At 68.8% G+C, this 113832-nt stretch carries 107 protein-coding genes and 1 riboswitch (2 of these 108 only partly in view); of the genes, 75 read left to right on the forward strand and 32 right to left on the reverse strand.

Features of this window, described 5'->3' with window-relative positions:
- Positions 1-619 carry the 3' end of a DUF2254 domain-containing protein gene (locus ACZ3HV_RS01030; protein ID WP_465679671.1) on the forward strand. 689 nt of this gene lie to the left of the window's left edge, so the window shows 619 of its 1308 coding nt (coding positions 690-1308); its start codon lies off the left edge, out of view; its stop codon occupies positions 617-619.
- Positions 620-637: 18 nt separating this feature from the next.
- Positions 638-2014, forward strand: coding sequence for a glucose-6-phosphate dehydrogenase (gene zwf, locus ACZ3HV_RS01035; RefSeq protein ID WP_465679672.1), 1377 nt, complete (start codon positions 638-640; stop codon positions 2012-2014).
- 26 nt (positions 2015-2040) lie between these two features.
- Here zwf and ACZ3HV_RS01040 read toward each other — a convergent pair whose 3' ends face one another.
- Positions 2041-3222, reverse strand: coding sequence for a cation:proton antiporter (locus ACZ3HV_RS01040; protein ID WP_465679674.1), 1182 nt, complete (start codon positions 3220-3222; stop codon positions 2041-2043).
- Between the two features lie 163 nt (positions 3223-3385).
- Here ACZ3HV_RS01040 and ACZ3HV_RS01045 point away from each other — a divergent pair, with 163 nt between their 5' ends.
- Entirely contained in the window at positions 3386-4789 is a 1404-nt protein-coding gene (locus tag ACZ3HV_RS01045; RefSeq protein ID WP_465679675.1) for an alkaline phosphatase PhoX, read from the forward strand.
- On the opposite strand, the gene ACZ3HV_RS01050 is transcribed toward ACZ3HV_RS01045, so the two are convergent.
- Genes ACZ3HV_RS01050 through ACZ3HV_RS01060 form a run of 3 tightly spaced genes read right to left on the reverse strand, consistent with a single transcriptional unit; the run spans position 4761 to position 6119 of the window.
- A complete protein-coding gene (locus ACZ3HV_RS01050) occupies positions 4761-5159 on the reverse strand; it encodes a YchJ family protein (protein ID WP_465679677.1) in 399 nt (132 codons plus the stop codon). The two genes, ACZ3HV_RS01045 and ACZ3HV_RS01050, sit on opposite strands and share 29 nt — an antisense overlap.
- A 1-nt stretch (position 5160) precedes the next feature.
- A complete protein-coding gene (locus tag ACZ3HV_RS01055) occupies positions 5161-5571 on the reverse strand; it encodes a ferritin-like domain-containing protein (protein ID WP_465679678.1) in 411 nt (136 codons plus the stop codon).
- Positions 5568-6119 (reverse strand): cell division protein FtsK, encoded by a 552-nt coding sequence (locus ACZ3HV_RS01060; protein WP_465679679.1) that lies wholly within the window; start codon positions 6117-6119, stop codon positions 5568-5570. The genes ACZ3HV_RS01055 and ACZ3HV_RS01060 overlap by 4 nt, the downstream gene beginning before the upstream one ends.
- A gap of 151 nt (positions 6120-6270) precedes the next feature.
- Between ACZ3HV_RS01060 and rimP the strand changes: the two genes are divergently transcribed.
- The 11 genes from rimP to ACZ3HV_RS01115 all read left to right on the forward strand — a co-directional run bounded on the left by rimP (position 6271) and on the right by ACZ3HV_RS01115 (position 18587).
- Positions 6271-6792, forward strand: coding sequence for a ribosome maturation factor RimP (gene rimP / locus ACZ3HV_RS01065; protein WP_465679680.1), 522 nt, complete (start codon positions 6271-6273; stop codon positions 6790-6792).
- Position 6793: 1 nt separating this feature from the next.
- Positions 6794-7786 (forward strand): transcription termination factor NusA, encoded by a 993-nt coding sequence (nusA, locus tag ACZ3HV_RS01070; RefSeq protein ID WP_465679682.1) that lies wholly within the window; start codon positions 6794-6796, stop codon positions 7784-7786.
- Positions 7787-7837: 51 nt separating this feature from the next.
- Positions 7838-8233, forward strand: a complete 396-nt coding sequence (locus tag ACZ3HV_RS01075; protein WP_465680424.1) for a YlxR family protein — start codon at positions 7838-7840, stop codon at positions 8231-8233.
- 66 nt (positions 8234-8299) lie between these two features.
- On the forward strand, positions 8300-11473 hold the full coding sequence (gene infB, locus ACZ3HV_RS01080; RefSeq protein ID WP_465679683.1) for a translation initiation factor IF-2: 3174 nt from the start codon (positions 8300-8302) through the stop codon (positions 11471-11473).
- Positions 11474-11569: 96 nt separating this feature from the next.
- Positions 11570-12007, forward strand: coding sequence for a 30S ribosome-binding factor RbfA (gene rbfA, locus ACZ3HV_RS01085; RefSeq protein ID WP_465679684.1), 438 nt, complete (start codon positions 11570-11572; stop codon positions 12005-12007).
- Between the two features lie 8 nt (positions 12008-12015).
- Positions 12016-12915 carry a tRNA pseudouridine(55) synthase TruB gene (truB, locus tag ACZ3HV_RS01090; protein WP_465679686.1) on the forward strand — a complete coding sequence of 300 codons (900 nt, stop codon included), beginning with the start codon at positions 12016-12018 and terminating at the stop codon, positions 12913-12915.
- A gap of 30 nt (positions 12916-12945) precedes the next feature.
- Positions 12946-13467, forward strand: a complete 522-nt coding sequence (locus tag ACZ3HV_RS01095; RefSeq protein ID WP_465679687.1) for a hypothetical protein — start codon at positions 12946-12948, stop codon at positions 13465-13467.
- A 121-nt stretch (positions 13468-13588) separates the two neighbouring features.
- On the forward strand, positions 13589-15571 hold the full coding sequence (locus ACZ3HV_RS01100; protein ID WP_465679688.1) for an APC family permease: 1983 nt from the start codon (positions 13589-13591) through the stop codon (positions 15569-15571).
- Positions 15572-15599: 28 nt separating this feature from the next.
- Entirely contained in the window at positions 15600-17018 is a 1419-nt protein-coding gene (locus tag ACZ3HV_RS01105; RefSeq protein ID WP_465679690.1) for a sensor histidine kinase, read from the forward strand.
- Positions 17018-17695, forward strand: a complete 678-nt coding sequence (locus ACZ3HV_RS01110; protein ID WP_465680426.1) for a response regulator — start codon at positions 17018-17020, stop codon at positions 17693-17695. The genes ACZ3HV_RS01105 and ACZ3HV_RS01110 overlap by 1 nt, the downstream gene beginning before the upstream one ends.
- A gap of 13 nt (positions 17696-17708) precedes the next feature.
- The gene (locus ACZ3HV_RS01115) at positions 17709-18587 is read left to right on the forward strand and encodes an NAD-dependent protein deacetylase (RefSeq protein ID WP_465679691.1); all 879 of its coding nucleotides are present in this window, start codon (positions 17709-17711) and stop codon (positions 18585-18587) included.
- A gap of 66 nt (positions 18588-18653) precedes the next feature.
- Here ACZ3HV_RS01115 and ACZ3HV_RS01120 read toward each other — a convergent pair whose 3' ends face one another.
- A complete protein-coding gene (locus ACZ3HV_RS01120; protein ID WP_465679692.1) occupies positions 18654-19271 on the reverse strand; it encodes a GDSL-type esterase/lipase family protein in 618 nt (205 codons plus the stop codon).
- A gap of 120 nt (positions 19272-19391) precedes the next feature.
- On the opposite strand from ACZ3HV_RS01120, the gene ACZ3HV_RS01125 reads away from it, so the two are divergent.
- The 4 genes from ACZ3HV_RS01125 (at position 19392) to ACZ3HV_RS01140 (ending at position 24608) form a co-directional block, all read left to right on the forward strand.
- A complete protein-coding gene (locus tag ACZ3HV_RS01125) occupies positions 19392-20387 on the forward strand; it encodes a bifunctional riboflavin kinase/FAD synthetase (protein ID WP_465679694.1) in 996 nt (331 codons plus the stop codon).
- A 116-nt stretch (positions 20388-20503) separates the two neighbouring features.
- Positions 20504-20776, forward strand: coding sequence for a 30S ribosomal protein S15 (rpsO, locus tag ACZ3HV_RS01130; protein WP_130379758.1), 273 nt, complete (start codon positions 20504-20506; stop codon positions 20774-20776).
- 275 nt (positions 20777-21051) lie between these two features.
- Entirely contained in the window at positions 21052-23298 is a 2247-nt protein-coding gene (locus ACZ3HV_RS01135) for a polyribonucleotide nucleotidyltransferase (RefSeq protein ID WP_465679695.1), read from the forward strand.
- Positions 23295-24608, forward strand: a complete 1314-nt coding sequence (locus ACZ3HV_RS01140) for a M16 family metallopeptidase (RefSeq protein WP_465679697.1) — start codon at positions 23295-23297, stop codon at positions 24606-24608. Before ACZ3HV_RS01135 ends, ACZ3HV_RS01140 begins: the two co-directional genes overlap by 4 nt.
- Here the strand turns inward: ACZ3HV_RS01140 and ACZ3HV_RS01145 are convergent.
- Both ACZ3HV_RS01145 and ACZ3HV_RS01150 read right to left on the reverse strand, forming a co-directional pair.
- The gene (locus tag ACZ3HV_RS01145) at positions 24598-25839 is read right to left on the reverse strand and encodes a cytochrome P450 (RefSeq protein ID WP_465679698.1); all 1242 of its coding nucleotides are present in this window, start codon (positions 25837-25839) and stop codon (positions 24598-24600) included. The two genes, ACZ3HV_RS01140 and ACZ3HV_RS01145, sit on opposite strands and share 11 nt — an antisense overlap.
- A gap of 11 nt (positions 25840-25850) precedes the next feature.
- Complete coding sequence (locus tag ACZ3HV_RS01150; protein ID WP_465679700.1) at positions 25851-26531, reverse strand: hypothetical protein; 681 nt, start codon at positions 26529-26531, stop codon at positions 25851-25853.
- A gap of 90 nt (positions 26532-26621) precedes the next feature.
- Between ACZ3HV_RS01150 and ACZ3HV_RS01155 the strand changes: the two genes are divergently transcribed.
- The 11 genes from ACZ3HV_RS01155 (at position 26622) to ACZ3HV_RS01205 (ending at position 40362) form a co-directional block, all read left to right on the forward strand.
- Positions 26622-27260, forward strand: coding sequence for a TetR/AcrR family transcriptional regulator (locus tag ACZ3HV_RS01155; RefSeq protein ID WP_465679701.1), 639 nt, complete (start codon positions 26622-26624; stop codon positions 27258-27260).
- A gap of 85 nt (positions 27261-27345) precedes the next feature.
- Positions 27346-28728: an FAD-binding oxidoreductase gene (locus ACZ3HV_RS01160; protein WP_465679703.1), complete on the forward strand. Its 1383-nt coding sequence runs from the start codon at positions 27346-27348 to the stop codon at positions 28726-28728.
- A 419-nt stretch (positions 28729-29147) separates the two neighbouring features.
- Positions 29148-30755: a peptide ABC transporter substrate-binding protein gene (locus ACZ3HV_RS01165; protein WP_465679704.1), complete on the forward strand. Its 1608-nt coding sequence runs from the start codon at positions 29148-29150 to the stop codon at positions 30753-30755.
- A complete protein-coding gene (locus ACZ3HV_RS01170; protein ID WP_465679706.1) occupies positions 30752-31678 on the forward strand; it encodes an ABC transporter permease in 927 nt (308 codons plus the stop codon). Before ACZ3HV_RS01165 ends, ACZ3HV_RS01170 begins: the two co-directional genes overlap by 4 nt.
- Entirely contained in the window at positions 31671-32567 is an 897-nt protein-coding gene (locus tag ACZ3HV_RS01175; protein ID WP_465679707.1) for an ABC transporter permease, read from the forward strand. The genes ACZ3HV_RS01170 and ACZ3HV_RS01175 overlap by 8 nt, the downstream gene beginning before the upstream one ends.
- A complete protein-coding gene (locus ACZ3HV_RS01180; protein ID WP_465680428.1) occupies positions 32567-33568 on the forward strand; it encodes an ABC transporter ATP-binding protein in 1002 nt (333 codons plus the stop codon). Before ACZ3HV_RS01175 ends, ACZ3HV_RS01180 begins: the two co-directional genes overlap by 1 nt.
- On the forward strand, positions 33568-34575 hold the full coding sequence (locus ACZ3HV_RS01185) for an ABC transporter ATP-binding protein (RefSeq protein WP_465679709.1): 1008 nt from the start codon (positions 33568-33570) through the stop codon (positions 34573-34575). Before ACZ3HV_RS01180 ends, ACZ3HV_RS01185 begins: the two co-directional genes overlap by 1 nt.
- Positions 34576-34593: 18 nt before the next feature.
- A complete protein-coding gene (locus ACZ3HV_RS01190; RefSeq protein ID WP_465679710.1) occupies positions 34594-36423 on the forward strand; it encodes a hypothetical protein in 1830 nt (609 codons plus the stop codon).
- 44 nt (positions 36424-36467) lie between these two features.
- The gene (gene dapB, locus ACZ3HV_RS01195) at positions 36468-37214 is read left to right on the forward strand and encodes a 4-hydroxy-tetrahydrodipicolinate reductase (protein ID WP_465679711.1); all 747 of its coding nucleotides are present in this window, start codon (positions 36468-36470) and stop codon (positions 37212-37214) included.
- 48 nt (positions 37215-37262) lie between these two features.
- Positions 37263-37709: a hypothetical protein gene (locus tag ACZ3HV_RS01200; RefSeq protein ID WP_465679713.1), complete on the forward strand. Its 447-nt coding sequence runs from the start codon at positions 37263-37265 to the stop codon at positions 37707-37709.
- Positions 37710-37845: 136 nt separating this feature from the next.
- The gene (locus ACZ3HV_RS01205) at positions 37846-40362 is read left to right on the forward strand and encodes an ATP-binding protein (protein WP_465679714.1); all 2517 of its coding nucleotides are present in this window, start codon (positions 37846-37848) and stop codon (positions 40360-40362) included.
- 456 nt (positions 40363-40818) lie between these two features.
- Here ACZ3HV_RS01205 and ACZ3HV_RS01210 read toward each other — a convergent pair whose 3' ends face one another.
- Positions 40819-42540 (reverse strand): alpha/beta hydrolase, encoded by a 1722-nt coding sequence (locus tag ACZ3HV_RS01210; RefSeq protein WP_465679715.1) that lies wholly within the window; start codon positions 42538-42540, stop codon positions 40819-40821.
- 151 nt (positions 42541-42691) lie between these two features.
- Positions 42692-43078, reverse strand: coding sequence for a cupin domain-containing protein (locus ACZ3HV_RS01215; protein WP_465679717.1), 387 nt, complete (start codon positions 43076-43078; stop codon positions 42692-42694).
- Between the two features lie 52 nt (positions 43079-43130).
- On the opposite strand from ACZ3HV_RS01215, the gene ACZ3HV_RS01220 reads away from it, so the two are divergent.
- Positions 43131-44102, forward strand: coding sequence for a GlxA family transcriptional regulator (locus ACZ3HV_RS01220; RefSeq protein ID WP_465679718.1), 972 nt, complete (start codon positions 43131-43133; stop codon positions 44100-44102).
- Here the strand turns inward: ACZ3HV_RS01220 and ACZ3HV_RS01225 are convergent.
- Together ACZ3HV_RS01225 and ACZ3HV_RS01230 are read right to left on the reverse strand one after the other, a co-directional pair.
- Positions 44091-44696 (reverse strand): GNAT family N-acetyltransferase, encoded by a 606-nt coding sequence (locus tag ACZ3HV_RS01225; RefSeq protein WP_465679719.1) that lies wholly within the window; start codon positions 44694-44696, stop codon positions 44091-44093. The genes ACZ3HV_RS01220 and ACZ3HV_RS01225 overlap by 12 nt on opposite strands.
- Positions 44697-44807: 111 nt before the next feature.
- Positions 44808-45992 (reverse strand): DUF418 domain-containing protein, encoded by a 1185-nt coding sequence (locus ACZ3HV_RS01230; protein ID WP_465679720.1) that lies wholly within the window; start codon positions 45990-45992, stop codon positions 44808-44810.
- Between the two features lie 175 nt (positions 45993-46167).
- Between ACZ3HV_RS01230 and paaA the strand changes: the two genes are divergently transcribed.
- Genes paaA through paaE form a run of 5 tightly spaced genes read left to right on the forward strand, consistent with a single transcriptional unit; the run spans position 46168 to position 49679 of the window.
- On the forward strand, positions 46168-47091 hold the full coding sequence (gene paaA / locus ACZ3HV_RS01235; protein WP_465679722.1) for a 1,2-phenylacetyl-CoA epoxidase subunit PaaA: 924 nt from the start codon (positions 46168-46170) through the stop codon (positions 47089-47091).
- Positions 47088-47366, forward strand: a complete 279-nt coding sequence (paaB, locus tag ACZ3HV_RS01240; RefSeq protein ID WP_360379783.1) for a 1,2-phenylacetyl-CoA epoxidase subunit PaaB — start codon at positions 47088-47090, stop codon at positions 47364-47366. Before paaA ends, paaB begins: the two co-directional genes overlap by 4 nt.
- Positions 47363-48115 carry a 1,2-phenylacetyl-CoA epoxidase subunit PaaC gene (gene paaC / locus ACZ3HV_RS01245; protein ID WP_465679724.1) on the forward strand — a complete coding sequence of 251 codons (753 nt, stop codon included), beginning with the start codon at positions 47363-47365 and terminating at the stop codon, positions 48113-48115. The genes paaB and paaC overlap by 4 nt, the downstream gene beginning before the upstream one ends.
- Positions 48109-48588 carry a 1,2-phenylacetyl-CoA epoxidase subunit PaaD gene (paaD, locus tag ACZ3HV_RS01250; RefSeq protein ID WP_465679725.1) on the forward strand — a complete coding sequence of 160 codons (480 nt, stop codon included), beginning with the start codon at positions 48109-48111 and terminating at the stop codon, positions 48586-48588. Before paaC ends, paaD begins: the two co-directional genes overlap by 7 nt.
- On the forward strand, positions 48588-49679 hold the full coding sequence (paaE, locus tag ACZ3HV_RS01255; RefSeq protein WP_465679726.1) for a 1,2-phenylacetyl-CoA epoxidase subunit PaaE: 1092 nt from the start codon (positions 48588-48590) through the stop codon (positions 49677-49679). The genes paaD and paaE overlap by 1 nt, the downstream gene beginning before the upstream one ends.
- A 44-nt stretch (positions 49680-49723) precedes the next feature.
- On the opposite strand, the gene argG is transcribed toward paaE, so the two are convergent.
- A complete protein-coding gene (gene argG / locus ACZ3HV_RS01260) occupies positions 49724-51157 on the reverse strand; it encodes an argininosuccinate synthase (protein WP_465679728.1) in 1434 nt (477 codons plus the stop codon).
- Between the two features lie 202 nt (positions 51158-51359).
- Between argG and ACZ3HV_RS01265 the strand changes: the two genes are divergently transcribed.
- The 4 genes from ACZ3HV_RS01265 to ACZ3HV_RS01280 all read left to right on the forward strand — a co-directional run bounded on the left by ACZ3HV_RS01265 (position 51360) and on the right by ACZ3HV_RS01280 (position 56028).
- Entirely contained in the window at positions 51360-52154 is a 795-nt protein-coding gene (locus ACZ3HV_RS01265) for a metal-dependent hydrolase (RefSeq protein WP_465680430.1), read from the forward strand.
- A gap of 206 nt (positions 52155-52360) precedes the next feature.
- Complete coding sequence (gene dapA, locus ACZ3HV_RS01270; RefSeq protein ID WP_465679729.1) at positions 52361-53275, forward strand: 4-hydroxy-tetrahydrodipicolinate synthase; 915 nt, start codon at positions 52361-52363, stop codon at positions 53273-53275.
- Positions 53272-54966: a ribonuclease J gene (locus tag ACZ3HV_RS01275; RefSeq protein WP_465679730.1), complete on the forward strand. Its 1695-nt coding sequence runs from the start codon at positions 53272-53274 to the stop codon at positions 54964-54966. The genes dapA (ACZ3HV_RS01270) and ACZ3HV_RS01275 overlap by 4 nt, the downstream gene beginning before the upstream one ends.
- 30 nt (positions 54967-54996) lie before the next feature.
- Positions 54997-56028, forward strand: coding sequence for a LacI family DNA-binding transcriptional regulator (locus ACZ3HV_RS01280; RefSeq protein ID WP_465679732.1), 1032 nt, complete (start codon positions 54997-54999; stop codon positions 56026-56028).
- Here ACZ3HV_RS01280 and ACZ3HV_RS01285 read toward each other — a convergent pair.
- The 3 genes from ACZ3HV_RS01285 to ACZ3HV_RS01295 form a co-directional block, all read right to left on the reverse strand.
- A complete protein-coding gene (locus ACZ3HV_RS01285) occupies positions 55982-57073 on the reverse strand; it encodes a fatty acid desaturase family protein (RefSeq protein WP_465679733.1) in 1092 nt (363 codons plus the stop codon). The two genes, ACZ3HV_RS01280 and ACZ3HV_RS01285, sit on opposite strands and share 47 nt — an antisense overlap.
- Positions 57074-57147: 74 nt before the next feature.
- Positions 57148-58227: a fatty acid desaturase family protein gene (locus ACZ3HV_RS01290; protein WP_465679735.1), complete on the reverse strand. Its 1080-nt coding sequence runs from the start codon at positions 58225-58227 to the stop codon at positions 57148-57150.
- A gap of 117 nt (positions 58228-58344) precedes the next feature.
- Entirely contained in the window at positions 58345-59055 is a 711-nt protein-coding gene (locus ACZ3HV_RS01295; protein WP_465679736.1) for a GAF and ANTAR domain-containing protein, read from the reverse strand.
- A gap of 116 nt (positions 59056-59171) precedes the next feature.
- Here ACZ3HV_RS01295 and ACZ3HV_RS01300 point away from each other — a divergent pair, with 116 nt between their 5' ends.
- Positions 59172-60698 (forward strand): alkaline phosphatase D family protein, encoded by a 1527-nt coding sequence (locus ACZ3HV_RS01300; RefSeq protein WP_465679738.1) that lies wholly within the window; start codon positions 59172-59174, stop codon positions 60696-60698.
- A 71-nt stretch (positions 60699-60769) separates the two neighbouring features.
- On the opposite strand, the gene ACZ3HV_RS01305 is transcribed toward ACZ3HV_RS01300, so the two are convergent.
- Positions 60770-61597 carry an alpha/beta fold hydrolase gene (locus ACZ3HV_RS01305; protein WP_465679739.1) on the reverse strand — a complete coding sequence of 276 codons (828 nt, stop codon included), beginning with the start codon at positions 61595-61597 and terminating at the stop codon, positions 60770-60772.
- Positions 61598-61651: 54 nt separating this feature from the next.
- Between ACZ3HV_RS01305 and ACZ3HV_RS01310 the strand changes: the two genes are divergently transcribed.
- Complete coding sequence (locus tag ACZ3HV_RS01310; protein ID WP_465679741.1) at positions 61652-62197, forward strand: TetR/AcrR family transcriptional regulator; 546 nt, start codon at positions 61652-61654, stop codon at positions 62195-62197.
- Between the two features lie 261 nt (positions 62198-62458).
- Entirely contained in the window at positions 62459-64516 is a 2058-nt protein-coding gene (locus ACZ3HV_RS01315; protein WP_465679743.1) for a prolyl oligopeptidase family serine peptidase, read from the forward strand.
- A 10-nt stretch (positions 64517-64526) separates the two neighbouring features.
- Here the strand turns inward: ACZ3HV_RS01315 and ACZ3HV_RS01320 are convergent, their stop codons facing one another.
- Positions 64527-65891 (reverse strand): aminotransferase class V-fold PLP-dependent enzyme, encoded by a 1365-nt coding sequence (locus tag ACZ3HV_RS01320; RefSeq protein ID WP_465679745.1) that lies wholly within the window; start codon positions 65889-65891, stop codon positions 64527-64529.
- A 16-nt stretch (positions 65892-65907) separates the two neighbouring features.
- Positions 65908-66021, reverse strand: a riboswitch (SAM riboswitch).
- A 96-nt stretch (positions 66022-66117) separates the two neighbouring features.
- Here ACZ3HV_RS01320 and ACZ3HV_RS01325 point away from each other — a divergent pair.
- From ACZ3HV_RS01325 to ACZ3HV_RS01365, 9 genes are all read left to right on the forward strand, one after another.
- Positions 66118-66486, forward strand: coding sequence for a VOC family protein (locus tag ACZ3HV_RS01325; RefSeq protein WP_465679746.1), 369 nt, complete (start codon positions 66118-66120; stop codon positions 66484-66486).
- A gap of 40 nt (positions 66487-66526) precedes the next feature.
- Positions 66527-67057 (forward strand): DinB family protein, encoded by a 531-nt coding sequence (locus tag ACZ3HV_RS01330; protein ID WP_465679748.1) that lies wholly within the window; start codon positions 66527-66529, stop codon positions 67055-67057.
- A gap of 93 nt (positions 67058-67150) precedes the next feature.
- Positions 67151-69778: an FtsK/SpoIIIE family DNA translocase gene (locus ACZ3HV_RS01335; protein WP_465679750.1), complete on the forward strand. Its 2628-nt coding sequence runs from the start codon at positions 67151-67153 to the stop codon at positions 69776-69778.
- A gap of 3 nt (positions 69779-69781) precedes the next feature.
- Positions 69782-70348, forward strand: coding sequence for a hypothetical protein (locus ACZ3HV_RS01340; protein WP_360371127.1), 567 nt, complete (start codon positions 69782-69784; stop codon positions 70346-70348).
- A gap of 119 nt (positions 70349-70467) precedes the next feature.
- On the forward strand, positions 70468-71226 hold the full coding sequence (locus ACZ3HV_RS01345) for a helix-turn-helix domain-containing protein (RefSeq protein WP_465679752.1): 759 nt from the start codon (positions 70468-70470) through the stop codon (positions 71224-71226).
- 76 nt (positions 71227-71302) lie between these two features.
- Positions 71303-73021 (forward strand): MiaB/RimO family radical SAM methylthiotransferase, encoded by a 1719-nt coding sequence (locus tag ACZ3HV_RS01350; RefSeq protein ID WP_465679754.1) that lies wholly within the window; start codon positions 71303-71305, stop codon positions 73019-73021.
- Positions 73018-73635 carry a CDP-diacylglycerol--glycerol-3-phosphate 3-phosphatidyltransferase gene (gene pgsA, locus ACZ3HV_RS01355; protein ID WP_465679756.1) on the forward strand — a complete coding sequence of 206 codons (618 nt, stop codon included), beginning with the start codon at positions 73018-73020 and terminating at the stop codon, positions 73633-73635. Before ACZ3HV_RS01350 ends, pgsA begins: the two co-directional genes overlap by 4 nt.
- A gap of 22 nt (positions 73636-73657) precedes the next feature.
- Positions 73658-74158, forward strand: a complete 501-nt coding sequence (locus ACZ3HV_RS01360; protein ID WP_465679757.1) for a CinA family protein — start codon at positions 73658-73660, stop codon at positions 74156-74158.
- A 163-nt stretch (positions 74159-74321) separates the two neighbouring features.
- Complete coding sequence (locus ACZ3HV_RS01365; protein ID WP_360371112.1) at positions 74322-74615, forward strand: helix-turn-helix domain-containing protein; 294 nt, start codon at positions 74322-74324, stop codon at positions 74613-74615.
- A 60-nt stretch (positions 74616-74675) separates the two neighbouring features.
- Here ACZ3HV_RS01365 and dapA (ACZ3HV_RS01370) read toward each other — a convergent pair whose 3' ends face one another.
- Positions 74676-75566 carry a 4-hydroxy-tetrahydrodipicolinate synthase gene (dapA, locus tag ACZ3HV_RS01370; RefSeq protein ID WP_465679759.1) on the reverse strand — a complete coding sequence of 297 codons (891 nt, stop codon included), beginning with the start codon at positions 75564-75566 and terminating at the stop codon, positions 74676-74678.
- 71 nt (positions 75567-75637) lie between these two features.
- Here dapA (ACZ3HV_RS01370) and ACZ3HV_RS01375 point away from each other — a divergent pair, with 71 nt between their 5' ends.
- Positions 75638-76531 (forward strand): LysR family transcriptional regulator, encoded by an 894-nt coding sequence (locus ACZ3HV_RS01375; RefSeq protein WP_465679760.1) that lies wholly within the window; start codon positions 75638-75640, stop codon positions 76529-76531.
- On the opposite strand, the gene ACZ3HV_RS01380 is transcribed toward ACZ3HV_RS01375, so the two are convergent.
- From ACZ3HV_RS01380 to ACZ3HV_RS01395, 4 genes are all read right to left on the reverse strand, one after another.
- Positions 76481-77113, reverse strand: a complete 633-nt coding sequence (locus ACZ3HV_RS01380; RefSeq protein WP_465679762.1) for a pyridoxamine 5'-phosphate oxidase family protein — start codon at positions 77111-77113, stop codon at positions 76481-76483. The genes ACZ3HV_RS01375 and ACZ3HV_RS01380 overlap by 51 nt on opposite strands.
- Positions 77114-77391: 278 nt before the next feature.
- Positions 77392-77880, reverse strand: a complete 489-nt coding sequence (locus tag ACZ3HV_RS01385) for a DUF4262 domain-containing protein (RefSeq protein WP_465679763.1) — start codon at positions 77878-77880, stop codon at positions 77392-77394.
- Between the two features lie 84 nt (positions 77881-77964).
- Positions 77965-78750: an Fpg/Nei family DNA glycosylase gene (locus tag ACZ3HV_RS01390; RefSeq protein WP_360371097.1), complete on the reverse strand. Its 786-nt coding sequence runs from the start codon at positions 78748-78750 to the stop codon at positions 77965-77967.
- A gap of 19 nt (positions 78751-78769) precedes the next feature.
- A complete protein-coding gene (locus ACZ3HV_RS01395; protein ID WP_465679765.1) occupies positions 78770-83377 on the reverse strand; it encodes an ATP-dependent helicase in 4608 nt (1535 codons plus the stop codon).
- 118 nt (positions 83378-83495) lie between these two features.
- Between ACZ3HV_RS01395 and ACZ3HV_RS01400 the strand changes: the two genes are divergently transcribed.
- Entirely contained in the window at positions 83496-84626 is a 1131-nt protein-coding gene (locus ACZ3HV_RS01400; RefSeq protein ID WP_465679767.1) for an LppM family (lipo)protein, read from the forward strand.
- 2 nt (positions 84627-84628) lie between these two features.
- On the forward strand, positions 84629-84823 hold the full coding sequence (locus ACZ3HV_RS01405; protein ID WP_360371088.1) for a DUF3046 domain-containing protein: 195 nt from the start codon (positions 84629-84631) through the stop codon (positions 84821-84823).
- A 12-nt stretch (positions 84824-84835) separates the two neighbouring features.
- On the opposite strand, the gene ACZ3HV_RS01410 is transcribed toward ACZ3HV_RS01405, so the two are convergent.
- The 3 genes from ACZ3HV_RS01410 to ACZ3HV_RS01420 form a co-directional block, all read right to left on the reverse strand.
- The gene (locus ACZ3HV_RS01410; protein ID WP_465679768.1) at positions 84836-86959 is read right to left on the reverse strand and encodes an MMPL family transporter; all 2124 of its coding nucleotides are present in this window, start codon (positions 86957-86959) and stop codon (positions 84836-84838) included.
- A 134-nt stretch (positions 86960-87093) separates the two neighbouring features.
- A complete protein-coding gene (locus ACZ3HV_RS01415; RefSeq protein ID WP_465679769.1) occupies positions 87094-87654 on the reverse strand; it encodes a GrpB family protein in 561 nt (186 codons plus the stop codon).
- A 54-nt stretch (positions 87655-87708) separates the two neighbouring features.
- Complete coding sequence (locus tag ACZ3HV_RS01420; protein WP_465679771.1) at positions 87709-88500, reverse strand: hypothetical protein; 792 nt, start codon at positions 88498-88500, stop codon at positions 87709-87711.
- 250 nt (positions 88501-88750) lie between these two features.
- Here ACZ3HV_RS01420 and recA point away from each other — a divergent pair, with 250 nt between their 5' ends.
- A complete protein-coding gene (gene recA / locus ACZ3HV_RS01425; RefSeq protein WP_360371078.1) occupies positions 88751-89824 on the forward strand; it encodes a recombinase RecA in 1074 nt (357 codons plus the stop codon).
- The gene (locus ACZ3HV_RS01430; RefSeq protein WP_465679773.1) at positions 89811-91607 is read left to right on the forward strand and encodes a regulatory protein RecX; all 1797 of its coding nucleotides are present in this window, start codon (positions 89811-89813) and stop codon (positions 91605-91607) included. The genes recA and ACZ3HV_RS01430 overlap by 14 nt, the downstream gene beginning before the upstream one ends.
- 188 nt (positions 91608-91795) lie before the next feature.
- Here ACZ3HV_RS01430 and ACZ3HV_RS01435 read toward each other — a convergent pair whose 3' ends face one another.
- Complete coding sequence (locus tag ACZ3HV_RS01435) at positions 91796-92656, reverse strand: alpha/beta fold hydrolase (protein WP_465679775.1); 861 nt, start codon at positions 92654-92656, stop codon at positions 91796-91798.
- Positions 92657-92788: 132 nt separating this feature from the next.
- Here ACZ3HV_RS01435 and ACZ3HV_RS01440 point away from each other — a divergent pair, with 132 nt between their 5' ends.
- From ACZ3HV_RS01440 to rny, 4 genes are all read left to right on the forward strand, one after another.
- Positions 92789-92980: a hypothetical protein gene (locus tag ACZ3HV_RS01440; RefSeq protein WP_465679777.1), complete on the forward strand. Its 192-nt coding sequence runs from the start codon at positions 92789-92791 to the stop codon at positions 92978-92980.
- 146 nt (positions 92981-93126) lie between these two features.
- The gene (locus ACZ3HV_RS01445) at positions 93127-93525 is read left to right on the forward strand and encodes an MmcQ/YjbR family DNA-binding protein (protein ID WP_465679778.1); all 399 of its coding nucleotides are present in this window, start codon (positions 93127-93129) and stop codon (positions 93523-93525) included.
- Between the two features lie 185 nt (positions 93526-93710).
- Positions 93711-94136: an antitoxin gene (locus tag ACZ3HV_RS01450; protein WP_465679780.1), complete on the forward strand. Its 426-nt coding sequence runs from the start codon at positions 93711-93713 to the stop codon at positions 94134-94136.
- A 634-nt stretch (positions 94137-94770) separates the two neighbouring features.
- Positions 94771-96447: a ribonuclease Y gene (gene rny / locus ACZ3HV_RS01455; protein ID WP_465679781.1), complete on the forward strand. Its 1677-nt coding sequence runs from the start codon at positions 94771-94773 to the stop codon at positions 96445-96447.
- On the opposite strand, the gene ACZ3HV_RS01460 is transcribed toward rny, so the two are convergent.
- The 5 genes from ACZ3HV_RS01460 to ACZ3HV_RS01480 form a co-directional block, all read right to left on the reverse strand.
- Positions 96448-96819, reverse strand: coding sequence for a nuclear transport factor 2 family protein (locus tag ACZ3HV_RS01460; RefSeq protein WP_465679782.1), 372 nt, complete (start codon positions 96817-96819; stop codon positions 96448-96450).
- Positions 96820-96841: 22 nt separating this feature from the next.
- Positions 96842-97141, reverse strand: a complete 300-nt coding sequence (locus ACZ3HV_RS01465; RefSeq protein WP_465679783.1) for a DUF6458 family protein — start codon at positions 97139-97141, stop codon at positions 96842-96844.
- Between the two features lie 78 nt (positions 97142-97219).
- Positions 97220-98383, reverse strand: a complete 1164-nt coding sequence (locus tag ACZ3HV_RS01470) for an acyl-CoA dehydrogenase family protein (protein WP_465679785.1) — start codon at positions 98381-98383, stop codon at positions 97220-97222.
- Between the two features lie 31 nt (positions 98384-98414).
- Entirely contained in the window at positions 98415-98993 is a 579-nt protein-coding gene (locus ACZ3HV_RS01475; RefSeq protein WP_465679786.1) for a DUF1707 SHOCT-like domain-containing protein, read from the reverse strand.
- Positions 98994-99014: 21 nt separating this feature from the next.
- Complete coding sequence (locus tag ACZ3HV_RS01480) at positions 99015-99713, reverse strand: type 1 glutamine amidotransferase (RefSeq protein ID WP_465679788.1); 699 nt, start codon at positions 99711-99713, stop codon at positions 99015-99017.
- A gap of 86 nt (positions 99714-99799) precedes the next feature.
- Between ACZ3HV_RS01480 and ACZ3HV_RS01485 the strand changes: the two genes are divergently transcribed.
- The 9 genes from ACZ3HV_RS01485 (at position 99800) to trxA (ending at position 108468) form a co-directional block, all read left to right on the forward strand.
- Positions 99800-100636 (forward strand): FHA domain-containing protein, encoded by an 837-nt coding sequence (locus ACZ3HV_RS01485; protein ID WP_465679789.1) that lies wholly within the window; start codon positions 99800-99802, stop codon positions 100634-100636.
- A 46-nt stretch (positions 100637-100682) separates the two neighbouring features.
- Positions 100683-101894: a 1-deoxy-D-xylulose-5-phosphate reductoisomerase gene (gene dxr, locus ACZ3HV_RS01490; protein WP_360371043.1), complete on the forward strand. Its 1212-nt coding sequence runs from the start codon at positions 100683-100685 to the stop codon at positions 101892-101894.
- Positions 101891-103201, forward strand: coding sequence for a M50 family metallopeptidase (locus tag ACZ3HV_RS01495; RefSeq protein ID WP_465679791.1), 1311 nt, complete (start codon positions 101891-101893; stop codon positions 103199-103201). The genes dxr and ACZ3HV_RS01495 overlap by 4 nt, the downstream gene beginning before the upstream one ends.
- Before the next feature lie 22 nt (positions 103202-103223).
- A complete protein-coding gene (gene ispG / locus ACZ3HV_RS01500; protein ID WP_360371037.1) occupies positions 103224-104366 on the forward strand; it encodes a flavodoxin-dependent (E)-4-hydroxy-3-methylbut-2-enyl-diphosphate synthase in 1143 nt (380 codons plus the stop codon).
- Positions 104367-104374: 8 nt separating this feature from the next.
- Positions 104375-104923 (forward strand): nucleosidase, encoded by a 549-nt coding sequence (locus ACZ3HV_RS01505; protein WP_465679792.1) that lies wholly within the window; start codon positions 104375-104377, stop codon positions 104921-104923.
- A 398-nt stretch (positions 104924-105321) separates the two neighbouring features.
- Positions 105322-106101, forward strand: coding sequence for a cyclase family protein (locus tag ACZ3HV_RS01510; protein ID WP_465679794.1), 780 nt, complete (start codon positions 105322-105324; stop codon positions 106099-106101).
- Complete coding sequence (locus ACZ3HV_RS01515) at positions 106098-107708, forward strand: thiamine pyrophosphate-binding protein (RefSeq protein ID WP_465679795.1); 1611 nt, start codon at positions 106098-106100, stop codon at positions 107706-107708. The genes ACZ3HV_RS01510 and ACZ3HV_RS01515 overlap by 4 nt, the downstream gene beginning before the upstream one ends.
- Positions 107709-107767: 59 nt before the next feature.
- A complete protein-coding gene (locus ACZ3HV_RS01520; protein WP_360371024.1) occupies positions 107768-108136 on the forward strand; it encodes a MerR family transcriptional regulator in 369 nt (122 codons plus the stop codon).
- Positions 108133-108468: a thioredoxin gene (gene trxA, locus ACZ3HV_RS01525; RefSeq protein WP_360371021.1), complete on the forward strand. Its 336-nt coding sequence runs from the start codon at positions 108133-108135 to the stop codon at positions 108466-108468. The genes ACZ3HV_RS01520 and trxA overlap by 4 nt, the downstream gene beginning before the upstream one ends.
- A 231-nt stretch (positions 108469-108699) precedes the next feature.
- Here trxA and ACZ3HV_RS01530 read toward each other — a convergent pair whose 3' ends face one another.
- Entirely contained in the window at positions 108700-108834 is a 135-nt protein-coding gene (locus ACZ3HV_RS01530; RefSeq protein WP_465679798.1) for a hypothetical protein, read from the reverse strand.
- Positions 108835-108887: 53 nt separating this feature from the next.
- On the opposite strand from ACZ3HV_RS01530, the gene ACZ3HV_RS01535 reads away from it, so the two are divergent.
- From ACZ3HV_RS01535 to ACZ3HV_RS01560, 6 genes are all read left to right on the forward strand, one after another.
- A complete protein-coding gene (locus ACZ3HV_RS01535; protein ID WP_465679800.1) occupies positions 108888-109052 on the forward strand; it encodes a ribbon-helix-helix domain-containing protein in 165 nt (54 codons plus the stop codon).
- Positions 109049-109693 carry a VOC family protein gene (locus ACZ3HV_RS01540; protein ID WP_465679801.1) on the forward strand — a complete coding sequence of 215 codons (645 nt, stop codon included), beginning with the start codon at positions 109049-109051 and terminating at the stop codon, positions 109691-109693. The genes ACZ3HV_RS01535 and ACZ3HV_RS01540 overlap by 4 nt, the downstream gene beginning before the upstream one ends.
- Positions 109690-110172, forward strand: coding sequence for a GNAT family N-acetyltransferase (locus tag ACZ3HV_RS01545; protein ID WP_465679803.1), 483 nt, complete (start codon positions 109690-109692; stop codon positions 110170-110172). The genes ACZ3HV_RS01540 and ACZ3HV_RS01545 overlap by 4 nt, the downstream gene beginning before the upstream one ends.
- Before the next feature lie 17 nt (positions 110173-110189).
- The gene (locus tag ACZ3HV_RS01550; RefSeq protein ID WP_465679804.1) at positions 110190-111431 is read left to right on the forward strand and encodes an MFS transporter; all 1242 of its coding nucleotides are present in this window, start codon (positions 110190-110192) and stop codon (positions 111429-111431) included.
- Between the two features lie 49 nt (positions 111432-111480).
- On the forward strand, positions 111481-112305 hold the full coding sequence (locus ACZ3HV_RS01555) for a GNAT family N-acetyltransferase (protein ID WP_465679805.1): 825 nt from the start codon (positions 111481-111483) through the stop codon (positions 112303-112305).
- 198 nt (positions 112306-112503) lie between these two features.
- Positions 112504-113832, forward strand: the 5' portion of a protein-coding gene (locus tag ACZ3HV_RS01560) for a proline--tRNA ligase (RefSeq protein WP_465679807.1). 435 nt of this gene lie beyond the right edge of the window; 1329 of the gene's 1764 nt are visible here — the first part of the coding sequence; the start codon lies at positions 112504-112506; the stop codon falls past the right edge of the window.

Here is a 113832-nt window from a genome sequence, read left to right on the forward strand (position 1 = left end):
GCACACGATCGGCGACTTCGTCACCGTGGGCAGCGTGCTGATGGAGGTTCACGGGGCGGCGAGCGAGGCCGACCTGCGCCGGCTGGGCGGGATGGTCTCCCTGGGGAGTGAGCGCACGATCGACCAGGACCCCGCCTTCGCCCTGCGCATTCTGGTCGACATCGCCATCCGCGCGCTGTCCCCGGCGGTCAACGACCCCACCACAGCGACCCAGGTGCTCAACTACATCGGCGCTTTGCTGCTCGGGATCGGGTCCTCCGATCGTGCCTTCCGGGGGACCGCGCTCGACGCGGACGGTCGGGTCCGCCTGGTCGTCCGGACCCGCGGCTGGGCGGACTACCTCGATGTCGGGGTGACCGAGATCCGCCAGTTCGGCACCGCCTCTCCGGCGGTCTGCCGCCGGTTGCGCGCCATGCTCGAGGATCTGCGGGCCGGGGTGCTGCCCGCCCGCCGGGCCGCGGTGCAAGACCAGATCGACGCCCTGGACCGGGCCACCGACGCGGCGTTCGCCGACCCGTTCGCGCGTGGGCTGGCGCGGATGAGCGACCGGCAGGGCCTCGGTACCGCCCGATCCGGCGAGACCTCCGAGGCCCGCCGTTTGATCGGCCCAGCGCCCTGACCGAGGAGGAGAACCGCTATGCCAACCGCCGACATGGACGCACTGGTCATCTTCGGTGCGACCGGTGATCTCGCGAAGCTGGAGACCTTCCCCGCCCTGGTCGGGCTGGTCGACCGGGGCGTGCTCGACGTACCGATCGTGGGGGTGGCCAAGAGCGGCTGGGGGCTCGACCAGTTCCGCGCGTACGCGACGGCGTCGTTGCTGGCCAACGGGATCGACCCGGACAGTCCCGCGGCGGCCGGCATGCTGGGCCTGCTGCGCTACATCGACGGGGATCTCGACGACGACACGACGTACGGCGCGATGGCCGAGGAGATCGGCGCCGGCGGACGGGCGCTGTTCTACCTCGAGGTGCCGCCGCCGCTGTTCGGCCGGATCGCCGAGGGGATCGCGGCCGCAGGCAAGGCCGACGGGTCCCGGGTGATGGTCGAGAAGCCGTTCGGCACCGACCTGGCCGGCGCTCAGCGGCTCAACGCGACCCTGAACGAGGTCTTCCCCGAGGACGCCATCTACCGGGTGGATCACTGGCTCGGCCTGGATCCGCTGGAGAACGTCCTGTTCGCCCGGTTCGCCAACTCGGTGATCGAACCGCTGCTCAACCGCGACCACGTGGAGAGCATTCAGATCACCATGGCGGAGAGCTTCGACGTCTCCGACCGGGGGAGCTTCTACGACCGCACCGGGGCGATTCGTGACGTCCTTCAGAACCACATGCTGCAGGTGCTCGCGAGTGTGATGGCCGATCCGCCGGGCCATCTCGACGACGCAGCCTGGCGGGCGCAGAAGGCCGCGGTCATCAGCTCACTCAGCCCGCTCACCACAGACGGCACGGTATGCGGGCAGTACGACGGTTACCTCGACGTCGCCGGCGTCGATCCCGGCTCGCGGACCGAGACGTACGTCGCGGTCCGGCTGGCGCTCGACACGTGGCGCTGGGCCGGCGTTCCGATCGTGATCCGGGCCGGGAAGTGCCTGCCGGTCACCGCGACCGAGGTGGCGATCCGGTTCCGCCGGCCGCCGCAGGACTTCTTCGGGCTCGCCGGTGCCTCCGTCGCGAACCAGTTGCGGTTCCGGATCTGGCCGGAGAGCGAGGTCGGGCTGACCCTGTGCGGCAAGAAGCCCGGCGCCGGGTGGAACGCGCAGGCCGAGGACCTCACGTTCGCGGAGGCGGCGGGATCCGACCAGCGCCCGTACGACCGGCTGATCGGGGCCGCGCTCGCGGGCCGGCAGGCGCTCTTCGCCGCGCAGGAGACGGTCGAGGCCGCGTGGCGAGTGGTCGAGCCCGTGCTCGATGACGTCGTCCCCGTCATCTCGTACGCCAGGGGCAGCTGGGGGCCGAAGGAGGCCGACGCCCTGCTGCCACCCGGCGCGACCTGGCACGAGCCGGCCGGATGATCGGCGGGTCAAGGTCCGGCCCGACCTCACCCTGACCGGTCACCCTCCTCGCCCTGACGGGCAAGCCTGTGGTGAAGAGCGACGGCGATCGCGGGGAATACCAGGACCGACAGGACGCCCGCGCCCACCAGCGCGGCGGCGTTCTCGGGCCGCATGTGGCCGGTCGCGAGTCCGATCTGGCTGAGGGCGACGAGCAGCGGCAACGCAGTCGACACGATGAAGACGAGTTCGAACCGTCTCGTCCGGGGGAGTGCGGTCCGGTACACCAGCAGCGTCGGGAGGCCGCGGACGGCCAGCAGCAGAAGGAAGAACAGGAACAGCCGCCCCGGGGCGTCGACGATGGACTCCACGTCGAGCCCCATTCCCGACGAGACGAAGAAGATCGGGATGAAGAAGCCGTAGCCGACGGCATCGAGCTTGTGATCGAGGTCTCCGGGCGCCCACCTGCGCAGGACGAGGCCGGCCACGAAGGCGCCCAGGACCACGTCGAGCCCGAAGTCGTCGGCGACGACCAGCAGGAGCAGCAGCAACGCGACGGTCCACCGCAGTGTGGTCTGCGACGTCGCGTGCTCTCCCTCCGCCAGGATCCGGGCGATCCGGCCACCCCGGCCCAGCCTGGGCAGCACACTCAGCAGCAGTGCGAGGAGGCCCATCGCGGCGATCGAGATGAGCCCGACGAACCGGCCGTGCGACCCGAGGAAGATCGCGATCGCCACCACCGGCAGGAACTCCCCGACCGCCCCCGCGGCGAGGATGTACGAGCCGAACGACCCGCGCAGCATGTTGTTGTCCCGCAGGATCGGCAACAGCGTGCCGAGCGCCGTCGTGGTCAGCCCGAGCGCGACCGGTACGAACGCCTTCACGACGCCGAGCGCCGCGAGCCCGCCGACGATCGCACAGGCCAGCGTGATCGTGACCAGCCACCCGGACACGGCGAGCCGGCCGGCCGACTGCCGGAAGACCGTCAGGTCCAGCTCGTAGCCCGCCAGCAGGAACAGGAACCCCAGACCGACGTTCGCGAGCAGTTGGATGCTGTTCGGGTCGGCCAGGTCGAGGACATGCGGCCCGACGACCACACCGCCGAGAATGAGCACCACGACCTGAGGAACCCGCAGCCGGGCCAGCAACCCGACGAGCACCGGAGCCACAGCCGCCACCACCGCGACCACGAACAGGCTGGTCAGTCCCGAACCGAGATCAGTGCTCATCTGACCAGACTGACCGCGCTTGCGGGCCGCAGACGTCCCTCAGGCCGGACGACCGCACCCGGTCGAGCGGTGGGTTCCTGACACGCGTTCTCTTGCCGTTAGTGAGTTGTTTACCGTACGTTCACTGGCGACCACTGCTTGTGCCGAAGCTAGGAGGCCGCCCGTGTCCGAACTCCAGTCCAACTCCCTGTCCAGGCGTCAGTTCGTCGGCCGTGCGGCCGCGGCGGGTGTTGCGGTCAGCCTGGCCGGCTCGGTCGAGGCGCTGTACACCGCGCAGCCCGCACTCGGGACGTCCGGCCCGAAGATCGGGTACGGGCCGCTGATCGAGGACCCGGACGGCATGCTCGACCTGCCCCGCGGGTTCGGCTACGAGATCCTGTCCCGCGAGGGCACCCTCCGGCCCGACGGGCTGAAGATCCCCAGCCGGTTCGACGGGATGGGCGTCTTCCCGGATCGCGACGGCGGGGCCCGGCTGGTCCGCAACCACGAGTGCAGCCCGACGTCGGCGATCAAGGTGGTCGCCCCGGCCGAGCGGACCTATGACCCGGCCGGCGCCGGCGGCACGAGCACACTGGCGGTGAACCGCCACAACGCCGCTACCAAGGAGTTCGTCAGCCTGGGCGGAACCGCGATCAACTGCTCCGGCGGCCCCACGCCGTGGCGGACCTGGCTGACGTGTGAGGAGACCGAGCTCAAGGCCGGTCAGAGCGGCTACACCAAGGACCACGGCTTCATCTTCGAGGTCGACCCGTACGACGACCGGCGCAACAACAACCCGGTCCCGCTGACGGCTATGGGCCGGTTCCAGCATGAGGCGGTCGCCATCGACCCATCGACCGGCATCGTGTACGAGACCGAGGACGCTTTCGTCGCCCCGCTCGGCGGCTTCTACCGGTTCCTGCCGAACCGCCCCCGCGGCGGCTGGGGGACGCTGCGAGCGGGTGGCGAGCTGCAGGCCATGCACATCCCGGATCTGCCGGATCTGTCCGTCGTCCAGGAAGCCGGTGCGCTGTTCCACGGCGTGCAGTGGGTCAAGGTCCCCGACCCGCTGGCCACGACCGAGTCGGTCCGGGCCCAGGACTATGCCAAGCCGATCACCGGTGGCTACAAGCTCGAGGGCTGCTGGTGGGGTGACCGCGACCGCTGCGTGTACTTCGTGTCCTCGTTCGCCCGGACCGAGCTCGGCCCGAAGGTGGATCACGACGGCCAGGTCTGGCGGTACGACCCGCGGATGCAGACGCTGCGGCTCGAGGTGATCTTCACCCGTCCGAAGCCCGGTTCGGACGACCCCGAGTTCGATGCCCCCGACAACATCACGATGTCGCCGTACGGCGGGCTGATGATGTGCGAGGACGGGCTCGGCGAGCAGCACATCCTCGGCACCACCGAAGACGGTCAGGTGTTCAAGTTCGCCCGCAACCGGGTCAACAACGGCACCCCGGAGGAGCCGGAGTACGGCGAACTGTCCGGGGTCGGCTTCTCCGCGGACGGCCGGACGATGTTCTTCAACGTCTACAACCCCGGCGTCACGTACGCCGTCACCGGCCCGTGGCGCCGCCGGCGGTGAGCGCCTCGACGTAGACCCACGCGCCGTCCTCGCGGAGGAAGCGGCTGTTCTCGTGCTGGCCGGTCAGGTGGCCGGCCAGCACGTAGTTCGCGCGGAACTCGACGGTGCCCTCGGAGTGGAAGGCGCTGCCGCCGGTGCTGCCGAGGATCTCGAGACCGGTCCACTTGGTGTCGTCGTCCAGCTGGAGCTTCGACGGACGGGTCGTGGAGTGCCAGGTGCGGAGGAGATACGGCAGGTCGCCGACGACGAAGGCGCTGTACCGCGAGCGCATGAGTTGCTCGGCGGTGGTCGCCGCCGTACGGCCGCGGTGCAGGCTGCCACAGCAGTCGTCATAGGTGGCGTCGAGCCCGCACGGACAGGATCTGGCCATCTCACACCGCGCCAGGGAACGCGACCGGCGCGCCGCCCCAGGCGATCTGGGCGCTGGCAGCCGACAGCAGGCTCTCGATCGCGAAGCTGCGGACGGCCGGCTGCTCGGCCGCTTCGACCAGATCGCCGTACACGGCTGCCACTCGCCGCTCGATCAGCAAGACAAGGGCGACGGCGGTGGCGGCGTTCGTGACCGCCTGCGGCAGGTCGTACGCCGGATCCGCGGCGACCGGGGTCTCACCAGCGGCGACGACCAATGCGCTGAGGTGGTCGCGGTTGCTGCGGTGCCGTTCGTAGGAATCCGTCGCGGCCCCGAAGCGGGCGCCACTGAGCTTCCCGCCCGCCACGCCCACGCCGTACAGGGCGGCATGTTCGCCGGCGAGCGCGGCCTGCAGGGCTTCCAGCTGGTTCACGAGGCGTCCTTCTTCTTGGGGGTCAGCGTGGTTGCCAGCTGGGTCTCGGCGGCGGCGATCATCGCCAGCAGCCGGGCCGGGGCGCCGGAGAGTTTGGCCGCCGCGGCCGCGTGGGCGGTCGCCGCGGCCTTCTCCTGCCTGGACAGGGCGAGAAGCGCGGCCGACGACGTACTGGCGACGGTTGGTGCCTTGCCGGCCGTCGCCGTGACTCCGGCGGTTTCCTTGAGCTTGGCCAGGTGACTCGCGTGGTACTTCGCGCCGGCCGCGAGCTGGGTGCGGAGCGCGGGGAACCTCCGGCTCAGCGCGGCGAAACCGAGGGACAATTGAGTCACCTGGGTGGCCGCCGTACTGAGTGCGGCGACGACCGCCGGGTCGACGGTCGGTGTCTCCTCGGCCGGTCGGTCCGACGACCCCGGGTTGACGGCGCCCGGCGTACCGGCCGGATCGTCCTTGCAGCCGGCCAGCGCGGTCGCACCGGGCACCAGGGCCGCGGTCACGAGGACGGCGCGGCGGGAGACGCGGCGGGGCAGGCGGGGTTCGATCGGCACGGCGGAACGATACCTGGTGACGCGCCGTTGACCGGTCTGGGACGAGCCGGTGACGCGGACACCGCGACCAGCCGGATATGGTGGGCTACTGCCCTTGGCAGCACTGTCAAGGGTGGGACGGGTGCACAACTGGAGAGAGGCAGGTCAACCTGTGAGCCGAAAGACTGACCACACGGACACCACGAGCCTCGAGAACTTCCTGCGGCCGATCGTCGGGCAGTTCGGCTGCGACCTGGAGGCCGCCGACATCGCTCCGGCCGGCCGCCGCCGGTTGCTGCGCGTGCTCGTCGATCGCGACGGGGGCATCAGCCTGGACGACGTCGCCGACGTCACCCGGGCCATCTCCAAGGCACTCGACGCCGACGACATCATGGGCGAGGGCGCTTACACACTGGAGGTTTCCAGCCCCGGTGTGGACCGGCCGCTCACGCTGCCCCGGCACTGGCGGCGCAATGTCAGCCGGCTGGTCGCTGTCACGCTGACCGCCGGGGGCAAGCTGACCGGCCGGATCAAGTCCGCCTCCGAGGAGGCGGCCGAGCTGGACGTCGACGGCACGCGGCAGACCGTCGCGTACGCCGACGTGGCCAAGGCCAAGATCCAGATCGAATTCAACCGGGCTGCCGGCAACGACGAAACAGAAACACCTGCCGACGGCACGGTGGAGGAGAACTGACATGGACATCGACATGGCCGTACTGCGGTCACTGGAGCGGGAGAAGGACATCGCCCTCGAGGTCGTCGTCGAGGCGATCGAGGCGGCCCTCCTGGTCGCGTACCACCGGACCGAGGGGGCTCAGCAGCACGCTCGCGTCGAGCTGGACCGCAAGACCGGGCACGTGACCGTGTACGCGCGGGAGCTCGCCGAGGACGGCACGCTGGCCCGCGAGTACGACGACACCCCGGCCGACTTCGGCCGGATCGCGGCCACCACGGCCAAGCAGATCATCCTGCAGCGGCTGCGCGACGCCGAGGACGAGGTCCGGTACGGCGAGTTCTCCGGCAAGGAGGGCGACATCGTCTCCGGCGTGGTCCAGCAGGGCCGCGACCCGCGCTCGGTGATGGTCGACCTCGGCAAGATCGAGGCGGTGCTGCCGGCGCCGGAGCAGGTGCCGGGGGAGAAGTACGAGCACGGCTCCCGGCTGCGGGTGTACGTGGTCGGCGTGCGGAAGGGCTTCAAGGGCCCGCAGATCACGGTCAGCCGAACCCACCCGAACCTGGTCAAGAAGCTGTTCGCGCTCGAGGTCCCCGAGATCGCCGACGGCACGGTGGAGATCACCGCGATCGCGCGGGAGGCCGGTCACCGGACGAAGATCGCCGTCCGGACTCTGAACCCGTCGGTGAACGGGAAGGGTGCCTGCATCGGCCCGATGGGCCAGCGGGTGCGCAACATCATGCACGAGCTGCACGGCGAGAAGATCGACATCATCGACCACAGCGACGATCCGGCCACCTTCGTCGGGAATGCGCTGTCCCCGGCGCAGGTTACGTCTGTCGAGGTAGTGGACGCTGCCGCGCGCGCCGCGCGGGTCATCGTCCCCGACTACCAGCTCTCGCTCGCGATCGGCAAGGAGGGGCAGAACGCCCGCCTCGCCGCCCGGCTGACCGGGTGGCGGATCGACATCCGGCCGGATACCGATGTGACTCGTGAGGACGAGAAGGTAGACTGATCTCTCGGTCGGTCGACTGAGTCGCAACCACACCCTGAGGAACGCGTGACAGTGACTACAGACGCGCGCCCTGGCCAAGCCCGGGAGCGCACCTGTATCGGGTGCCGGAAGCGGTCCAGTCCGGCTGACTTGCTGCGGATGACGGTTTCCGGAGGACTTGTCCTCCCGGATCCCGATCGTCGGGCACCTGGCCGCGGGGCGCATCTGCACCCGGTGGCCGAGTGCTTCGACCTCGCTGAGCGGCGAAAAGCGTTTCCGCGGGCCTTCAAGGTCCCCGGTCCGCTTGAGCTGGCGCTCGTGCGGGAACATGTTGCGCAGCGCAGTACGGAAAGCGGTAGTGAAACAAGTGCGGCCACCAGGCCGCCCGCAGTGGTCCAGAACGGGCCGTCGCGACGACATGAAGGCGGGTCATCGACTCATGACCACTCGATGAGTGTCGAACGATGAGTGCAATGCGATGAGCATGTACGTCAACTAACGGTCCGCGCCCAGGCTCGGACCAGAGGGAGAGTAGTGGCAAAGGTCCGGGTCTACGAGCTCGCGAAAGAGCTCGGAGTTACCAGCAAGGTCGTTCTGACCAGGCTGAACGACATGGGAGAGTTCGTCCGATCGGCATCCTCGACGATCGAGGCACCCGTCGTACGACGGTTGGCGGAAGAGTTCGAGAAGAACCCGCCGAAGAAGCGCGCGGCCAAGAAGGCCGCCGCGAGTACGTCTGCCGCGCCGCAGGCGACCGCACCGGTCGCACCTGCCGAGCCGGCCAGAAAAGCACAGCCTGCTCCGGCTGAGCGCCCCGCGCCGGCCGCTGAGCCGACCCCGCCGCCGGTCGCGCAATCCCCGACAGTGGAGGCCCCGAAGGTGGAGGCCCCGGTGGCCGAGAAGGTCGAGTCCGCTCCGGCACCGGTGAAGTCGGTTCCGACCCCGGGTGTGAAGCCGGGGCCGCGTCCGGGCCCGAAGCCGGCCCCGCGGCAGGAGACCGCTCCGGTCGAAACCGCTCCGGCGGCCAAGGCCGAGACCCCGGCCGCACCGTCGTTCGAGGCACCGGCCGCCAAGGCCACGCCGGCCGCTCCGGCGCCGACCCCGGCGCCCGCTCAGCCGGAGGTTCCGGCTGCGCAGCACCGTCCGGCCGCCGAGACTTCGGCCCGGCCCGGCCCGCGTCCGGGTGGCTCGGGCTCCGGTCCGCGTCCGGGTGGGCCCAGGCCTGGTGGCCAGGGCAGCGCTCCGCGTCCGGGAGCCCCGCGCCCCGGTGCGCCGCGTCCGGGTGGTCAGGGCGGTGGTGGCCCGCGTCCGGGTGCGCCGCGTCCGGGCAACAACCCGTTCAGCTCGACCCAGGGCATGCAGCGCGGTGGCGCTCGCCCCGGCCCGGGTGGTGGGCAGGGCGAGCGTTCCGGTCAGGGTGCGAGCCCGGCCGGCATGGCGCCGCGTCCGCCGCAGTCCCGTGGTGACGACCGTGGTCGCGGCAACGACCGGCCGCGCCCGAGTGGTGTGCCCGGTGCGCCGCGCCCCAACCCCGCGATGATGCCGAAGTCCTCGGCCGGTACGTTCACCGGCCGCCCGTCCGGTCCCGGTGGGGGCGCGGGCGGCGGTGGCGGCGGCGGTGGCCGCGGCCGTCCCGGTGGCGCTCCGGGTGGACCGGGTGCCGGTCCGCGCGGTGGCGGCGGTGGCGGTGGCGGCGGTTTCCGTCCCGGTGGCGGCGGCCCCAGCGGCCCGCCCGGTGGCGGCGGTGGCCGTCCGGGTCCGGGCAACCGCGGTCGTGGCGGGACACAGGGTGCCTTCGGGCGTCCGGGTGGTCCGGCCCGTCGTGGTCGCAAGTCGAAGCGGGCCAAGCGCCAGGAATTCGACAACATGCAGGCGCCGGCGGTCGGCGGCGTTCGCGTCAAGCACGGTGACGGCGAGGTCGTGCGCCTTGCCCGTGGTGCGTCGCTGACGGACTTCGCCGAGAAGGTCGGCGTCGACCCGGCGTCGCTGGTGCAGGTGCTGTTCCACCTCGGTGAGATGGTGACCGCGACCCAGTCGGTCAACGAGGAGACGCTGCAACTGCTCGCCACCGAGCTGAACTACGACGTGCAGATCGTGTCCCCGGAGGACGAGGACCGCGAGCTGCTGCAGTCGTTCGACATCGACTTCGGTACCGACGAGGGCGACGAGACCGACCTGGTCAAGCGGCCGCCGGTCGTGACCGTGATGGGTCACGTCGACCACGGTAAGACCAAGCTGCTGGACGCGGTCCGCGAGGCGAACGTGGTCGCCAAGGAGGCCGGTGGCATCACCCAGCACATCGGTGCGTACCAGGTGACCACCGAGGTCGACGGCGAGCAGCGGGCCATCACCTTCGTCGACACCCCGGGTCACGAGGCGTTCACCGCCATGCGTGCTCGTGGTGCGCAGGCCACCGACATCGTCATCCTGGTGGTCGCGGCCGACGACGGCGTGATGCCGCAGACGATCGAGGCACTGAACCACGCCCGGGCGGCGAACGTCCCGATCGTGGTCGCGGTGAACAAGATCGACGTCCCGAGTGCGGACCCGGCCAAGGTGCGCGGTCAGCTGACCGAGTACGGCCTGGTGCCCGAGGAGTACGGCGGCGACACGATGTTCGTCGACGTCTCGGCGAAGTCCCGGATCAACATCGACGGGCTGCTCGAGTCCGTGGTCCTGACCGCGGACGCGGCGCTGGACCTGCGGGCCAACCCGAACATGCACGCCGAGGGCATCGCGATCGAGGCCAACCTGGACAAGGGCCGTGGTCCGGTGGCGACCGTGCTGGTGCAGCGCGGCACGCTGCGGGTCGGCGACTCGATGGTGGCCGGACCGGCGTACGGCCGGGTCCGGGCCATGCTCGACGAGCACGGCGACCCGGTCGAGGAGGCGACGCCGTCGCGTCCGGTCCTGGTGCTCGGTCTGACCGCCGTACCAGGTGCGGGTGACAAGTTCCTGGTCGTCGACGACGACCGCAGGGCACGGCAGATCGCCGAGAAGCGCGAAGCTCGCGCCCGGGCGGCCGCCAACGCCAAGCGTCGTGCGCGCCGGACCCTCGAGGACTTCATGGCCTCGATGGAGAAGGGCGAGACGCAGGAGCTGCTGCTCATCCTCAAGGGCGACGTGTCCGGTTCGGTCGAGGCGCTGGAAGACGCGCTGGTCCGGATCGAGGTCGGCGACGAGGTCAACCTCCGCGTCATCGACCGCGGCGTCGGTGCGATCAACGAGAACGACGTCAACCTGGCCATCGCGTCGAACGCCGTCATCATCGGCTTCAACGTGCGGCCGGCGGGCAAGGCCGGCGACGTGGCCGAGCGCGAGGGCGTGGATGTCCGGTACTACTCGGTCATCTACGCGGCGATCGACGACATCGAGGCCGCCCTGAAGGGCATGCTCAAGCCGATCTACGAGGAGGCCGTCCTCGGCCAGGCGGAGATCCGGGAGATCTTCCGCTCCTCGAAGGTGGGCAACATCGCCGGTTGCTGGGTGACCAACGGCCTGATCAAGCGCAACGCCAAGGTCCGGTTGATCCGGGACGGTGCGGTGATCGTCGACAACACCGAGCTGTCGTCGCTGAAGAGGTTCAAGGACGACGCGTCCGAGGTCCGCGAGGGCTTCGAGTGCGGTCTGACCATCAACAACTTCAACGACATCAAGATCGGTGACGTCGTGGAGTCCTTCGAACTCCGCGAGAAGCCGCGTAACTGACAGCAGTCGGTGCCCGGGACCTCCGGGCACCGGAGTAACGTCCGGAGAGGCGGTTGTCTCTCCGGACGTTACTTGTGAATAAGGGAGTGAGCCCTGATGGGTGAAGCAAGGGCGAAGCAGCTGGCCGACCGGATCCAGGTGCTCGTCGCCGAGCTGCTCGAACGCCGGGTCAAGGACCCCCGGCTGGGCTTCGTCACTGTGACGGACGCCCGGCTGACCGGCGACCTGCGCGAGGCCAGCGTCTTCTACACCGTGTACGGCGACGAGCAGGACCGGGCGTCGACCGCGGCCGCGCTGGAGTCGGCGCGTGGCCTGATCCGAAGCGAGGTCGGCAAGGCCCTCGGCCTGCGGCACAGCCCGAGCGTGGCGTTCTTCCTGGACGCCGTGCCGGAGACCGCCGGGCACATCGAGGAGCTGCTGGCCAAGGCCCGGACGGCCGACGCCGAGGTGGCCAAGTCGGCCGCGGGCGCGAAGCCGGCCGGCGACGCGGATCCGTACAAGCACAAGGACGACGACGAGGACGACCAGGACTGAGTGCTGCGTTGAACACCACGTCCACTGAGTTCAGCGCGACCGCCGACGGGATCGTCGTCGTCGACAAGCCGGACGGGATGACGTCGCACACCGTCGTCGCCCGGATCCGGCGGCTGGCCGGCACCCGCAAGGTCGGGCACGCCGGCACGCTCGACCCGATGGCCACCGGCGTGCTGGTCGTCGGCATCAACCGGGCCACTCGGCTGCTGGGTCACCTCCAGCTGGCCGACAAGTCGTACGACGCGACGATCCGGCTCGGCGCGACCACGACGACCGACGACGCCGAAGGGGAGATCGTCACCACTTCGGCGGTCGACGGCGTGACCGCGGAGGCGATCGCGGCCGCGGTGGTCGGTTTCCGCGGCGAGATCTCGCAGGTCCCGTCGAAGGTGTCCGCGATCAAGGTCGACGGGCGGCGCGCGTACGAACGGGTCCGGGCGGGTGAAGAGGTCGCGCTGAAGGCTCGGGCGGTGACGGTGTCCCGGTACGACATTCTCGACGTACGCCTGGGGGCGGACGGCATCGATGTGGATGTCTCTGTGGACTGCTCCAGCGGCACGTACATCCGCGCGCTGGCCCGCGACCTCGGCGCCGAGCTCGGTGTCGGCGGTCACCTCACGGCACTTCGCCGTACCCGCGTGGGCTCCTTCGACCTGGCGGCCGCGCACACGCTCGAGTCGCTGGCCGAGGACTTCGCCTGGCTGCCGATCGCGGACGTTGCCGCCGGCACCTTCCCGCGGTACGACGCCGACGCCGACCAGGCCGCCGCCATCCGCACCGGCCGCCCGCTGTCCGGCCTCAAACTCCAGCCGGGCCAGACCGCCATGTTCGACCCCACCGGCACCTTCCTGGCCCTCTACGAACCCCACGGCCCGATAGCCAAACCCACGGCCGTCTTCGTCAGCTGATCGGCGTACGCCTGGGGTACTGGTGACGGTATGAGCGGCGGGGAGGAACAGCGGGCTGAGTTCGGGACGGTTGCTACCTGGACGGCTGAGGTTGTGGGGGAGCTCGGGGACGACCCGCGATGGCTGGAGGCCGAGCTGATGCCGCCCGCGCCGCCGCCACCGGTGCAGCAGCCGCGGATCCCGACCTGGGTGGTGGGTGCCTGGCCGCGGCCGAAGTCGATGCGCCGGGCCGCGCTGCAGGACGGCTGGCTGCCGAACTACATCGTTCCGCCCGGTGGGCAGCCGGGGGAGCTGACCCCGGAGCTCCTCGCCGAGGGAGTCGCCTGGATCCGCCAGGAACGCGCCGCCCACGGCCTGACCATGGACAGGTACGACGTAGTCGCCGAAGGCACCACCACCGCCGACGACCCCGACGCCGCCGACACCGTCCGCCCCTGGGCCAACGCCGGCGCCACGTGGTGGATAGACGCCGACTGGTCCTCGATGGACCCCACTGCAGCCCGAGTCGCGGCTGAACGCCGGTTGAGGGCCGGCCCACCGCGCGTCGACTGACCCACCGCCGAAGGTCCACCGCACATCCAGGCGTCAAGGTGGCGTCAAGATTGGCGGGGGCCGCGTCAAGGTGGCGTCAAGACCGGCGGTCCGGACCGCGGCGGGGCGGTTCGCTGGTGTTGTGAAGTTGTTGGAGCTGCCGAAGAGGTTCTTGGTCGGGCGCCCGCTGCGCAGCGAGCGGCTGGGCGAGACCCTGCTGCCGAAGAAGCTCGCGTTGCCGGTGTTCTGCAGCGACCCGCTCTCCTCGAACGCCTACGCGACCGAAGAGATCCTGCTGATGCTCAGCCTGGGCGGGCTGACCCTGCTGCACCTGACGCCCTGGATCGCGGCCGTCGTCGTCGCTCTGCTCGTCGTGGTAGTGGCGTCCTACCGGCAGACCTGTCACGCGTACCCGAGCGGTGGTGGCGCGTACGCCGTCAGCCGGGCGAACCTCGGGCAGAACGCCTCGCTGGTCGCGGCCAGCGCCCTGCTCGTCGACTACGTGCTGACCGTCGCGGTCTCGGTGGCCGCCGGCGTGCAGAACCTCGTGTCGGCGATCCCTGAACTCGGGCCGCACGCGGTGCTGGTGTCAGTCGGCATGATCGCTGTGCTGGCGCTGATGAACCTGCGCGGCGTCAAGGAGTCCGGTACGGCGTTCGCCGTCCCGACGTACGGGTTCATCGCGGTCGTGCTCACGATGATCGCGGTCGGCTTCGTCCGGATCCTCACCGGTGACACCCCGCGCGCCGAGTCCGCGCCGTACGGGATCGAGGCCGCGACCCACGCCAGCGGCCTGGTCGTCGTCCTGCTCGCGATGCGCGCTTTCGCTTCCGGATGTACGGCGCTGACCGGCGTCGAGGCGGTCAGCAACGGCGTGCCGAATTTCAAGCCACCGAAGAGCAGGAACGCCGCGTCGACGCTGACCATCATGGGCGCGGTGACGATCGCGATGTTCGCCGGCATCACCGTCCTGGCGCTGGTGACGGATGTCCACGTGGCCTCCGACGGCGGCCGGATCACCGGTGCCCCGGCGGGCTACGAGCAGCGCACGGTCATCGCCCAAGTGGCCGGGGCCGTGTTCGGCGGCTACCACTCGATCGGATTCTTCGCCGTGCAGGCGTTCACCGCGGCGATCCTGGTGCTGGCCGCCAACACTGCGTTCAACGGCTTCCCGATCCTGGCCTCGCTGCTCGGTCACGACGGGTTCCTGCCCAGGCAGTTCGCCCGGCGCGGCGACCGGCTGGTCTACAGCAACGGCATCCTGATCTTGTCGGCGCTCGCCTGCCTGCTGATCTGGGTCTTCGATGCCAGTACGACGCGGCTGATCCAGCTCTACATCATCGGCGTCTTCGTGTCGTTCACGCTCAGCCAGGCCGGCATGGTCGTGCACTGGACCCGCCTGCTGCGCGATCCGTTGGCAAGGGCAACCGCCTCGATGCACCGGTCCCGCGGCATCAACGCCCTCGGTGCGGTGTTCACCGCCGTCGTGCTGGTCGTCGTACTGATCACCAAGTTCACCCACGGCGCGTGGATCGTGGTCATCGCGATGCCGGCGATCTTCTTGCTGATGAAGGGGATCCGGCGACACTACGACCGCGTCGACGCCGAGCTGACGCCGCGTCCGGGTGGCGTCACCCTGCCCCCGCGGGTGTTCGCGATCGTCCTGGTGTCCAGGTTGCACACCCCGACGTTGCGGGCGCTCGCGTACGCCCGGGCGACCCGTCCGACGTCGCTGACAGCGGTGACGGTCAGTACCGACGAAGACGCGTCCGACGCCTTGCTTCGCGACTGGAGTGAGCGCGACATTCCTGTCCCGTTGAAGGTGCTGCACTCGCCGTACCGCGATGTGACCGGTCCGGTGCTGAGCTACGTCAAGGACGTACGGCGGAACAGTCCGCGTGACCTGGTCGCGGTGTTCATCCCGGAGTACGTCGTCGGCCACTGGTGGGAGGCGCTCCTGCACAACCAGAGTGCGCTGCGGTTGAAGGCGCGGCTGCTGTTCCAACCTGGCGTGATGGTGATCAACGTGCCGTGGAAGCTCGGGTCCGCGGAGGTTCTCGAGGCCCGGCGGGTCGAGCCGGCGGCCGCGGAGCCGCCACACGACAAGGTCGCAGGGCCGGTCTGACCTGCGCCAGCCGTGCGACAGTGGTGCCGTGGTACAGAACAGGACGGCGGAGTCAGCCGCCCGACTGCCCGGCAGGATCGGGCACGGCCGGCGAAGGCGACTCTGGACCGGTTTCGGGCTGGTTCTGGCCGGCCTGCCGGCGCTGACGCTCGCGCTGGTCCCGGTGCGGGACAGCCTGGCGCTCGAGAGCATCCTGCTGCTGTACCTGCTGATCGTGGTCCTGATCGCGGTGACGGGCGGTCTGCTTCCCGGTGTCGCCGCCGCCCTCGCCGCGGTGCTGCTTGCCAACTTCTTCTTCACCACGCCGTACCACACGCTCGTCGTCGAGCAGCGGGACAGCATCATCGCGCTGTTCGTGTTCGTGCTGGTCGCGGTGACGGTCAGCGTGACCGTCGACGTGGCCATTCGCCACCGGGTCGCCGCCGTCCGCAGCCGCAGCGAGGCGGAGGTCCTGTCCCGGATCACGGCGGAACCGGTCACCGACGACTCGCTCACCGCGGTGCTGGAGGAGGTGCGGGAGACGTTCGGCATGGTGTCGGTCGCGCTGCTCGAGAGCCGCGGCGAGCTCGACCATGTCGTCGCGGTTGCCGGCCCGCCGCTGCGCGGCAGCCCGGTCATCTCGGTCCCGGCGCGGGACGGGCTCCGGCTCGTTGCCGAAGGCCCCGAACTCTTCGCCGAGGACCGGAAGCTGCTGACCCGGCTGGCCGGCGCCGCCGGGCGAGCTTGGGAGGACCAGCAACTCGCCGGTGAAGCGGCCCAGGCCCGGCAGCTCGCCGAGGTCGACCGGCTGCGGTCGGCCTTGCTGGCCGCCGTCGGACATGACCTGAGAACGCCGTTGGCAGGAATCAAGGCCGCTGTCTCCAGCCTCCGGCAACGCGACGTGACCTGGAGCCCGGCCGAGCAGAGCGAGCTGCTGGAGACGATCGAGGAATCGGCGGACCGGCTCGACGATCTGATCGCGAACCTGCTGGCGATGAGCCGGTTGCAGGCCGGGGCGCTGTCCGTCGACGTGCGGCCGGTCGTGCTGGAGGAGGTCGTCGCCAAGGCACTGGTCGGAATCCCGGCGGACGTCGTCACGGTCGACGTCCCGGTGCACCTCCCGCTCGTGCTGGCCGACGCCGGACTGCTCGAGCGGGTGATCGCCAACCTGGTCGACAACGCGCGGCGGTTCTCCCCGGCCGGCGTCCCGGTCCGGGTCGAGGCGTCGTACGACGAGAGCGCCGTACAGGTCGCCGTGGTCGACACCGGCCCCGGCGTGCCGACCGAGGACCGGGAGCGTATCTTCACTCCGTTCCAGCGGCTCGGCGACAACCGGTCCGACGGCGGCGCCGGCCTGGGACTCGCGATCGCCCGCGGTTTCAGCGAGGCGATGGCGGGGAGCGTGGCACCCGCACCGACACCCGGCGGAGGTTTGACGATGACAGTGACCCTGCCGGTGGTGCCGTGATCAACGTCCTGATCGTCGACGACGATCGGCAACTGCTGCGGGCGCTGGCGATCAACCTGCGCGCCCGCCGGTACGACGTCGAGACCGCGGCCGACGGCGCGTCCGCGCTCGCGGCGGCGGGCCGGCGGCCGCCCGGCCTCGTCATCCTCGACCTGGGCCTGCCGGACATGAACGGCGTCGAGGTGGTGTCCGGTCTGCGCGGCTGGTGCTCGGCGCCGATCATCGTGCTGTCGGCTCGCGACGCCCAGGCCGACAAGGTCGCGGCGCTCGACGCCGGCGCCGACGACTACGTCACCAAGCCGTTCGGCATGGACGAGTTGCTGGCCCGGATCCGGGCGGCACTCCGCCGGGCGGCGGTGCCAGACCCCGGTGCACCCGCGGTCGTCCGGACCGAGGCGTTCACCATCGACCTCGCGGCCAAACGCGTCACGACCTCCGAAGGCGACGTACGACTCACTCCCACCGAGTGGAGCCTGCTGGAGATGCTGGTCCGCAATCCCGGCAAGCTCGTCAGCCAGAAGCAACTGCTCCAGGACGTCTGGGGGCCCGGATACGAGTCCGCGACCAACTACCTCCGCGTCTACATGGCCCAACTCCGCCGGAAGCTCGAACTCGACCCCGCACGCCCCATCCACCTGATCACCGAGCCGGGAATGGGCTACCGCTTCCAGCCCTAGCTACCCTGTTGGGGTGCGTTCTCGTCCGACTTTGCGGTGGGCTCCTGGGCCTGAGGTGCTGGCGTTGGAGCCTGGTTCGGCGGATGTCGGGCCGGTGGCGGACGTCGTGGCCGGCGGGCAGGTCGTCGTACTGAGTGGGGCGGGGATCTCGACCGAGTCGGGGATCCCGGACTACCGGGGTGAGACAGGCAGCCTGCGGACGCACACGCCGATGACGTACGGCGACTTCGCGGCCAGCGAGTCTGGTCGGCAGCGGTACTGGGCCCGCAGCCACCTCGGCTGGCGCACGATCGCCCGCGCGGAGCCGAACGACGGGCACCGGGCGGTCGCGGCGCTGCAGGCGCGGGGCTACTTGAGCGGCGTGATCACCCAGAACGTCGACGGCCTGCACCAAGCTGCCGGCGCGCGCGACGTGATCGAGTTGCACGGCAACCTCGACCGGGTGATCTGCCTGCAATGCCGGACAACCTCGGCCCGCGAGGTGCTCGACCGCCGGCTACGAGACGCGAATCCGGGGTTCGAGGCCGAGGTGACGCGGATCAACCCCGACGGAGATGCGGAGCTCCCGACGGAGGCGGTCGGCAGCTTCGAGCTCGTCGACTGCACGAACTGCGGGGGTGTGCTCAAACCCGACGTGGTCTTCTTCGGCGAGAACGTCCCGAAGTCCCGGGTCGAGCGCTGCTACCGGCTCATCGACGACGCGAACGCCGTCCTCGTCCTGGGCTCGTCCCTCACCGTGATGTCCGGCTTCCGCTTCGTCCGCCACGCCGCCAAGTCCGGCACCCCCGTCCTGATCATCAACCAGGGTCTGACCCGCGGCGACCCGTACGCCACCCACCGGATCAATCTCCCGCTCGGTCAGGCGCTGACCGAACTCGGCGAACGGCTGTGAACACCACCGGGCCGGGCCACGCGTGAGGTGGCTCGGCCCGGGGTCCGCCGTACGGATTGGAAAGGGTCAGCGTTGCGCGCTGGTCCGTAGGCGGTTCAGGGAGGCCTCGAGGGCCTTGGGGGAGGCGGCGGCTTGCCGCGACAACGTGCGAGCGTGGGCAGCCCAGGTGGACTGTTCGGCCGCGGTCACCACGGCAGGGACGCCGGTGAGCTTCTTGTAGGTCAGAGACGCGACGCCGGCCTGGCCTTCGTAGCTGGGGTGGTAGTTCAGCGCCCGGAGCCCCGGACACGTCCCGACGATGTCGCCGAACACCCCGAAGTCGTTGCCGCCGATCCCGAGTGTGACGAGGTCCGTGTCCGGCGTCAGCGCGTCGAACTGCGGCGCGGCCGTGCCGATCGGGGTGCTCTGCGGTTGCGTCATGTTCGTGGTGTCGGCCCCACCGCGACTCACGTCGGTGAACCTGTAAATCCTCAGCGCCGCCGCCAGCATCTTCGGATAGTTGCTGTACGAGCGCACGCACCCGAGCGACAGCAGGTCCGGCAAGGGGACGAGCGGCGCGGAGGTGTACGAATCGCCGAGAGCCACGTAGTTCCGGAACGCGGGCGTGGCGTCGGCCTGCGCGACCGGGAGCGTGCCGAGCAGAACCAAGGACGCGCAGGCGGCGACCAGACGGCGTAGCTTCACGGGACCCTCCCCAGGCTCGGGCGTTGCGGGCCCCACCCTAGGTTGAGTCACCACTCGATCACAAGGGGTGATCGTGGACCTGCTGCGCGGAATCCGATCACGGCATGGAATCCTGCTGTCATGCGTGTCTGGCACGGTTTGGACCAGGTGAGCCCGGAATTCGGGCCGGCGGTCGTCACCATCGGCAACTTCGACGGCGTACACCGAGGGCACCAGGAGGTGCTCGCGCACGCCAAGGCGCGGGCGGCCGAGCTGGGTGGCCTCCCGGTCGTCGCGCTGACCTTCGACCCGCACCCGATGACGGTGCTGCGGCCGGAACGGGCGCCGGCGATGGTCAGCCGCGCCGAGGAGCGGGCCGAGCTGCTGATCCGGTACGGCGCCGACGCCGTCCTGATCCTCCCGTTCAGCAAGGAGGTGTCGGGCTGGTCGCCGGAGGAGTTCATCGAGCGGGTCCTGGTCGGCGCGCTGCACGCGAAGGCGATCGTGGTCGGCGAGAACTTCCGGTTCGGCCACAAGGCCGCCGGGCACGTGGACACGCTGGTCGCGGCCGGCGCCAAGGACGGGTTCCAGGTCGAGGGCCTGGGCCTGGCCGGAGACGCGCAGCCGTGGTCGTCGACGTACATCCGGGAGCGGATCGCCGACGGTGACGTCGAGTCCGCCGCCGATGCGCTCGGGCGGCCGCTGCGGGTCACCGGAGTGGTCGTGGAGGGGGACAAGCGCGGCCGCGAGCTCGGCTACCCGACCGCGAACATTCCCGCGGATCCGACGGCCGCGGTCCCGCTCGACGGCGTGTACGCGGGCTGGCTGACCGTGCTCGAGCCCGCTGCCGGCGGACAGAGTCCTTGCTACCCCGCCCCACCGCCCCAGTCGGCGTACGGCGAACCGCTGCCGGCCGCGATCAGCGTCGGCAGCAACCCCACCTTCGACGGCGTGGACCGGCGGGTGGAGTCGTACGTGCTGGATCGCGACGACCTGGAGCTGTACGGCGCGCGGATCGCGGTGGATTTCGTCGCCCGGCTGCGCGGCACCCAGATCCGCTTCGACACCATCGACGAGCTGCTGGTCCAGATGAAGGCCGACGTCGACGGCGCGCGCCGGATCCTTACCGGGAATTAGGGTGACGCGTCCACGGACTGATACTCTGGGCGCTGCCGTCTGAACGGCCGCGGACCGAGAGTGCTCGGGTGAAGAATGCCCCGGTGCGCCGCGCAACGGAAATCGAGAGGAACTCCGTGTCATCTGTTGATGCCGCCACGAAGAAGAAGATCATGGGTGAGTACGCCCTGACCGAGGGTGACACCGGGTCCCCCGAGGTCCAGGTCGCGCTGCTGACGCACCGCATCGCGCACCTCACCGAGCACCTCAAGGAGCACAAGCACGACCACCACAGCCGGCGTGGCCTGCTGCTTCTGGTCGGCCAGCGCCGCCGGCTGCTGAACTACCTGGCGAAGAAGGACATCAACCGCTACCGGTCCCTGATCGAGCGGCTCGGCCTTCGCCGATGACGTCGCGAGGAGCGGCCCCCCGGTTCGGGTGGCCGCTCCTGGCGTATCCGCGCACTCGCGCGGGTTCTAACTGAATACAGAAGCACGCAAGACGAACGAGGCGACGCGAAGCGCGTGGCGGGAGACGACCGGTCCTCGGTAGTGGCTTTCGGGTAACAGGTAGCACTGGGATACCCGCGGGCCTCGATCGAAGACCGGCACCCCGGAAGCTCGCGCCTCGCAGTCGTCACACTGCTAGAGAGGGGTATCCCGTGTCGGGATCCACAAGTGTGCCCATGGAGGGCGCAGATTTCGCTGAAGCCGTCATCGACAACGGCAGCTTCGGCACTCGTACCATCCGCTTCGAGACGGGCCGACTGGCCCAGCAGGCCGCCGGTTCGGCCGCCGCCTACCTCGATGGCGACACGATGGTGCTGTCGGCCACCACGGCCAGCAAGAAGCCCAAGGACCAGTTCGACTTCTTCCCGTTGACGGTGGACGTCGAGGAGCGGATGTACGCCGCCGGCCGCATCCCGGGCTCGTTCTTCCGCCGGGAGGGCCGTCCGTCCGAGGAGGCCATCCTGACCTGCCGGCTGATCGACCGCCCGCTGCGGCCGTCGTTCGTGTCCGGCCTGCGTAACGAGATCCAGGTCGTCATCACCGTCCTGGCCCTGAACCCGGACAAGCTGTACGACGTCCTCGCGATCAACGCCGCGTCGATGTCGACCCAGCTGGCCGGCCTGCCGTTCTCCGGCCCGATCGGCGGCGTCCGCGTCGCGCTGATCGAGGGCCAGTGGGTGGCGTTCCCGACCCACACCGAGCTCGAGGACGCGGTCTTCGACATGGTGGTCGCCGGCCGGGTGACCGACACCGGTGACGTCGCGATCATGATGGTCGAGGCCGAGTCGACCCCGACCACCTTCGACAAGGTCGCCGGCGGCGCGCAGGCGCCGACCGAGGAGATCGTGGCCGAGGGTCTCGAGGCCTCCAAGGCGTTCATCAAGACGCTGGTCGAGGCGCAGGCCGATCTGGCCGCGCGGGCCGCGAAGCCGACCGGTGAGTTCCCGGTCTTCCCGGACTACCAGGACGACGCTTTCGCCGCGGTCGAGGCCTCGGCATCCGAGGAGCTGGCGCAGGCGCTGACCATCGCCGGCAAGCACGAGCGCGAGGACGCCACCGACGCGGTCAAGGCCGCCACGGTGGACAAGCTGGCCGCCGACTTCGAGGGCCGCGAGAAGGAGCTGTCCGCGGCGTTCCGGTCGCTGACCAAGAAGCTGGTCCGCCAGCGCGTGCTCAAGGAGAAGGTCCGCATCGACGGCCGCGGGCTGGCCGACATCCGGCCGCTCAAGGCGCAGGTGCGGGTGCTCCCGCGGGTGCACGGTTCGGCGCTGTTCGAGCGCGGCGAGACCCAGATCCTGGGTGTCACCACGCTGAACATGCTGCGGATGGAGCAGCAGCTGGACACGCTCTCCCCGGAGACGCGCAAGCGCTACATGCACAACTACAACTTCCCGCCGTACTCGACCGGTGAGACCGGCCGGGTGGGTTCGCCGAAGCGTCGCGAGATCGGTCACGGCGCGCTGGCCGAGCGGGCCCTGGTGCCGGTGCTGCCGTCGCGCGAGGACTTCCCGTACGCGCTGCGTCAGGTGTCCGAGGCGCTCGGCTCGAACGGTTCCACCTCGATGGGTTCGGTCTGCGCCTCGACGCTGTCGCTGCTGTCGGCCGGTGTGCCGCTGAAGGCCCCGGTCGCCGGTATCGCGATGGGCCTGATCTCCGGTGAAATCAAGAACGAGGCCGGCGAGACAGAGACAAGGTATGTCGCGCTGACCGACATCCTGGGCGCGGAGGACGCGTTCGGCGACATGGACTTCAAGGTCGCCGGTACGAAGGACTTCGTCACCGCCCTGCAGCTGGACACCAAGCTGGACGGCATCCCGGCCAGCGTGCTGGCCGGTGCGCTGACCCAGGCCAAGGACGCCCGCCTGACGATCCTGGACGTGATGGCCAAGGCCATCGACGCGCCGGGTGAGATGAGCGAGTTCGCGCCGCGGGTCATCTCGGTGAAGGTCCCGGTCGACAAGATCGGCGAGGTCATCGGCCCGAAGGGCAAGATGATCAACCAGATCACCGAGGACACCGGCGCCGACATCTCGATCGAGGACGACGGCACCGTCTACATCGGCGCGACCGACGGTCCGTCGGCCGAGGCGGCCCGGGCCGCGATCAACGCGATCGCGAACCCGACCATGCCGGAGAAGGGCGAGCGCTACCTGGGCACGGTCGTGAAGACGACCAACTTCGGTGCGTTCATCAGCCTGCTGCCGGGCAAGGACGGCCTGCTGCACATCAGCAAGCTGCGTCCGCTGGCCGGTGGCAAGCGCGTCGAGGCCGTCGAGGACGTGCTGTCGGTGGGCCAGAAGCTGCAGGTCGAGATCGCCGAGATCGACGACCGCGGCAAGCTGTCGCTGATCCCGGTCATCGAGGGTGAGGGCGACAAGAAGGCTGACAAGGACGTCGACAAGGCGGCCGAGTCCGCCGAGTGACCCGAGCGATCACCAGCACACTGCTGAGCCCGGAGGCGGGCGGTCCGGTCAGACGGACCGTCCTGCCCTCCGGGCTTCGTGTGCTCTCCCAGTCCGTGCCGGGCTTCCGCTCGGTCACCTTCGGCGTGTGGGTCGGCGTCGGCTCCCGGGACGAACCGGAGCAGCTGGCCGGCGCCACGCATTTCCTCGAGCACCTGCTGTTCAAGGGCACCGAGCGCCGCGACGCGCTGGAGATCTCCTCCGCCATCGACGCGGTCGGCGGTGAGATGAACGCGTTCACGGGCAAGGAGTACACCTGCTACTACGCCCGGGTGCTGGACTCCGACCTCCCGCTCGCGGTCGACGTCATCTGCGACATGATCACCTCCGCCACGCTGACCAGTGCGGACGTGGAGAGTGAACGCGACGTCATCGACGAAGAGATCGCGATGCACGCCGATGAGACGTCGGACCACATCCACGATCTGTTCGCCGAGCAACTCTGGGGCACGTCTCCACTCGGCCGCTCCATCACCGGTACGCCGCAGTCCGTCGCCGGCCTGTCCCGCCAGCAGGTCGTCGGGTGGTACCGCCGTCGCTACAAGCCGTCCAACATCGTCGTCTCGGTCGCCGGGAACGTCGACCACACCGACGTCGTTCGCCTGGTCCGCAAGGCGTTCGAGCGGCACTGGGTGACCACCGACGCCGAGCCCGCGCCGGTGCGAGGCGGTGTCGTCACGCCGGTTCCGACGTACGGCGGGGTGCAGGTCCACCACCGTGAGGCCGAGCAGGCGCACCTGGTGCTCGGGATGCCGGGCCTGGTACGCAACGACGAGCGGCGCTACGCCGCCGGTGTCCTGCACGGGATCGTCGGCGGCGGCATGTCGTCGCGACTGTTCCAGGAGGTCCGGGAGAAGCGCGGTCTGGCGTACTCGGTCTTCACCTTCGGATCGGCGTACGCCGACTCCGGCATGGTCGGTGTGTACGCCGGGTGCCTGCCGAAGAAGGCCAACGAGGTCCTCGATGTGGTCCGCGCCGAGCTCCAATCGATTGCCAGCGGCAACATCACCCCCGACGAGCTGCTCCGGGGCAAGGGCCAGATGCGTGGCTCGGTCGTGATGGGGCTGGAGGACACCGGCGCCAAGATGACCCGGATCGCCAAGGCCGAGCTCGTTTACGGCGAGCTCCCGACCGTCGACGACATCCTGCACCGGATCGACTCCGTCACCCTCGACGACGTCATCCACCTCGCCGCCGAGCTCTACGCCGGCGCCCCCGCCTTGACCGTGATGGGCCCCTTCGACGAGGACAGCACCGCCTTCACGGTCTGACCCGGACCGGCAGAGTCTGGTAGCCACGCAGAACGAGTCTGTCGCGGCGCGTGGGCTGCCGCCCGGGGTCCGCCGACAGATCGGGAAACCGGCTGAGCAGGCGGGGGAACGCCACCGAGGCTTCGAGCCGGGCCAGGTTGTTGCCGACGCAGATGTGCGGGCCGGCGCCGAAGCTCAGGGGCTTGATGTCGCTTCGGGCGGCATCGAAGCGGTCGGGCCGGTGATACCGGCCCGGATCGCGGTTGGCTGCTCCGAGCAAGAGGATCACGTCGCTGCCGTCGGGCACGGGGACATCCCCGGCAGTGAGGCCGTCGCTGAGGGCTACCCGGGTCGTGACCTGCACCGGAGACTCGTACCGAAGAACCTCCTCGATGAAGCCTGCTGTCGTGGCCGAGCCGGAACGCAGTGCTGTGGCGAGATCCGGGCGGTCCAGCAGGATCGCCAGCCCGTTGCCGAGGAGGTCGGTGGTGGTCTCGAAGCCGGCGACCAGCAGCAGGATCAGATTGGCGAGCAGTTCCTCGTCGGACAGGCGGCCGTCATCTGCGTCGCGTGCGGCCACCAAGGCGCTGACGAGGTCGTCGCCCGGCGCCGTACGCCGTTCGCTGATCAGGGGAGTGAAGTACCGCCCCAAGTCGCGGGCCGCCGCGTCGGCGGGACCGTCCGCGTCGCCGGCAAGTTCCAGTGCCGCTGTCAGTGCGGATGCCAGCGGGCGGAACTGGTGGCGGTCGCGGGCCGGGATCCCGAGCAGTTCGCAGATGACGGTGACCGGCAGTTGGAAGGCGAACTGGTCCATGAAGTCGACCATGCCGTCATCCGCTGCGGGCTCGGCGAGCCGATCGAGCAGAGTGTCCACCGCGGCCTCGACCGACGGCTGGAGCGCGGCGACGCGGCGTGGCGTGAACACCTGGGAGATCAACGAGCGCATGCGACCGTGATTCGGTGGGTTGGCCCGCAGGATCGACCGTTCCATCATGCGCAAGGCGGCGCCGGCGGTCCGGTCGACAGCCGGTGCGGACCGGCTTGGTGTCGTGTCCGGCAGGCCGAAGCCAGGGTTCCGAAGCACCTGGTTGACCGCCGCGTAGCCGACCACCAGGAAGACGCTGTCGGTGACGGTAAGGACCGGGCCGATCCGGTGGGCAGCGGCGTACAGCGGGAAGGGATCGGGCCGCCCTGCAGGTGAGATCAGGGCCTGGAGGATCGCCGCGGCGTCTTCGGGGCGGGCTGGAGGCATGATGGCGTCCTTCAGGAGTGGCGGCGAGAGGTCAGCGGGGGCTGGTGGAGATCGTTGACGGCTGCACGGCCGAGGAGGATGAAGCCGACGGCGTACGCCGTCGCCCCGGCGACTTCGAAGAGCTGGATGAGCCCGAAGCGCGGCCCGGATGTGAAGATGAACAGACCGCCGATCGTGTAGACGGTGGCACCGGCGCCGAGCAGCACGCCGGCCCAGCGCAGGCCGTGACGGTCGAGTGTCCGGGCGAGCCAGAGGTACCCGAACGGGAAGACGAGCAGCGCCGGGAACACGATGAGCGCTGCCGGTGTGTCGAGGTCGGCCGGCTCGTGCACGAGGCTCGGCGCGTACTCGGCGCGGACCGGGTTGTGCGCCCCGTCGAAGATGATCAGGGCGAACCACAGCAGGGTGCCGATCAGCGCGGCGTACGACGACCTGAGATCTCGCCGCCGGGTGATCTGAGTGCCCAGCGCGATCATGCTCGCCAGGCAGATGACCTGCAGCAGCAGGCCGGCCGCTTGGATGTCGTGCGTGAGGCCGTAGCGCTCGCCGACGGCCGCGATGCTCCAACCGTCACGGGCGGGATGCAGAAGCGTTCCCAGCCAGAACACCGGGCCGCCGGCGAACGCGGTCAGTCGAGCCGTGGTGCCGAGTAGCCGGCGTGTGCTGCCGGAGTGCGCGAGCGTCTCGCTCATCGATCGTGCTCCCAGTCGGTCGAAAATCACTAGAGTGTTCCTCTAGTGGATCACTAGAGGAACACTCTAGTCAACTGATAGGCTGCGGTCATGAACGCGTCAGCCGGCCCGGCCACCAGCAGAGCGGACAAAGCACAGGCCAACCGGCGCCGGATGCGCGCGGCGGCGCTGGCGCTGTTCACTGATCGCGGGTATGCCTCGACGTCCATACAGGCCATCGCCGACGAGGCCGGCATGGCGGTGCAGACGCTCTACTTCACGTTCGGCAGCAAGAGCGCCTTGCTCAAAGAGATCCTCGACATCGCGGTCGCCGGCGACGAAGAGCCGGTGCCGACGCTGGAGCGGCCGAAGGTGCGCGCCGCGATCGCCGACCCCGATCCGGTCCTCCAACTCCGTGAGCTGGCGCGATTGTCGCGCGAGATCTACGAACGCGTCGCACCAGTGCTCCAAGTGGTGGCCGGCGCCGCGTCAGCCGACTCCGACCTCGCGGAACTGTGGGAGACGAACAACACCCAGCGCGCCATCGTCATGACAGAGCTCATCACCGCTCTCGCGTCCAGGAGTCCGCTGCGCGACGGCGTCGATACGGCCACGGCGATCGACATCGCCCTTGCCTTGCAGAGCCCTGAGATGTACCACTTCCTCATCAGCCGCCGCGGCTGGAGCCCTAGCCGGTGGGAGCAGTGGACGGCCGACGCCCTGATCACCCAGTTGCTCCCCGGCCGCTAGGTCCTGAGCGGCTCGACAGCCCCAGGGTGCAGGAGCACACTGGCGGGGTCAGCGACCTGGGGGGACTTGGGGGCGGGAGCTGGTCATGAGCACGATTACTCCGGAGATTCAGGCACTCGGCGAGAACTTCCGCGGGGAGCTGGTCCATCCGGGCGAGCCGTCGTACGACGACGTCCGGAAAGTGTGGAACGGGTCGATCGACCGCCGGCCGGGAGTGGTCGCCCGGTGCACGGGGGTCGCCGATATCCGGTCAGCGCTCGCGTACGCGCGGCGTACCGGCGGGCCGGTTGCGGTCCGGGGTGGCGGGCACAGCTTCCCCGGTCACTCGACCTGCGACGGCGGCGTGGTGCTGGATCTTTCGCTGCTGAAGGGCATCCGGGTCGATCCGGTACGGCGTACCGCCCGGGCGCAAGCGGGTGTCCTGTTGGGGGAGCTCGACCGTGAGACCCAGGCGTTCGGTCTCGCCACGCCGTCCGGAATCGTGACGCATACCGGTCTGTCCGGTCTCACGCTGGGCGGGGGGATCGGCTGGCTGATGCGCAAGTACGGGCTGAGCATCGACAACCTGATCTCGGTCGACGTGGTCACCGCGGACGGCGAGCTGGTGACCGCGAGCGAGGACGTCAACGCGGACCTGTTCTGGGGCATCCGTGGTGGCGGCGGAAACTTCGGTGTCGTGACCGAGTTCGAGTTCCGGCTGCACCCGGTCGGGCCGATCGTGTACGCCGGCCTGGTGGCCTGGCCGATGGACCAGTCGCCGGACCTGATGCGCTTCTACCGCGACTGGATCACCGGCGTACCCGACGAGCTGACCACTGCGGTGATCCACCGCTGGCTGCCGGACACGCCGACGATCCCGGCCGAGCTGCACGGCCGGCCGGTGGTGGCGGTCGTCGCCTGCTACGCCGGACCGGTCGAGGACGGCGAGAAGGCGGTCGCGCCGCTCAAGGCCTTCGCGCCGCCGCTCCTGGACACGATCATCCCGAAGCCGTATCTGGACCTGCAGTCGATGCTCGACCCGAGCTTCCCGCACGGCCGGTGGTACTACATGCGGGCGTGTGACGTCGCCGAGCTGACCGACGAGGTGATCGACATCGCGGCCGCGCGCGGTCTCGCGATCGATTCGCCGTACACGGCGTACCCGATCTTCCATCTCGGTGGCGCGATCTCCCAGGTGCCCGCGGGCAGTACGGCGTTCGGCGGGCGGGGGAGCGGGCACACGATCAACTTCGTCGGGGTGACGCTCGGACCGGAGGGGTTCGAGGAGCAGCGCGAATGGGTCCGGGACTCGTGGCGGGCGATGGAACCGCACCAGTCCGGCGTGTACGTGAACTTCCTGACCGACGAGGGCACCGATCGGATCCGGTCCGCGTACGGCGCGGCGACGTACGACCGGCTGGTCGCTTTGAAGCGGAAGTACGACCCGGGCAACCTGTTCCACCTGAACCAGAACATCCCGCCCCTCTGAGGTTCGGTGGTGCAGCAGGGGACGTATCCCGGGCTGATGTCTCGGCCGGCCGGCCGGCCGCTTCGCCCGGCCGGCCGGCCGCTTCGCCCGGCTGTTCGCCGAATCGGTCGTCTGACAGGCAGCGCACCCAGCGCACTCGCCATCGCACGGACTGTGATCGGGCGATCGAGCATGTGTGCGCACAAACGAATCTGACCAAGATTTGCGCTGACGTCTGATGACTTGTGGCACTTATCGGATTAAGGTCGGGCGGTTGCGCCGTGGTGTCCGGTGGTCGTCTGAGGTCTTGGGAAAGTAACGCTCACGTTACGCGCCGCCGCTTTGTGCCTGACAACGTTGACATGCGCAGTTTCGACCAGCCACCATGACGCTTGATCCGCCCACCTAGCGGCCCTCCCGCCGAGGAAGTTGGTTCGACCGTGCGACGTCTGACTGGGTTTGTGGGGGTGGCGCTCGGCTTAACGCTGGTGCTCGCCTCCTGTGGTGACGGGAAGTCCGGAGGTAGCTCCGGCAGTGGCGCGAAGAGTGAGGTCATCGCGATCGCCGCCGACCCGCTGGAGTACATCAACCCGCTGAACGAGAACGGCAGTCCGGGGATCCAGGTCGCGATGGCGATGTTCGCCCCGCTGGTCACCACCGACCCGAACTCGGGCAAGCTGCAGAACGTGATGGCCGACTCGGTCACACCGGACAAGACCAGCCAGACCTGGACGATCAAGCTCCGGCCCGGCAACACGTTCCAGAACGGCCAGCCGCTGACCGCGAAGGACTACGTGGACAGCTGGAACATGACCGCGCAGGGCTCGAACGCCTGGAAGAACAACGGGTTCTTCTCCAAGGTCGACGGGTACGACGCGCTGAACCCGCCCACCGCGGACGGCGCCACCCCGAAGCCGACCGCCGTGAAGACGCTGAGCGGCCTGAAGCAGGTCGACGACCTGACCTTCACGGTCAAGCTCAAGGTGCCGTTCTCGCAGTTCGGCCTCACCCTGCAGTACCTCGGCCTGGCCCCGCTGCCGGAGGAGGTGCGGAAGAACCCGGACGCCTACAAGCGCAAGCCGATCGGCAACGGCCCGTACAAGCTGGCCGCCGACTGGAACGCCGGTGACGACATCAAGCTGGCCAAGTGGGACGGCTACAAGGGCCCGAACGCGCCTGAGGCGGACTCGATCACCTACCGGTTCATCCCGAACGCGGACACGGCGTACAACGAGTTCCTGGCCGGCAACGTCGACTTCACCGACGTGCCGTCGACCAAGGTGCAGAGCTTCAAGACCGACGCGCCGGACAAGTGGGTGACCAGCGTCAGCTCCGGCGCGAACTACCTGGTCATCCCGGCCTGGGACCCGCGGTTCAAGAACCCGAAGCTGCGGCACGCGTTCTCGGAGGCGATCGACCGCAAGGCGTTCGCCGACCTGGTCGGCCTGTCCGACCCGGCCAAGGGCCTGATCGCGCCGGACATCGCCGGGTACCGCGACAACGCCTGCAAGTACTGCGACTTCGACGCGACCAAGGCCAAGCAACTGCTCCAGGAGGCCGGCGGCTTCTCCGGCGTGCTGAACATCAACTACAACACCACGTCGGCGACCGGTCAGATCTTCGCCGAGGCGATCGGCAACATGCTCCGGCAGAACCTCGGCCTGCAGGTCAAGTACACCGGCAAGCAGGGCTCGGAGATCACCGAGCTGGCCGACAGCCGCAAGCTGGACGGGCTGCGCTTCGGCGGCTGGGGTCACGACTACCCGTCGATCGAGGACTACCTGACCCCGATGTTCAAGTCCAACGGTGATGCGAACTTCGCCGGCTACAGCAACCCGGCGCTGGACGCGCTGCTGGCCAAGGGCGACGCCGAGCCGGACCAGGACAAGGCGATCAAGCTGTACCAGCAGGCCGAGGACATCGCCCTCGAGGACCTGCCGCTGATCCCGCTGTACACCAAGTCGAACGCCTACCTGCACTCGGACAAGATCGAGCCCCGGGTATCGAAGTACGTCGGGGTGTCGGCGCTCTACGCGACGTTCAAGTGATCCGGTTCGTCGCACGCCGTGTCCTGGCGGCGGTCCCGATCGGACTGATCGTCACGCTGGGGGTCTTCGCGCTCGTCTTCGCGATGCCTGGAGACCCCCTGCGGGAACTGGCCGGTGACAAGCCGATCCCGGCCGCCGTGCTGGCGGCCAAACGGGCCCAGTTCCATCTCGACGATCCGTTCATCATCCAGTACCTGCTGAGCATGAAGGACATCCTCACCGGGCACTTCGGTACGACGTTCGCCGGCGCGGACATCGCCGACCAGCTCCGGTTGCGGATCCCGGTCACGCTGAAGCTGACCCTGCTGGCGAACGCGTTCCAGTGGACGCTGGGCCTGTTCTTCGGGATCTACGCCGGCTTCAAGCGCAACGGCGTGATCGACAAGTCGTTGCTGCTGGCAACGCTGGTGCTGCTGGCAGTGCCGGGGCTGGTGGCGTACTTCGCCGCGCAGTACCTGTTCGGCGTCGAGCTGAAATGGTTCCCGGTCTCGGGCGTGCTGGAAGGGTTCCCGCGCTCGTACCTGCTGCCCGCGCTGGTGATCGGCGTCCTCGGGTTCGCCGGCCTGGCCCGGCTGATGCGGACGTCGATCGTGGAGACGGTGAACGCCGACTTCGTGAAGACCGCCCGGGCGAAGGGACTGGGGGAGCAGCGGGTGCTGTGGGCGCACATCCTGCCGAACGCGCTGCTCCCGATCGTGACCTTCATCGGGATCGACCTGGCCGGCATGTTCGGCGGGGCGATCATCACCGAATCCATCTTCAACCTGCCCGGGCTCGGCCAGTTCATGTTCCAGGCGATCAAGCTGAAGGAGGGTGGGGTCGTGGTGCTGCTGTCGACACTGGCGTTCATCTCGTTCATCGTGATCAACCTGCTGGTCGACCTCCTGTACGGCGTCCTGGATCCGAGGGTGCGCAATGTCTGAGATCCAAGCTGTTGTCGGTGCCGAGGCCCAGGAGCTCGGCGACGGCCGCACGCTGTCGAACCGGGAGCTGCTGCGGGCGTTGTTACGCAAGCCGCAGTTCGTCGTCTGCAGCCTGTTGCTGTTGCTGTTCTTCCTGATGGCGGCGGTGCCGAAGCTCTTCACCTCCGTGGATCCGCGCTTCTGCGAGCTGGCCAAGAGCCGGCAGAGCCGGAGCCCGGGCCACCTGTTCGGGTTCGACATCCAGGGCTGCGACTATTTCGCGAACGTGATCTACGGAGCCCGGCCGTCGGTGCTGGTCAGTATCTGCGCGAGTTTCGGCGTGTTCATCCTGGCCGGCTCGTTCGGACTGCTGGCCGGCTACTTCCCGGGTTTCGTCGACGGCCTGATCTCGCGGACCGCCGACGTGCTGTTCGCGGTTCCGGGCATCGTGGTGCTGATCGTGATCCTGAATTCGGTCCCGAACCGCAGCATCTGGATCATCGTCGGCGTCATCCTGCTGATCGGCTGGCCGGGCGGGATGCGGTTGATGCGCGCCACGGTGTTCTCGGTCCGCAACCGCGAGTACGTGCTGGCGGCCCGGTCGATCGGCGTACCGCCGGTGCGGATCCTGCGCAAGCACGTGTTCCCGAACGCGATGGCGCCGCTGCTGGCGATGACCACCCTGGGCATCGGCGGCATGGTCGGCCTCGAGGCCGCGCTGACCTTCCTCGGCGTCGGGCTGCAACCACCGTCCATCTCCTGGGGATCGCAGTTCGGCGTCGCGGCGTCGTACCGCGACACCCCGCACCTGTTCATCTGGCCGGCGTTGTTCATCTCGACGATGACGATCTCGTTCATGATCATCGGCGACTCGATCCGAGACGCCCTCGACCCGAAGTTGCTCCGATGATGAAAAACAGTGGAGAAGTACTGCTCAAGGTCGACGACCTGACCGTCGAGTTCGATACGCCGCGAGGCCCGGTGCGGGCCGTCGACGGGGTGTCGTGGCAGGTGCGGGCCGGGGAGACGCTGGCGATCCTGGGGGAGTCCGGGTCGGGCAAGAGCGTGTCGACCCAGGCGCTGACCGGGATCCTGGAGATGCCGCCGGGCCGGATCGTCTCGGGTACGGCGAAGTACCGGGGCGCGGACCTGATCGCGATGACGACGAAGGAACGGCGCAAGATCGTCGGCGACCGGATCACCATGGTGTTCCAAGACTCGCTGTCCGCGCTGAACCCGGTCCAGTCGGTCGGCACCCAGATCGCCGAGTGCTACCGGGTGCATCGCGGGATGTCCAAGAAGGACGCGTTCAAGCGCGCCGCGGAGATGCTCGACCAGGTCCGGATCCCGGCCGCGGCGAAGCGGGTGCGCGACTTCCCGCACGAGTTCTCCGGCGGGATGCGGCAGCGGGTGATGCTGGCGATGGCGCTGGCCCTCGATCCCGACGTGCTGATCGCGGATGAGCCGACCACGGCCCTCGACGTCACCGTGCAGGCGCAGATCCTGGAGCTGATCGCCGAACTGCAGGCCGAGCGGGACATGGGGGTCGTCCTGATCACCCACGACCTCGGCGTGGTGTCGGACGTCGCGGACAACGTGGTGGTGATGTACGCCGGCCACGTGGTCGAGCGAGCCTCGACCGCGGAGGCCCTGGAGTATCCCGTCCATCCTTATACGGAAGGGCTTCTGGGGTCGATGCCGTCGGCGGAGCTGAAGGGACAGGAGCTGCCGACGATCCCCGGGACGCCGCCGTCGCTGCGGGCCATCCCGTCCGGCTGCGCGTTCCGGCCCCGGTGCCCGATCGCGGTCGACGAGTGCGCCCACGAGCTCCCGCCGTTGCTGACCGTCGCACCAGGCCGGGACGCCGCGTGCATCCGGCGTACGTCGATCGCGGAACGAGAGGCGGTCTGATGGCCGACGAGTTGCTGGTGGCAACGAATCTGGTGAAGCACTACGACATCAGCCCGGCGCTGAGCTTCGGCACCAAGACGCTGGTCCGCGCGGTCGACGGCGTCGACCTGACACTGCGCAGGGGCGAGTCGCTCGGTATCGTCGGCGAGTCCGGCTGCGGGAAGTCCACGCTGGTCCGGCTGCTCGCCGCCCTGGAGAAGCCGACCTCGGGGCAGTTGTCGTACGACGGTGTCGACGTCAGCAAGCTGAAGTCCCGTGAGCTGCGGCGGTGGCGTCGGAACGTGCAGGTGGTGTTCCAGGATCCGTACTCGAGTCTGAACCCGCGGATGCGGGTCGGCGAGATCGTGGCCGAGCCGCTGGAGGTCCACCCGGATGTCTCGAAGGGTATGGACATCCGGTCCCGGGTCCGCGAGTTGCTCGAGCTGGTCGGGCTGCGGGCCGAGGACGAGACGAAGTTCCCGCACCAGTTCTCCGGCGGGCAGCGGCAGCGGATCGGCATCGCGCGGGCGATCGCGCTGAACCCCGACGTACTGCTCTGCGACGAACCGGTGTCGGCGCTGGACCTGTCCGTCCAGGCCCAGGTCGTGAACCTGCTGATGGGTCTGCAGCGGGAGCTCGGTCTCAGCATCATCTTCGTCGCCCACGACCTGTCCGTGGTCCGGCATGTCTCGGACCGGGTCGCGGTGATGTACCTGGGCCGGGTCGCCGAGCTGGGCGAGCACCAGCACGTGTACGACGTACCCGCGCACCCGTACACGCAGGCACTGCTGTCCGCCGAGCCCGGCCTGGCCCGGCAAGGCCGCAAGCGGATCGTGCTGGCCGGTGATCCACCGTCGCCCGTCATGCCACCGTCGGGCTGCCGGTTCCACACCAGATGCCTACGAGCGGAGTCCCGGTGCAGCAGCGAAGAACCGCAGCTCCGCCAGATCCCGTCCGGCCAGACCGTCTCCTGCCACTTCGCGGAGGATGCCCAGACCGCCTACACGCCAGCCTTGGCGGTGGAGTGATGGCCTAGGGTTGCCGCCATGACTGGAGTGCCGATGACCCCGAGGAGCAGGCAGTTCGTCATGCTCGTCGGCGTCATCGTGGTTGCGGGCGGGCTGGCCGCCTGGTGGATCCTGACCGCCGGACGGGCCGCCAACGAGGGCTTCGACATCACCGACGAGGGCTACTACCTGCTGTCCTACCGGTGGTGGGACAGCAACCCGTTGGCGTTGACCGGAGTGCAGTATGTGTACGGCCCGGTGTTCGAGTGGCTCGGGTACGACATCGAGCGGTTGCGGTTGTTCCGGCTGCTGACGGTGGTCCTGGTCCATCTGCTCTTCGGGTACAGCTTCATGCGCTGGCTGCGCGGCCGGCGGCCGGGCGCGGCGCCGACGAAGCTGTGGGAGCTGGCCGGGATGGCAGCGATCCTGGCCGCCGGTGGGATGTGTTACAGCTGGCTGCCGCTGTCGCCCGGGTACAACGATGTCGTCCTGCTCGGTGCGCTGACGCTGGTGTCGTGCGTGCTGTGGATGGCGAGGGCGGTCGATCGTGGCCGCCCGGTGCCGTTCTGGCTGCTCGTCTCGGCCGGTCTCGTCATCGGTGTGATGGTGCTGGCGAAGTGGACCTCGGTCGTGGTGATCGGACTGATCGTGGTCGCCGCCGTCGTCGTGCTGGCCGGTCAGGGAGTCCGTGCCGTTGCCCGAGGCTTCCTTCTGACCCTGGTCGGGCTGGCGCTGGCCGCGCTCGTGGTGCAGTTGCTCGTGGTCCGGCTGAACGTCGCGGTGCCGGGGATCCTCACCGTGAACAGGTTCATCGCGGGTACGTCGTACACGCCGACGGTGCTGCTGCACTTCTACTGGACGAGTGGTCTGAACCTGCTCGGCCGCACGCTGCGCGACCACGGGATCCTGCTGGTCGCGGTCGCCGTGGCGGTGATCGGCCGCTGGCGACGGCTGCGCTTCGCCGCCGCGGCGCTCGCGCTGGTCGCCTTCGTCCTGTCCGTACGACGGGTGGTCGTCGACGGTGCCGCACTGGGTGGATCACAGCACACCCCCGACTACGCGGTCACCTTGCTGGCCGCCGTACTGGTCGCTGTCGTGGCGGCCGCCGCGGCCGTGGTCGCGGGACGGGTCGGAGTGACGGATCGCTCGCTGCTGAGCCGTGAGAACACACGCGGCTGGGTGATCCTCGGACTGCTGGTGGTGTTGCCGCTGATCCAGGCGTTCGGGACGAACAATCCGCTCTACACGATCGGCTTGAACGGGTTCGCCGCCTGGGCCGCGGTGATGGTCGCGGTGGTGACCGGGATCGGGGCCACGCCGGTCGTCGCCCGCATGACGGTGGGGATCGTCACGGTGGCGTCGCTGGTCGCGGCGACGTCGATCGCCTACACCGGGCTCTTCCGCTATCCGTACCGGTCGGCCGGGCATTCGGACCTGACCGCGGCCGCGAAGCAGCCGGCGTTGAAGGGTCTTTATCTGCCGCCCGCAGCCGAACGCAACTTCACCGAGCTGGCGACTCGGCTCAGCCCGTACGCATCGCCGGGTCGGCCGATGCTGGCCTTCGACCAGATGGCCGGACTGGTGCTGATGCTGCAGGGCAAGCCAGTCGGCGAGGCGTGGGTCTCGCCGAAGGAGCGGGTCCGGACCGCGGCCGGGATCGAGGAGGCCTGCCGCCAAGGCCGCCCGTGGGCCCCGGACCGTCCGCCGATCATCATCCTCAACCGGCGGATCTCCAACGTCGAGATCACCGCACTGCGGGCCTGTGGGCTGGACTTCCGAGCCGACTACCGGCTGCTCGCGCCGACACAGCAGACGATGGACGTCCAGGTCTGGGTCCCCCGGAGCGAGGCCGCGACCAAGACCCCCTGACCGAATGAGATCCTGGACCCCTGTATTCCAATGGAAGGGTGCGCATGATCAAGGTCGGTGTGCTGGGGGCCAAGGGCAGGATGGGCGCTCAGACGTGCCTCGCCGTGGAGGAGTCCGACGACTGTGAGCTCGTCGCTCGGCTCGACCTCGGCGACAAGCTCGAGCAGCTGACCGACGCAGGCGCCCAGGTGGTGGTCGACTTCACCCGCCCCGAGGTGGTGATGGACAACCTGGCCTGGTGCATCGAGCACGGCATCCACGCCGTCGTCGGCACCACCGGCTTCGACGACGAGCGGCTCGCCACGTTGCGCTCGCAGCTGGACGCCAGCCCGGGAGCCGGCGTACTGATCGCGCCGAACTTCTCGATCGGCGCCGTGCTGATGATGCAGTTCGCCGCCAAGGCCGCGCGGTACTACGAGTCCGTCGAGATCATCGAGTTGCACCACCCGGACAAGGTGGACGCTCCGTCCGGGACAGCTCGACGTACGGCGGAACTGGTCGCGGCCGCCCGTCGCGAGGCCGGGTCCGGGCCGATCCCGGACGCGACCACTACGGCGCTCGACGGCGCCCGGGGTGCGGAGGTGGACGGGATCCGGGTGCACGGGGTCCGGCTGCGCGGTCTGATCGCGCACCAGGAGGTCCTGTTCGGTGACGAGGGGGAGACCCTGACGATCCGGCACGACTCGATGGCGCGGGTCTCGTTCATGGCCGGCGTCCTGCTCGGCGTCCGGCGGATCGTAGACACCCCCGGCCTGACGGTCGGCCTCGAGCACTTCCTGGATCTCGCCTGACATGACAGTGCTTCTGGCCTCGCCTCCGGCTCGGCGGGGGGAGGCCCCATGACCGCGAAGCGGATGGCGATCGTGTTGGCGGTCGTGTTCGTCGCGTACGCCGTACTTCTTGGATGGCGTGGGGTGTTGCTGATCGGGACCGGCGATCCGGTCGCGATCGGTCTTGGGGTCGCGGTCCTGGTGATCCCGGTGGTGGGGGCGTACCTGGTCTGGCGCGAACTGCAGTTCGGTCGCCGGGTCGAGGCGCTGGCCCACGAACTGGATGCGGCCGGCGGGCTGCCGGTGGACGATCTCCCGCGCCGCCCGTCCGGCCGAATCGATCGGGCCGCGGCGGACGCCGCCTTCGTGAAGTACAAGGAAGAAGCGGAAGCGGCGCCCGACGATTGGCGGGTGTGGTTCCGGTTGTCGACCGCCTACGACGCGGCCGGTGATCGGAAGCGGGCCCGCGCGACGATGCGGTCCGCAATCGCCCACCACGACAAGACAGTGGGCTGAGCACCTGCGAGTTACCTGGGAGTTGGCTGTGAACCGCACCGAGGTAACTGACAACACAGTGCGAAACGGGATAGTTTCAGGACAAGGCTACGTGGCAGCCGCCACGTAGGGGTCGGAGACTGGGTGGAGCCGTCCTGTGCCATCAGACGGGTCTCGCCGCGGCTCGGACGACGTGCAGGGGGCAGGGTTCGGTGGACTACTGCGCCGACACCGGCGTGAGGCCGGGCTGTCGCAGGAGGGCTTGGCCGAACTTGCCGGCCTGAGCGTCGACGCGATCGCGGCGTTGGAGCGGGGACGTCGGCGCGCGCCGCGCGCGCACACGTTGCGCCTGCTCGCGGACGCCCTCCGCCTCGACGATCCGGGCCGGTCGCAGCTCACCGCGGCCGCTCGCCGGGAGTCCGAGAGCGCCCGGCCGCCGATGCGCCAGCCACCCGCACCGCCGAACCAGCTCATCGGCCGCACCACCGAGCTCACCGCCACCAAACGTCTGATCGGGCAGCGGATCACTCGCCTGCTGACGCTCACCGGGCCGGGCGGTGTGGGCAAGACGCGTCTGACGATGGCAGTCGGCAGCGAACTCGCGGACAGCTTCCAGGACGGCGTCTGCTGGGTGCCGTTGGCCTCGTTGAACGACCCGGCTGCCGTTCTTCCGGCGGTCGCCGCTTCGGCCGGTTTGCACCTGCTGGAGAGCACCCGGCTGGTCGAGGAGATCGCCGAGCAGATCGGCCGCAGTCAGATGCTGCTGGTCTTCGACAACTGTTCGCATGTCGTCGCGACCGTCGGCCAGATCTGTGCCGTCTTGCTGGAATACTGCCCCAACCTCTCGATCCTCGCCTCCAGCCGCGAGCTCCTGCGGGTCCCGGGCGAGAGTGTGTACGTCGTGCCCGCGCTGGCGCTGCCGCACGACGAGGATCAACTGGAGTCCTCGGCCGCGATCCGGTTGTTCGTCGAGCGGGCGACCGCTCGCGGCTACGACCCGACCGGACAGATCGACCAGGTGGCCCGCGTGGTCCGGCGGCTGGAAGGCATGCCGCTCGCGATCGAGCTGGCCGCGGCCCGGACGAACGTGATGACGATCGAGGAACTGGCGACCGAGCTGGAGACGTCGTTCGGCATTCTGGCCGGCGGCTCCCGGACGGCGTCGCCACGGCAGCAGTCCATGTACGGCGCGATCGAGTGGAGCCATGACCTGCTCACGCGGGCCGAGCGGGACGTGTTCGCGCAGCTGTCGGTGTTCGTCGGTGGATGGACGCTGAGCGCGGCCGCAACGGTCATGTCGGGCAACGCATCGCCAGGTCCGCTGGACCGGGCCGAAGCGCTCGACTTGACTGGTCGGCTGGTGGACAAGTCGCTGATCCGGGTGATCCGGCGGCGCGGCGTGGCGCGGTACTACATGCTCGCCGTGATCAGGGAGTTCGCCGCCGATCAGCTGATGGCGGCCGGCAAGTCGGAGGAGGCCGCCAACCGGCACGCGCAGTACTACATCAGCCTGGCCGAACAAGCCGAGGGTGAACTGCGCGGTCCGAATCAGGAGGAGTGGCTCGAACGCCTGGACGGTGAGCTGTACAACGTGCGCGCCGCCATGGGGTGGGCGTTACGGACCAGGGCGGTCAGCGAGGCGCTCAGGTTGTCCGGTGGCCTGTGGCTGTTCTGCTATCTGCGCGGGCACTACGCCGAGGGCAGTCAGTGGCTGGAACGCGCCCTGGCCCTTGGGGATTCGGTGCCTGCGGAGGAGATGGCCGAGCTCGCCCCTGCGTGCGCGAAGGCCAATCTGGGCGCCGGGATGCTCGCGTTCCTGCAATGCGAGTACGACGCGGCGTCAGAGCGCCTGCAGACCGCGCTGGCGCAGTACAAGGAGCTCGAGGACGTCGCCGGTACGGCGCTTGTGCTGCAGCGGCTCGGTGGTGTCGCGCGGGAGCGTGGCGACTATGCAGCCGCGGAAGACTTGCACTGCGAGAGTTTCGACCTGTACGAGAGCCTCGGCGACCGGTCCGGTATGGCGTGGGCGCACAACCACCTGGGATTCGTGGCTTGGCTGCGCGGCGATCTGGACGTCGGTGCGCGGCGTTGCGGACGCGCGCGGGACAGCTTCCGCGTGATCGGTGACGGCGAGGGGCTTGCCTGGTCATTGATCAGCCTCGGCACGATCGCTCAGTACAAGGGCGAACTGGTCGAGGCCGAGGACCTCCTGCAGGAGAGCCTGGCATTGTCGCAACGACTCGGGTACCGCGAGGGTGTCGCCTGGTCGCTGAACCAGCTGGGCATCGTGGAACGCCGCCGCGGCTTGACGGAGCGCGCCGTACATCTGCTGGACGAGAGCCTGGCCGAGCATCGCGATCTGGGCGATCGGTGGCGGTCGGCCAGTGTGCTCGAGGAGCTGGCCGCTGTCGCCCAGCAGCGCGGCCGGACCGAGTACGCCGCGTTCCTGCTGGGTGCCGCGGACGGTGTCCGGGAAGTCATCCGTGCACCGGTGCCGGAGATCGAGAAGGCCGACTACCAGGCCACTCGGGCCGCGGTCGAGCAGTCGCTGGAGCGACGAGCCTTCCGCACTGCGTGGTCGGCCGGACGAGCAGCCCCACTGGCAGCAGTCGCCGACGGGTATCCGCCACCTGCCTCGAGCCACAGCCCGAACCGTACCGGCGGCCGGCTCTGACCGCACGAAAAACCGTTCAGCAGTCCACCAGGGCTGCTGAACGGATTTGGCCTCGCGGAGCACCACGACCTGGGGGATCGACGGCACCCCGCGAGGGATCTGAGAGCGCGAGCCCGAAGATTTCGTGGCCCGGCCGGCTGTGCCTCTGTCTGACCCCCCAGGCAGTCCCCCCACCTCACAACCGGCCAAGCCACGTCGGCGATGGTCGACGGCCGTCGAGCCCTCCCGGTCGACGCCCGGTTCCTCCGCGCTGACTCAAGGTTGTCGAAATCACGCTCTGTCGCACAGGGACGGAACCCTGACATCCCCCTGACAAATTTGTCATGACAACGAAAGCCCGGCCGGAATTTCGCCGACGGTGATCGGGATCTGCCCGGGTGTAGGGGAAAATCGCCCGAAATTCGCCGGATTCCGGGCGATGCAAACGTTCGTTCGGGCTCAGTGGACATATCCGGATCAGTGCAGATATCCCGAGACGGCCTTGGTGAATCCCGCGATCCGGCGCAGCGGCGCACCCTCGGCGTACCCGTGCTCGCCCTCATCGAGCTCCGGGGCCGGCATGCTCGGAGCGGGGATGCCCTCGCCGACGCAGCTGGTGTCCTTGGCCGGTGCGGCCCCGGTGGTCAGGAAGGTGTTGATGATCTTGTCCGCACACTTGTTCACCCCGCCGTAGACACCGTGGTCGCCCTCGCGGGTCACGGTGAGCAGGCGCGATCCGGCGTACCGGTGGTGGGCTGCGACGGCGAGCCCGTAGTTGGTCGCGGGGTCATGCACCGACTGCACCATCAACGTGGTCGGCAATCCCTTACCGGTCGGGGTCGGCATGGTCAGGTTGGGGCGGTCCCAGTAGAAGCAGGGGTTCTCGCTCATCGTCCAGCCGAGCAGTGGGTAGCGCGGACCGAGCCGGCCGGCCAGTTGCTCGCCGTACTCGCGCCCTTGCGGCCAGGGGGTGTCGTTACAGGTGACCGCTGTGAAGGTCGCCGACTCGGCGTCGTCCCCGACGAGGTGGCCGAACGGACGCAGACCGACCGTGCCGCGATTCGCGCGCTGGACCAGGTCGCGCTGGCGAGCGGGCGACAGCGCGTCCACCTTCCGTTGCGCGGCCTGCGGGCCGCCCTTTGTCTGGGCCGCGGAAAGGTCGCGGAGGAATGCCAGATCGATTGCCAGCGAATAGAAGTCGAGTTTTGTATACATATCCCCGGAGACCGTGTTGTCCAGGGTGTTCTGGTCGTAGCTGATCTTCACCGAGCCGTCCATGAACTCCTCGACCGCCGGCTGCTTTTTCAGCGCCGCCCGCAGCCGCTCGTAGGTGCGGATGACTGCGGAGGGTGACCGGCCCAGGTGCAGCTTGTCGTCGTACTTGGCCGCCCAGGTCGCGAAGTCCTCGCGGAACCGGCGCTCGAACGCCTGCGGCTGGGCGGCGAAGGTGTCGATCCAGGGCTGGGTGAAGTCGGTGTTCGAGTCCAGCACGAAGCGTCCTACATGCTGCGGGAAGTAGGTCTGGTAGTACGCCCCGAGCCAGGTGCCACCGGAGTACCCGACGTAGTCGATCTTGTCGAAGCCGAGCAGTTGCCGGATCAGGTCCATGTCCTGCACGGTCTGCGCGGTGTTGACGTAGGGGAGCAGGCCGCGCGACACCCGGTCGCAGTATGGCTGGCTCAGCTCTGAGGCCCGGGCGATCAGGTCGAGGTTCCACGGGTCCCGGTCGCGCGCGTCCATCGAGTAGCCGGGGGAGCCCTCACAGGTCACGTTGCTGCTGTCTCCGGTACCGCGCGGGTCGAACCCGACGGCGAGATGGTCCTTCGCCAGCGAGGCCTGACTGGCCAGGTACGGCGCCATCCCGAGGCCGGCGCCGCCCGGTCCGCCCGGGTTGCCGAACACGACCCGGCTCGGCTTGCCCTTGGCCGGCGCGACCTTGCTGACCGCGATCCGGATGTCGTTGCCGGAGTACTGGTTGGCCCAGTCGCGTGGTGCGGTGATCTTGGCGCAGTACGTCCGCAGTTCCCTGTCGCCGCACTGCGTCCACACCGGTCTCTGCTTCAGGTACTTGTTGGCCACCGGATGCGCCCGGTCGACCACCGTCGCCGATTGCATCGAGGCGGTCGCACCAGACCCCGGTACGACCAGAACAGCAACAGCGGAAAGCCCTAGACCGACGGCCAGGGTGAGGTACTTCATGCAGACTCCAGCGGATGGCCTTGCGTGATCGGACCGTCGCAATCTGTCATGCCCGCTCGCGCCGGTCGAGCACCACCCCCGGCCCGTCGCTGATCCGCCGGATGCTATGGAGTCAGGCCGGGCAAGGGTGCCATCCGCGGGGGTTGTCCGGTCAGACCTCGAGGCCGGTGTGGGTGGTGATGTGGTCGGGGATCGGGTCGTGGTGGTCACCGGTGGTGGGGATGCCGGCCGGTTCGATGACGACGATCGAGGCGCCGGCGTCGGAGAACGGGCGGTGGTAGATGCCGCGCGGAACGACGAAGACCTGACCGGGGGCCAGCGACACGACCCGCTCGTCCGGGTCGCGGATGGCGATGCTCAGTTCGCCGTCGAGGACCAGGAAGAACTCGTCGGTGGTGTCGTGCACGTGCCAGATGTACGAGCCGGCCACCTTGGTGACGCGGACGTCGTAGTCGTTGATCCGCGCGGCGATCCGCGGGCTCCAGAGGTCGTCGAAGGTCTTCAGTACGGCATGCAGGTCGGTCGGTTCAAGGCTCATGCGACCAGTCTTGCCACGTGCACCGGGAAGGAGTGAGTGCTAGAAATGGCACATGTCGAAAGAATCCTCGCACCACGTCGCCGTGCTCGTCGACCACGGCTCCAACCCGTTCGAGCTCGGCGTCGCGACCGAGTTGTTCGGCCTGCGCCGGCCGGAGCTGGACCGGGATTGGTACGAGTTCAGCCTCTGTACGCCGGAGCCCGAGGTCCGTATGAGCTCCGGGTTCTTCACGCTGACCGACGTGTGCGGTCTCGACCAGGCGGATCGCGCGGACACGGTGATCGTGCCGAACCGTCCCGATCCCGAGGTGCCGCCGTCGGACGCCGTACTGGACGTCGTACGGCGTGCCGCGGAGCGGGGAGCGCGCTTGGTGAGCTTCTGCACCGGGTCGTTCACGCTGGCGGCGGCCGGGGTGCTGGACGGACGCCGGGCGACGACGCATTGGCGATGGGCTGACCTGTTCCGGCGGATGTATCCACAGGTGGAGTTGCAGCCGGACGTACTGTTCGTTGACGACGGCAACGTTCTGACGGCGGCCGGGAGCGCGGCGGCGCTCGACCTGGGCCTGCATCTGATCCGGCGCGATCACGGCGCCGAGGTGGCGAACGCGGTCAGCCGGCGGCTGGTGTTCACGGCTCATCGCGACGGCGGGCAGCGGCAGTTCATCGACCAGCCGGTGCCGGTCGTCGCGGACACCTCGCTGGCGCCGTTGCTGGAGTGGGCGCGGGCACGGCTCGGAAGTCCGTTGACGGTCGCGGACATCGCCGCGCACGCGGCGGTGAGTCAGGCCACGCTGCATCGCCGGTTCCAGGCCGAGCTGGGTACGACGCCACTGGCCTGGCTGACCGGCGAGCGGGTGGCCCTCGCCTGCCGGCTGCTCGAACGTGGCGAGGTGCGGCTGGAGACGATCGCCCGGACCTGCGGCCTGGGGACGGCGGCCAACCTGCGGATCCAGCTGAAGCGCGGGACCGGCCTGACACCGAGCGACTACCGCCGCCGTTTCGCGCTGCGATCAGTCAGTTGATCCGGGATCTGTGTGGAGGCGGATCTGCTTGATCCGGACCGACTCGTCGCCGTACAGATCCAGCTCGCGGTGGGCGCCGTCGGGAGCCCACCCGGCCTCGGTGTAGAAGGCGCGCAGAACGTCGTCGGTGGAGTTGACCCACACCGTCACCCGGCTGAAGCCGTCGGCGCGGATGGTGTCGACGACCGCGTTCAGCAGCCGCGAGCCATGACCGGCGCGGGTCGCCTCCGGCTGGACGGCGAGCTCGGCGACCAACGCGTCCCGCTGGGGGTCCGCGTCCGGGTCGTCGGACGCCGTGATCGCGGCGAACCCGACCGGCGTCCGGCCGGCCAGCGCGACCAGGACCCGGTTGCGGGCCTCGCCGGGGGCGAGCAGCGCGGCCCGCCACTGCGCCGCGAACTGCGCCGGGTTGAGGTCGGCAAGCACATCGGCCGGCAGCAGTCCGGCGTACGACGTCCGCCACGCGGCGACCTGGATCTCGCCGATCTCGTTCGCCTCCGCAGGCAGCGCCAGCCGCACGCTCGTCTCGGCCACCGGGCTGTCGCCAGAGAGATCCGAGAGGTTGGCGGGTTCCGGCACGCCGAAGTCACTCATACCCGCCATCCTCCCAAACCCATCGCCGCCTCCCACCCCCGGGCAACGACCTTGAGCACCCACCAACCAGATCCCGGCGCGGAAAGTGGTTGGTGGGTGCTCAAGGTCGAGTCAGTAGACGAGGCGCCGCAGCAGGGTCTCAGCCGGACCGCGGTAGGAACGCGTGCTCATCGCGTACGCACCGATCACCGAGACGACCCACACCGCGACCGCGCAGAAGAAGGCGGTGTACGCCGTACTTCCGAAGCGCAGGTCCAGCGTGAACGGCGCCAACAGAACCATCCATGACACGGACTGGAACAGGTAGCCCGACAGCGATCGCTGGCCCAGCGCGGAGATCGCCTTGATCGGCAGCGAGAGCTTGGTGATGGAGGAGGCCAGCAGACCGAGCAGAGCGACGTACCCAGGTCCGCCGAACATCCCGCTCAGGTGGGAGAGGTAGCTCAACGAGTCGACGGCCGCCTCATCCACGTGCAGCCAGCCGGCACCGACCAGCGCGAGCGGCAGTCCGCCGAGAACGGTGATGCCCAGGCTGACGACCGCGACGCGGGTCAGCAGGGTCCTGTTGGCGCCCGGGTTCTCGAGGATCTGCTTGCGGGCGGCCCAGATACCCAGCCAGACAACCATGATGAAGCCGACCACGCTGGCCGTGTGCATCGGGTACTCGTGCAGGCGGTCGATCACGCTTGCGCCGTACGACGAGGCGGCGAGCGACGGGTTCGGTTCGTTGGTGAGAGCGTGCGCCGGTCCGGAGCTGTTCAGGACGGCGATGACGGACTGGGCCGCGGTGGCCAGCACGTACATGAACTCGAGCGCCCAGATCCCCAGGATGATGCGGTGGAACTTGTCACTGCGGTTGAGCAGGAACAGCGTGCAGATGATGCCGACGATGCCGTAGGCGCCGAGGAAGTCGCCGAAGTACAGCAGCGTCGCGTGGACCAGGCCGAAGGCGATCAGCCACGCGTTGCGCTTGAGCAGGATCCGCCGGACCGCACCGGGCGTCGCGCCGGATGACCGCTGCCGCCGGGCCAGCTGGACCAGGCTGTAGCCGAACATCACTGCGAACACCGGGTAGGCCCTGGCGTCCACGAAGGTGAGCTTGAGGAAGTTCAGCACGCGCTCGAGGCCGTGCGGTGAGCTTTCGACGCCGGGCTGGCCGGCGAAGGCGAAGTTGGCGCTGTTGGCCAGGCCGATCAGCAGCAGCATCGCGCCGCGGATCAGGTCGGGCGCGAGTGCGCGTTCCTTACCGGTGACCGGTCCGCGGTGATCGACGGCCGGGAGAGTGTGTGTGGTCACGGGGAGTCCCTTCGGAAAACTGTGTAAGCCTTGAACTGAATCCTCCCGGCGCGTCCGTCCCGGCCCCAGCGCCTTGCCACCACTCCCGGGGTGGGGCTAGCACCACCGTCCGACTTTGTGACACTTGCCCGTCGATCTGGACAGAAAGTGTCACATCTCGGCTATGCTGGCCGGCATGGACAGCTTCCAGGCGACCATCGACGCCGACGGCCGGATCGAGCCGCGGGACGCGATGCCGGAGGGGTACCGCAAGACCCTGATCCGGCAGATCGCGCAGCACGCGCACTCCGAGATCATCGGCATGCAGCCCGAGGGCAACTGGATCGGTCGCGCGCCGTCACTGCGCCGCAAGGCGATCCTGATGGCCAAGGTGCAGGACGAGGCCGGCCACGGGCTCTACCTGTACGCCGCCGCCGAGACCCTCGGCGTGGATCGGGCCGACCTGCTCGACCTGCTGCACAGCGGCCGGCAGAAGTACTCCAGCATCTTCAACTACCCGACCCTGACCTGGGCCGACATCGGCGCGATCGGCTGGCTGGTCGACGGCGCCGCGATCGTCAACCAGGTCCCGCTCTGCCGCTGCTCCTACGGGCCGTATGCGCGAGCCATGGTTCGGGTCTGCAAGGAAGAGTCGTTCCACCAGCGGCAGGGATTCGAGATCCTGCACACGCTCTGCAACGGCACCCCGGGGCAGAAGGCGATGGCGCAGGACGCGCTCGACCGCTGGTGGTGGCCTTCGCTGATGATGTTCGGGCCGCCGGACTCGGCGTCCACCCACTCGGAGCAGTCGATGGCGTGGGGGATCAAACGCCACAGCAACGACGAGCTACGCCAGCGCTTCGTCGACATGACCGTCCCGCAGGCCGACGTACTCGGGCTGCGTGTGCCGGACGACGGACTGACGTACGACGAGGAGTCCGGGCACTACCGCTTCACCGAGCCGGACTACACCGAGCTGTACGACGTGGTGAAGGGCAACGGCCCGTGCAACCAGCAGCGGCTCGCGCATCGGGTGAAGGCGCACGAGGACGGCGCGTGGGTCCGTGAGGCCGCAGCGGCGTATGCGTCCAAGAAAGCCTTTAAGGAAGGGGCTGCATGATCGAGCCACTGTGGGAGGTGTTCGTCCGCTCGCGCCGGGGACTGTCGCACACGCACGTGGGCAGTCTGCATGCACCGGACGCCACCATGGCGCTGCGGAACGCGCGTGACGTCTACACCCGCCGCCAGGAAGGCGTATCGATCTGGGTGGTGCGGGCCGCGGACATCACCGCGTCCAGCCCGGACGAGAAGGACGAGTTCTTCGACCCGGCCGGCGACAAGGTCTACCGGCACCCGACCTTCTACCAGGTCCCGGAAGGCGTTCAACACCTATGAGCGCACCTGTGTCCGATTTGTTCGTCTACACGCTCCGCCTCGGCGACGACGCGCTGATCTCCGCGCAGCGCACCGCCGAGTGGATCGCGGCGGCCCCGCAGCTCGAGGAGGACGTTGCCCTCGGCAACATCGGGCTGGACCAGCTGGGCCAGGCCCGGTCGCTGCTGCAGTACGCCGGCCTGGTCGAGGGCGCCGATCGCACGGAGGATGATCTCGCCTACTTCCGGGACGAGCGTGACTTTCTCAACGCCCAGCTGTGCGAGCTGCCCAATGGCGACTTCGCCCATGCGATGGCGCGCTTGCTGTACTTCGCGACGTACCAGCAGTTGCTGTACGAAGAGCTGCTCCGGTCCGCTGACGCGACACTGTCCGGCGTTGCGGGCAAGGCGGTCAAGGAGGTCACGTACCACGTCGACCACGCGACCCAGTGGGTGCTGCGACTCGGCGACGGCACCGAGGAGAGCCATCGGCGCATGCAGGCCGGTCTGGAAGCGCTCTGGCCTTACACCGCCGAGCTGTTCGAGTCCGACGAGCTCGTACGTCGTCTGTCGGTCGCAGTGGACCCGTCGACGTTGCAGGACGAGTGGACGCGTCGGGTGATGGCAGTCATCGACGAATCCACGTGCAGCCGGCCAGAGGCGTCGTACCAGCACACCGGCGGTCGTTCCGGCCGGCACACAGAGCACCTCGGGTATCTGCTCGCCGAACTGCAGCATGTGGCTCGCTCGCATCCGGGGGCGACATGGTGACCGACACTGCGATCCTCGAAGCGGTCGGCGAGGTCGCGGACCCGGAGGTCCCGGTGCTGACGATCGCGGACCTCGGAGTGCTGCGTGGCGTCCGCCATGACGGCGATGAGGTGGTCGTGACGATCACCCCGACGTACTCCGGTTGTCCGGCGATGGATGTGATCCGGCACGAGGTCGAGCTGACGCTTCAGGCTCTGCACGTGGACGGGCGGGTGGAGACCGTGCTGTCACCGGCCTGGACGACCGAGTGGATGAGTGAGGCGGGCAAGGCGAAGCTCACCGAGTACGGCATCGCCCCACCGACTGGTCGTCGCGCTGTCGGTGGACCTGTCTCGCTGTCGCTGACGATCCGGTGCCCGTTGTGCGGCTCGCCCGACACCACTGAGCTCAGCCGTTTCGGCTCCACTTCCTGCAAGTCGCTCTGGCGGTGCAACAGCTGCCGTGAGCCTTTCGACCATTTCAAGGCGCTCTGATGACAACGACGACTGTGGCGCCTCGGCGGAGAGCCGTCTTCCATCCGTTGAAGGTGGCCGCGATCGAGGCGATCACCGACGACTCGGTCGCGATCACGTTCGCCGTACCGCAGGAGCTGGCGGGGGAGTACGAGTTCACCGCGGGCCAGCACCTGACGATCCGCCGTACCGGTGAGGAGGTACGCCGGAGCTACTCGATCTGCTCGCCCGCCGGATCGGGCGTGCTGCGGATCGGCGTGAAGCGGATCCCGGGCGGCGAGTTCTCGGCGTACGCCGCGCATGAGCTGAAGGTCGGCGACGAGCTCGAGGTGATGACTCCGCTCGGTCGGTTCGGTACGACGCTCGACCCGGCGAACGTGAAGCACTACGCCTTCGTGGCTGCAGGCAGTGGGATCACGCCGGTGCTCTCGCTCGTCGCGACGATCCTCGCGGTCGAACCGTCGAGCCGGGTGACGCTCCTCTACGGCAACCGGACCGCCGGATCGGTGATGTTCGCCGACGACTTGGCCGACCTCAAGGACCGGTACGCCGAGCGCTTTCACCTGGTGCACGTGCTGTCGCGGGAGACGACCGAGGTGGAACTGTTCAGCGGCCGGATCGACGCGGAGCGGCTACGCCGGATGTTCGAGACGATCTTGCCGCTCGAGACCGTCGACGAGTGGTTCCTGTGTGGTCCGTACGCGATGGTCGTCGGCGCGCAGGAGTTGCTGCTGGGGGAGGGCGTGGCGCGTGAGCATGTGCACGCCGAGCTCTTCCACGTCGGCGACGAGGCCCCGACCGCTCGCGTCGAGGAGGCTCCCGCCGACGAGAACGCGGCTCAGGTCACGGTGATCCTGGACGGCCGTCGTTCGACGTTCGCCTTGGCCGAGCACTCGAAGGCGATCCTGGACGCGACCCTCGCCGTCCGCAGCGACGCGCCCTTCGCTTGTAAGGGCGGCGTTTGCGGCACCTGCCGGGCCAAGGTCCTCGACGGCTCCGTCCGGATGGACACCAACTGGGCACTCGAGCCGGACGAGATCCGCGCCGGCTACGTCCTCACCTGCCAGTCCCACCCGACCACTCCCGAAGTCACCCTCGACTTCGACGCCTGACAGCGACCGGCCTCCCCTGAAGGCCGGTCGCTGAGTTCAGGTGATCAGTCCGTTCCGGACTCCATGGCCGCGCGGTCGAGGAGTTCGTCCTCTTCGGTGGCCTCGCCGCGGGACGCGATCGCGTCGGCACCACCGGTCGGCATCGCGCCGATCAGGTCGGTGGACGAGGCCAGCGCCGGGTTCGACGTACCGAACATGCCGAGGCCCGCGTACTGCTCGAGCTTGGAGCGGGAGTCGGCGATGTCCAGGTTCCGCATGGTCAGCTGACCGATCCGGTCGACCGGGCCGAACGCCGAGTCCATGACCCGCTCCATCGACAGCTTGTCCGGGTGGTAGCTGAGTGCCGGACCGGTGGTGTCGAGGATCGAGTAGTCCTCACCCCGCCGGAGCCGCAGCGTGACGTCGCCGGTCACCGCCGTACCGACCCAGCGCTGCAGGGACTCCCGCAGCATCAGCGACTGCGGGTCCAGCCAGCGGCCTTCGTACATCAGCCGGCCGAGCCGCCGGCCGTCGTTGTGGTAGCTCGTGACCGTGTCCTCGTTGTGGATCGCGTTGACCAACCGCTCGTACGCCGCGTGCAGCAGCGCCATCCCCGGAGCCTCGTAGATGCCCCGGCTCTTGGCCTCGATCACCCGGTTCTCGATCTGGTCCGACATTCCCATGCCGTGCCGGCCGCCGATCGCGTTGGCCTCCAGCACGAGATCGACCGCGGAGCCGAACTCCTTGCCGTTGATCGTCACCGGCCGGCCCTGCTCGAACCCGATCGTGACGTCCTCGGCCTCGATCACGACCGACGGGTCCCAGTGCTTCACACCCATGATCGGGTCGACGGTCTCGATCCCGGTGTCGAGGTGCTCCAGCGTCTTCGCCTCGTGGGTCGCGCCCCAGATGTTGGCGTCGGTGGAGTAGGCCTTCTCGGTGCTGTCCCGGTACGGCAGGTCGTGCGCGACCAGCCACTCGGACATCTCCTTACGGCCACCGAGCTCGTGCACGAACTGCGCGTCCAGCCACGGCTTGTAGATCCGCAACTGCGGGTTGGCCAGCAGGCCGTACCGGTAGAACCGCTCGATGTCGTTGCCCTTGAAGGTCGATCCGTCGCCCCAGATCTGGACGTCGTCGTCGAGCATCGCCCGGACCAGCAGCGTGCCGGTGACGGCCCGCCCGATCGGGGTGGTGTTGAAGTACGTCCGGCCGCCCGACCGGATGTGGAACGCGCCACACGCCAGCGCGGCCAGCCCTTCCTCGACCAGCGCCGCCCGGCAGTCGACCAGGCGGGCGATCTCGGCGCCGTACGCCGCGGCCCGGCCTGGGACCGACACGATGTCGGGCTCGTCGGCCTGACCCAGATCAGCGGTGTACGTGCAGGGCACCGCTCCCTTGTCGCGCATCCACGCGACCGCGACCGACGTGTCGAGACCACCTGAGAACGCGATCCCGACCCGCTCACCGACGGGCAACGACGTAAGCACCTTGGACATAGGAAAAGTATGCACCCCCCTGCATGATTATGCAAAACCGCACCCCGCCCCATCGTCCTTGAGCACCCACCAACCACAACGCGCCGCGAAGTGTGGTTGATGGGTGCTCAAAGTCGGGGGGAGAGGGTCAGCGTGGCTGGTGTGGCGAGTGGGGTGGGTGGGGGAGGATATAGCCCGAGTGAGGGGTGTGAGGCGCCGGATGATGGGTCGATCCCATGCGTTGTCAGGGTGGTGTGCCGGATTGGCGGTGGCTCCGCTGATCGGGCTGACCTCGGTGGCGGAGGTGGTTCCGTTCGCGGCGGCCACGGCCGGGTATGCGTTGGTGCCGGATCTCGATCACCCGGGCGCGAGTGCCTCCCGGTTGCTCGGACCGCTGACGCGGGCGGTCTCGGCGGTGGTCCGTGCGTTCTCCGGTGTGCTCTACAGCGTGACCAAGGGTCCGCGGGATGAGGACAGCACCGGGAAACACCGGCACGCCACGCACACACTGGCTGCGGCAGCCCTGCTCGGCGTACTCGCGGCCAGCCTCGGCGACCGTGGAAAGTGGGCGGTCCTCGCGGTGGCCGTCACCGGTCTGGTGCTGGCTGCTGACGCGCTCGGCGACTGGATCGTCCTCGCGGTCCTCGGTGCGGCGGGCTGGTCGGTCGCCGGTACGGCGCTCCCCGGAACGACGGCGGCCGACGCCGTACAAGCCGGTCTGACCGAGATCGGTGGCTGGATCGGAATGGCCGTCGGCCTCGGCATGTTCGTCCACTGTCTCGGCGACAGCCTCACGCGCTCCGGGTGCCCGTGGCTCTTCCCGCTCCCGATCCGCGGTGAGACCTGGTACGAGCTCCGCCTCCCACGCCTCCTGCGTTTCCGCACCGGCGGCTGGGTCGAACGCATCGTCATCGCCCCGCTTCTCCTCGCGGCCGGCGTACTCCTCCTCCCTGGCGCACTCCAAGCCCTCGAACACCTCTTCAACACCACAAGCATCTGGCTTGCCGGAAGGCCGTGAATCCATGCAAATCTTCGACAATGGGCGATCGACTGATGACGCAGAGTATTCGCAGAAGTTTTTCCGGATTTTTTTCGTGGAAGCTGTAACGACTACGGGGCCGGGCCCGATAGGACGAGTGAGCCTGGTGGCTGCCCGGACCCCCGAGCGGACAGCCACCAGGCCTACTCATTTCTCCTGGGCTGCGGAGCGGTAATCTGACCCCCATGTCCTCGCCAGCTTCTTCCGTCTCGTCAGAGCCGCCGTTCGGCCGGCTGACGACGGCGATGATCACTCCTTTCAGGCCTGACGGCGCGCTCGATCTCGACGCGGCGCAGAAGGTCGCCACCTACCTGGTGGACCGCGGCAACGATGCCCTCATCATCAACGGGACCACCGGCGAGGCGCCGACCACCTCGGACCAGGAGAAGGTCCAGCTGGTCAAGGCGGTGCTGGAGGCGGTCGGCGACCGGGCCAAGGTGATCGCCGGGGTGGGCACCAACGACACCGCGCACACCATCGAATGCGCGAAGCAGGCCGAGGCCGCCGGAGCCGATGGCCTCCTGGTCGTCACGCCGTACTACAACAAGCCTCCGCAGGACGGGCTGCGCGCGCACTTCACCGCGGTCGCCGACGCCACAGGCCTGCCGAATATCCTGTACGACATCCCCGGCCGGGCCGGGGTGGAGATCAAGACCGAGACCCTGATCGCGCTCGCCTCGCACCCGCGGATCGTCGCGGTGAAGGACGCCAAGGGCGACCTCGCCGGGACCACCAAGGTGCTGGCGAACACCGATCTGTTCTACTACTGCGGTGCCGACGAGCTGAACCTCGCCACCCTGGCGATCGGCGCGGTCGGTATCGCGAGCGTCGTCGCGCACGTCGCGAGTCCGGAGTACCGGCAGCTGATCGACGCCGTGCTGGCCGGTGACCTCGCAGGAGCACAAGAGATCGATCGACGAGTGGTGCCCGCCGTCGAAGCGATCATGACCAGGACCCAGGGCGCCATCATGGTGAAGGCCGCGCTCAAGCTGGCCGGCGTCATCGAGCACGCGACACTCCGGTCGCCGTTGGTTGAGGCGACCGCCGAGCAAGTGGACTGGCTCACCACCGACCTCAAGACGGCAGGACTGATTGCATGAGCCATCCTCATCCAGATCTCGACGCGCCCGGACCACTCGCTCCGGGCGCTTTGCGGGTGATCCCGCTGGGCGGCCTCGGCGAGGTCGGCCGCAACATGACGGTGTTCGAGTACGACGGCAAGCTCCTGATCGTGGACTGCGGCGTACTGTTCCCCGACGAGAACCAGCCCGGCGTGGACCTGATCCTGCCGGACTTCCAGCCGATCCGGGACCGCCTCGACGATGTCGTGGCCGTGGTTCTGACGCACGGCCACGAGGACCACATCGGCGGGTTGCCCTACCTGCTGCGCGAGCGGGGTGACATCCCGGTCATCGGTTCACAGCTCACGCTCGCGCTGCTCGAGGGCAAGCTGAAGGAGCACCGGCACCGCAACGTGCCGCAGCAGACCGTGGTCGAGGGCGAGAAGCTGCAGATCGGGCCGTTCGTCTGCGAGTTCGTCGCGGTGAACCACTCGATCCCGGACGCGCTCGCGGTGGCGATCAAGACCCCGGCCGGCATGGTGCTGCACACCGGTGACTTCAAGATGGACCAGTTGCCGCTGGACAACCGGATCACCGACCTGCGGGCGTTCGCCCGGCTGGGCGAGGAGGGCGTGGACCTGTTCTGCGTCGACTCCACCAACTCCGAGGTGCCCGGCTTCACCACCCACGAGCGCGACATCGCGCCGGTGCTGGACGGGGTCTTCACCAAGGCGAAGAACCAGCGCATCATCGTCGCCTGTTTCGCCTCCCACGTGCACCGGGTCCAGCAGGTGATGGACGCCGCCGTGAAGCACCGCCGCAAGGTCGCGTACGTCGGCCGCTCGATGGTCCGCAACATGGGTGTGGCTCGTGATCTCGGCTTCCTGACCGTCCCCGGTGACACGCTGATCGACATGCGGGAGCTGGACAACTACCCGCCGGAGCAGGTCGTGCTGGTGTCGACCGGTTCGCAGGGCGAGCCGATGTCGGCGCTGTCGCGGATCGCGGCCAACGACCACCACGTCGTCCAGATCCAGCCGGGCGACACCGTCGTACTCGCGTCGTCCCTGATCCCGGGCAACGAGAACTCGGTCTACCGGGTGATCAACGGGCTGACCCGGCACGGCGCGAACGTGATCCACAAGGGCAACGCGCTCGTCCACGTCTCCGGTCACGCGAGCGCCGGTGAGTTGCTGTACTGCTACAACATCGTCAAGCCGCGCAACGTGATGCCGGTGCACGGCGAGATCCGGCACCTGCACGCGAACGCGGACCTGGCCATCCAGACCGGCGTACCGCGCGAGAACGTGGTCGTCGTCGAGGACGGCGTGGTGGTCGACCTGATCGACCGCAAGGCCGTGGTGGCCGGCAAGGTGGACTGCGGGTACGTGTTCGTCGACGGGTCCACCGTCGGCGACATCACCGAGACCTCGCTGAAGGACCGCCGGATCCTCGGCGACGAGGGTTTCATCTCGGTCATCGCCGTGATGGACTCTGTGACGGGCAAACTGACAGCAGGACCGGAGATCCACGCGCGCGGGTTCGCCGAGGACGACACTGTCTTCGACGACCTGAAACCGAAGATCGAGGCGGAGATCGCCAAGGCCATCGGCACGGGGGTGGACGACATGTACCAGTTGCAGCAGGTGATCCGCCGGGTGGTCGGCAAGTGGGTCAGCGACACCCACCGCCGGCGCCCGATGATCATCCCGGTCGTCGTCGAGAGCTGAGCGGGACAACAGGGGAGAGAGGGGCCGGCGATGACGATCAGCGGCGTGAACGGTGCGGGCCAGCGCCGGCCCACGATGAAGGAGGTCGCGGCCCGGGCCGGAGTCGCGCTCAAGACCGTCTCCCGGGTGGTGAACGAGGAGCCGAACGTCAGCCCGGAGCTGACCGCGAAGGTCCAGGCCGCGATCAAGGAGCTCAACTACACCCCGAACGAGAGCGCCCGGATGCTGCGGCGCGGCAAGACGGGGACGATCGCGGTGGTCATCCGCGACATCGGCGACCCGTTCTTCGCCTCCCTCGGCAGGGCGGTCGAGCTGTGGGCCCGGTCGTCCGGCTCGGTGGTGATGATCGGCCTGACCGACGAGGACCCGGAGCGGGAGCGGGAGGTTTGCCTGGAGTTCGTCGCCCGCCGGCCGGACGCGCTGATCATGGCGCCGATCGGAGAGACCCAGGAATACCTCGCGCCGCACGTCGACGCGGGCATGGCCGTGGTCACGATCGACCGGCCGGCGCACGGGATCGAGGCGGACGCCGTACTCGCGGACAACGCCGGCGGCATCGATCAGGCGATCGACCATCTGGTCCGGCAGGGACACCGGCGGATCGCTTACCTGGGTGACGACGAGCGAATCTTCACCGCCCGCGAACGCGTCGTCGCCTACCGGGCCGCGATGGCCCGGCACCGCATCGACGTGGACGAGGACCTGGTCCACCTGTCCGAGCCGACGACCGAGGGCATCGGCATCACGCTGTCCGCCGTACTGGACCGGCCGGAGCCGGCCACGGCGTTGCTGTCGGCCAACAACATGACCACCGCCGAGGTGCTGCGTGGGCTCGCGGGCCGGCGGGACCGGGTCGCGCTGGTGTCCTTCGACGACCTCGCCCTGGGCGACCTGCTCAGCCCGGGCCTGACCGCGGTCGCGCAGTCGGCCGACGTGATGGCCCGTACGGCGATCCAGCTGATGACCGAGCGCCTCCCCGAGCCGCACCGGCCGGGCCGGACCGTGCGCGTGCCGGTCAAACTGACGATTCGGGGCTCAGGCGAGATCCCACCGTCGGGCTGATGCTCCGCAGCTGCGCCGCCAGCGGGCAGTCGAACGGATCACGCGCCTGCAACCCGACGTTGTTCAGGTAGCCGACGACGATCCGGTACGACGCGAACAGGCCGACCTCGGTGTACTTGATGCCGTGCACGGCGCAGTACTCGCGCACGATCGGCTGGACCGCCTTGAGGGTCGGCCTGGGCATGCTCGGGAACAGATGGTGCTCGATCTGGTAGTTCAGGCCGCCCAGGGCGAAATCGGTCAGGACACCGCCGCGGATGTTGCGCGACATCAGGACCTGGCGCCGCAGGAAGTCGAGTTTCATGCCGGCCGGGACGAGCGGCATCCCCTTGTGATTGGGCGCGAACGCGGCGCCGAGGCAGACGCCGAACACCGCGAGTTGCAGGCCGAGGAAGGCGCTGGCCTTACCGATCGGAAGTAGCAGGTAGAGCGCGGCGACGTAGCCGCTGATCCTCGACACCACGATCGCCGCCTCGACCCGTTCCAGCCGGCTCGCGTCGCGGCGTAGCAGGTGTCGCAGGCTCGACGCGTGCAGGCCGATCCCTTCGAGCGTGAGGAGTGGGAAGAAGAGCCAGCCCTGCCGCGCCGCGATCCACTGCCCCAGCCGCCCGCGTTTCGCGACCGCGCCCGGGGTGAACGCGATCGCCTCGAGCTGGACGTCGGGATCCTTGTCCACCTGATTCGGTGCCGCGTGGTGCCGGGAATGCTTGTTCCGCCACCAGCTGACGCTCATGCCGGCGATCGCGCCCGCCAGAATGCGTGCCGTCCAGTCGTTGCGGGCCGCCGAGTCGAAGACCTGCCGGTGCGCGCTGTCGTGGCTGAGAAAGGCGACCTGGACGAGGACCAGCGCCAGCGCGGCGGCCAGCAACAGCTGGTACCACGAGTCGCCGAGGAGGATCATCCCCGCGGCGACCGCGAGCAAAGCGGTGAGGACGAGGCTGAACCGCGTGACGTAGTAGCCCTGGCGGCGCCGCATCAGGCCGAGTTCGCGCACCGTCCGGAGGAGATCCGTGTAGAGGCTGACGTACCGCTGCTGGGCGCTCACCAGGTCATCATCAAGACCTGGCATGACGCCCCGCGTGCGGTGAGATGGATCGGTGAGGTCGCCTTGGCAAAGTGCTAGCCCCGCAACTGCCCCGCGAGTGGGCACTGGAACGGGTCCCGGGCCCGGAGCCCGACGTTGTTCAGGTAGCCGATGACGATCCGGTACGACGTGAACAGGCCGACCTCGGTGTAGTCCACCCCGTGGAGCTCGCAGTACTCGCGGACGATCGGCTGAACGCGCCGGAGGGTCGGCCGGGGCATGCTCGGGAACAGGTGGTGCTCGATCTGGTAGTTGAGCCCACCGAGCGCGAAGTCCACCACCACGCCGCCGCGGATGTTGCGGGACATCATGACCTGGCGCCGCAGGAAGTCCAGCTTCATCGTGGCCGGCACGAGCGGCATGCCCTTGTGGTTCGGCGCGAACGAGCTGCCCAGGCAGATCCCGAACACGGCCAGCTGCAGCCCGAGGAACGCGCCGGCCTTGCCGATCGGCAACAGGATGAACAGCACGGCCAGATATCCGCCGAGCCGGCTCAGCACGATCGCCGCCTCGACGCGCTCGACCGAGCTCGCTCCTTTGCGGAACAGATGACGCAGGCTGGCGACGTACAGGTTCAGGCCCTCGAGCGTGAGCAGGGGGAAGAACAGCCAGCCCTGCCGGCGGGTGAGCCAGCCGCTCAGGCCCGTGCGTCCGGCGAACTCCTCAGGCGTGAAGGCCACGACGCCGGAGCCGATGTCGGGGTCGTGGTCGAGTTGGTTCGGTGCCTGGTGGTGGCGGCTGTGTTTCGACCGCCACCAGCTCGCACTCATGCCGACCAGCCCACTGGCCAGCAGCCGCGCGGTCCAGTCGTTCCAGGCGGCGGAGTGGAAGATCTGCCGGTGGGCGCTGTCGTGGCTGAGAAAGGCGACCTGGGTCAGGACCAGCGCCAGGGCCCCGGCCATCAGCAGCTGCAGCCAGGAGTTGCCGAGCAGGGCGACGCCGGCCCAGACCCCGGCGAAGGCGGCCGCCACCAGGCCGATGCGGGTCCAGTAGTAGCCGCGCCGCCGCCGGAGCAGGCCGAGCTCGCGGACGGTCCGGGCGAGGTCGGTGTAGAGATTCGCGTACCGCTGTTGCGGTCCCTGCGGATGGTGGTCGTCCGCGACCAGCTGTGACATGACAAGGCCCCATTCCTGAGTGCATCGGGTCGATGCGCTACCAGGTCCGGGGCAGCGCCACGAACAGAGTGGCTAGTGCGCTCAACGGAACCATGCCGGCGCCCCGCAGGCAAGTCGCTAGCGGGTCAGCAGTGCGGACGTGTCGAGCGAACCGTCGAGTACGCCGTCCGCGACGACGGCGAGCCGCTGTCCCGTGCCCCGCGCATACGAGCGCATCGCGGTGAACGCCTGCGCCGGAGTCAGACCGGCGCGCTCGGCCAGCATCCCTTTCGCCTGCTCGATCAGCACCCTGCTGTCCAAGGCGTGCTGGAGCTGCTCGGTCAGCACCTGCTGACTGCGAACCTCCCGCTCGTGCAGGAGCCCGATCGTGGCGATGTCCGCCAGCGCCTGGCCCAGGTTGACGTCCTCCTCGCCGAGTGGCTCGGTGCTGGACCGGAACAGGTTGAGCGCACCGATGACGTGTCCGCGAAGCCGGAGCGGGAGGGCGTGGGCGGAGGCATAGCCGCCGGCGGCCGCCGCTTCGGCGAACTCGGGCCAGCGGCGTATGTCGACGTTGACCACCGGCTGGCCGGTCCGGAAGCACCCGGGGCACGGACCGTCGTCCTGCTGCAGCTCGAAGAGCTCGAGCAGTTCGGCCTGGTCGTCCGACGACGCCATCACGCGGAGGACGCCGTCCTCGTCGGCCAGCATCAGGCCGGCCGCGTCCACATCCAGCAGTTCGACGGTCACCTCGGCCAGGCTGCGGAGGAATTCGACCAGGTCGAACTCCGCCACCAGTGTGTCGGCCAGCTCGATGAAGACCTGCGCGATGCGGTGTTCCCGTCTCATTCCCAGCGTTCCCTCTCGACCCGGCGACTCCTCCCATTGTCCCGTCCGCTGGTGATTTGGCACCCAGTTCCCCCGCCCGTCACCTGACTGTCATCAGCGGAGCGCACCTTCGGCTCATGAACTTGAGCCGCCGCCAGCTCTTGGCCGCATCCACCGTCGCCGGCGCTACGATCGCCGTACCAGGCGTCGCCGCCGCGGCCCCCACCGTCGTCCGCCGGGACCGGCCCGCACTGCCGTCCGGCATCATGTCGGCCGACGTCACCACGAACTCCGCTGTGGTCTGGTCCCGTACCGACCGCCAGGCCCGGCTGGTCGTCGACCTGACCAGCAACGGCCGCTTCGACCGCGCGATCCGCCTGCATGGCCCGGTCGCTGGACCAGACCAGGACTTCACCGCGCAGCTGCCGCTGAAGGGTCTGCGCCCCGGGCAGCGCTACGACTACCGGATCGCCTTCGAGGACGCCCACGGCCGCCGCGGCGAGTCCCTCGAGGGTTCCTTCAGTACGCCGGGACGCAACCGGCCGGTGTCCTTCGTCTTCACCGGTGACACCGCCGGCCAGGGCTACGGGATCAACCCGGACCTCGGCGGCATGATCGCGTACAAGGCGATGCACGACACCCGGCCCGACTTCTTCCTGCACTCCGGCGACAACATCTACGCCGACGGCCCGATCGCGGCCGAGCTGAAGGTTGCCGACGGCACCGTCTGGAAGAACGTGGTGACCGAGGAGGTCTCGAAGGTCGCCGAGACGCTGGCCGAGTACCGCGGCCGGTACAAGTACAACCTGCTCGACCACAACGTGCGCGACCTGTACGCCGACGTGCCGCTGGTCGCGCAGTGGGACGACCACGAGACGCTGAACAACTGGTACCCGGGCGAGATCCTCACCGACGACCGCTACACCGAGAAGCGCGTCGACGTCCTCGCCGGCCGGGCGAAGCAAGCCTTCCTCGAGTACCTCCCGATGGAGCACATCGCCGGACGCAACCGGATCTATCGCAAGGTGAGCTACGGTCCGCTGCTCGACGTCTTCTGCCTGGACATGCGGACCTACCGTGGCGCCAACCCGACGCCCGACACGGTCGGCCCGGTCGCGATGCTCGGCGCCGAGCAGGCCGAGTGGCTAGTGCGTGAGGTGGCCGCGTCGAAGGCGACCTGGAAGGTGATCGCCAGCGACATGCCGCTCGGCCTGCTGGTGCCCGACGGCTCGCTGATCGAGGCCGTCGGCAACGGAGTCCCCGGTGCGCCGGGCGGTCGCGAGCACGAGATCGCCTGGGTGCTGAGCCAGTTCAAGAAGCGCAAGGTCCGCAACGCGATCTGGCTGACCGCCGACGTGCACTACTGCGCCGCGCACCACTACGACCCGTCCCGTGCGGCGTTCACCGACTTCGACCCGTTCTGGGAGATCGTGGCCGGCCCGATCAACGCCGGTACGTTCGGGCCGAACGCGCTCGACAGCACCTTCGGGCCGGAGGTCGTGTTCTCCAAGGTGGCGGACTTCCCGAGCCAGTCGCCCGCGGGCGGCAACCAGTTCTTCGGTCACACCAGCATCGACCCGCGGACCGGTGTGTTCACGGTCTCGCTGCGCAACCTGTTCGGCACGGTCCTGTGGACGAAGGACATCAACCCGGCCCACCACTGAGGGCCCGTCGTACTCACCTGGCTCCGGCGCCTGTGCGGGATGCCGCCCACCGGAGCCGGTGAGTACGACGCTCAGCTCTGGAAGAACTCGAGGGCGTGCTGAACGACCGCGTCCGGCCGGTCGTCGACGAGGAAGTGTGACGCGCCGGCGATCTCGAAGGCGTTGTCGAAGTCAGCCTTCACCACGTGGTCGTCCGCGCCGATCAGGACCCGCGTCGGCATGGTCAGCTTCTGGTCCCGGTACTTGCCGCGCATCGCGCGCAGTCCCGCGGGCTGGATGAACTTGCGGTACAACGCCGACCCGGCGCGCGCCCTCACCGGATCACGCAACTGGCCGGCGAAGAGCTCGATCACGTCCTCCGGCATCGACGTCGAGTTAGCCCGCACCATGTGCCGCGGCAGGCGTCCGCTCCGTAGCGCCCACGGGCCTAGACCAGGCCAGGGCAGGATCAGGTTGAACCATCCGTAGCGCATCACCCGCAGCGCGAACCCACGATCGAGTTCGGCATCGAGCGACGGAACGGACATGGCCAGGTGATCGCGGATGCGGTCCGGATGCTCCAGGCACAGCAGGAAGCCGAGGCTCGACGACCAGTCGTGCGTCATCAGATGCACCTGATCGACCTCGAGGTGGTCCAGCAGCGCGAGTACGTCGGCCTGCAGCTGGCTGCTCGTGTAGCCGTCGGGCGGTGCGTCGGTCCAGCCGGCGCCGCGCAGATCCGGGCAGATCACACGGTAGCGCTCGGCGACCGCGGGGATGACGTCTCGCCACTCCCACCAGTGCTGGGGAAAACCGTGGAGCATCAGGACAGCGTCGCCGCTGCCGGCCTCGGTCACGTGCATCCGCAGTCCCGGCAGATCGACGTAGTGGTGAGTCACCCCATCGAGCGTTGGCAGCATGTATTTGACGGTACTACGAACGTAGTGCCGTGTCACTACGTTTATAGTAGCCGCATGACGTCGACTCGTGTTCGAGCTCTGGACGCCGCGATCGAACTGCTGGGGACCGAGGGCTTGCGGGCGCTCACCCATGCCCGTGTCGACGAGCGGGCCGGCCTGCCGAAGGGCTCGACCTCCAACCACTTCCGCACCCGGCGGGCGCTGCTGACCGGCGTCGTCGACTGGCTGGCCGAGGGGGACGCGCAGGTCGTCGGTTCCGCCTTCACCCCGGCGACGGCCGACGAGTTCGTCGATGCGATGTGCGGACTGTTCGACTACATCACCCGGGTCAATCGGGTGCGGACGACCGCGCGGCTGATCCTGTTCCTGGAGGGCAGTCACGATCCCGCCGTGCGGGAGGCGCTGTCCCGCGGTCGCGAGGTCCTGGAGACCATGACCACCGCGGCCTTGGCCGAGCTCGGGTCGCCACATCCCCGCCAGGCCGCTCGCGCGATCGCGGCAGCGTCCGAAGGGCTGATCCTGCATCGCATCGCCCGCCACGACGACGTCGACCCGCGTCCGACGTACGAGCTTCTGCTGAAAACCGCTCTGGCCGACTAGGTCCGCCGGTTAGGTTTGACCGCATGACTGTATCGATGCCACGCCTCCGGCGCGGCGGCTCATGGGGCTTTGGCTCCCGGCCTTCCCTCGTCGCTCCAGTCGCTTCGCTCCCTTCACTCCTCAGTCCAGGCCGGGAGGCCCCATGACTGTATCGATGCCACGCCTCCGGCGCGGCGGGTCATGGGGCCTTGGCTCCCGGCCTTCCCTCGTCGCTCCAGTCGCTTCGCTCCCTGCGCTCCTCATTCCAGACCGGGAGGCCCCATGACCTATCCGGAGAGCCGCCGCGACGATGTGGTCGAGACGTTGCATGGGCACCAGATCGCCGATCCGTACCGCTGGCTGGAAGACCCTGACGCGCCCGATACCCAGGACTGGGTGCGGCGGCAGAACGAGTTCACTCAGGCCGAGCTCTCGGGCTATCCGGAGCGGCAGTGGTTCCAGACCACCATGTCCGCGATCCTCGCGCGTCCACGCGCCGGAGTCCCGACCAAGAAGTCCGGGTGGTACCTGGTCGGCCGCAACGACGGCACACAGGCACAGGACGTCGTGTACGTCGGGGAGTCCCTCGACGAACTGCTGACCGGCGGCCGAGTGCTCATCGACCCGAACACGCTGTCCGCGGACGGCACTGACTCGTTGGGCTCGTTCACAGTGAGTCCAGACGGCAAGTACTTCGCGTACGGCGTCAACGAGAGCGGTAGCGACTGGACGACGTTCCGGCTGCTCGACATCGCCACCGGGACGCCCGTGGACGACGTGGTGACGGAAGCGAAGTTCTCCGAAGCCACGTGGCTCCCAGACAGTTCGGCGTACCTCTATCTGCACTACCCGGCCAGTGGTCGCAGTGAGGGCACCGAGACGAAGACGCTGACCGGTGGACGGCTGATGCTGCACAAGGTCGGCACACCGCAGTCCGAGGACGCGCTCGTGCTCAGCTTCCCGGACCAGGACCGCTACTTCATCACTCCGGAGGTCTCGGAGGACGATCGCTACCTGATCGTCCACATCAACGAGGGCACTGACCCTGGCAGTCGGCTCTGGGTCTTCCCGATCACCTCCGACGGAATCGGCGAGCCAGTGAAGGTGGTGGACACCTTTGCGGACGAGATCGCGTTCGTACGGATGTCCGGCGACCAGCTGATACTGCGTACCGACCGCGATGCGTCCCGTGGTCGCGTGGTGCTCGCGTCGTTGGATGGCTCGTTCGTCGACCTGATCGCCGAGGGTGAGGCGACACTCCAGGCCGTCCGCGGTACGGCTGCCGGACTGGCCACGCTGACGCTGGTCGACGCGCAGCCAGTGCTGACGCTGTACGCGCTCGACGGCTCGGATGCACGGGTCATCGACGTACCGGGCGGGGGAGTGGTGGAGTTCCATGCCAGCCCCGAGTACGACGAGCTCTTCGTCGGGTTGTCGACCACGACCGACCCCACGGTGTCGTACGTCGTCTCGACCGATGCCGGCGTGGTCGGTGCGCTGCCGGAGCTGGTCCGTGGTTCAGGTGGATTCACCTCGCCATCGGTCACCGTGACCCGGCGCGTCGAGCCCGGCCGCGAGGTCCCGTACTTCCTGATCACCCGCTCCGACCTGGACTTCTCGCAGCCACGACCGACCCTGCTCTACGGGTACGGCGGCTTCCGCATCCCGATCCTGGCCGACTACAAGCCCGGCTGGCCGGCCTGGCTCGAGGCCGGTGGCGTGCTGGTGATCGCGAACCTGCGCGGCGGTGGTGAGTACGGCAGCACCTGGCACGACGCGGGCCGGCTCAAGAACAAGCAGAACGTGTTCGACGACTTCATCGCCGTCGCCGAGCATCTGCGGGACACCGGCGTCACCACGTCCGCGCAGCTCGCCATTCACGGTCGCAGCAATGGCGGTCTGCTCGTCGGTGCGGCCATGACTCAGCGTCCGGACCTGTTCGGAGTCGCACTGCCCGGTGTGGGTGTCATGGACATGTTGCGGTTCCACCTGTTCACCGTGGGCGCCGCGTGGGCCTCTGACTTCGGTCATCCGGACGATTCGGAGCAGTTCGAGGACCTGCTGGCGTACTCACCGCTGCATCGGTTGCGCGACGGCACGTCGTACCCGGCGACCCTCGTGGTCACCGGTGACCACGATGACCGGGTCGTGCCGTTGCACAGTCACAAGTTCATCGCCGAGCTGCAACATGCCCAATCCTCGTCCGCACCTGTCTTGACCCGAGTAGAGGTCAACACCGGTCACGGCTTCGGCAAACCCGCCGCGATGGTCGCGTCGGAATGGGCCGACCTACTGGCGTTCGCTGCTCACCATGTAGGCCTCGTACCTCCTGAGCAGTAGGAGGCCGGCGTTACCAGATGCGGGGAGCGTGCAGGTCCCGCGGGTCGTCGGTGGGCTGACAGCCGTTGTCGGTGTCCTCGTACTCCGACCGCGGTCCACCGGCGGCCAGCGTTCGTACGGCGTTGACGAGGCGGTCCACGTGCTCACGTGTCGTACCGAGGCCGAGGCTCGCGCGGACCGCCGTACCGTGCTCGGGGGAGTCGGCGAGTAGGTGACCGACGAGGGGGTGTGCGCAGAACTTTCCGTCGCGCACACCGATGCCGTACTCGGCGCTCAGCGCCGCGGACACGAGCGTGGAGCTCACACCGGCAACGGTGAAACAGACGGTGCCGACCCGGTCCGCGTCCTCGCCGAAGATCGAGTACGTCGTGACGCCCGGGACCTGAGCGAGTCCGGTCCGGAGTCGGGCGAGCAGGCTGCGCTCGTGCTGCTCGATCGCGTCGCGGTGCTTGCTGATCGCGGCACATGCCGAGGCGAGGGCGATCGCGCCGATGACGTTGGGGGAGCCGCCTTCGTGGCGCGACGGGCCGGTCGTCCAGACCACGGTGTCGTTGGTGACCGCAGTCGTCGCGCCCCCGCCGTACAGGTACGGGTCGGCGGCGTCGAGCCAGTCGGCGCGGCCGATCAGCGCACCGGCGCCGTAGGGCGCGTAGAGCTTGTGGCCGGACAGTGCGACCCAGTCGACGTCCAATGCGGCGATGTCGACCGGTCGGTGCGGCGCGAGCTGCGCGGCGTCGAGGCAGACCCGCGCACCGTGCGCCTTGGCGACAGCGGCGATCTCCGCGATCGGGAAGATCTCACCGGTCACGTTGGAGGCGCCGGTCACGACGACCAGCCGCGGACCCTCCGGAGCGTTGCGCAGTGCGTCGGCCACGTTGGTGAGGGCCTCGCTGGGCGAGCTGGGCGCGTTGAGACGGACAGTCCGCTCAGCCGGCCACGGCAGCAGGGCGGCGTGGTGCTCGGACTCGAACACGATCACCGTCGCGTCCGCCGGTACAGCGTGGGCGAGCAGGTTGAGCGCGTCGGTGGTCTGCCGGGTGAAGATCACCTGGTCGTCGTCACGGGCACCGACGAACGCTTGCACCTCGGCGCGAGCACGCTCGTACCACTGGGTGGTGATGCGGGAGGCGTACCCGTTGCCGCGGTGCACGGACGCGTACGACGGCAGTGCGGCCTCGACGCTGGCCCGGACCGACTCCAGACACGGCGCACTGGCTCCGTGGTCGAAGTTCGCGTAGTCGGTGACCCGGCCGTCGGCGAGTGGGACCAGCAGGTCCGAACCGACCGTGGCGGGGATGCTGCCGGTGACGAGCCGGGCGACGGTCGGCCGCGTGGTCGTCGTAGAGGCCGGCTCGAGGATGGAGAGGATCGACATGGTGCTGCTCCCGGGAAGTCCGCGCTTGCCGAGCGGGGTATCCGCACGGCCTGGTCTTCACCCGGGGCACCCCACCGCGGAGGAGGGTTGCCGGCCAGCAAGCCGGGGCTTCACGCTGACACTCATGACCTGCCGAGAACGGTAACGAACAGGCCACAGCGGGCGCCAGTGGCAATCTCATATTCCGGGATTGCCGAACACATCTTGAGACGCGCAGACTGTTGCCATGATCGGACGGCTGCACCACCTCGCGATCGACTGCCCGGAACCGCTGGAGCTGGCGCGCTTCTACTCGGCCCTGCTCGGCAAGCCCATCACCTACCAGAGCGACGACTGGGTCGTGGTCGCCGACAACGACCACACGTCAGGTCTCGCCTTCCAGCGCGCCCTCGGCCATCAGCGCCCGCAATGGCCGGACCCTACGCGTCCTCAGCAGATGCACCTCGACGTCATGGTCGACGACCTCGACGCGGCCGGGTCCGCGGTGCTGGCCCTCGGGGCCCGCAAGCTCGCCGCCACGGTGTACGAGGATCCGGCCGGTCATCCGTTCTGTCTGATCCCGCGACCCGGCTGGGCGCCGCCGGTCAATCCGTGATCGATTCGCTCTGCACGGCATGGGCGTGTTGGATGGCGGCATGACGGTGGAGAAGGCGTGGACGGCGCCGGCGGTCGAGCGGCCGGACGGCTCGCTGACCGCGCCCGAGGCCGAGCTGCTGCAGGGCTATCTGGATTTCTATCGGACCACGCTGCTGTACAAGTGCGCGGGTCTGACGGCCGAGCAGCTGGCCGAGCGGCCGTCGCCGCCGTCGAATCTGTCCCTGCTCGGACTGATCCGGCATCTGACCAAGGTCGAGCGGATCTGGTTCCGGATCCACTTCGCGTCCGGGGAGCCGGCCGAGGCGCTCTACGCGCCGGCGTTGGGGAAGGACGCCGATTTCGAGCTCATCGATCCGGCTGAGGCACAGGCGGCGTACGAAGGACTGATCGCCGAGTGGAAGCTGTCGGACGAGGCTGCGGCCGGACGGTCGCTGGACGAGCGCTTCACCTTCAGCGGGACCGAGTCGACGCTCCGGACGATCTACATTCATATGATCGGCGAGTACGGCCGCCACTGCGGCCACGCCGACCTCTTGCGAGAACAACTCGACGGCACCACTGGCGCCTGAGGCGGCGCTCGGCGCTGTGACGTTATGTATGGGGCAGCGTGATCGGCGTGTGACACGTGGGACTCGAGAGGTAATCGGGGTAGCCTGCTAGATATGGCGACCCGCACGTCTTCCCCGGCGCGGGCGCAGAAGTCGGCAGCCAAACGGCCGAGTACGGCTCGTTCGGCTGCTGGTGGACGCTCCCGTTCGTCAGGCGCCCAGAAGCGTGGGCAGAGCGCGAAACGCGGTGGTTCGACCGCCGCGCGGACCAGCACGCCCAAAAACAGCGGACCGGGCCCGTTCGCGGCCGCCATGATCGCTCTCGGTCGCGGTGTGGTGAAGGTCTGGATCGGCATCGCGCACGTGCTCGGACGGATGGTCCGCGGCATCGGCCACGGTGCCCGCGACCTCGACCCCGAGCACCGCCGCGACGGCGCCGGCCTGTTCCTGATCGGCCTGGCGGTTGTCGTGGCCGCCGCCATCTGGTGGGACCTCCCGGGCGCGGTCGGCAAGGGCATCCGGACCGTCGTCGGCGGCAGCGTCGGCATGCTCGGCTGGGCTGTCCCGCTGATGCTCCTCTTCATTGCAATGCGCACGCTGCGTCACCCGGACCGCAACGGCCCGGCCGGACGTCAGGTGATCGGCTGGACCGCCGTCGCCCTCGGCGTACTCGGCCTGGTCCACATCGCCAACGGTCTGCCCCGTCCGAGCAACCCGGCCGACGGACCGCTGCAGGACGCCGGCGGCGCCATCGGGTACGTCGTCTCGTCCCTGCTGTCCGACCTGCTCACGGAGTACGTCGCCGCCCCGCTGCTGGTGCTGCTCTCGATCTTCGGTGCGCTGGTGATCACCGGTACGCCGGTCTACGCGATCCCACTGCGGTTCCGCGCGGCGTTCGACGTACTGATGGGACGAACGGCGCTGCCCGAGGACGCACCGTCCGTCATGGCCGCGCCGACCGACGACACCGTCCGGCTGACCCGCAAGGAGCGCCGGGCCAAGGCCGCGGTGGAGGAGGACGACGGCGATCCGACGGTCAAGCCGTACGACTCGCCGGTGCTCGAGGGACGTGAGATCTCCAAGCGCGGGCGCAAGGCCAAGGCCGCGTCGGCCGTGGACGAGGACGCGTACGACGTCGACGCTTCCGAAGCCGCTGGGGCTGCTGTCATCGCCCCGGCTGGTGCCGGTGGTGGTCCTTCGAAGTCGGACTCGCCAGCCGAGCCGCCTCCCCACACGCCGATCCCACAGCGGGTCGAGCAGCTCAGCCTGTCCGGCGACATCACTTACACGCTGCCCGACGGACAGATGCTCAAGCCGGGTTCGGTGCACAAGGCAAGGACCAAGGCGTCCGACCAGGTGGTCGACCGGCTGACCGAGGTGTTCGAGCAGTTCGGCATCGACGCCCAGGTCACCGGCTACACGCGCGGCCCGACCGTCACCCGGTACGAGGTCGAGCTCGGCTCGGCGGTCAAAGTCGAGAAGGTCACCGCGCTGTCGAAGAACATCGCCTACGCGGTGGCGTCGGCCGATGTGCGGATCCTGTCGCCGATCCCGGGCAAGTCCGCGATCGGTATCGAGATCCCGAACACCGACAAGGAGATCGTCAGCCTCGGCGACGTGATCCGCTCGGCGACCGCGCGCAACGATCACCACCCGATGGTGGCCGGCCTGGGCAAGGACGTCGAGGGCGGCTTCGTGGTCGCGAACATGGCGAAGATGCCGCACCTGCTGGTCGCGGGTGCGACCGGTTCGGGTAAGTCGTCGTTCGTCAACTCGCTGATCACCTCGATCCTGATGCGGGCCACGCCGGACGAGGTGCGGATGATCCTGGTCGACCCCAAGCGGGTCGAGCTGAACAACTACGAGGGCATTCCGCACCTGATCACGCCGATCATCACCAACGCCAAGAAGGCGGCCGAGGCGCTGCAGTGGGTCGTCCGCGAGATGGACATGCGGTACGACGACCTGGCCGCGTTCGGGTTCCGGCACGTCGACGACTTCAACAAGGCGGTCCGGTCGGGCAAGGTGAAGCCACCGCCGGGCAGCGAGCGCGTGCTCACGCCGTACCCGTACCTGCTGGTGATCGTGGACGAGCTCGCCGACCTGATGATGGTCGCCCCGCGCGACGTCGAGGACTCGATCGTCCGGATCACCCAGCTCGCCCGGGCGGCCGGTATCCACCTGGTGCTCGCCACCCAGCGGCCGTCGGTGGACGTCGTCACCGGTCTGATCAAGGCGAACGTGCCGTCGCGGCTGGCGTTCGCGACCTCGTCGCTGGCCGACAGCCGGGTCATCCTGGACCAGCCGGGTGCGGAGAAACTGGTCGGCCAGGGTGACGGCCTGTTCCTGCCGATGGGCGCGAGCAAGCCGATGCGTATCCAGGGCGCCTGGGTGACCGAGTCGGAGATCCGCGGCGTCGTCGAACACTGCAAGACCCAGCTGCAGCCGACGTACCGCGAGGACGTCACCGCCGTGGCCGGCCCGAGCAAGGACCTCGACGACGAGATCGGCGACGACCTCGACCTGGTCGTGCAGGCCGCCGAGCTGATCGTGTCCACCCAGTTCGGCTCGACGTCCATGCTGCAGCGCAAACTCCGCGTCGGCTTCGCGAAAGCCGGCCGGCTGATGGACATCCTGGAGAGCCGCGGCGTCGTCGGACCCAGTGAAGGTTCGAAGGCCCGCGACGTCCTGGTGAAACCGGATGATCTAGAGGACTTCATCACCACCCTCCGAGGAGACTGACCCGTGACCGCCGCGAGCGCACTGCCCAGGCAGGACCGTTTCGACGTCGACCCCAAGCCCGTGCCGTTCACCGTCCGCGCCTCCCAGCGGGTGCACGGCGGGCTCGCGCTGGGAGCTGCGCTGGTCGCCGTCGGCTTTGCCGCGTCCGCATCCACCAGTCCCACCGGCGTACTGCGCTGGATCGCGGCGGCGGCGTTCGCCGTACTGGCGGTGATCTGCGCGCGAGCATTGACGGTCGGGGACATGCTCGTCGCCGACGAGGTCGGTATCCGGTTGCGAATCGGCCACGAATGGATCGGAACACGCTGGGAGGACATCGACGAGGTGACGGTGCTGCAGCGCCGCCACCTGCTGGACGACGGCCGGATTGCCGTTCATTTACTGGATCCTGGACCGGTTCTGGGAGCGATGCCGAGCTCGACGCTCAAGACGACCGATGCGAACCGTCGTCTGACGGGCTCCTCACTCGCGGTACCGTTCGGGTTGACGGCGCGACCGTCGAACGGGGAAGTGGTACAGGCGCTGCACATGCTGGCGGATGCCAGGTGTCCGGTCAGGGAACAAGCCTGACTTTGCCGTGACCCCGTCGCATCAAGGCCGTTGACATGATGTCGGCGGTCCCGCTGTCGGCTTGACGATGCCGACGGTCCGCGGGAGTTAGGCCGGGCGATGGAGAGGATGGTGGGGACGTGAGCATCGGCAGCGAGCTCACGGCGGCCCGCGAACGGGCCGACATGACGATCGAGCAGCTGAGCGCCGCCACCCGGATCAGAACCGGGCTGCTCGTGGCCATGGAGGCCGACGACTTCTCCCGCTGCGGCGGGAACTTCTATGCCCGCGGCCATATCCGCTCGATCGCCCGGGTGGTCAAGGCCGATCCCGCACCGCTGATCGCCAGCTTCGACGCCGAGCACGCCGTCGAGGAGGAGAAGTCCCGCCGCGAGGAACGCGCCGCGGTCAAGGGCCCGACCCTGCACCCGGCCCGCCCGCGCTGGGCCGTCGTGGTCGGCGCGATCCTGGTCAGCCTGATGGGCTGGGGGATGGTCCGCCTGTTCACGCTGCCCAACGACATCGAGGCCAACGCCTCGAAGACCGCGACCACCACCGCGACCGTCACCACTCCCACGCCGCAGCCGACCCCGAAGCCGTCGGCGAGCCCTACCCGCACGGCGACGAAGAAGCCGCCGGTCCTGAAGACCGAGCTGGTCCTGACGGCGAAAGGTGACGGCACCTATCTGACGGTCCGCGACAGGAAGAACAAACGGCTCTTCCAGGGTCACCTCGGCTCGGGCATCGCCCAGTCCGTCACCAGCACCGGCGACATCCGCATCTCCGTCGGCAACCCGGCGAACCTCATCGTCACCCTGAACGGGAAGCGCATGAACACCAAGCTGTACCGCTTCTACGCCCACCCCAACGGCACCCTCAGTACATCCCCGTCGTCCTAACGGCCCGTCGTGGGGGTTGGGCGGCGTGGGTTGGTGAGTTAGGTGGCGGGCTGCACCGCAAGTCATACTCGTCGTGATGACTACGCCACCCACCACCGTCGCCCTGGTCACGCTGGGCTGTGCCCGTAACGATGTCGACTCCGAGGAACTGGCCGGCCGGCTCGAAGCCGGCGGATTCCGGCTGGTCGAGGACGCCGCCGAGGCGGACACCGTGGTGGTGAACACCTGCGGTTTCGTCGAAGCCGCGAAGAAGGACTCCGTCGACACCCTGCTGGCCGCCTCCGACTACAAGGAATCCGGCCGAACCCAGGCCGTCGTCGCGGTCGGCTGCCTGGCCGAGCGGTACGGCGAACAGCTCGCCGAGGCTCTCCCGGAGACCGACGCGGTCCTCAGCTTCGACGACTACGCCGACATCTCCGACCGCCTCCGCTCGATCCTCGCCGGCACCAAGCACCAGCCCCACGTGCCCCGCGACCGCCGCAAACTCCTCCCGCTGGCCCCCGCCGCCCGAGCCGCCACCACCGGCATAGCCATCCCCGGCCACGGCGACCACATTCCCGACCAGCTGAGGCCCGTCGGCGACGGCTCTGCCGGCGCCGCCTCGCCTGACACCCCAGCTCTCAAGGGACGCTTCGCCACGGGCCGGCCGGAAGAGCTGACGATCGACGCCCCCGACCTCACCTCCGCCCCGGCAAGCGGCCCGCGCGTCATGCGTCGCCGGCTCGACGGCGGCCCGATGGCCCCGCTCAAGCTCGCGTCCGGCTGCGACCGCCGCTGTGCCTTCTGCGCGATCCCGATGTTCCGTGGCGCGTTCGTCTCCCGCCGCCCGGCCGAGGTGATCCGCGAAGCCGAGTGGCTGGCGGAGAACGGCGTACGCGAACTGTTCCTCGTCTCCGAGAACTCCACCTCGTACGGCAAGGACCTCGGCGACCTGCGCCTGCTCGAGACCCTCGTCGGCGAGATCGCAGCAGTCTCCGGCATCACCCGCGTGCGCGTCTCGTATCTCCAGCCGGCCGAGATGCGCCCGACCCTCATCACCGCGATGACCTCGACCCCCGGCGTTGTCCCGTACTTCGATCTCTCCTTCCAGCACGCCTCCGGCCCACTCCTGCGCCGCATGCGCCGCTTCGGTGACTCCGAGCGCTTCCTCGAGCTCATCGCTCAGGTCCGCGCGACCGCGCCCACCGCGGGTATCCGCAGCAACGTCATCGTCGGCTTCCCCGGCGAGACCGAGGAAGACGTCGACATCCTCTGCGACTTCCTCTCCCGCGCCGGCCTCGACGCGATCGGCGTCTTCGGCTACTCCGACGAAGACGGTACCGAAGCCGAGACGTACGACGGCAAGCTCGACGAGGACACCATCGCCGCCCGCCTCGACCGCGTCACCCGCCTGGCCGAAGACCTCACCTCGGCCCGCGCCGAATCCCGCATCGGCGAACTCCTCGAAGTCCTCGTCGAATCCCTGGACACGACGCCCTCCTCCGCCGATGCCCTGACAGGCGACACCCTCGCCGCCGGCGACGACGCGCGTACAGACGACATCCCCGCCGTCGGCGACGCCCGTACGGACGACATCCACGCCATCGGCGACGGGCCTACGGGGGAGGGCCGGGCAGCTCATCAGGGGCCTGAGGTGGACGGGTCGACGACGCTGACCGGGCTTCCCGAGTGGGTCCGGGTCGGCGATCTGGTGTCGGCGAAGGTGGTCGGGAGCGACGGGGTCGACCTGATCGCCGAGTTCGCGGCACTCGTGAGCCCCCAGGACGGCCGTCCGGCGGATAACCTGACCGCGTGACCAACCCGCCGACGAACCCGGCGCCGCGCGCCGGCCACCTCCACGCGCCCAGCGCCTGGAACGTGCCGAACGCGCTCACCGTCCTGCGGCTCGTCCTGGTCCCACTCTTCGTCTGGCTGCTGCTCCGCGAGGGCGGCGACACCGACGGCAACCGGCTGCTCGCGACGGCCACGTTCGTGGTGGCGATCGTCACCGACCGCTTCGACGGCGACATCGCCCGCCGCTGGAACCTGGTCACGAACTTCGGCAAGATCGCCGACCCGATCGCCGACAAGGCGCTCACCGGCGCCGCCTTCATCGGGCTGTCCTACCTCGGCGAGCTCCCGTGGTGGGTCACCGTGGTGGTGCTGGTCCGCGAGTGGGGCGTCACCGCACTCCGCTTCTGGGTGATCCGGCACGGCGTGATGCCGGCCAGCCGCGGCGGCAAGCTCAAGACCGTTCTCCAGGCGATCGCCCTCGGCCTGTACCTCCTGCCATGGCAATCCTTCGCACCCCTGCACTGGACCGCCGTAGCGTTCATGGGTGCCGCCGTCATCGTCACCATCGTCACCGGCATCGACTACGTACGCCGAGCCCTCCGCCTCCGCGCCGCCGCCAAGCGCCCCCTCCCATAAGCTCACCTGGTGGAGGTGACGGGTGGCTGATGGGGACGCGGGGCTCGAGGTGGTGCTGGCGCGCTTGGTGGGGTTGCTGAAGGAGCGGGGAGAAACGGTTGCCACGGCTGAGTCGCTGACCGGTGGCATGGTCGGGGCCGCGCTGACCGATGTGCCGGGCGTGTCGGCCGTGTACCGCGGCGGCGTGGTTGTGTACGCGACTGACTTGAAGGCACAGCTTGCCGGCGTACCTGAGGATCTTCTGGCTGCTGTGGGTCCGGTACACACGGATACGGCAGCTGCCCTCGCCACAGGCGTCCGAGAGCGTCTGGGGGCCACCTACGGGCTGGCGACGACCGGTGTGGCCGGTCCGGACCCGCAGGCGGGGATCTCGGCCGGCACGGTGTACGTCGCGGCGGCCGGACCGGGGTCTGCGCAGGTGCGGAAGTTGCAGTTGACCGGTGACCGCGCGTCCATCCGTCGGGCGAGCGTACGGGCCGTTCTGGAACTCGGAGCAGCTTTGGTGGCGGAAGAACTCGACTGATCGGCGTGTTGAGACCAGCATGGGGACAGGTAGGGCAGACTGGCGCGGCGCACCGAAGGTGGACATTGCGAGGAGTGGTGACCCAGCAACGGGTACCGTTGGTTCCTACGGTCGCGCTACCGTGCGAGTAGAGACGACCGGACAGGCGGAAGGGAGAAACCTCATGGTGCTGGTTCGTGGCCTGCTGGGCGACGTCCTGCGGCGTAAGCGGCTGCGCCAAGGGCGCACTCTCCGCGAGGTATCCGCCGACGCTCGGGTCAGCCTCGGATACCTGTCCGAAGTGGAGCGCGGCCAGAAGGAGGCTTCCAGCGAACTGCTGGCCGCCATCTGCATGGCCCTCGACGTCCCGCTCTCGACGGTCTTCGCCGAAGTGAGCGAGGACCTGGCCCGCGAAGAGGCCCTCGTCCTGGCCCACCCGACAACCATCGAGACCGAGGTCGTAGCCTCCGCCGCCTAGTCACGACCGGCGGCCGGCTGTTCGTCGGTAGCCGGCGTGCGTTGCCTGCCGAGCCGCGGTTCAGCGTGTGTGGCTCAGTGAGATTTGGCAGCAGTCGAGGGCGGCTGCGGTGGCCGCTGGAGTTGCTTCGAGCAGGGGTAGGCGCACGTACGGGCTGGGGATTCGGCGCTGAGCCGCCAGTACGGCCTTGATCACCGCCGGGTTGGGTTCGGCGAAGAGTGCTCGGGCCAGCGGAACGAGCCGATTGTTGAGGCGCCGCGCCACATCGAGCGGCCCGTCGCGCCAAGCGTTGACGAGATCGGCGTACGCACGAGTCGCCACATTGGCACAGGCCAGGATTGCCCCGGACGCGCCGAGGGCCAGCAGTGTTCCAGCGTGGAGATCATCACCGGCAAGAACCGCGACATCCGCCGGCAGATCGCTCATGAACTCGACCGTCGCATCGTCGATACCGCCCACCGCGTGCTTGAACCCGGCGACATTTGGCAGCAGCGCAAGCCGACGAAGGGTATCGGCCCCCAACGGCCTGCCCGTGCGGTGTGGGACGTTGTAGATGATCAACGGCACCGGACTGGCGGCCGCGAGCCGACGGAAGTGCTCAACGACACCGTCCTCAGATGGTCGGGTGTAGTACGGAACGACGCTGAGAACCGCGGTGGCGCGAGGGTCGACTTCCGCGAGCACGCCGATCGAGCCGTCAGTCGAGTTCGACCCGGCACCGACGATCAAGTCCGCTCCTCGCTCCACGCACACCCCGGCACAGATGTCGACGACCCTTCGGCGTTCGGCCGCCGTGAGCGTCGCCGGTTCGCCTGTGGTGCCCAAGGCGACGATGCCGGCCGCTCCATCGTCGAGCACGGTCTGGGCAAGCGACTCCAGAGCATCGGACGCGAGTTCACCCTCTCGGGTGAACGGTGTGATCAGCGGAACGAAGAGACCAGTGAGCGACATGTCTCGACGATCACTCACCTCCGCTCTGCAGGTCCAGTTCGCATTTCTATCGCCGAGCGTAAGGTGTGCTTATGCTCGACGTGCGCAAACTCCGGCTCCTCCGTGAGTTGGCCCACCGGGGAACGATCGCAGCCGTCGCCGAGGCGCTCACCTACACGCCGTCAGCGGTCTCGCAACAACTCAGCGCTCTCGAACGCGAGGCCGGAGTCCAACTTCTCGAACGCACCGGCCGGCGCGTGACGCTGACCCCAGCCGCCCTCTCGCTTGTCGAGCACACTGAGTCAATCCTCGCGATCCTCCACGAGGCGTCCGCCGACCTGGCCTCGACCGCCTCGGCCCTCACCGGAACCCTGCGCATCGGAGTCTTTCCCACAGCAGTCCCGACGATCCTCACACCCGCCGTCGTAGCCCTGAGCACCGAGCATCCAGGCCTGGACCTCATGGTCACCGAACTGGATCCCGCGTCAGTGCCCGACGCCCTCCGCGACGAAACCCTCGACATCGCGCTGCTCCAGGAGTACGACTACGTCCCCATCACCTCCGATCCAGGACTAGAAACCGAACCACTCCTCCAAGAAACCGTCCACCTAGCTGCCCTCACTGCAGGCCCTTTGACCGACCGACGTGATTCCTCCTGGATCGCCGGCACTCCAGGCACCCTCTGCCACGCCCTGACCATCCGAGCCTGCGAAGCCGCCGGATTCACCCCACGCATCCGCCACCACGCCGACGACTTCGGCGCCGTGCTCGCCCTAGTGGCAGCCGGCCAAGGCGTCGCCTTCATCCCCGACCTGGCCGCCGTCGCCCCACCCACCACCGTGGTCCTCACGCCCCTCCCGATCCACCGCAAAACCCACCTCGCCTACCGCCGAGGCACCGCCACCCACCCCGCCATAACAGCCGCCCGAACCGCCCTACAAACAGCCACCACCGTCACCCCTCGAGCCCGCACGCCCCAACGGTGAGCCTGGCGGCGCCCGGCGCCGGTCGCTACCCGTGACCAAGCCCTCAGCGGGGTTCGAGGAGGTTCTCGTGAGGTTCTGGCCTGCCGACGGACGTCGCGATGTCCCGCGGCGCACGTACTCGCGGCTCTGCGGCCATCGGGTCACGTACTGGTCGCCGGTCGGCTCGTCGTAGCGGATGTAGGTGACGTCCGCAATATCCACTCTGAACAGGTGAAATCGTCCGAGCATCGGTCGCCACCCCAGTGCGGCCGCGACTTCATCGGCGTACTGCTGCTGCACTGATGGATCGCGCTCGGCGCTTGCCCGTCCTCGGATCTTGAACTCGCCGTCAGCACCGTCGCGACCGGTGACGACGCTGTGCACGAGGATTCGTGGATCGCGTTCGAGGTCGGCCGCCTTGGCCGACTGCCACAACATCGACAGCCAGAGCTCACCTGCCATCACCCATGGCTCCACCGGGCTGATGCGGGGTGTCCCGTCACGACGAATGGTGCCCGGGAGTACGACGCCGGGCCCGAACAACCGCCTCCGGCCCACCTCCGCCAGCCGTGGCTGACTCGCCTCCAACTGCGCCCAACGCATCGCTCCTCCTTCGCTTGCGATCTACCGCCTGCCTAACACCGGGCACCGACAAGGCAGGAAGGCCGTCAGCAGACTCGGCCGGCGACGAGGAGGGGATGGAGTTCTGGAGGTAGGGAAGGACCACTTCGGTGGCCATACACGGCCGCCGCCTCCGCTGACACAATTCCGGTCAGCAGGACCTCACCCTGGGACCAGGACGCCCAGGCCAACTATCTGCTTCGCGCTGAGCAAGAGCTGACAGCGCCAATCACGAGATCGGCCGTCCGCTGCGGGTTCCGCTAGCTCGTGCCGCTCGCCGAGCTCGGGTCAGTGGGGAGTTCGTCGGACGTGGGGTGAGGGGTGGTGGGTTGGATGAGGGTGACTCGGGTTGGCCAGAGGAGTTGGAGGGCGGGGAGGGGAGGGTCGTCGGGTTGGCGGAACATGTGGTTGGCGGTGAAGAGGTGGGTTGCGGAATCGGGGAAGCGGAGGAGCTCGGCGGTCTCTGGTGGTGGGAAGTACGCGGACAGGTCGTCGCCCTCGTCGAAGACGGCGCCGTCCATCACCGCCCACGCCAGCGGTTTGATCCCCAGGTAGGTCCAACCCGGGTCGGGATCGAAGACGATGATCTCCGGGTGCCGGTACAGGCTGAGCCCGAGCGAGTACCCGAACGCTGGATTGCGCGCCCCATCGCCCTCGACGTACTGGATCGTCCACCCGTAGGTCTGGATGTTCCGCTCGATTTGCTCCACGTACTGCTCGTTGGTCAAACCACCGCACTTGTCGCACATCAGCCTCTCCTCTCACTCGAACAAATGTTCGATACGTCAGAGAAGATATCCGCGTCCTGTCCCGGTGCCGGCGTTATCCACAGGTCAGTTCTCGGGCTGGCAGGCGGGGCACCAGTAGGTGACTCGGTCGCGAGGTGGTTCGCCGACTGACGCGGTCAGGATCGTCGTCTTGCAGCGGCGGCAGGCCTTGCCGGCGCGTTCGAACACCCAGGACCGCTGGCCGGGCCGGTCGACGCCGGTGCTCACCTGCGTGCCGTTGCGTAGGTTGGCTTTCATCAGTCGCCGGCTGAGATCGACCGCCGCGGGCACATCGACGGAGGAGACCGGTCGCCACGGGTGCAGGCCCAGCAGGAAGCAGACCTCGTTGCGATAGAAGTTCCCGATCCCGGCAAGATTCCGCTGGTCCAGCAACGCCTCGCTGATGGTTCGCTCCGGATCAGCCTCGACGTTCGCGATCGCCACGGAACGGTCGAACGACGGCGACAGCAGATCCGGACCGAGGTGGCCGACCACCGTGTCCTCGGCGTCCGTCGCAACGAGTTCGAGCACCGGCAGCCGATAACCGACTGCCGTCCACGACGCGGTCTCGAGTACGGCGCGGATCTGGTGATCGGGTCCGCCATGCCAGCGCTCGCCGGGCCGGTACAGATGCCAGCTCCCGTCCATCCGGAAATGGCTGTGCACCGTCACCCCGCCGGACACCCGCATCAGCAGATGCTTGCCGCGCGCAACGACCTCCAGCATTGTGCGACCGCTCAGGTCGGTCGTCGCCAGCGACGGCACCCGGAAGTCCGTCCGGAGCAGCTCCTGTCCGCCAAGGGCCTGGTTCAGCCGCTTGCAGGCCCTCCAGACGGTATCTCCCTCAGGCATCGCTCAAGCCCGTCCCGAGTCAGGCCCGCAGCCGCAAGCCCCGCGGCGTCGCATGGAAGCCCGCCTTCGCCAGTGCGTCACCGAAGGCCGTATGCCGGACCTGTTCACCGTCGGCCGTCTCCACACTCAGCTTGCCGAGCTGACCATCCCGGATCGACAAGGCAAGCGCATCGACCGCCGGCTGCAGCAGGTCAGAGTCCTCGGTGAAACTCAGCACAGTCCGCCCACCACGCTCGACGTACACGATCAACTGCCCGTCCACCATCACGACCAACGCACCCGCCTTCCGCCCAGGTCGGTGTCCGCCCGCGCTCTCCCGCTCGGGCCACGGCAGTGCGGCGCCGTACGGATTCGCGGGATCGGAAGCCGCGAGTACGACGGCCCTCGCCGTCAGCTCCGCGTCACGCCGGCCGCCGGCCGGGGCGCGAGCTGATCCAGCGCCAGTAGACGTGGGCAGCTCGGCCAGTGCCCGTAGTCGATCCACCGCACCAGGCAGCGCGAACTGCGCAGCGCCAAGCCCAGCGACGAAGTACCCGCGTCGGCATCGTCCCGACTCCTCAAAGGCACTCAGCACCTTGTACACGGCCGCGAACCCACCCGGAGTCCGCTCCGTGATCACCGATCCGCGCGTGACGATCCCGTACCGATCCAGCAGCGTCTCCGCCGCAGCATGCGCCCGCCGCGTCGCGTCCTCACTACGGGCCGGAAGCAACGACCACCGGCCGCCGGCCGTCGGCGGCCCACTACGCGACGGCATCGCCGGTCGCCCTGGCCGCGTCGGACGTCCCGGTCGCGCACGAGGCGTCGTACGCCGAACTCGATGACTACCCCGCCCACCGCCAACGAGCGAACGCACCGGAGCGAGCGTGTCATTGGTGAGATGACCAGCCCACACGAGATCCCACAGCACGCCGACCAGCGTCTCGTCGTCCACCACACCCGATGCCGCCCCGACGACATCACTCAACTGCCGGAAGAAGAACGCGCCACCACCCGACAAGGCGTCGAGCACTGCCTGATGGGTGTCCCCGAGCTCAAAGGCAGAATCCGGATCAGGCAGGGTCAGGTCGCAGTTGTCCGCGAGATGCAGTGACACCCACCCATCCGTCCCGGGAAGCGAACCCGAGCCGGCCCACACCACCTCACCGGTCGCGGTCAGCTCGTCCAGCATCGACGGCTGGTACCCCGGCACCCGCGAGGGCAGCACGATCGATTCCAGCGCCGACGCCGGTACGGCGCAGCCGGCCAACTGCTCGACCGCGCCCAGGAGTACGTCGTACCCACGGCCTCGGCTGCTCGTGATCCCTTGCCACGCGGGCAGGAACCGGGCGAGCGCGGACGGATCGACCGGCTCGACCTCCTTGCGCAGCGCGGCCAATGACCTCCGCCGAAGCAACCGCAGGATCTCGCTGTCGCACCACTCGAGAGCGATCCCACCAGGCAGGAACTCACCCTCGACAACCCGCCCGGCCGCACCAAGCCGCCGGAGCGCATCGGTGACGACAGCAACACCGATACCCAGATGGGTCGCGAGATCGATAGCCCGGAAGGGTCCGTGCGTACGCGCGTACCGCGAGACAAGGTCCCCGAGGGGGTCAGCAACCGGCTCGGCATGCGCCTCCGCGACCCCAGGCGGGAGCGGCACGCCGAGGGCGTCACGCAATCGGGCCACGTCCTCGACAACGGCCCACCGATGCTCACCGGCGATCCGGACCCGCACCACCCGGCGAGCGGAAGCCAGCGACGTCAACCACGACTCGGCGTCGGCACCATCGACACACCGCTGCGAGGCTTCGGACAACGACTGCGGACCGACAATCCGCAGGACGTCGAACAGCCCTTCAGCGTCACGAGCCCGGCGATCCTCGGCAAGCCGTTGCAGCTCCGCCTCGGTCCGCAGCACGACCTCGGCGTCGAGCAACTCCCGCAGCTCGGTCCGCCCGAGGAGCTCGGCAAGCAGGCTCTGATCCAGCGCGAGGGCGGCCGCACGCTTCTCCGCGAGAGGACTGTCGCCCTCGTACATGAACGCGCCCACGTACCCGAACAGCAACGACTTCGCGAACGGCGAAGCCTCCGGCGTCTCCACCTCGACCACCGAGATCCGCCGCTCGCTGATCCCGGTGAGCAGATCCTTCAACGCGGGCAGGTCGTAGACGTCCTGCAACACCTCGCGCAACGTCTCGAGCACGATCGGGAAGGAACCATACTTGCTTGCCACCGACAACAGCTGCGCCGACCGTTGACGCTGCTGCCACAGCGGCGAACGCCGTCCGGGATTTCGTCGCGGCAACAGCAAGGCCCGCGCCGCGCACTCGCGGAACCGTGCGGCGAACAACGCCGATCCGCCGACCTCGGCGGTCACCAAGTCCTCGATCTCCGCCGGATCGAACAGCACCAGATCCGCACCCGGTGGCGGCTCGTCCGTCTCCGGCAGCCGCAGGACGATCCCGTCGTCACCCGAGACAGACTGCGCATCCATCCCGTACCGCTCGCGCAGCCGCGCTGCGATCGCCAGTGCCCACGGTCCGTGCACCTGACCGCCGTACGGCGAATGCACGCAGACCCGCCAGTCGCCGAGCTCATCCCGGAACCGCTCGACCACGACGGTCACGTCATCCGGCACCCGGCTCGTCGCGTCGCGCTGCTCGGCGAGATACGAGACGAGGTTGTTCGCGGCGTACTCGTCCAGGCCGGCTGTCCGCGCCCGCTCGACCGCCTTGGTGGCCGGCAGCGACGCCATCTTCCGGACGAAGGCGCCGGTCGCCGCGCCGAGCTCCGCCGGTCGTCCCACCGCATCGCCCTTCCAGAACGGCAATCGCCCCGGCTGACCGGGCGCGGGGGAGACCAGCACCCGATCGTGGGTGATGTCCTCGATCCGCCAGCTCGACGCGCCAAGGGTGAACACGTCGCCCACCCGCGACTCATACACCATCTCTTCATCGAGCTCGCCGACGCGGTGGTTGGTCGACTCGCCGACCAGGAAGACGCCGAACAGCCCGCGATCCGGGATCGTCCCGCCACTCGTCACCGCGAGGCGCTGCGCTCCAGGCCGCCCGGAGATCTCTCCGCTGACCCGGTCGAACACGATCCGCGGCCGCAACTCCGCGAACTCGTCCGACGGGTAGCGGCCCGAGAGCATGTCCAGGACCCCGTCGTACGCCGATCGCGGCAACGTCGCGAACGGCGCACACCGTCGTACCAACGCGAACAGTTCGTCGACGTCGATCGTGTCCAGCGAGACGATCGACACGATCTGCTGCGCCAGCACATCGAGCGGATTGGCCGGGATGTGCAGGCTCTCGATCAGTCCATCGCGCATCCGCTGCACGACGACGGCTGTGTCGATCAGGTCGCCACGGAACTTGGGGAACAGCACGCCGCGCGACACCGCACCCACCTGGTGGCCGGCGCGGCCGACGCGCTGCAGCCCGCTGGCGACCGATGGCGGCGCCTCGACCTGGATGACCAGATCGACCGCACCCATGTCGATACCGAGCTCGAGGCTGCTCGTCGCCACCACACACGGCAGTCGACCGGACTTCAGATCGGCCTCGATCAGCGCTCGTTGCTCTTTGCTGACCGAGCCGTGGTGCGCTCGCGCGATCAACGGTGGTGCCGCGAGCGACGCGCCCGACTGCGCCATCAGTTGAGCCGGTGAACCCTGCTCGGGCAGGTCGAGCTCGGCCCGCTCGGCAGCGATCTCGTTCAGCCGGGCAGTGAGGCGCTCGGCCAGGCGGCGCGAGTTCGCGAAAACGATCGTGGAGTTGTGTTGCGAGATCAGGTCGAAGACCTGCTCCTCGACATGCGGCCAGATGGAGGCATGCTGCGGCGGTCCAGCGGCTGAACCGGAGGTCTCCAGCTCCGTGCTCGCCAGCTCGGCCATGTCCTCGACCGGCACGACCACACTCAGATCCCACTGCTTCGTGAACTTCGGCTGCACAACGGTGACGGGCCGTTCGCCGCCGAGGAAGCGCGCCACCTCCTCGACCGGGCGCACCGTCGCCGACAGGCCGATCCGCTGCGCCGGCTTCGGCAGCAACCCATCGAGCCGCTCGAGCGTGAGCGCCAGATGTGCACCGCGCTTCGTCCCCGCGACCGCGTGCACCTCGTCGACGATCACGGTCTCCACGCCACGCAGCGACTCCCGGCCCTGCGATGTCAGCAACAGGAACAGCGACTCAGGGGTCGTGATGAGTACGTCGGAAGGCCGCGAAGCGAACCGTCGTCGTTCGCTCGCCGGCGTATCGCCGGAACGCACCGCGACCTCGACGTCGATCGGCGCCTCGCCGAGCCGCCGCGCGGTCTCCCGGATCCCGATCAGCGGCGCGCGGAGGTTGCGCTCGACGTCGACCGCGAGCGCCTTCAGCGGCGACACGTACAACACCCGGCAGCGCAGCTTCGGGTCGTCCGCTGGAGGAATTGTTGCCAATCGGTCCAGCGCCCAGAGGAAGGCAGCCAGCGTCTTGCCCGAACCGGTCGGGGCGACCACCAGCGCATCCCGGCCCGCGGTGATGGCGTCCCACGCTTCGAGCTGGGCCGGGGTGGCCGCCTCGAAGACGTCGCCGAACCACGCCCGGGTCGCGGGCGAGAACCGGCTCAACGCGCTGGTTTTCTTCACGCCGACCATCTTGCCGGGTCCCGCCGACAGTTTTCATCACGCGCCCGTCACCGTTCGTCGCCCGCTGTGAGCAGGCGCTCTCGGTCCGGTGCCGATCTTGTCCCCTTCGTCTGGAATGATCGGCGACATGATCAACCGCGTACGTGCAGCGCTCCTCGTCGGGGCGTGCCTGGTCGCGCTCACCGGGTGCGTGAAGGTCGACGCAGATCTCAAGGTCGGGTCGAACGAGACCGTCTCGGGCAACATGCAGATCGGGGTCGACAAGCAGCTGCTGCAGTCCAGCGGCCAGTCGCTCGACACGATCCGCAAGCGCATCGACGACGCGATCAAGGAGACCACCACCGAGGGCGTCACGTGCAAGCCGTTCGACGACGACAAGTACGTCGGTTCGGCCTGTGACTTCGAGAGCGTGCCGTTCGACAAGATGGGCACCTCGAGCGGCGACGGGGTCAGCTTCCGCAAGGACGGCGACAAGATCACCGTCTCGGTGAACTCGAGCCTCGGTCAGGTCCCGTCCGGCAGCCAGCCGGAGATCAACTTCAAGATCACCATGCCGGGCAAGATCCTGGAGCACGACGACGGTGCGAAGATCGACGGCCGCACGGCGACCTACGACAGCCTCGACAAGCTCGGAAAGGTCTCGCTGACGTCCGAGGCGGGCAGCAGCTTCCCGACCTGGTTGCTCATTCTCATCATCGTGCTGGTGCTGCTGGTCGTCGCCGCGGTCGTGTTCTTCGTGCTGCGGGGTCGCAAAGCCAAGGCCCAGCAGGCCTACGGGCAATACGGTCCGTACCCAGGGCAGCCAGGTCAGTACGGCGGTCCGCCGGGGCAGTACCCGGGTCAGCCGGGGTACGGGCAGCAGCCTGGCTACGGTCCGCCCGGTCAGTACCAGGGGCAGCCTGGTCAGTACGGCGGACGGCCCGGCCAGTACGGCGGACAGCCGGGGCAGTACCCCGGTCAGCCAGGTCAAGGGCCCTACCCGGGTCCGTCTGGGCAGCCGCAGTACCCTGGGCAGCCTCAGCCGCAGCAAGGCCCGCCAGGGCAGGGGCAATGGGGTCCGCAAGGACCGCCGCAGCGGCCGCTGCAGGAGGGGCAACCGCCGCAGCAGGGGCAGGGAGGCTGGGGACAGCAGCCGGGTCAGGGGCAGCCCGGTCAGCCACAGCAGGGCTCACCGTACGGCCAGCAGCCTCCGCAGCAGGGCGGCCAGCCGCCGCAACAGGGCGGCTGGGGACAGCCACCGAAGGACGACAACGGGTAGGCATGAGACTGACGGAATTCTGGGCACGGATGGATCAGCATCTCGGTCCGGCCTACGCACGGACCTGGGCGGAGACCCAGGTCGTCCAGGGGCTCGGCGGCCGTACGGTCGTCGAGGCTTTGGCCGACGGCGAGCACGCCAAGACTGTCTGGCGCGCCGTCTGGGCACACCTCCAACTGCCACCCAGCGAACGCTGAACCGTCCCGCGGTCAGGTCTTGGTGAGGGTTGCCTCGGCCTCGGGAAGGTTGTCAGCCGGCTCAGGATCACGCTTCTGGGCCAACTTGCTCGGCCACCACAGATGCCGGCCGATGTCGAGGTTCAGCGCCGTGACCAGCACGGACCGCACCACGATGGTGTCGAGCAGTACGCCGAGCGCGACCGCGATCCCGATCTCCGCGAACGCCACCACCGGCAGCGTCGCCAGCACCGCGAACGTCCCGGCCAGCACCAGACCCGCCGACGTGATCACACCGCCGGTCGCGGCCACGCCGATCAGCGCCCCGCGCCGGGTCCCGTGCGCCTTCGACTCCTCGTGCACGCGCGTCATCAGGAAGATGTTGTAGTCGATGCCTAAGGCAACCAAGAAGACGAAGACGAACAGCGGCAGCGAAATGTCCGCGCCCCCGAACCCGAGCGCGTTGAACACCAGCGAGCTGATCCCGAGCGCAGCGCCGAACGACAGCACGACAGTCGCCACCAGGATGACCGGCGCGACCAGCGCCCGCAGCAACAGCGCGAGGATCGCCAGCACGACGGCAAGCACCACGGGGATGATCACCTTGTTGTCGTGATCGGACGCCCGCTGGGTGTCCAGCAGGATCGCGGCGCCGCCACCGGCCAGTGCGTCGGCATCCGGTACGGCATGCACCGAAGCCCGCACGCGATCGACGGTGTCCTTCGCGGCTTGCGTGTCCACCGCGTCGGTCATGGTCGCCTCGATGTACGCCGATCCGCCGCCGATCCGCGGCTCGGCCACTTCGGCGATACCTTGCGTCGAGGACATCGCCGTACGGACCTCTGCGGCTTTGTCGGCCTTGCTGACCACGACCAGTGGGTTGCCGGCGCCGGCCGGGAAGTGGGCCGCCACGACCTTCTCGCCGACCACGGAGTCCGGCGTACCGACGAAGGACTCCTCGTTGGTGAGTCCGCCGGCGTTGAGGGTCAGGATGCCGAGTGAGGCGATACCCAAGATGACAGAGGTGACGATCCAGGTCAGCCGCGGGCGTACGGCGATCCGTCGGCCGATGCGACCCCAGACACTCGTCTCGGTGTGGTCATCCGATCCGTACGTCGGTCGCAGCGGCCAGAACACCCAACGCCCACAGATGACGAGCAGTGCCGGCAGCAGGGTCAGCATGGCGATCAATGCGATCACGATGCCGACTGCGGCGACCGGACCGAGCCCGCGCGTGGAGTTCATCGACGCGAACAGCAGGCACAGCATGCCTGCCACCACAGTGGACCCGGAGGCGATGATGGCCGGGCCGGCCCGGTGCAGCGCGAACGCCATCGCCTCGTGCTTGTCCTGATGCCTCCTGAGCTCCTCGCGGTAACGAGCCACCAGCAGCAGGGCATAGTCCGTCCCAGCGCCGAACACCAGCACTGTGAGGATGCCTGCGCTCTGGGCGTTGACGGTCAGGTCGGCCTCGGTCGCCAAGAAGTAGATGACCGCCTGTGCCGTGAAGAGCGCGACACCTGCGGAGACCAGCGGCAGCAGCCAGAGCACGGGGCTGCGGTAGGTGAGCAGCAGGATCACGATCACCACTGCGGCAGCGGAGTAGAGGAGCTTGCCGTCGATCCCGGCGAAGGCCTCCTGCGAATCGGCCGCGAACCCGCCCGGCCCGGTGACGTGGAACGACAGTCCGTCCGGACGGTCCGCCGCAACGTGCCTGATGTCGTCGGCACGCGCACCGATCGTCTCCCAGCCTCCGGTCCCGGCGTTGATCGGCACGATGACCTGAAGTGCCTTGCGATCATCGGAGGGGATCGGGCCGATGACTTCCCGGTCGACGTCCTGCAGCTCGGCGTACTGCTGCACGTGGCCCGCGACGGCTTGCATGTCGGCCGGGGTGATCCCGGAGGCGCGCTCGTACACCAGTACGGCTGGAATCTCGTCAGGGGAGGAGAACTGCGCGGTTGCCTTCAAGACCTCGGTGGACTCGGCCTTACCGGGTAGCCACGAGACTGCGTCGTTCTCCTGCGCACCGGTCAGTTTGCCCGCTGGACTGAAGCACACCGCCACCGCGACGATCCACAACGCCAGCACGATCCACTTGGACACCTTGCCGCACGGCAACGCCGCCAGCCGTCCCGCACCCGCCACCCGAACCACGCCCCCTGGAAGGACATCCGCCCGTACGTCGGGCCGGCCACGACGTCCCTCGGTCCAGCCTGCTGGCTTGGCCAGGTCGGGTCAACGACCGCGCAGTAGTACTGCGCTCACCCTGAGTCGTACCGCCCGATCCGTCAGACGGTCCAGCCAGTGCGGGCCGCCCACTCCTCGGCCGGCAGGTAGATCAAGTCGCAGACCGGATCCTTCAGGTCGGTGTAGTCGCCTTCGGCGATCTGCAGTGCAGCGGCTTGGCGCTTGAAAGCGCCGTACGCCTGCGCTGTCTCCGGATGGCTGCGCAGATAGTCGCGGAAGAGCAGTGCGTACCGCTGGTTCGCCCGACCGGCTACTCGGATGTGCAGGTTCACCCGCCGCCGGTACATCGGCTCGCGAACGATGCGCTTCACCCACTGCGGATCGTCGGCGGGCAGACCGGGCACCGGATGGTCCCGTCTGGGCGGGCGGAGCTCCCAGTCCGCCGCCACCATCCGCTCGACCGCATCATCCAGCTCAGGCTCTGTCTCGACCGTCACCTGCATGTCGAGGATGTCCTTGGCCGGCAGGCCAGGTACCGAGGTCGATCCGATGTGGTCGATCCGCCGTGCTAGGTCGCCGAGCAGATGGCCGACCGCCTGCGCGGTCTTCTCGTACTGCGTCGGCCAACTCTCGTCCGGTCGCGCGATGACGATCCCAGTCATGCGGAGATCATCCCAGGACCGCGCCCGTGGACCCAGTCCTTTCGGTCCGGCAGGTCAGACCGGCTTGACTCGAAAGGCGCCGCTGACGAGAAGCTCAGCGGCCTCGTACGCCGCCCTGCGGATGCCCTTGCGCTCGTCGAAGAACCCGCCGACCACACCGACCGCGGGGAGCTTGCCGATGAACCGGGCACCGAGACTGCCGCGCGGGCGATCCTCGAACACGTCACCGAGCCCACCGAACAGCTTGCTGATCCGCCACACCAGCCGGATGCCTTTGCGCAGTCCTGCCTGTTCGGACTCGTCTCCGAGGCCCAGATGCCTCCCGACCTCCTGGCCCGCCGCGGTCGGGTCGTCGTACTTGAGCACGTCGTCCGGAGTGATCGGGCGGTCGGTCAGCACCCGTGCGATGACCGCCGTACGGTCGGCATGCGCCTCGACGCCGTACTCACGACACACTGCACCGATCACCATTGCCTGGACGGCCGCGCCGAGCGTGTCCTTGACCGGCAGCCGGTCGGCGACCGCACCGCTGATCCGGGGGAGACCGGCGACGACGGCGGCGAACCCACCCAGGCGCTCGACCCACCAGTCGCAGCGCTCGGCCAGCGGCAGCGTCGGCCACTCGGTATGTCCGGGCACCTTCATCTTCAGCAGCCGGTCGATCGCGAGGATCAAGCCCTTCTCGGCCAGGTTGGGTTGTTCCTGGTTGGAGTACCCGGACAGGATGCCGCGGATGCCGAACGGGTCCTGGGTGCGGAGCGAGTCGAGTACGGCGTCGATGCCGAACTCGACCTTGCTGAGCGCGAGGACGACAGCGGAATCGGGCACGTCGGGGCGGTCTGTCACGCCCGCCAGGGTAGGGAGCCGGCGGGCCAGGCCGGCTGCCGGGGCAAGCTTCGGCGTGTCAGTTGCGATTCGAACACGTGTTCGGGATAGTTTGGTTTCCTGAAGGTGCGCCGGACGGCCGAGTTGTCCACAGATTCGAAGTGGCGGCGAAAACTGTCCGAGGTGACGTTTACCTTCTCTGGCGACACGAAGTTTCTTCGGGCGGCTGGGACAGCGGCCCCGATTATCAGATGGGTCAGGTGGCAATCACATGGCGGGTGCAGCGAGTGCGGAGCGCGCGGTGGCCGATCGCGAGAAGGCGCTTGCGACCGCGCTGACGCAGATCGAGCGGCAGTGCGGCAAGGGTTCGGTGATGCGCCTGGGGGAGCAGAACAGGCCGCCGATCGAGGTCATCCCGACCGGGTCGATCGCGCTCGACATCGCCCTCGGGATCGGCGGTCTGCCGCGCGGTCGCGTGGTGGAGATCTACGGTCCGGAATCCTCCGGTAAGACGACGGTCGCCCTGCACGCGGTCGCGAACGCGCAGCGGGCCGGCGGGATCGCGGCGTTCATCGACGCCGAGCACGCCCTCGACCCGGAGTACGCGCGGAAGCTGGGCGTCGACACCGACGCGCTGCTGGTCTCGCAGCCCGACTCCGGTGAGCAGGCGCTGGAGATCGCCGACATGCTGGTCCGCTCCGGCGCGATCGACATCGTCGTGATCGACTCGGTGGCCGCGCTGGTGCCGCGCGCCGAGATCGAGGGCGAGATGGGTGACAGCCACGTCGGTCTGCAGGCCCGGCTGATGAGCCAGGCGCTGCGGAAGATGACCGGTGCGGTCAGCGGGACGAACACCACCGCGATCTTCATCAACCAGCTGCGCGAGAAGATCGGCGTCATGTTCGGCTCCCCGGAGACGACGACCGGTGGTAAGGCGCTGAAGTTCTACGCCTCGGTGCGGCTGGACGTGCGCCGGATCGAGTCGCTGAAGGACGGCACCGACGTCGTCGGTAACCGGACCCGCGTCAAGGTCGTGAAGAACAAGGTGGCCCCGCCGTTCAAGCAGGCCGAGTTCGACATCATCTACGGCCAGGGCATCAGCCGCGAGGGCAGCCTGCTCGACCTCGGCGTGGACCAGGGGTTCGTCCGCAAGGCCGGCGCGTGGTTCACCTATGAGAGTGACCAGCTCGGCCAGGGCCGGGAGAACGCGCGGAACTTCCTGCGCGACAACCCCGATCTGGCCAACGAGCTGGAGAAGAAGATCAAGGAGAAGATGGGCATCGGCCCGACCCTGGACCAGCCGGCCGACGCGGCCGCCAAGGCCGAGGTTGATGTCGACTTCTGATCGACCCCCCGCGGGCGGCAGCGTCCCTCGGCCCCCAGCCGACGACGCTGCCGCCGTGGCTCTGTCCTTACCCCACGCCGACCGCCTAGCCCTAGCCCGAGAGCTCCTGGCCCGCGGCCCCGCGGCCGGCGGCGGCGCGGCGACATCCAGCCGCAACCCGGCCTCATCCGGCGCAGGCGGAGCACCGGACGACGCCGACCCCCAGGCCTCTCGGAGAACCACCGGCCGCCCAGCCCGGCGTACCCCACGCACTCCGTCACCCGGCGACCGCGACTCCAACCGGCGCGCCGCGTGGCCGGACGACGCCGACGATGACTCGGCGGACGTGACGCCGTCCCGCCCCCGCGCGGGCAGGATCCGCCGAACCGCCGGCACCGAGGATCCATGGGCGGATCACTCCGCAGACGACGGTTTGTCCGACGGGTCGCGGTCTGGGGCTCGCGTGGACCGGAGCAAGCGAGCTGTTCGGTCTGACATCCCCTGGGGTGAACAGGACGATGACTCCACGCGAGCCTCCGAGGAGAGGACTGCTGAGCGGCTGGCGGCGGCGCGAGCGTTCGCCGCTGAGAGACCGGGGTCGAGCCTGAGCCGCGGCGCGTACGAGCGAACTCGTGAATCTGAGGAGTCCGAGGACGCGGGCGGACGGTCGGGCAAGCAACAGCCCGGCAGGACTCCTGTGCCAGGCGGGACTTCGAGCGCGGCCGATCCGTGGGGCGAGTCCGGGGAATCCGCAGATGCCAAGCCGGCAGACGTCGTGCCGCGTCAATCTCGGGCAGGGGCAGCTAGCGAGCCTGCCGATGGGACGTCAGGATCTGCTCGGGCGGCCGAGGACCGCAGGGCGGGTCGTGCCTCCGCGCGTGAGCCCCTCGGCCTCAGGGAGCCGGATGTTTCCGCCGGGGACTTGAGCGGTACGGACGTTGCTGCGGGCGACCCAAGTGAGTCGGCGGTTGCCGCAGCCGATCCGGTAGAGCCGGTCGCAGTTCGCGGGCAACGTACAACCGACGGTCGGGGTGCACGCAGCGGTCGGGGTGCAGGCGACGGTCGGGGTGCAGGCGACGGCTCGGATGTGAGCGAGCGTCGGGGTGCGAGTGGCGGTCGGGCGGATGCCGGTCGGGATGGCAACGACAGCCGGGGGTTGGGTGGACAGGCTGTTGGTGGTGGGGTTGAGGGTGAGAGGCGGGCTGCTCCGCGGCGGCAGTTTGGGGGGCGGCGGGGGAGTCGGCGTGGGGGTGAGGGGCCCGAGGGGGCGTTTGATGCGGGGGTGGATCAGGAGGCTGATCCGGCTTCGGTGGCTCGGACGATTTTGTTGGACAAGCTGACTGGGCAGCCGCGGACGCGGGCTGAGTTGGCGGACTTGCTGGCTGAGCGGGAAATCCCGGACGAGGTCGCCGAAGAGGTGCTGGACCGGTTTTCCGAGGTCGGGTTGATTGATGACGCGGCCTTTGCCAACGCATGGGTCGAGTCGCGGCACCGCGGGCGTGGGCTGGGGAAGCGAGCGCTGGCACAGGAGTTGCGTCGGCGTGGGGTGGACGATGAGCTGGCCCGTGATGCGTTGGACGAGTTGGATCCGGAGCAGGAGGAGGAGACAGCTCGGACGCTCGTACGGCGGAAGCTTCGGTCCATGCGGTCGCTCGAGCGTGAGGTGGCGATGCGACGGCTGCTCGGCATGCTTGCGCGGAAGGGTTATCCCGGCGGACTGGCGATGACGATCGTGAAGCAGGAACTCTCGGCGAGTCACGAAGAGCTTCCGCTGTTGGATTCCTCCGGCCTGGAACAGGACTGACCCCGCCGCGGCGAGGCAGTACCCGGTCGGCTCGGCGAGCTGGCTAGTTGACCGGTCGGCGCACGGAGAGACGTGCCGCTACCGGGTTGAAGGGGAGCTCGGCGGAAGCACGGAGAATGTCGTCCGCCTGCACCCGAAGGACGGATGACCGCCAGACGCCCCGCCGACCGTAGATGCGGGACACCTCGTTACCGGGAGTCCCTGGCCAGGAACTTGATGACGGTCTGGGCGAATTCGTCCGGACCATCCACCCACGGACTGTGCGCGGCACCCGCCTGGATGATGTGCTCGCCGCGCGGGAAGAGCCCGGCCACCTCGGCAGCGGAGTCCGGACGCGGGGAACCGTCCAGCTCACCGGAGATGACCAGGACGGGCACGTCCAGTTCAGCCAGTACGGCGCGGGCATCGTCCGCGCCGTCGAAGGCGCCCGGGGCCAGATAGGCGTTCGCCGCCTCCTCGTCGAACCACTCCTCGCACGCCGCGGCGTGCGCCTGCGCGGCCGCATCCCATCGACCGTAGGACAGGCGGTCGAGCAGCACGAAGTCCGCGTCGCTTGCTTCCCCAGACACTGCCCGCTCGAAGGCCGGCCGGATCTCCTCGTACCAGGGCTCCTCCTGGCGCAGTTCCAGCGCCTCGCGACGCCGCTCGACGGGGAAGTCGATCCCGGCGGTGCGCGCCCGCGCGCAGACCAGGACGAGCGAGCGCACCCGCTCCGGGTAGCGGGCCGCGTAGGCCAGCACGAGATCACCAGCGGCCGAGTGGCCAAGAAGATCCAACTGCTCCAGTCCAAGGGCAACGCGCAGTGCCTCGATGTCCTCAGCCTGCCGGTCCACCCGGAAGCTCGCGAGGTCTGCGGGCCTGGCCGAGTCGCCCGTACCGCGCAGGTCCAGCAGCACCAACTCCCGCTGCGCGGCCAGCCCACCGAGGTCGCCGAAGTAGGCGGAGCGCATCATCGGCCCGCCGGGGATGCAGACGAGCGGTCGATCGCCCCCCGAGCCCTTTCGGTGGTAGGCGAGGCGGGTGCCGTCGGGCACGTCCAAGGTCAGCATGCGCGGGATACTTGCAGGTGGCGCGATAGCCCGCCACGGAATATGCGACCTGATGCACCAATCCTGCAGGCCTCTTCGAAGGCCCTCCCGCTGCTGAACAGAAGAGCTTGACGGAGGGTCGGCCGCGGCAAGATGGACAACTGGCTGCCCGCACACCGCGCCGCCGACAAAGCCAAGGGGCCGTACGTGACGGGGTACTACGCCCGTGACGACATCCCGTTCCAGTACGCGCCAGCTGGACGACGTACGCCGAACGCCTCGAGGCCGCCGGGGTCGGCTCAGGTCGTTCCGCATCAGGAGCGCGGTACCCGCCACCGCCTCTGACGAATGCAGTGACCAGGCGAGCGCCCCATCGCCTGGTCACCCCACGCCGCTGAAGCGATGGTCGCTTGACGCCGGTGAGAAACGGCGGGCGAACGCCTTCCTTTTGTTCAAGCCGAGGGGCCGGCCGGCGGAGTAGCGTGACCGGCATGGCGACCCTGGCGGACGTGGAACGGTTGGTCGCGGCGCTGCCGGAGACCGTGGAGACGACGCGCCACGGCACCCGTACCTGGGCGGTCGGCGGCAAGGCGTACGCGTGGGAACGTCCGTTCAGCAAGGCGGATCTGAAGCGCTTCGGCGACGAGACCCCGCCGGACGAGCCGATCCTCGCGATCCGGGTCGAGGATCTGGCCGAGAAAGAAGCGGTGCTCGCCGCACGAGCCGGCGACGGGTTCTTCACGATCCCGCACTTCGACAACTACGCCGCCGTTCTGGTCGAGCTGGCCGAGGTCTCGGAGACCGCTTTGCGCGAGGCGCTGCTCGACGGGTGGCTGGTCTTCGCGCCGGCGGATGTGGCGAAAGCGCACCTCGACGCCAGCGCAACCTAGGGTGGGCGGGGCTGCGCACGCGGGTGGGAAGCACGGAGAGTGAGCGGAATCGGAGGGGTGCGCGCGGCGAGGGGCGTTGACGGGTGGGGGATGACGGTGTGTTATCCGAAGTGGGGCCGGTGTTTTTGGCCGGTCCGTAGGCTGTGATTTTCCGTCGATCCGCCCCTGACACCGCGGAGGGTGCAATGAACGATTTCCAGGAACAGGCGAAGAACTGGCTCCGGAATGTCGTCAAGCAGAACCCGGACAAGATCAAGGCCGGCGTCGATAAGGCCGGTGATCTGGTCGACAAGCAGACCGCGGGGAAGTACGCGGAGAAGGTCGACACGGTCCAGCAGAAGGTCGGCACGTACGTCGATTCCCAGTCCGGCGGCGAGCAGGCGGCCGGCGACGGGCCTCCGGAAGCCGCTGACCAGGCCGGCAGTTCGACCGCGACCGACGGCGGCGCACAGGTAGTCGGCGGCGAAACGCCTGACGCGGGTCCCGAGAGTTCAGCCGGCTCCGGCACCGAAGGCGCCGCCACCGGCAGCACCGCCACCGGCCAGGCCGAGACCACCGCGACCGAGGGCAGCAGCGAGTCCGACGGCGGCCTCCCCGGCCCGCGCCAGTAAGCAAGGCAAACCACCAAGTCGCCCCGGGCTGCATCATGCCCGGGGTGACTTGTTGTGGAGCAGACCAGCGCGGAGGGTGGTCTCCTGCGGGGGTCATGGTTCTGGTGCTCGCGGTGATCCGCCGGTCGGCCCGTGAGTGTCCGTCTTGACCGGGTGGTGGGGCACGCCTAGCCTCGGAATCAGGAAGGGATCACTCCACCTGACGGTGGCGGACATAGCACCGGCGGGCCGGTTGATCCGGCCACACCGGCCGGAACGAAGAAACGAAACCACGCTCGACCGAGCTGAAGGAAGGACGACGGCGGCTCGCAGCGCCGTCGGATAGACGGCACCGCGGCGGACGGATCCGGCGGTGGCAGCGGCGATGAGTACCGATTCTGGGTGACGCACACCCAAGAGACGGCTCCGGCAGCAGCCACGATCGGCACCGGACGGCGTGCGCACCGCCCGTTCCGTGGTAGCAGCGAACAAGGCTGCTGTAACGGATGGACGACGGCACCGCCCTCCACCGGTGGTGCGTTCAGCCGTACCGTTCTTCCACCGCACCAGTGGCGAACTCCCTTCGACCGAACGCCAAAGTCCTGCCTCAGCGCGGACTCGAAGAAGAGGGGAGATGCCGATGTCACTAGCGGCCATGCCAACAGCGACGTCCCTGGGGCTGACCCTGATCGGACTGCTGATCACCGGGTTGCTCGCCTGGATCGGTTTCACCCTCTCCCGCCGCAAAGCCGCCGACAGTTCCACGGCCGCCGCGAACGCCCAACTCGAGGCCGCTCACATCGCCGCCGGCGCCAAGTCCGCGGCCGAGCTGGTCCGGCGGCAGGCCGAGGAAGAGGCCGCCGTACTACGGGTTCGGGCGGAGACCGCCGAGCAGCGGGCCGAGGAGATCCGGCACGCCGCGGAGGACCGGGCCTCGGAGGTACGGCGGGAGGCCGATCGGCGGGCGTCCGACGTACGGCGCGAGGCCGAGGCCGAAGCGCAGTCGATCCGCGACGACCTGCGCGAGCAGCGTCTGGAGATGGAGCGCCGTGATCACCGGCTGACCGAGCGGGAGGAACGGCTCGACGAGCAGCACCGCTCGATCGAGGAACGTCAGGCCGAGCTGACCGCGCAACTCGCCGCGCTCGACCAGCGCAAGGTCGAGATCAAGGATCTCGAGGACGAGCGCCGCCGGATCCTGGAAGGCGTCGCGAACCTCACCACCGAGCAGGCCCGGACCGAGCTGGTCGCGTCGATCGAGGCGGAGGCGAAGCGCCACGCGCATACGATCGTCCGCGACATCGAGCGGCAGGCGCTCGACGAGGGCGAGACGAAGGCGCGCAAGATCATCACCGGCGCGGTGCAGCGGCTCGCGTCGGAGCAGACCAGCGAGTCGGTCGTCTCGGTCGTGCACCTGCCGAGCGACGACATGAAGGGCCGGATCATCGGCCGCGAAGGCCGCAACATCCGGTCGTTCGAGCAGACCACCGGCGTGAACCTGATCATCGACGACACCCCGGAAGCCGTGCTGCTGTCCTGCTTCGATCCGGTACGGCGGGAGACCGCGCGACTGACCCTGGATTCGCTGGTGCTGGACGGCCGGATCCATCCGAGCCGGATCGAGGAGATCTACGAACGCAGCAAGACCGAGGTGGCCGAGCTGTGCGAGCGGGCCGCCGAGGACGCGATGGCCGAGGTCGGCATCACCGATCTGCATCCGGAGCTGATCCGGACGATGGGGTTGCTGCGCTATCGGACGTCGTACGGGCAGAACGTGCTCAAGCACCTGATCGAGTCGGCGCACATCGCCGGGATGATGGCCGCCGAGCTCGGGCTGGATCCGAAGCTGTGCAAGCGCGGCGCGTTCCTGCACGACATCGGGAAGGCGCTGACGCACGAGTCCGAGGGCAGTCACGCGATCGTGGGGGCCGAGCTGGCCCGCAAGTACGGCGAGAACGACGATGTCGTGCACTGCATCGAGGCGCACCACAACGAGGTCGAGGTCCGCACGGTCGAGGCGGTACTGACGCAGGCCGCGGACGCCGTCAGTGGTGGGCGACCGGGAGCTCGGCGGGAGTCGCTGGAGGCGTATGTGCAGCGGCTCGAACGGCTCGAAGAGATCGCGATGCACCACGAGGGCGTGGAGAAGGTGTTCGCGATGCAGGCCGGCCGGGAGATCCGGGTGATGGTGCTACCGGACGCGGTCGACGACATCGCCGCGCAGGTGATGGCGCGCGACATCGCCAAGCAGGTCGAGGAGGAGCTCACCTACCCCGGCCAGATCCGCGTCACCGTCGTGCGCGAGTCCCGAGCCACTGAAGTCGCAAAGTAGCTAGTCGGCGTACTTCGCTCGCCACTCGGGCCGATCGAACGGCGCGCCGTAGATCCGGGTCTCGCGCGCGATCCGGCCGTTCTCGAACTCGACGACGTTCGCGACGTAGTAGATGTCGCCGCCGTAGTCCGACCGGCCGAGGACGATGAAGTGGTCGCCCTCGCCGGTGATGCGCAGGATCTGGATCGACGGCGGCGCGGGGTACTCCCGCTGCATCGCGCGCATCTTGTCCCGTCCGACGATGCGTTCGCCGGACTGCGGCATCTCCAGCACGTAGTCGTCGGCACGCAGTTCGTGTTCCGCCTCCGCCGACAGCGCGAGCTGATCGTCGGTCGGCCACAACCGCTCCAGCAATTCACGATTCCGGTCCATGCTTCACGATCCCAGACCGTCTTCAGCCAGACTTGAAGTTCCGCGAACGATCGTCGCGCAGATGTGTGGGCGTGACATCGATCGGCTGGTCGGCGACCTGCTTGCGCGGTGCCGTCGTGTACTGCTTCTCGACCTCCGGGTCGATGACGTCGCCGCGCCGGCGCGGGTTGGCGAGCCGGTAGGAGACCCAGATCCCGGCGGCTCCACCCAGCATGATGATGATCCCCAGGGCGGTCAGGTTCAGCGTGTCGGACGTGTCCCGCACGGCGAAGGCGATGATGGCGCCCACGACGATGAGGGCGATTCCGGCCCCGATCCGCATACCTGCTCCTTCCGAACACTCGGAGTCACTGATCTCACCCCCAGTGCCCAGAACGGGCACGCAGCATGCACGCGCCGCTCAGCGGAAGGCGGCGTGGCCGGTCAGCGCCTGGCCGATCACGAGCTGGTGCACCTCGGAGGTGCCCTCGTACGTGAGCACCGACTCGAGGTTGTTCGCGTGCCGCATGATCGGGTACTCGCCGCTGATCCCGTTCGCGGCCAGGATCGTCCGGCACTCGCGCGCGATCGCGATCGCCTCGCGGACATTGTTGAGCTTGCCGACCGAGACCTGCTCCGGGCGCAGGCTGCCCTTCTCCTTCAACCGGCCGAGGTGGACGGCGAGCAGGATGCCCTTGTTCAGCTCGACCGCCATGTCGGCGATCTTGGCCTGGGTCAGCTGGTAACCCGCCAGCGGCTTGTCGAACACGAGCCGCTCACCGGCGTACCCGATCGCTGTTTCCAGGCAGTCCCGCGCCGCGCCCATCGCGCCGAAGATGATCCCGAACCGGGCCTCGTTCAGGCAGCCGAGCGGGCCGGAAAGGCCACGCGCCTCGGGCAGCAGTGCGTCCGCCGGGAGCCGCACGTCCTCGAGCACCAACTCCGACGTCACCGAGGCGCGCAACGACAGCTTCCGGGTGATCTCCGGCGCCGAGAACCCAGGCGTGGCTGTCGGTACGACGAAGCCGCGCACCCCCTCGTCCGTCCGGGCCCAGACCACCGCGACGTCGGCCACCGAGCCGTTGGTGATCCACATCTTCGAGCCGTTCAGCACCCAGTCGTCGCCGTCGCGGCGGGCGTTGGTGCGCATGCCGGCCGGGTTCGAGCCGAAGTCGGGCTCGGTCAGCCCGAAGCAACCGATCGCCTCACCCTCGGACATCCTCGGCAGCCATTCGTTCTTCTGGTCCTCGCTGCCGTACTTCCAGATCGCGTACATCGCCAGCGACCCCTGCACCGACACCAGCGACCGCATCCCGGAGTCGGCGGCCTCGATCTCCAGGCACGCCAACCCGTACGCAACCGGTCCGAGCCCGGCACACCCGTACCCGGTCAGATGCATCCCGAGGAACCCGAGCGATCCCAGCTCCTTGGCCAGTTCCCGGGCCGGGATGGACGCCGTCTCGAACCACTCCGGCAACGACGGCCGCAACCGCTCGTCCGCGAACCGCCGTGCGGTCGCGCGGATGTCGACCTCTTCCTCGGTCAGCAGCGAGTCGACATCGACGAGATCCAGCGAAACGGTCATGCCCAAACGCTAACCGCAACGGGCCTTGGGATCACTTCCGGTACCAAGGCCACCACCAGTGCCGCTTGCGCGGGTGGCGGACGGTCATCGAGCTGTACAGCGCCTTGCCGGTGACATAGATGTGCCGACCGGATGGCGACGCGGCGGTCGCCTTGTTGTTGGCCGAGCCGCCGTGCAGCTCGACGTCGTCGATGGTGACGGTCCAGCCGGTCGGGACGATCATCACGATCGAGCTGTGCACCAGGTCGGCCTCGACCTGGATCTCGGGCCAGCGGACCACCGCATCGGTGAAGTCGAGCCGCACCGACGAGTGCTTCGCTTGCGCGACGATCCGCTGGGGCACCAGCCACGCGCCCTCACGCTTCTGAGAGCTGTGCGTCGCCTTGATGGCCAGCTCGGCCGCGTTCGACCGGGACCGCACCGGCTCCAGATCGGCTGTGACGACCTCGAGCTCCGACTGCGTCTTCGCGGAGTAGATCCGGGTCAGCCGTTCGTCGAGTTCCTCGAAGTCCAGCCGCCCGTCACTGTGGGCTTCCTGGACCACGGCGGCGGCACGTTCGCGGTCGTTGTCGGACGCCCGATGCCCAGGCGGCGGCTGCTCCAGACTCATGCCCCCAAAGGTAGCGCTCAGTTAGTTCGCGCCGTCCAGAAAACGGCCGAACATCGCCGACCAGGTCTGCTCCAGTTCCGCGTCGTACTTCTCGGCGTCGGCGATCACGGTCTCCGGGTCGAACCCCAGGGACCGCAGGCGCTCCGGGTCCCACCGGCGTACGCGATCGGCACCGACCTCCGGGTGGAACTGGACGCCCCAGCTGCGCCCGATCCGCAGCATCTGATGGGGACACCGCTCGCTGGACATCAGCGGCACCGCATCGGCCGGCAGCCGGGTGATCTGATCCTGATGGCTCTCGATCGCGCGTACGGTCGCCGGAAGACCGGCGAGCAGCGGGTCATCGGTAGCGCCAGGCAGAAGGTTCAGCTCGGTCACGCCCTTCTCCGGGAGGCCGTACTTCCCGCGGACCTCGCCGCCGAAGGTGTGCGCCAGGAGTTGCGCGCCCAGGCAGATCCCGAGAACCGGCACCCGCCCGTGTTCGGTTGTCGCCCGCAGCAGCTCGCGCTCGGCCTTCAGCCACGGTGAGGTGTCGTCGGCGTCCGGCAACAGCCCACCGCCGAGCAGGATCAGCGCCGCGTGGCCGTCGGCGCGGTCCGGAATCGGCTCGTCCGCCCAGGCGCGGACGATGACGGGGGAGAAGCCCCGAGCGACGAGCCAGTCGAGCAGCCGGCCCGGTCCGCTGCCGGGATCGTTCTCGATGATCAAGACGGTTGTCATGGGCGCCAAGGTAATCGCAGCGCGGCACACCGTGTTCCGCCGTACCGGAGTCGTGGTTCCGCGATACTGATTCCCTGGGGGTGCCGATGGAGCCGACCAGTGGATTCGTGCGGGCTGTGGTGGGGGATGTCGCGTTCATCTTCGGCAAGGGGATGGTGGGCGCGTTCCTGCTTGCGCGCAGCAAGGACAGGTCCCGCCAGCCGCGGTTGGACCTCCTGGTGCGGTCTCACGGGCAGTACGAGCCACTGTCCATTCCTCTTGGGACGATGCCGGCCGTGGACCGGCTGGTCGGGCTCGAAGACATCCGTCCGGCCCCGCTGCTGACGGTGGAGTTCACTCCCGGCGACACCGGGGCCGAGGCTCACCTGACTGCCAACAACCCGGTGCTGATCACGATCACCGATGTCAGTCACCACGAGTACGCCGCTCTGGTGCTGACCACGTCCCTGGGCGGAGCGGCGTACGCGCAACTGCCTCCGGGCTACTACCACGTGTCCGCGGTGGTCATCGATGAGTACGACGACGTCCTGCAGGGGTACGGCGCTCAACACAACCTGCACGTGGACAAGGGCGACGACGTGATCGTCTCGCTGCCGATCCGCACCGCCGGAGTCGTGGAGATCGCGTCGGCGCTGGAGACCGGGCCGCAGCCGGTGCTCGTCGGGCCGGACGGAGACGTCGTACCACTCCTGGACCTGGCGCGGATCGGGCGTGCACCGGACAGCGATCTGATCCTGGACCGTCCGGAGGTGAGCCGGCACCACGCCGAGCTGCTACGGATCGACGCGACCACCTATGAGGTGCGCGACCTCGGCTCGACCAACGGGACCCAGGTGAACGGCGTACCGGTCCGGACGGCGATGGTGGGTGACGGCGACGAGATCCGTCTCGGGAGTCACCCGCTGCGCCTGTACCTGTCGTGATCGCACCGGATCGTCACCATGGGTGCACACCTGGAACAATGGCGCCGTGAACCCGCGCACCGTCGTCATCCTCGGCTCGACCGGCTCGGTCGGTACCCAGGCGCTCGAGCTGATCGGGCGTCACCGGGACCGGTTCCACGTGCTCGCGCTCTCGGCCGGTGGCGACAACGTCGCACTGCTGGCGGAGCAGGCGCTGGAGTTCGGCGTCGAGGTCGTCGCGGTGGCGAAGGCCACAGTCGCCCAGGATCTGCAGCTCGCGTTCTACGCCGAGGCGCAGCGCAAGGGCTACGCGCAGGGCGAGTTCAGGATCCCGAAGATCGTCACCGGCCCGGACGCCTCCAGCGAATTGGCGGCCATGCCGTGTGACGTGGTTCTCAACGGCATCACCGGCTCGGTCGGGCTCCGGCCGACGCTGGCGGCGCTCGACGCGGGCACGACGCTCGCCCTGGCGAACAAGGAATCGCTGGTGATCGGCGGCCCGATCGTCACCCGGCGGGTCAAACCGGGCCAGATCGTGCCGGTCGACTCCGAGCACAGTGCGATCGCCCAGTGCCTGCGCAGCGGTACGGCGGACGAGGTCAAGCGGCTCGTGGTCACCGCGAGCGGTGGGCCGTTCCGGGGCAGGTCGCGGGCCGAGATGGCCGACGTCACCCCGGAGCAGGCGGCGAAGCACCCGACCTGGGACATGGGTCCGGTGATCACGATCAACTCGGCCAACCTGGTGAACAAGGGCCTAGAGGTGATCGAGGCACACCTGCTCTACGGGCTGCCGATGAGCCGGATCGAGGTGGTCGTGCACCCGCAGTCGATCGTGCATTCGATGGTCGAGTTCGTGGACGGCTCCACCGTGGTGCAGGCCTCACCGCCGGACATGCGGTTGCCGATCGCGCTCGCCCTCGGCTGGCCTGACCGGATTCCGGACGCCGCGGCGGCGTGTGACTGGACCACCGCGAGCACCTGGGAGTTCGAGCCGCTCGACGACGAGGCCTTCCCGGCGGTGCAGCTCGCCCGCGAGGTCGGGACCCGCGGCGGGACCGCGCCGGCCGTCTACAACGCCGCGAACGAGGTCTGCGTGCAGGCGTTCCGGGACGGGCGGCTGCCCTTCCTGGCGATCGTCGACACCGTGGCCCGGGTGGTGACCGAACACGACGTACCCTCGTATGAGGAACTGTCCATCGACGACGTACTCGCCGCGGACGGCTGGGCCCGGGAGCGGGCCCGCGAGCTCACCGGCCTACAGGAGACCACGAAGGCATGACCGCGCTTCTCACCATCCTCGGCATCGTGCTGTTCGTCGCCGGGATCCTGATCTCGGTGGCCCTGCACGAGCTGGGCCACATGGTGCCCGCCAAGGCCTTCGGCATGAAGGTGACGCAGTTCTTCGTCGGCTTCGGCCGGACCGTCTGGTCCACCAAGCGCGGTGAGACCGAGTACGGCTTCAAGCTGATCCCGGCCGGTGGCTTCGTCCGGATCATCGGGATGATGCCGCCCGCCAAGGGGCAGGACCCGACGAAGGTCCGCAAGGCCAACACGGGCCCGATCCAGTCGATGGTGGAGAACGCCCGGACAGCGGAGTACGAGACGATCGCGCCCGAGGACGACGGCCGGCTCTTCTACCAGAAGGTGTGGTGGAAGAAGCTGATCGTGATGGCGTCCGGTCCGCTGGTCAACATCGTGATCGCGTTCGTCCTGTTCGGCGGCCTGTTCATGCTGTACGGCGCCAACGTCGCGCAGACGAGTGTGGCCACGGTCACCGACTGCGTGATCCCGGCCTCGCAGGCCACCGTCGACCGCAAGTGCACCGACGCCGACAAGGTCTCGCCGGCCAAGGAGGCCGGGTTCCAGGTCGGCGACAAGATCGAGTCGTTCAACGGCACCCAGATCACCAGCTGGGACCAGCTCACCCCGCTGATCCGGGCGAACACCGACAAGGCCGCCACGATCGTTGTCGAGCGCAACGGCCAGCAGGTGACCCTGCAGACGAACACGATCATCAACCAGGTGCCCGACGAGGCCGGCTCGGACAAGCTCGTCTCGGTCGGGTTCCTCGGTGTCTCGCCGGAGATGAAGGTCCAGCGGCAGGACTTCGGGTTCGTCGTCAACAAGATGGGCGAACTGACCGTCGCCACGGTCAAGGCGATCGGCAACTTCCCGGAGAAGCTGGTCGGCGTGGCCAAGTCGATCGTCGGCGGCAACCGCGACGAGGACAGCCCGATGAGCGTGGTCGGCGCCAGCCGGGTGGCCGGCGAGATCGCCTCGAACCAGTCGCTCACCGGCGGCGAGCGGATCGCGTTCCTGGTCTCGCTGCTCGCCTCGCTGAACCTGTTCCTTGCCCTGTTCAACTTCATCCCGCTGCTGCCGCTCGACGGCGGCCACATGATCGGCGCGATCTGGGAAGGGATCCGGCGCGGCTTCGCGAGGCTGCGCGGCCGGCCCGACCCCGGATACGTCGACGTCGCCAAGCTGCTGCCGATCGCGTACGTCGCGGCCAGTGTGATCGTGGTGATGGGCGTGCTGCTCGTCATCGCTGACATCGTGAACCCGATCAAGCTCTTCAACGGCTGACCCTCACAACGGTTAAGGACTCATGAGCATCAACCTGGGCATGCCCGCGCTGCCGCCGCCGACCCTGGCCCCGCGCCGCAAGACCCGCCAGATCAAGGTGGGCAAGGTGCTGGTCGGTGGCGACGCGCCGGTCTCGGTGCAGTCGATGACGACGACGCTGACCGCGGACGTCAACACCACCCTGCAGCAGATCGCCGAGCTGACCGCGGCCGGCTGCGACATCGTCCGGGTGGCCTGCCCGTCGCAGGACGACGCGGACGCGCTGCCGGAGATCGCGAAGCACTCGCAGATCCCGGTGATCGCGGACATCCACTTCCAGCCGAAGTACGTGTTCGCCGCGATCGAGGCGGGCTGTGCGGCGGTCCGGGTGAACCCGGGCAACATCCGCAAGTTCGACGACCAGGTGAAGGAGATCGCGGCCGCCGCGAAGGACCACGGGACGTCGCTGCGGATCGGTGTGAACGCGGGGTCGCTGGATCCGCGGCTGCTGCAGAAGTACGGGAAGGCGACGCCCGAGGCGCTGGTCGAGTCGGCCGTCTGGGAGGCCTCGCTGTTCGAGGAGCACGACTTCCACGACTTCAAGATCTCGGTCAAGCACAACGACCCGGTCGTCATGGTCCGCGCGTACGAACTGCTCTCCGAGGCGGGTGACTGGCCGCTGCACCTCGGCGTGACCGAGGCCGGGCCGGCGTTCCAGGGCACGATCAAGTCGTCGGTCGCGTTCGGCGCGCTGCTGTCGAAGGGCATCGGCGACACCATCCGCGTCTCGCTGTCCGCGCCGCCGGTCGAGGAGGTCAAGGTCGGCCTGCAGATCCTGCAGTCGCTGAATCTGCGCGAGCGCAAGCTCGAGATCGTCTCCTGCCCGTCCTGCGGCCGCGCCCAGGTGGACGTCTACACCCTCGCCGAGCAGGTCACCGCCGGCCTCGAAGGCATGGAGGTCCCGCTCCGCGTCGCCGTCATGGGCTGCGTCGTGAACGGCCCCGGCGAGGCCCGCGAAGCCGACCTCGGCGTCGCCTCCGGCAACGGCAAGGGCCAGATCTTCGTCAAGGGCGAGGTCATCAAGACCGTCCCGGAATCCGCCATCGTGGAAACCCTCATCGAAGAAGCGATGCGCATCGCCGAAGAAATGGGCGAAACCGGCGAACCCACCGTCACCGTCAGCTGACCGGGGCTGTGACCGAGTACCTGGTGGTGAGTGCTGTCGCCGGGGAGGCTCGGTATGTGCCGGACGGGGTTCCGGTGGTGGTGACGGGGATCGGGAAGACTGCGGCGGCGGTGGCCGTCGCGCGGATGCTCGCGGGGCGGGATACGTCTGACCTGGTGGTGCTGAATGTCGGCACCACTGGAGCGCTCAGGGATGGGTTGGCGGGCTTGTACCTGCCGAGCACAGTCATCAACCACGACGTCAACGCGGAGGCGATCCGGGCGATCGGCCTCGATCCGCAGGACGAACTGCACGTAGAGGGTGGGGACGGGACGGTATTGGCGTCGGGGGATGTGTTCGTGACGGATCCCGTCGTACGAGCGCGGTTGGCGGAGCGGGCGCATCTGGTGGACATGGAGGCGTACGGCGTCGTCTATGCGTGCCGTGAGTTCGGCGTGCCGGTGCGGGTCGTGAAGCACGTGTCGGACTCGGCCGACGAGGCGGCGCTGGACTGGCCGGCACTCGTCGACGCCAGCGCGAAGGTTCTGGGGGAGTGGGTTCGCGCCTACGTCGACTGAGCTAGCGCGCGCCCGGACCGTGTGCGGCTGGACAGGTAGTGCGCCGGCGAGACACCGTACGCACCGGCATGATCACGCTCAGCCGCACTACCGGCCGCGCGACACCTCCTGTCTGAATGCACGCAACCCCACGTCTCGGCACCACTCCGGATGCGAGCCACTCCGACAAACAGCCACAAGGCCGGATATCTGCCGCCGTAATGGGCTCTCTCTTGCTGTGCGAGCGGAGAAGCCACAACCCGAACGGATATCCGCTCCTGCTGCGAGCGCCGGGACTTGCCGGAATACGACCCGGACCTCAGGTGACGCGGCATGAGTCGAGTAGTGCGGTTGGTGGACGAAGTGCCGTTCGTCGCCTTAGCGTCGGGGTCTCCTACGCCATTCTCCTGGAGGTCGGTATGACGTCGGCTTTGTCGGTACTCGTCGCAGCACTCGCCGACGGGTCGGTCGAGGTGGTGGACCTGACGTCGCCGCTGTCCGCGTCGACGCCAGTGATCCAGCTGCCGCCGGAGTTCGGGCAGACGGCGCCCTTCGCACTCGAGGAGATCAGCAGGTACGACGACCGCGGGCCGGCGTGGTACTGGAACAACTTCACCAGCGGCGAGCACACCGGCACCCACTTCGACGCACCGAACCACTGGGTCACCGGCCAGGATCTCGCCGACGTGGCCTCGGTCCCGGCCAACCGGCTGATCGCGCCGGCGGTCGTGCTGGACTTCACCGCCGAGGTCGAGAAGAACTCCGACTTCCTCGTTGAGGTCGACCACATCAAGGCCTGGGAGGCGGACAACGGACCGCTGCCCGACGGTGGCTGGCTGCTCGTGCGTACGGGGTGGGACGCGCGGTCGCACTCGCAGGAGGCGTTCCTCAACGCCGACGAGAACGGGCCGCACACACCGGGCCTGTCGCCGGAGTGCGCGCGTTGGGTCGCAAAGGAGACGCCAGTACTCGGCCTCGGCGTCGAGACCGTCGGTACGGACGCCGGGAAGGCACACTCGTTCGACCCGCCGTTCCCGTGCCACGCCAACCTGATGGGCAGCGACAAGTACGGGTTGACGCAGCTGCAGAACCTCGCCAAGCTGCCGCCGACCGGCGCCGTCGTCATCGCCGGACCGTTGCCGATCGTCAGCGGCTCCGGCGCTCCCGCACGGGTGCTTGCACTGGTCGAACGTCGATGAACGTCGCGGTCGCCGTCGGTCGCGCGTTGGCGGCCGCGGGCGTCCGCCAGGTGTTCGGCGTGATCGGGTCGGGCAACTTCCACCTGACGAACGCGATGGTGGCCGGCGGCGCGCGGTTCGTCGCCGCGCGGCACGAGGGCGGCGCGGCCACGATGGCAGACGCGTACGCGCGGATGAGCGGGACGGTCGCCGCGATCTCGGTCCATCAGGGCTGTGGCCTGACGAACGCGATGACCGGGATCGCCGAGGCGGCGAAGAGCCGGACGCCGATGGTCGTCGTGGCGGCCGAGGTCACCGAGCCACGATCGAACTTCTACGTCGACCAGGAGGCGCTGGCCCGTTCCGTGGGCGCGGTGCCGGTGCGGGTCACCTCGGCGGAGACCGCGGTGGCGGAGGCGTTGGGTGCGGTAACGACGGCGGTGCGTGAACGCCGAACGGTGTTGCTCAACGTTCCGCTTCCTCTGCAGGCGTTGGAAGCTGGCGCGTCGACTCTCACGCCGCCGCCTGCGCGGGACGCGGTGGTGCCGGATGCCGCCGAGGTCGCCGCCCTGACCGACCTGCTGCGGCGTGCCGAGCGACCGGTGTTCGTCGCGGGACGCGGATCCCGTGGATGTCGACACCCCCTTGAACTGTTGGCGGAACGCTGCGGCGCACTCCTCGCGACCTCGGCCGTCGCGCACGGTCTGTTCCGCGGCAACCCCTGGTCGCTCGGGATCTCGGGAGGCTTCGCCTCGCCACGGACCGCCGAGCTGATCCGCGGCGCCGACCTCATCGTGGGGTGGGGATGCGCGCTGAACATGTGGACGATGCGGCACGGTCAGCTGATCGGACCCGACGCGACGGTGGTGCAGGTCGACGACGACGCATCGGCACTCGGCGTCCATCGCGAGATCCAGTTGGGCGTCACCGGTGACGTCGAGCTCACCGCCACGATGGCGCTCGAGGCGTACGGCGAGCAGCGGGTGGGCTGGCGCACGGCCGAGCTCGGGAGCGTGCGCTGGCGGGACGTCGCGTACGACGACACGAGTACGGCGGAGCGGATCGACCCACGGACGTTGAGTATCGCGCTCGACGACCTGCTTCCGGCCGAACGCGTGGTCGCCGTCGACTCCGGCAACTTCATGGGCTACCCGAGCGCGTACCTGTCGGTGCCGGACGAGAACGGCCTCTGCTTCACCCAGGCGTTCCAGTCGATCGGGCTGGGGCTTGCCACCGCGATCGGTGCCGCGCTGGCGCAGCCCGACCGGCTGCCCGTCGCCGCCCTCGGTGACGGCGGTGCGCTGATGAGCGCCGCGGAGCTCGACACCGTACGCCGGCTCGGCCTGCCGATGCTCGTGGTCGTGTACAACGACGAGGCGTACGGCGCTGAGGTGCACCACTTCGGTCCCGGCGGGCACCCGTTGGACACGGTGACGTTCCCGCCGACCGACCTCGCCGCGATCGGCCGGGGCTACGGCTTCGAGGCCGCGACCGTACGTACCGTCGGCGACCTCGCCGCGGTCACGGACTGGCTGAACGGACCGCGGTCGGCGCCGATGCTCGTGGACGCGAAGGTCGTCGCGGACCATCCGTCGTGGTGGCTGGAGGAGGCGTTCCGCGGCCATTGATAGGCTGGCTTGACCTTGACCCTGGGGGCAAGGTTTAGCGTCGGGGTGAAGGAGGCGGGATGCGGATCAGTGATCTGGCGGCCGAGGCCGGAGTGACGGTCAAAGCTGTTCGGTACTACGAGTCGCAGGGGCTGCTCAAACCACGGCGGGAGGCCAACGGGTACCGCTCGTACGAGGCTGAGGACGTGGTCGTCGTACGCGAGGTGAAGGCGCTGCTGAGTCTCGGGCTGACCGCGGAGCAGACGTACCCGTTCATCGAGTGCCTGCGGGCCGGCAACGAGCGGGCGGATGTCTGCCCGGCGTCGCTGACGGCCTACCGGACCCGGATCGCCGACGTGGACCGCCGGATCGCGGAACTCACCGACCTGCGGGCCCGGCTGACCGACCTCCTGACCGATGCCGAGAGCTGGAGGATGAACCAACGATGAGTGATCTGCGGACGGTCGACGAGTCGACCTTCGACGAACTGGTACTGCGCGCGGACAAGCCGGTGCTGGTGGACTTCTGGGCCCAGTGGTGCCCGCCCTGCCACCAGATCGCGCCGGTGCTCGCCCAGATCGGTGCCGAGCGCAACGATCAACTGACGGTGCTGAAACTGAACTCCGACGAGAACCCGGCCGTCTCGGCCCGCTACCGCGTGATGGCGCTCCCCACCCTGATGCTCTTCCACCGCGGCGAAGTCATCTGGTCCGTAGTCGGCGCCCGCCCCAAACACAAACTCCTGAAGGAACTGGACGACGCCCTCCTCGCCGCGGTCTAGCTTCGCGGGGGGAATTGAGGCGGATCAAGAAGTCAAGGTCAGTGCTGAGGCGGGTGGTGCGCCAGCCGCCACAAAAGTCGGGGGGTGAGTGCGGATCTCCCGCACTCAGTAACGTGGTTTGCTGAGTGGCGGCCGCCGAATGCCGAGCGTGGCGCACCGTGCCGTCGCCTTCTTGGTGAGTGCCTCAGGTCCGGGTGGCGCCTCTCGTGCGCGGCGACGATCCACTGCGGATCAGTACCTGCGGTCCGGGGATCGCCAGGACAGGCTTGCGGCGGCGCTGAGCCAGCCCGGGCTGTTCTGGTCGGACGGCTTCGCCGTCTGCCGCCAGATCAGTGCCAACAGCCTGAACACCGTTCTCAGGATCATCGTCGGTTCTCCTCTGTTGACTGGTAGCTGCCTAGGATGCTAGCAATATAGCCATGGCAGTTGAGGGTGACAAGAAGGTGCAGTTCAACGTGTATCTGCCGCCGGAGTTGGTGCGGCGGGTGAAGCACAAGGCGATCGACGAGACGGCGAGTCTGTCCGCGCTGGTCGAGCAGGCCCTGACCGAGTACCTGGACAAGCACGGGGAGGCCCGAGGATGAACGACGTACAGATCCGGCCGCTGCGGTTCACGGCGGACGTGGAGTCGATGCGCGCGTTCCTGGAGGCCCTGGGGCTGCGGTCGCGGATCGAGTCCGAGCGGGGCGGCTGGGTGGACATGCTGACCGGTCGCGGGATGGTCGCGCTGCACGACGCGGCCAGCAGCAGCACCGGCGGGCAGCCGGGGCAGACGAATCTGTCGTTCGAGGCAGACAAGATCGACGACCTGAAGGACCGGCTGGAGCAGGCCGGGTTCTCGGATTCGACCGTCTTCGACGAGGCGTACGGCCGCGTCCTCTCGGTCACCGCGCCCGGCCAGGTGGTGATCTGGGTGGACGAGCGGAGTGAGGATCTCTACGGCTACAAGCTGCACGACGCCAGCCCGGACGACCGCTGGTCGGTCACGCCGTACCTGACCGGAGCGGACGAGGCTGCTTGGCTGGGATTCCTCGAGGCGATCGGCTCGGGTCCGTCGGTCCGGTTCGGGCCGGCCGATGCGGAGTTCGCCGTACGGCTGGAGCTGACCACCACCGAGGACCTGGATGACGTCCGGGGCCGGCTCGGCGGGTTGCAAGTGACGCGGACAGATGCGGGACTGGAGATCGTGGATCCTGACGGGCAACTTGTGGTGGTGCGTGGATGATCGAGGTACGCAGAGCGGAGCTCTCCGAGGTCCACGCGGTTCGGCAGATCGGGCTGACGACCTGGCCGGTGGCGTACGCCGGGCTCGCGTCGGAGGAGTTCATCGCCGACGGCCTCGCGCAGTGGTGGTCACCGGAAGTGATCGAGCATGTCATCCGCAACGGGATCACCCTGGTCGCGGCCGAAGGCGATGAGCTGGTCGGGATGGCCAGCCTCGGACGCGAGGGTGACTTCTGGGTGATGTGGAAGCTGTACGTGCTGCCCGATCGCCAGGGCAAAGGCGTTGGCAAGGCCCTGCTCGAGGCCGCGATCGCCGCGCTTCCGGACGGTACGACGGAACTGCGGCTGGACGTCCTGGTCACCAACGAGAAGGCGATCGGCTTCTACCGGGCCCACGGGTTCACCGAGGCGCGGGTGACGCCGGACCGGGACCTCGGCGACGACCTGATGTGGATGGTCGTTGACCTGCACCGCACGTGAGGTTGCAAGATTCCGCCATGACGAGGCTGCGTGATGACCCCGACTTCCGCCGGTACTGGCTGGCCCGGGCGCTGTCGATCACCGGGTCGATGGTCACCGCGATCGCGCTACCGGTGCTCGTCTACCGGCTCAGTGGTTCCACCGTCCTGACGGCGATGGTGACCGCTCTCGAGGCGGCGCCGTACCTGCTGACCGGGCTGTTCGCCGGTGCGCTCGCCGATCGCTGGAACCGGCGCCGGACGATGGTGACCGCGGATCTGGTCAACGCGGTCCTGGTCGGGTCGATCCCGGTCGCGCACCTGCTCGGCGTGCTGACCGTCGTTCAGGTGCTGGTGGTGGCGTTCACCGTGCAGGGCGTCTACACCTTCTTCGACGGTGCGAACTTCGGCGCCCTGCCCGTCCTGGTCGGCCGGGCCCGCGTCGCGCAGGCGAACTCGGCGGTGTGGACGGCGTCGAGCCTGATCGAGTTGTTCGTCCCGCCGCTGACCGGCCTGGTCCTCGCGGTCCTGAACCCGGCCACCCTGCTCGCCGTCGACGCGTTGAGCTTCGTCGCGTCCGCGCTGGCGGTGCGCGGGATCGTACGAGCGATGTCCGAGCGACGCGAAGGACTGTCGCCGCTCCGGCCGCGAGTGGTCTTCGCCGACATCGCCGAGGGACTCCGCTTCCTGATCCGGCATCCGGGCGTCCGGACGATGACGATCGTCGGCAGCCTGCAGTCGTTCGGCGGTGGCGGATTCATGGCGCTGATCGTGGTCTGGTGCGACCAGGTCCTGGACGTGGGTACGTCGGGACTCCGCTTCGGACTCGTGTGGGGCACGTGGGGGATCGGTGGGCTGATCGCCGCGCTCGGGTTGCCGCGGTTGCTGAAACGGTTCTCGCCGGCGGCGATCACGCTCTACGCGCTTCCGGTCTCGGCGCTCCTCGGGGTCCTCACGCCGCTGTCGCCGGGCTGGGTCACGGCCGCGATCGCCTTGCTGGTGTGGGGTTCCGCGTATGTGCTGGTGATCGTCAACGCCGTGTCCTATCGGCAGCAGGTGACGCCGGAGCACCTGCTCGGCCGCGTCAACACCGCCGGTCGGATGCTGTCGTGGGGTGTGGGCTGGACCTTCGGCGCGGTGGTCGGCGGCGTGCTCGGCAAGGCGGTCGGGATCCGGAGCGGCATGGTGCTGATGGGCCTGAGCATCTTCATCGGGGTGGTGGTCGCGTGGACCTCGCCGCTGCGCCGGATCGCGGCGACACACGATCCGGCGGCGGTCTGATCCCGGCCCCTTGCATGCTCAGGTGGCGATCATCCGCTAGGTTCTGCGCGTGGGTGTACGGGTTCTCGGTCCTCGTGACCTCGCGGCGGCGCGTGCGGTCATCGCCCGCGACCCTGTCGTGAACGTCTTCGTGGACAGCCTCGTGCAGGCGTCCGGACTCGATCCGCGTCGCGGTGCGGAGGTCTGGGGGTACGTCGAGAAAGGCGCGCTGGAGGCGCTGTGTCACGCCGGCGGCAACATGGTGCCGGTCGGCGCGGACGAACCCGCTTTGCGCGCGTTCGCGGCGTACGCGTTGCGCCGGGGCCGGAACTGTTTCCAGATCCTCGGCCAGGCGCAAGCGGTCGACCAGTTGTGGCGCATCCTCGAACCACACTGGGGACCGGCCCGCGAGGTGCGCGACAGCCAGCCGTTCATGGTGATCGAGGGCCCGCCGCTGATCGAGCCGGATCCGTTGGTCCGTGCGGTCGAGCCGGTGGAGCTGCCGGTGCTGTACCCGGCGTGTGTCGCGATGTACACCGAGGAGGTCGGCGTACCGCCGCAGACCGGGCCGGACGGGACGTTCTACCGGTCGCGCGTGGCCGAGCTGATCCGGGCCGGGCGTGCGTTCGCGCGGATCGAGGACGACCGGGTGGTGTTCAAGGCCGAGGTCGGGTCGGTCGGGACCGGGGTCTGCCAGATCCAAGGGGTGTGGGTGGATCCGGAGTTCCGCGGGCGCGGGCTGGCGGCGCCGGGGATGGCGGCGGTGGTCGAGCTGGCGCGGCAGATCGCGCCGGTGGTGACGCTGTATGTGAATGCGTTCAACCTGCCGGCGCGGGCGGCGTACGAGCGGGTCGGGTTCCGGACGATCGAGACGTTCGCGACGATCCTGTTCTGACCGCGGTCGTTCTGGTACCGGCGAGTAAGCTCCGGATGGCCGCCGACCTGCAGCGCAAGGGATCCGGGTCAGCTCAAGCGATCGCTTGGGCCGGGCGGGGTGAACCTGTGGATAACGTGGTGAGAGCATTACCGCCGGGCCGATATTCTCTGTCCCGTCCGATGTTGTATTCCTGACCCTGCACGCTTGGAGACTCCCGTGATTCTGCGCATGTCGTCGCTGTTCCTTCGCACCCTTCGCGAGGATCCGGCGGACGCGGAGGTCCCGAGCCACAAACTGCTCGTCCGCGCCGGGTACATCCGGCGCGCCGCGCCCGGCATCTACAGCTGGCTGCCGCTGGGGCTGCGGGTGCTGCGCAACGTCGAGCGGATCGTGCGCGAGGAGATGGACGCGATCGGCGCGCAGGAGCTCGTGTTCCCGGCGCTGCTGCCGCGCGAGCCCTACGAGGCGACCGGACGCTGGACGGAGTACGGGCCGAACATCTTCCGCCTGAAGGACCGCAAGGGCGCCGACATGCTGCTCGGGCCGACGCACGAGGAGATGTTCACGCTGGTCGTGAAGGACCTCTACTCGTCGTACAAGGACCTGCCGCTGTCGATCTACCAGATCCAGAACAAGTACCGCGACGAGGCGCGGCCGCGGGCCGGCGTGCTGCGCGGACGCGAGTTCGTGATGAAGGACTCGTACTCGTTCGACGTGGACGACGACGGGCTCGCGGCGTCGTACGAGCTGCACCGCGAGGCGTACATCAAGATCTTCGACCGGCTCGGTTTCGACTATGTGATCGTCAAGGCGATGTCCGGTGCGATGGGTGGCTCGCGCTCGGAGGAGTTCCTCGCGATCGCCGAGAACGGTGAGGACACCTTCGTCCGCTCGGCCGGTGGGTACGCCGCCAACGTCGAGGCCGTCGTGGTCCCGCAGGCGGCGCCGGTCGACGCGTCCGCCGTGCCCGCGGCCGAGGTGGTCGACACTCCGGACACGCCGACCATCGACACCCTCGTGGACGCGATGAACGCGAAGCACGCGCGCACCGACGGGCGTGAGTGGACCGCCGCGGACACGTTGAAGAACGTGCTCGTGATGCTGGTGAACCCTGACGGCACGCGCGAGCCGCTGGCGATCGGCGTCCCGGGGGACCGGGCGGTCGACGAGAAGCGGCTTGGTGCGCAGGTGGAGCCGGCCGAGGTGGTCGCCTTCGAGGAGGCGGACTTCGAGAAGCACCCGTCGCTCGCGAAGGGCTACATCGGGCCGGGGGTGCTGGGTTCGGAGAACACGTCCGGCATCCGCTACCTGCTCGACCCCCGGATCGCCGAGGGGTCCGCGTGGGTGACCGGTGCCGACAAGTCCGGCTTCCACGTGATGAACCTGGTGCACGGCCGCGACTTCACCGCCGACGGCACGATCCAGGCCGCCGAGGTGCGCGACGGTGACGAGGCGCCGGACGGTTCGGGTCCGCTGTCGAGCGCGCGCGGGATCGAGATGGGACACATCTTCCAGCTCGGCAAGAAGTACGCCGAGGCGCTCGAC

This window comes from Kribbella sp. NPDC020701 (genome assembly GCF_055562215.1).

What these genes read in the sequence shown, in the direction of transcription:
- ispG (WP_360371037.1), top strand. Translation starts at nt 103,224, where the DNA reads ATGAGCATCAACCTGGGCATGCCCGCGCTGCCGCCGCCGACCCTGGCC.
- paaE (WP_465679726.1), top strand. Translation starts at nt 48,588, where the DNA reads ATGACAACGACGACTGTGGCGCCTCGGCGGAGAGCCGTCTTCCATCCG.
- ACZ3HV_RS01510 (WP_465679794.1), top strand. Translation starts at nt 105,322, where the DNA reads ATGACGTCGGCTTTGTCGGTACTCGTCGCAGCACTCGCCGACGGGTCG.
- ACZ3HV_RS01540 (WP_465679801.1), top strand. Translation starts at nt 109,049, where the DNA reads ATGAACGACGTACAGATCCGGCCGCTGCGGTTCACGGCGGACGTGGAG.
- paaD (WP_465679725.1), top strand. Translation starts at nt 48,109, where the DNA reads ATGGTGACCGACACTGCGATCCTCGAAGCGGTCGGCGAGGTCGCGGAC.
- ACZ3HV_RS01520 (WP_360371024.1), top strand. Translation starts at nt 107,768, where the DNA reads ATGCGGATCAGTGATCTGGCGGCCGAGGCCGGAGTGACGGTCAAAGCT.
- ACZ3HV_RS01325 (WP_465679746.1), top strand. Translation starts at nt 66,118, where the DNA reads ATGATCGGACGGCTGCACCACCTCGCGATCGACTGCCCGGAACCGCTG.
- trxA (WP_360371021.1), top strand. Translation starts at nt 108,133, where the DNA reads ATGAGTGATCTGCGGACGGTCGACGAGTCGACCTTCGACGAACTGGTA.
- dapA (WP_465679729.1), top strand. Translation starts at nt 52,361, where the DNA reads ATGTCCTCGCCAGCTTCTTCCGTCTCGTCAGAGCCGCCGTTCGGCCGG.
- ACZ3HV_RS01375 (WP_465679760.1), top strand. Translation starts at nt 75,638, where the DNA reads ATGCTCGACGTGCGCAAACTCCGGCTCCTCCGTGAGTTGGCCCACCGG.
- ACZ3HV_RS01365 (WP_360371112.1), top strand. Translation starts at nt 74,322, where the DNA reads ATGGTGCTGGTTCGTGGCCTGCTGGGCGACGTCCTGCGGCGTAAGCGG.
- ACZ3HV_RS01210 (WP_465679715.1), bottom strand. Translation starts at nt 42,540, where the DNA reads ATGAAGTACCTCACCCTGGCCGTCGGTCTAGGGCTTTCCGCTGTTGCT.
- ACZ3HV_RS01470 (WP_465679785.1), bottom strand. Translation starts at nt 98,383, where the DNA reads ATGACCGTTTCGCTGGATCTCGTCGATGTCGACTCGCTGCTGACCGAG.
- ACZ3HV_RS01475 (WP_465679786.1), bottom strand. Translation starts at nt 98,993, where the DNA reads ATGAGTCTGGAGCAGCCGCCGCCTGGGCATCGGGCGTCCGACAACGAC.
- ACZ3HV_RS01305 (WP_465679739.1), bottom strand. Translation starts at nt 61,597, where the DNA reads ATGCTGCCAACGCTCGATGGGGTGACTCACCACTACGTCGATCTGCCG.
- ACZ3HV_RS01180 (WP_465680428.1), top strand. Translation starts at nt 32,567, where the DNA reads ATGAAAAACAGTGGAGAAGTACTGCTCAAGGTCGACGACCTGACCGTC.
- ACZ3HV_RS01150 (WP_465679700.1), bottom strand. Translation starts at nt 26,531, where the DNA reads ATGAGCGAGACGCTCGCGCACTCCGGCAGCACACGCCGGCTACTCGGC.
- ACZ3HV_RS01435 (WP_465679775.1), bottom strand. Translation starts at nt 92,656, where the DNA reads ATGCTGACCTTGGACGTGCCCGACGGCACCCGCCTCGCCTACCACCGA.
- ACZ3HV_RS01265 (WP_465680430.1), top strand. Translation starts at nt 51,360, where the DNA reads ATGGGTCGATCCCATGCGTTGTCAGGGTGGTGTGCCGGATTGGCGGTG.
- ACZ3HV_RS01530 (WP_465679798.1), bottom strand. Translation starts at nt 108,834, where the DNA reads ATGATCCTGAGAACGGTGTTCAGGCTGTTGGCACTGATCTGGCGGCAG.
- ACZ3HV_RS01125 (WP_465679694.1), top strand. Translation starts at nt 19,392, where the DNA reads ATGCGTGTCTGGCACGGTTTGGACCAGGTGAGCCCGGAATTCGGGCCG.
- ACZ3HV_RS01220 (WP_465679718.1), top strand. Translation starts at nt 43,131, where the DNA reads ATGTCGAAAGAATCCTCGCACCACGTCGCCGTGCTCGTCGACCACGGC.
- ACZ3HV_RS01450 (WP_465679780.1), top strand. Translation starts at nt 93,711, where the DNA reads ATGAACGATTTCCAGGAACAGGCGAAGAACTGGCTCCGGAATGTCGTC.
- ACZ3HV_RS01320 (WP_465679745.1), bottom strand. Translation starts at nt 65,891, where the DNA reads ATGTCGATCCTCTCCATCCTCGAGCCGGCCTCTACGACGACCACGCGG.
- ACZ3HV_RS01310 (WP_465679741.1), top strand. Translation starts at nt 61,652, where the DNA reads ATGACGTCGACTCGTGTTCGAGCTCTGGACGCCGCGATCGAACTGCTG.
- ACZ3HV_RS01550 (WP_465679804.1), top strand. Translation starts at nt 110,190, where the DNA reads ATGACGAGGCTGCGTGATGACCCCGACTTCCGCCGGTACTGGCTGGCC.
- ACZ3HV_RS01295 (WP_465679736.1), bottom strand. Translation starts at nt 59,055, where the DNA reads ATGAGACGGGAACACCGCATCGCGCAGGTCTTCATCGAGCTGGCCGAC.
- ACZ3HV_RS01155 (WP_465679701.1), top strand. Translation starts at nt 26,622, where the DNA reads ATGAACGCGTCAGCCGGCCCGGCCACCAGCAGAGCGGACAAAGCACAG.
- ACZ3HV_RS01290 (WP_465679735.1), bottom strand. Translation starts at nt 58,227, where the DNA reads ATGTCACAGCTGGTCGCGGACGACCACCATCCGCAGGGACCGCAACAG.
- ACZ3HV_RS01315 (WP_465679743.1), top strand. Translation starts at nt 62,459, where the DNA reads ATGACCTATCCGGAGAGCCGCCGCGACGATGTGGTCGAGACGTTGCAT.
- paaA (WP_465679722.1), top strand. Translation starts at nt 46,168, where the DNA reads ATGGACAGCTTCCAGGCGACCATCGACGCCGACGGCCGGATCGAGCCG.
- ACZ3HV_RS01405 (WP_360371088.1), top strand. Translation starts at nt 84,629, where the DNA reads ATGAGACTGACGGAATTCTGGGCACGGATGGATCAGCATCTCGGTCCG.
- ACZ3HV_RS01445 (WP_465679778.1), top strand. Translation starts at nt 93,127, where the DNA reads ATGGCGACCCTGGCGGACGTGGAACGGTTGGTCGCGGCGCTGCCGGAG.
- rny (WP_465679781.1), top strand. Translation starts at nt 94,771, where the DNA reads ATGCCAACAGCGACGTCCCTGGGGCTGACCCTGATCGGACTGCTGATC.
- ACZ3HV_RS01390 (WP_360371097.1), bottom strand. Translation starts at nt 78,750, where the DNA reads ATGCCTGAGGGAGATACCGTCTGGAGGGCCTGCAAGCGGCTGAACCAG.
- ACZ3HV_RS01300 (WP_465679738.1), top strand. Translation starts at nt 59,172, where the DNA reads ATGAACTTGAGCCGCCGCCAGCTCTTGGCCGCATCCACCGTCGCCGGC.
- ACZ3HV_RS01185 (WP_465679709.1), top strand. Translation starts at nt 33,568, where the DNA reads ATGGCCGACGAGTTGCTGGTGGCAACGAATCTGGTGAAGCACTACGAC.
- recA (WP_360371078.1), top strand. Translation starts at nt 88,751, where the DNA reads ATGGCGGGTGCAGCGAGTGCGGAGCGCGCGGTGGCCGATCGCGAGAAG.
- ACZ3HV_RS01040 (WP_465679674.1), bottom strand. Translation starts at nt 3,222, where the DNA reads ATGAGCACTGATCTCGGTTCGGGACTGACCAGCCTGTTCGTGGTCGCG.
- ACZ3HV_RS01225 (WP_465679719.1), bottom strand. Translation starts at nt 44,696, where the DNA reads ATGAGTGACTTCGGCGTGCCGGAACCCGCCAACCTCTCGGATCTCTCT.
- ACZ3HV_RS01050 (WP_465679677.1), bottom strand. Translation starts at nt 5,159, where the DNA reads ATGGCCAGATCCTGTCCGTGCGGGCTCGACGCCACCTATGACGACTGC.
- ACZ3HV_RS01380 (WP_465679762.1), bottom strand. Translation starts at nt 77,113, where the DNA reads ATGCGTTGGGCGCAGTTGGAGGCGAGTCAGCCACGGCTGGCGGAGGTG.
- ACZ3HV_RS01480 (WP_465679788.1), bottom strand. Translation starts at nt 99,713, where the DNA reads ATGACAACCGTCTTGATCATCGAGAACGATCCCGGCAGCGGACCGGGC.
- ACZ3HV_RS01335 (WP_465679750.1), top strand. Translation starts at nt 67,151, where the DNA reads ATGGCGACCCGCACGTCTTCCCCGGCGCGGGCGCAGAAGTCGGCAGCC.
- nusA (WP_465679682.1), top strand. Translation starts at nt 6,794, where the DNA reads ATGGACATCGACATGGCCGTACTGCGGTCACTGGAGCGGGAGAAGGAC.
- paaB (WP_360379783.1), top strand. Translation starts at nt 47,088, where the DNA reads ATGATCGAGCCACTGTGGGAGGTGTTCGTCCGCTCGCGCCGGGGACTG.
- ACZ3HV_RS01215 (WP_465679717.1), bottom strand. Translation starts at nt 43,078, where the DNA reads ATGAGCCTTGAACCGACCGACCTGCATGCCGTACTGAAGACCTTCGAC.
- ACZ3HV_RS01385 (WP_465679763.1), bottom strand. Translation starts at nt 77,880, where the DNA reads ATGTGCGACAAGTGCGGTGGTTTGACCAACGAGCAGTACGTGGAGCAA.
- dapA (WP_465679759.1), bottom strand. Translation starts at nt 75,566, where the DNA reads ATGTCGCTCACTGGTCTCTTCGTTCCGCTGATCACACCGTTCACCCGA.
- dapB (WP_465679711.1), top strand. Translation starts at nt 36,468, where the DNA reads ATGATCAAGGTCGGTGTGCTGGGGGCCAAGGGCAGGATGGGCGCTCAG.
- rbfA (WP_465679684.1), top strand. Translation starts at nt 11,570, where the DNA reads ATGGGTGAAGCAAGGGCGAAGCAGCTGGCCGACCGGATCCAGGTGCTC.
- ACZ3HV_RS01175 (WP_465679707.1), top strand. Translation starts at nt 31,671, where the DNA reads ATGTCTGAGATCCAAGCTGTTGTCGGTGCCGAGGCCCAGGAGCTCGGC.
- ACZ3HV_RS01465 (WP_465679783.1), bottom strand. Translation starts at nt 97,141, where the DNA reads ATGCGGATCGGGGCCGGAATCGCCCTCATCGTCGTGGGCGCCATCATC.
- ACZ3HV_RS01200 (WP_465679713.1), top strand. Translation starts at nt 37,263, where the DNA reads ATGACCGCGAAGCGGATGGCGATCGTGTTGGCGGTCGTGTTCGTCGCG.
- ACZ3HV_RS01535 (WP_465679800.1), top strand. Translation starts at nt 108,888, where the DNA reads ATGGCAGTTGAGGGTGACAAGAAGGTGCAGTTCAACGTGTATCTGCCG.
- ACZ3HV_RS01275 (WP_465679730.1), top strand. Translation starts at nt 53,272, where the DNA reads ATGAGCCATCCTCATCCAGATCTCGACGCGCCCGGACCACTCGCTCCG.
- ACZ3HV_RS01485 (WP_465679789.1), top strand. Translation starts at nt 99,800, where the DNA reads ATGGAGCCGACCAGTGGATTCGTGCGGGCTGTGGTGGGGGATGTCGCG.
- ACZ3HV_RS01190 (WP_465679710.1), top strand. Translation starts at nt 34,594, where the DNA reads ATGACTGGAGTGCCGATGACCCCGAGGAGCAGGCAGTTCGTCATGCTC.
- ACZ3HV_RS01135 (WP_465679695.1), top strand. Translation starts at nt 21,052, where the DNA reads ATGGAGGGCGCAGATTTCGCTGAAGCCGTCATCGACAACGGCAGCTTC.
- ACZ3HV_RS01095 (WP_465679687.1), top strand. Translation starts at nt 12,946, where the DNA reads ATGAGCGGCGGGGAGGAACAGCGGGCTGAGTTCGGGACGGTTGCTACC.
- ACZ3HV_RS01145 (WP_465679698.1), bottom strand. Translation starts at nt 25,839, where the DNA reads ATGCCTCCAGCCCGCCCCGAAGACGCCGCGGCGATCCTCCAGGCCCTG.
- ACZ3HV_RS01400 (WP_465679767.1), top strand. Translation starts at nt 83,496, where the DNA reads ATGATCAACCGCGTACGTGCAGCGCTCCTCGTCGGGGCGTGCCTGGTC.
- ACZ3HV_RS01460 (WP_465679782.1), bottom strand. Translation starts at nt 96,819, where the DNA reads ATGGACCGGAATCGTGAATTGCTGGAGCGGTTGTGGCCGACCGACGAT.
- ACZ3HV_RS01545 (WP_465679803.1), top strand. Translation starts at nt 109,690, where the DNA reads ATGATCGAGGTACGCAGAGCGGAGCTCTCCGAGGTCCACGCGGTTCGG.
- ACZ3HV_RS01160 (WP_465679703.1), top strand. Translation starts at nt 27,346, where the DNA reads ATGAGCACGATTACTCCGGAGATTCAGGCACTCGGCGAGAACTTCCGC.
- argG (WP_465679728.1), bottom strand. Translation starts at nt 51,157, where the DNA reads ATGTCCAAGGTGCTTACGTCGTTGCCCGTCGGTGAGCGGGTCGGGATC.
- paaC (WP_465679724.1), top strand. Translation starts at nt 47,363, where the DNA reads ATGAGCGCACCTGTGTCCGATTTGTTCGTCTACACGCTCCGCCTCGGC.
- ACZ3HV_RS01440 (WP_465679777.1), top strand. Translation starts at nt 92,789, where the DNA reads ATGGACAACTGGCTGCCCGCACACCGCGCCGCCGACAAAGCCAAGGGG.
- ACZ3HV_RS01330 (WP_465679748.1), top strand. Translation starts at nt 66,527, where the DNA reads ATGACGGTGGAGAAGGCGTGGACGGCGCCGGCGGTCGAGCGGCCGGAC.
- ACZ3HV_RS01350 (WP_465679754.1), top strand. Translation starts at nt 71,303, where the DNA reads ATGACTACGCCACCCACCACCGTCGCCCTGGTCACGCTGGGCTGTGCC.
- ACZ3HV_RS01395 (WP_465679765.1), bottom strand. Translation starts at nt 83,377, where the DNA reads ATGGTCGGCGTGAAGAAAACCAGCGCGTTGAGCCGGTTCTCGCCCGCG.
- ACZ3HV_RS01430 (WP_465679773.1), top strand. Translation starts at nt 89,811, where the DNA reads ATGTCGACTTCTGATCGACCCCCCGCGGGCGGCAGCGTCCCTCGGCCC.
- ACZ3HV_RS01495 (WP_465679791.1), top strand. Translation starts at nt 101,891, where the DNA reads ATGACCGCGCTTCTCACCATCCTCGGCATCGTGCTGTTCGTCGCCGGG.
- zwf (WP_465679672.1), top strand. Translation starts at nt 638, where the DNA reads ATGCCAACCGCCGACATGGACGCACTGGTCATCTTCGGTGCGACCGGT.
- ACZ3HV_RS01515 (WP_465679795.1), top strand. Translation starts at nt 106,098, where the DNA reads ATGAACGTCGCGGTCGCCGTCGGTCGCGCGTTGGCGGCCGCGGGCGTC.
- ACZ3HV_RS01280 (WP_465679732.1), top strand. Translation starts at nt 54,997, where the DNA reads ATGACGATCAGCGGCGTGAACGGTGCGGGCCAGCGCCGGCCCACGATG.
- ACZ3HV_RS01415 (WP_465679769.1), bottom strand. Translation starts at nt 87,654, where the DNA reads ATGACTGGGATCGTCATCGCGCGACCGGACGAGAGTTGGCCGACGCAG.